This window comes from Winogradskyella damuponensis (assembly GCF_039538385.1).
Taxonomy (GTDB): domain Bacteria; phylum Bacteroidota; class Bacteroidia; order Flavobacteriales; family Flavobacteriaceae; genus Winogradskyella; species Winogradskyella damuponensis.
In genome coordinates, this window is sequence record NZ_BAABCB010000028.1 from 173,014 (window position 1) to 279,078 (window position 106,065).

The 106,065-nt window shown below is 32.2% G+C and carries 97 protein-coding genes (1 of these 97 only partly in view); 67 read left to right on the top strand and 30 right to left on the bottom strand.

The window, feature by feature from the left end:
* From ABD730_RS14250 to ABD730_RS14260, 3 genes are all read left to right on the top strand, one after another.
* A protein-coding gene (locus tag ABD730_RS14250; protein WP_215926390.1) for a hypothetical protein crosses the window boundary here: on the top strand, positions 1-254 show its 3' portion. It extends 247 nt beyond the left edge of the window; 254 of the gene's 501 nt are visible here — the last part of the coding sequence; the start codon falls outside the window, past its left edge; its stop codon occupies positions 252-254.
* Positions 255-277: 23 nt separating this feature from the next.
* Complete coding sequence (locus ABD730_RS14255; RefSeq protein ID WP_344715568.1) at positions 278-1,138, top strand: class I SAM-dependent methyltransferase; 861 nt, start codon at positions 278-280, stop codon at positions 1,136-1,138.
* A 257-nt stretch (positions 1,139-1,395) separates the two neighbouring features.
* Entirely contained in the window at positions 1,396-1,953 is a 558-nt protein-coding gene (locus tag ABD730_RS14260) for an OmpH/Skp family outer membrane protein (RefSeq protein WP_334468622.1), read from the top strand.
* 34 nt (positions 1,954-1,987) lie between these two features.
* Here the strand turns inward: ABD730_RS14260 and ABD730_RS14265 are convergent, their stop codons facing one another.
* Positions 1,988-3,148 (bottom strand): DNA polymerase III subunit, encoded by a 1,161-nt coding sequence (locus ABD730_RS14265; RefSeq protein ID WP_334468624.1) that lies wholly within the window; start codon positions 3,146-3,148, stop codon positions 1,988-1,990.
* A 64-nt stretch (positions 3,149-3,212) separates the two neighbouring features.
* On the opposite strand from ABD730_RS14265, the gene ABD730_RS14270 reads away from it, so the two are divergent.
* The 3 genes from ABD730_RS14270 (at position 3,213) to ABD730_RS14280 (ending at position 7,130) form a co-directional block, all read left to right on the top strand.
* Complete coding sequence (locus ABD730_RS14270) at positions 3,213-4,400, top strand: phosphoglycerate kinase (RefSeq protein ID WP_215926398.1); 1,188 nt, start codon at positions 3,213-3,215, stop codon at positions 4,398-4,400.
* 167 nt (positions 4,401-4,567) lie between these two features.
* Positions 4,568-6,127, top strand: coding sequence for a LysM peptidoglycan-binding domain-containing protein (locus ABD730_RS14275; protein WP_334468629.1), 1,560 nt, complete (start codon positions 4,568-4,570; stop codon positions 6,125-6,127).
* Positions 6,128-6,149: 22 nt separating this feature from the next.
* Complete coding sequence (locus ABD730_RS14280; RefSeq protein ID WP_334468631.1) at positions 6,150-7,130, top strand: DUF4837 family protein; 981 nt, start codon at positions 6,150-6,152, stop codon at positions 7,128-7,130.
* A gap of 55 nt (positions 7,131-7,185) precedes the next feature.
* Here the strand turns inward: ABD730_RS14280 and ABD730_RS14285 are convergent, their stop codons facing one another.
* Complete coding sequence (locus ABD730_RS14285) at positions 7,186-7,362, bottom strand: twin-arginine translocase TatA/TatE family subunit (protein ID WP_215926404.1); 177 nt, start codon at positions 7,360-7,362, stop codon at positions 7,186-7,188.
* 190 nt (positions 7,363-7,552) lie between these two features.
* Between ABD730_RS14285 and ABD730_RS14290 the strand changes: the two genes are divergently transcribed.
* The 17 genes from ABD730_RS14290 (at position 7,553) to ABD730_RS14370 (ending at position 28,512) form a co-directional block, all read left to right on the top strand.
* The gene (locus ABD730_RS14290) at positions 7,553-8,422 is read left to right on the top strand and encodes a M23 family metallopeptidase (RefSeq protein WP_215926406.1); all 870 of its coding nucleotides are present in this window, start codon (positions 7,553-7,555) and stop codon (positions 8,420-8,422) included.
* Positions 8,422-9,924: a GH3 auxin-responsive promoter family protein gene (locus ABD730_RS14295; protein WP_344715573.1), complete on the top strand. Its 1,503-nt coding sequence runs from the start codon at positions 8,422-8,424 to the stop codon at positions 9,922-9,924. The genes ABD730_RS14290 and ABD730_RS14295 overlap by 1 nt, the downstream gene beginning before the upstream one ends.
* A gap of 27 nt (positions 9,925-9,951) precedes the next feature.
* Complete coding sequence (locus ABD730_RS14300; protein WP_215926410.1) at positions 9,952-11,643, top strand: DUF6909 family protein; 1,692 nt, start codon at positions 9,952-9,954, stop codon at positions 11,641-11,643.
* 3 nt (positions 11,644-11,646) lie between these two features.
* Positions 11,647-12,699: a hypothetical protein gene (locus tag ABD730_RS14305; protein WP_344715575.1), complete on the top strand. Its 1,053-nt coding sequence runs from the start codon at positions 11,647-11,649 to the stop codon at positions 12,697-12,699.
* Positions 12,692-13,708: a dTDP-glucose 4,6-dehydratase gene (gene rfbB, locus ABD730_RS14310; protein WP_344715578.1), complete on the top strand. Its 1,017-nt coding sequence runs from the start codon at positions 12,692-12,694 to the stop codon at positions 13,706-13,708. Before ABD730_RS14305 ends, rfbB begins: the two co-directional genes overlap by 8 nt.
* 54 nt (positions 13,709-13,762) lie before the next feature.
* A complete protein-coding gene (gene rfbA, locus ABD730_RS14315) occupies positions 13,763-14,626 on the top strand; it encodes a glucose-1-phosphate thymidylyltransferase RfbA (RefSeq protein WP_334468643.1) in 864 nt (287 codons plus the stop codon).
* Between the two features lies 1 nt (position 14,627).
* Positions 14,628-15,173: a dTDP-4-dehydrorhamnose 3,5-epimerase gene (rfbC, locus tag ABD730_RS14320; RefSeq protein WP_344715580.1), complete on the top strand. Its 546-nt coding sequence runs from the start codon at positions 14,628-14,630 to the stop codon at positions 15,171-15,173.
* Positions 15,170-16,021: a dTDP-4-dehydrorhamnose reductase gene (rfbD, locus tag ABD730_RS14325; RefSeq protein ID WP_344715583.1), complete on the top strand. Its 852-nt coding sequence runs from the start codon at positions 15,170-15,172 to the stop codon at positions 16,019-16,021. Before rfbC ends, rfbD begins: the two co-directional genes overlap by 4 nt.
* A gap of 178 nt (positions 16,022-16,199) precedes the next feature.
* Positions 16,200-17,672, top strand: a complete 1,473-nt coding sequence (locus tag ABD730_RS14330; RefSeq protein WP_334468649.1) for an MBOAT family O-acyltransferase — start codon at positions 16,200-16,202, stop codon at positions 17,670-17,672.
* A gap of 9 nt (positions 17,673-17,681) precedes the next feature.
* A complete protein-coding gene (locus tag ABD730_RS14335; RefSeq protein ID WP_334468651.1) occupies positions 17,682-19,145 on the top strand; it encodes a hypothetical protein in 1,464 nt (487 codons plus the stop codon).
* A gap of 337 nt (positions 19,146-19,482) precedes the next feature.
* Complete coding sequence (locus ABD730_RS14340) at positions 19,483-20,787, top strand: flippase (protein WP_334468653.1); 1,305 nt, start codon at positions 19,483-19,485, stop codon at positions 20,785-20,787.
* 157 nt (positions 20,788-20,944) lie between these two features.
* Positions 20,945-22,345 carry an O-antigen ligase family protein gene (locus ABD730_RS14345; protein ID WP_334468656.1) on the top strand — a complete coding sequence of 467 codons (1,401 nt, stop codon included), beginning with the start codon at positions 20,945-20,947 and terminating at the stop codon, positions 22,343-22,345.
* Positions 22,332-23,135: a glycosyltransferase gene (locus tag ABD730_RS14350; RefSeq protein WP_334468658.1), complete on the top strand. Its 804-nt coding sequence runs from the start codon at positions 22,332-22,334 to the stop codon at positions 23,133-23,135. The genes ABD730_RS14345 and ABD730_RS14350 overlap by 14 nt, the downstream gene beginning before the upstream one ends.
* Positions 23,132-24,337 carry an O-antigen ligase family protein gene (locus tag ABD730_RS14355; RefSeq protein ID WP_344715586.1) on the top strand — a complete coding sequence of 402 codons (1,206 nt, stop codon included), beginning with the start codon at positions 23,132-23,134 and terminating at the stop codon, positions 24,335-24,337. The genes ABD730_RS14350 and ABD730_RS14355 overlap by 4 nt, the downstream gene beginning before the upstream one ends.
* Positions 24,330-25,466, top strand: a complete 1,137-nt coding sequence (locus ABD730_RS14360) for a glycosyltransferase (RefSeq protein ID WP_334468662.1) — start codon at positions 24,330-24,332, stop codon at positions 25,464-25,466. Before ABD730_RS14355 ends, ABD730_RS14360 begins: the two co-directional genes overlap by 8 nt.
* Positions 25,467-25,664: 198 nt before the next feature.
* On the top strand, positions 25,665-27,011 hold the full coding sequence (locus tag ABD730_RS14365) for an exopolysaccharide biosynthesis polyprenyl glycosylphosphotransferase (RefSeq protein WP_344715588.1): 1,347 nt from the start codon (positions 25,665-25,667) through the stop codon (positions 27,009-27,011).
* A gap of 88 nt (positions 27,012-27,099) precedes the next feature.
* A complete protein-coding gene (locus tag ABD730_RS14370) occupies positions 27,100-28,512 on the top strand; it encodes an exopolysaccharide biosynthesis polyprenyl glycosylphosphotransferase (protein WP_344715590.1) in 1,413 nt (470 codons plus the stop codon).
* Here ABD730_RS14370 and ABD730_RS14375 read toward each other — a convergent pair.
* Positions 28,509-29,669: a glycosyltransferase family 4 protein gene (locus ABD730_RS14375; RefSeq protein WP_344715592.1), complete on the bottom strand. Its 1,161-nt coding sequence runs from the start codon at positions 29,667-29,669 to the stop codon at positions 28,509-28,511. The two genes, ABD730_RS14370 and ABD730_RS14375, sit on opposite strands and share 4 nt — an antisense overlap.
* Before the next feature lie 7 nt (positions 29,670-29,676).
* The gene (locus ABD730_RS14380; protein WP_344715593.1) at positions 29,677-31,002 is read right to left on the bottom strand and encodes a phenylacetate--CoA ligase family protein; all 1,326 of its coding nucleotides are present in this window, start codon (positions 31,000-31,002) and stop codon (positions 29,677-29,679) included.
* Positions 31,003-31,094: 92 nt separating this feature from the next.
* Between ABD730_RS14380 and purD the strand changes: the two genes are divergently transcribed.
* Positions 31,095-32,366, top strand: a complete 1,272-nt coding sequence (purD, locus tag ABD730_RS14385; protein ID WP_344715595.1) for a phosphoribosylamine--glycine ligase — start codon at positions 31,095-31,097, stop codon at positions 32,364-32,366.
* On the opposite strand, the gene ABD730_RS14390 is transcribed toward purD, so the two are convergent.
* Entirely contained in the window at positions 32,361-32,588 is a 228-nt protein-coding gene (locus ABD730_RS14390; protein ID WP_215926449.1) for a DUF6341 family protein, read from the bottom strand. The two genes, purD and ABD730_RS14390, sit on opposite strands and share 6 nt — an antisense overlap.
* Before the next feature lie 69 nt (positions 32,589-32,657).
* Here ABD730_RS14390 and ABD730_RS14395 point away from each other — a divergent pair, with 69 nt between their 5' ends.
* On the top strand, positions 32,658-33,575 hold the full coding sequence (locus ABD730_RS14395) for a DUF6427 family protein (RefSeq protein ID WP_334468676.1): 918 nt from the start codon (positions 32,658-32,660) through the stop codon (positions 33,573-33,575).
* On the opposite strand, the gene upp is transcribed toward ABD730_RS14395, so the two are convergent.
* Positions 33,564-34,223, bottom strand: coding sequence for a uracil phosphoribosyltransferase (gene upp, locus ABD730_RS14400; protein ID WP_215926453.1), 660 nt, complete (start codon positions 34,221-34,223; stop codon positions 33,564-33,566). The genes ABD730_RS14395 and upp overlap by 12 nt on opposite strands.
* Positions 34,224-34,295: 72 nt before the next feature.
* Here upp and ABD730_RS14405 point away from each other — a divergent pair, with 72 nt between their 5' ends.
* Positions 34,296-34,904 carry a DUF4254 domain-containing protein gene (locus ABD730_RS14405; protein ID WP_344715597.1) on the top strand — a complete coding sequence of 203 codons (609 nt, stop codon included), beginning with the start codon at positions 34,296-34,298 and terminating at the stop codon, positions 34,902-34,904.
* Positions 34,905-34,957: 53 nt separating this feature from the next.
* Complete coding sequence (locus ABD730_RS14410) at positions 34,958-35,974, top strand: glycosyltransferase family 9 protein (RefSeq protein WP_344715599.1); 1,017 nt, start codon at positions 34,958-34,960, stop codon at positions 35,972-35,974.
* A 214-nt stretch (positions 35,975-36,188) separates the two neighbouring features.
* Here ABD730_RS14410 and ABD730_RS14415 read toward each other — a convergent pair whose 3' ends face one another.
* Positions 36,189-37,247, bottom strand: coding sequence for a 2Fe-2S iron-sulfur cluster-binding protein (locus ABD730_RS14415; protein ID WP_334468683.1), 1,059 nt, complete (start codon positions 37,245-37,247; stop codon positions 36,189-36,191).
* A gap of 139 nt (positions 37,248-37,386) precedes the next feature.
* Here ABD730_RS14415 and ABD730_RS14420 point away from each other — a divergent pair, with 139 nt between their 5' ends.
* From ABD730_RS14420 to ABD730_RS14540, 26 genes are all read left to right on the top strand, one after another.
* The gene (locus ABD730_RS14420; protein WP_092445958.1) at positions 37,387-37,719 is read left to right on the top strand and encodes a PadR family transcriptional regulator; all 333 of its coding nucleotides are present in this window, start codon (positions 37,387-37,389) and stop codon (positions 37,717-37,719) included.
* Positions 37,720-37,770: 51 nt separating this feature from the next.
* The gene (locus ABD730_RS14425) at positions 37,771-38,418 is read left to right on the top strand and encodes a hypothetical protein (RefSeq protein ID WP_344715602.1); all 648 of its coding nucleotides are present in this window, start codon (positions 37,771-37,773) and stop codon (positions 38,416-38,418) included.
* Positions 38,419-38,479: 61 nt separating this feature from the next.
* Positions 38,480-39,199 (top strand): hypothetical protein, encoded by a 720-nt coding sequence (locus ABD730_RS14430; RefSeq protein ID WP_344715603.1) that lies wholly within the window; start codon positions 38,480-38,482, stop codon positions 39,197-39,199.
* The gene (locus tag ABD730_RS14435; RefSeq protein WP_344715604.1) at positions 39,196-39,885 is read left to right on the top strand and encodes a hypothetical protein; all 690 of its coding nucleotides are present in this window, start codon (positions 39,196-39,198) and stop codon (positions 39,883-39,885) included. The genes ABD730_RS14430 and ABD730_RS14435 overlap by 4 nt, the downstream gene beginning before the upstream one ends.
* Before the next feature lie 51 nt (positions 39,886-39,936).
* The gene (locus ABD730_RS14440; RefSeq protein ID WP_334468694.1) at positions 39,937-41,415 is read left to right on the top strand and encodes a DUF5687 family protein; all 1,479 of its coding nucleotides are present in this window, start codon (positions 39,937-39,939) and stop codon (positions 41,413-41,415) included.
* Between the two features lie 22 nt (positions 41,416-41,437).
* Positions 41,438-42,160 carry an ABC transporter ATP-binding protein gene (locus ABD730_RS14445; protein WP_344715606.1) on the top strand — a complete coding sequence of 241 codons (723 nt, stop codon included), beginning with the start codon at positions 41,438-41,440 and terminating at the stop codon, positions 42,158-42,160.
* A 234-nt stretch (positions 42,161-42,394) separates the two neighbouring features.
* Positions 42,395-44,968: a type IX secretion system periplasmic lipoprotein PorW/SprE gene (gene porW, locus ABD730_RS14450; protein WP_344715607.1), complete on the top strand. Its 2,574-nt coding sequence runs from the start codon at positions 42,395-42,397 to the stop codon at positions 44,966-44,968.
* 17 nt (positions 44,969-44,985) lie between these two features.
* Complete coding sequence (locus tag ABD730_RS14455; RefSeq protein ID WP_215926470.1) at positions 44,986-45,417, top strand: bactofilin family protein; 432 nt, start codon at positions 44,986-44,988, stop codon at positions 45,415-45,417.
* Positions 45,371-45,622: an AtpZ/AtpI family protein gene (locus ABD730_RS14460; protein ID WP_344715609.1), complete on the top strand. Its 252-nt coding sequence runs from the start codon at positions 45,371-45,373 to the stop codon at positions 45,620-45,622. The genes ABD730_RS14455 and ABD730_RS14460 overlap by 47 nt, the downstream gene beginning before the upstream one ends.
* Before the next feature lie 43 nt (positions 45,623-45,665).
* A complete protein-coding gene (locus ABD730_RS17480; RefSeq protein ID WP_418639636.1) occupies positions 45,666-46,013 on the top strand; it encodes a DUF6168 family protein in 348 nt (115 codons plus the stop codon).
* A gap of 81 nt (positions 46,014-46,094) precedes the next feature.
* The gene (gene atpB, locus ABD730_RS14465) at positions 46,095-47,261 is read left to right on the top strand and encodes a F0F1 ATP synthase subunit A (protein WP_334468703.1); all 1,167 of its coding nucleotides are present in this window, start codon (positions 46,095-46,097) and stop codon (positions 47,259-47,261) included.
* 38 nt (positions 47,262-47,299) lie between these two features.
* On the top strand, positions 47,300-47,500 hold the full coding sequence (gene atpE / locus ABD730_RS14470; RefSeq protein WP_020896353.1) for an ATP synthase F0 subunit C: 201 nt from the start codon (positions 47,300-47,302) through the stop codon (positions 47,498-47,500).
* A 99-nt stretch (positions 47,501-47,599) separates the two neighbouring features.
* On the top strand, positions 47,600-48,100 hold the full coding sequence (locus tag ABD730_RS14475; protein ID WP_215926475.1) for a F0F1 ATP synthase subunit B: 501 nt from the start codon (positions 47,600-47,602) through the stop codon (positions 48,098-48,100).
* Between the two features lie 6 nt (positions 48,101-48,106).
* Entirely contained in the window at positions 48,107-48,643 is a 537-nt protein-coding gene (gene atpH / locus ABD730_RS14480) for an ATP synthase F1 subunit delta (protein WP_344715614.1), read from the top strand.
* 57 nt (positions 48,644-48,700) lie between these two features.
* A complete protein-coding gene (atpA, locus tag ABD730_RS14485) occupies positions 48,701-50,281 on the top strand; it encodes a F0F1 ATP synthase subunit alpha (protein ID WP_344715615.1) in 1,581 nt (526 codons plus the stop codon).
* Between the two features lie 105 nt (positions 50,282-50,386).
* Entirely contained in the window at positions 50,387-51,247 is an 861-nt protein-coding gene (gene atpG, locus ABD730_RS14490; protein ID WP_344715617.1) for an ATP synthase F1 subunit gamma, read from the top strand.
* 107 nt (positions 51,248-51,354) lie between these two features.
* Complete coding sequence (locus tag ABD730_RS14495) at positions 51,355-51,801, top strand: hypothetical protein (RefSeq protein ID WP_344715618.1); 447 nt, start codon at positions 51,355-51,357, stop codon at positions 51,799-51,801.
* A gap of 130 nt (positions 51,802-51,931) precedes the next feature.
* Complete coding sequence (locus ABD730_RS14500; RefSeq protein ID WP_344715620.1) at positions 51,932-52,900, top strand: hypothetical protein; 969 nt, start codon at positions 51,932-51,934, stop codon at positions 52,898-52,900.
* Between the two features lie 113 nt (positions 52,901-53,013).
* Entirely contained in the window at positions 53,014-53,544 is a 531-nt protein-coding gene (locus ABD730_RS14505; protein WP_334468722.1) for a hypothetical protein, read from the top strand.
* A gap of 220 nt (positions 53,545-53,764) precedes the next feature.
* Positions 53,765-55,225, top strand: a complete 1,461-nt coding sequence (locus tag ABD730_RS14510; RefSeq protein WP_334468724.1) for an oligosaccharide flippase family protein — start codon at positions 53,765-53,767, stop codon at positions 55,223-55,225.
* Between the two features lie 48 nt (positions 55,226-55,273).
* Entirely contained in the window at positions 55,274-55,708 is a 435-nt protein-coding gene (gene dut / locus ABD730_RS14515; RefSeq protein WP_215926490.1) for a dUTP diphosphatase, read from the top strand.
* 144 nt (positions 55,709-55,852) lie between these two features.
* The gene (locus tag ABD730_RS14520) at positions 55,853-56,872 is read left to right on the top strand and encodes a sugar phosphate nucleotidyltransferase (protein WP_344715622.1); all 1,020 of its coding nucleotides are present in this window, start codon (positions 55,853-55,855) and stop codon (positions 56,870-56,872) included.
* 41 nt (positions 56,873-56,913) lie between these two features.
* Entirely contained in the window at positions 56,914-57,228 is a 315-nt protein-coding gene (locus ABD730_RS14525; protein WP_344715624.1) for an antibiotic biosynthesis monooxygenase family protein, read from the top strand.
* Positions 57,221-58,582 carry a tetratricopeptide repeat protein gene (locus ABD730_RS14530; RefSeq protein ID WP_344715626.1) on the top strand — a complete coding sequence of 454 codons (1,362 nt, stop codon included), beginning with the start codon at positions 57,221-57,223 and terminating at the stop codon, positions 58,580-58,582. The genes ABD730_RS14525 and ABD730_RS14530 overlap by 8 nt, the downstream gene beginning before the upstream one ends.
* A gap of 3 nt (positions 58,583-58,585) precedes the next feature.
* Positions 58,586-59,377, top strand: a complete 792-nt coding sequence (gene lolB1, locus ABD730_RS14535; protein WP_215926496.1) for a lipoprotein insertase outer membrane protein LolB1 — start codon at positions 58,586-58,588, stop codon at positions 59,375-59,377.
* Positions 59,377-60,600, top strand: a complete 1,224-nt coding sequence (locus ABD730_RS14540) for a murein hydrolase activator EnvC family protein (RefSeq protein ID WP_334468733.1) — start codon at positions 59,377-59,379, stop codon at positions 60,598-60,600. Before lolB1 ends, ABD730_RS14540 begins: the two co-directional genes overlap by 1 nt.
* A 19-nt stretch (positions 60,601-60,619) precedes the next feature.
* On the opposite strand, the gene ABD730_RS14545 is transcribed toward ABD730_RS14540, so the two are convergent.
* Together ABD730_RS14545 and ABD730_RS14550 are read right to left on the bottom strand one after the other, a co-directional pair.
* The gene (locus ABD730_RS14545) at positions 60,620-61,129 is read right to left on the bottom strand and encodes an acyl-CoA thioesterase (RefSeq protein ID WP_215926500.1); all 510 of its coding nucleotides are present in this window, start codon (positions 61,127-61,129) and stop codon (positions 60,620-60,622) included.
* A gap of 157 nt (positions 61,130-61,286) precedes the next feature.
* Positions 61,287-62,225, bottom strand: a complete 939-nt coding sequence (locus ABD730_RS14550; RefSeq protein WP_334468736.1) for an HU domain-containing protein — start codon at positions 62,223-62,225, stop codon at positions 61,287-61,289.
* A 264-nt stretch (positions 62,226-62,489) separates the two neighbouring features.
* On the opposite strand from ABD730_RS14550, the gene dprA reads away from it, so the two are divergent.
* From dprA to ABD730_RS14565, 3 genes are all read left to right on the top strand, one after another.
* Entirely contained in the window at positions 62,490-63,593 is a 1,104-nt protein-coding gene (gene dprA / locus ABD730_RS14555) for a DNA-processing protein DprA (protein WP_334468738.1), read from the top strand.
* A gap of 94 nt (positions 63,594-63,687) precedes the next feature.
* Positions 63,688-68,355: a T9SS type A sorting domain-containing protein gene (locus tag ABD730_RS14560; protein ID WP_344715631.1), complete on the top strand. Its 4,668-nt coding sequence runs from the start codon at positions 63,688-63,690 to the stop codon at positions 68,353-68,355.
* A gap of 419 nt (positions 68,356-68,774) precedes the next feature.
* The gene (locus tag ABD730_RS14565; protein WP_344715633.1) at positions 68,775-72,059 is read left to right on the top strand and encodes a T9SS type A sorting domain-containing protein; all 3,285 of its coding nucleotides are present in this window, start codon (positions 68,775-68,777) and stop codon (positions 72,057-72,059) included.
* 30 nt (positions 72,060-72,089) lie between these two features.
* Here ABD730_RS14565 and trpS read toward each other — a convergent pair whose 3' ends face one another.
* The gene (gene trpS, locus ABD730_RS14570; protein ID WP_215926510.1) at positions 72,090-73,058 is read right to left on the bottom strand and encodes a tryptophan--tRNA ligase; all 969 of its coding nucleotides are present in this window, start codon (positions 73,056-73,058) and stop codon (positions 72,090-72,092) included.
* A 115-nt stretch (positions 73,059-73,173) separates the two neighbouring features.
* Here trpS and ABD730_RS14575 point away from each other — a divergent pair, with 115 nt between their 5' ends.
* Positions 73,174-73,938: a lysophospholipid acyltransferase family protein gene (locus tag ABD730_RS14575; protein WP_334468746.1), complete on the top strand. Its 765-nt coding sequence runs from the start codon at positions 73,174-73,176 to the stop codon at positions 73,936-73,938.
* A gap of 60 nt (positions 73,939-73,998) precedes the next feature.
* On the opposite strand, the gene ABD730_RS14580 is transcribed toward ABD730_RS14575, so the two are convergent.
* From ABD730_RS14580 to recA, 4 genes are all read right to left on the bottom strand, one after another.
* On the bottom strand, positions 73,999-75,597 hold the full coding sequence (locus tag ABD730_RS14580) for a hypothetical protein (protein ID WP_344715635.1): 1,599 nt from the start codon (positions 75,595-75,597) through the stop codon (positions 73,999-74,001).
* Between the two features lie 3 nt (positions 75,598-75,600).
* On the bottom strand, positions 75,601-76,146 hold the full coding sequence (locus ABD730_RS14585; RefSeq protein WP_334468750.1) for an RNA polymerase sigma factor: 546 nt from the start codon (positions 76,144-76,146) through the stop codon (positions 75,601-75,603).
* 49 nt (positions 76,147-76,195) lie between these two features.
* Positions 76,196-76,633: a hypothetical protein gene (locus tag ABD730_RS14590; RefSeq protein WP_334468751.1), complete on the bottom strand. Its 438-nt coding sequence runs from the start codon at positions 76,631-76,633 to the stop codon at positions 76,196-76,198.
* A 103-nt stretch (positions 76,634-76,736) separates the two neighbouring features.
* Positions 76,737-77,741 carry a recombinase RecA gene (gene recA / locus ABD730_RS14595; protein ID WP_334468752.1) on the bottom strand — a complete coding sequence of 335 codons (1,005 nt, stop codon included), beginning with the start codon at positions 77,739-77,741 and terminating at the stop codon, positions 76,737-76,739.
* 448 nt (positions 77,742-78,189) lie between these two features.
* Here recA and trhO point away from each other — a divergent pair, with 448 nt between their 5' ends.
* The 7 genes from trhO to ABD730_RS14630 all read left to right on the top strand — a co-directional run bounded on the left by trhO (position 78,190) and on the right by ABD730_RS14630 (position 86,007).
* A complete protein-coding gene (gene trhO, locus ABD730_RS14600) occupies positions 78,190-79,260 on the top strand; it encodes an oxygen-dependent tRNA uridine(34) hydroxylase TrhO (RefSeq protein ID WP_334468754.1) in 1,071 nt (356 codons plus the stop codon).
* A complete protein-coding gene (locus ABD730_RS14605) occupies positions 79,261-80,265 on the top strand; it encodes a radical SAM protein (RefSeq protein WP_215926525.1) in 1,005 nt (334 codons plus the stop codon).
* Positions 80,266-80,456: 191 nt separating this feature from the next.
* Positions 80,457-81,707, top strand: coding sequence for a PSP1 domain-containing protein (locus ABD730_RS14610; protein ID WP_334468758.1), 1,251 nt, complete (start codon positions 80,457-80,459; stop codon positions 81,705-81,707).
* Positions 81,691-82,194: a gliding motility lipoprotein GldH gene (locus tag ABD730_RS14615; protein ID WP_215926529.1), complete on the top strand. Its 504-nt coding sequence runs from the start codon at positions 81,691-81,693 to the stop codon at positions 82,192-82,194. The genes ABD730_RS14610 and ABD730_RS14615 overlap by 17 nt, the downstream gene beginning before the upstream one ends.
* A gap of 5 nt (positions 82,195-82,199) precedes the next feature.
* The gene (locus ABD730_RS14620) at positions 82,200-84,557 is read left to right on the top strand and encodes a penicillin-binding protein 1A (RefSeq protein ID WP_334468761.1); all 2,358 of its coding nucleotides are present in this window, start codon (positions 82,200-82,202) and stop codon (positions 84,555-84,557) included.
* A 92-nt stretch (positions 84,558-84,649) separates the two neighbouring features.
* On the top strand, positions 84,650-85,351 hold the full coding sequence (locus ABD730_RS14625; protein ID WP_215926534.1) for a CoA transferase subunit A: 702 nt from the start codon (positions 84,650-84,652) through the stop codon (positions 85,349-85,351).
* 2 nt (positions 85,352-85,353) lie between these two features.
* Positions 85,354-86,007: a CoA transferase subunit B gene (locus tag ABD730_RS14630; protein WP_344715639.1), complete on the top strand. Its 654-nt coding sequence runs from the start codon at positions 85,354-85,356 to the stop codon at positions 86,005-86,007.
* Between the two features lie 221 nt (positions 86,008-86,228).
* Here the strand turns inward: ABD730_RS14630 and ABD730_RS14635 are convergent, their stop codons facing one another.
* The 6 genes from ABD730_RS14635 to ABD730_RS14660 all read right to left on the bottom strand — a co-directional run bounded on the left by ABD730_RS14635 (position 86,229) and on the right by ABD730_RS14660 (position 91,740).
* The gene (locus ABD730_RS14635; RefSeq protein WP_344715640.1) at positions 86,229-86,366 is read right to left on the bottom strand and encodes a hypothetical protein; all 138 of its coding nucleotides are present in this window, start codon (positions 86,364-86,366) and stop codon (positions 86,229-86,231) included.
* A 1-nt stretch (position 86,367) separates the two neighbouring features.
* Positions 86,368-88,053: an ABC transporter ATP-binding protein gene (locus ABD730_RS14640; protein ID WP_344715642.1), complete on the bottom strand. Its 1,686-nt coding sequence runs from the start codon at positions 88,051-88,053 to the stop codon at positions 86,368-86,370.
* 28 nt (positions 88,054-88,081) lie between these two features.
* The gene (locus tag ABD730_RS14645; protein WP_215926540.1) at positions 88,082-88,795 is read right to left on the bottom strand and encodes a 3'-5' exonuclease; all 714 of its coding nucleotides are present in this window, start codon (positions 88,793-88,795) and stop codon (positions 88,082-88,084) included.
* 62 nt (positions 88,796-88,857) lie between these two features.
* Positions 88,858-89,997 (bottom strand): serine hydrolase domain-containing protein, encoded by a 1,140-nt coding sequence (locus ABD730_RS14650; protein ID WP_344715644.1) that lies wholly within the window; start codon positions 89,995-89,997, stop codon positions 88,858-88,860.
* A 127-nt stretch (positions 89,998-90,124) separates the two neighbouring features.
* Entirely contained in the window at positions 90,125-90,613 is a 489-nt protein-coding gene (locus ABD730_RS14655; RefSeq protein WP_334468769.1) for a methylated-DNA--[protein]-cysteine S-methyltransferase, read from the bottom strand.
* 8 nt (positions 90,614-90,621) lie between these two features.
* A complete protein-coding gene (locus tag ABD730_RS14660) occupies positions 90,622-91,740 on the bottom strand; it encodes a CNNM domain-containing protein (protein WP_215926548.1) in 1,119 nt (372 codons plus the stop codon).
* A gap of 136 nt (positions 91,741-91,876) precedes the next feature.
* Here ABD730_RS14660 and ABD730_RS14665 point away from each other — a divergent pair, with 136 nt between their 5' ends.
* Positions 91,877-92,605: a GLPGLI family protein gene (locus tag ABD730_RS14665; protein ID WP_344715647.1), complete on the top strand. Its 729-nt coding sequence runs from the start codon at positions 91,877-91,879 to the stop codon at positions 92,603-92,605.
* A 32-nt stretch (positions 92,606-92,637) separates the two neighbouring features.
* Here ABD730_RS14665 and ABD730_RS14670 read toward each other — a convergent pair whose 3' ends face one another.
* Both ABD730_RS14670 and hemB read right to left on the bottom strand, forming a co-directional pair.
* Positions 92,638-93,045, bottom strand: a complete 408-nt coding sequence (locus tag ABD730_RS14670) for an Lrp/AsnC family transcriptional regulator (protein ID WP_344715649.1) — start codon at positions 93,043-93,045, stop codon at positions 92,638-92,640.
* An 86-nt stretch (positions 93,046-93,131) separates the two neighbouring features.
* Positions 93,132-94,124: a porphobilinogen synthase gene (gene hemB, locus ABD730_RS14675; protein WP_344715651.1), complete on the bottom strand. Its 993-nt coding sequence runs from the start codon at positions 94,122-94,124 to the stop codon at positions 93,132-93,134.
* 109 nt (positions 94,125-94,233) lie between these two features.
* On the opposite strand from hemB, the gene ABD730_RS14680 reads away from it, so the two are divergent.
* Positions 94,234-96,870, top strand: a complete 2,637-nt coding sequence (locus ABD730_RS14680; protein ID WP_344715653.1) for a DEAD/DEAH box helicase family protein — start codon at positions 94,234-94,236, stop codon at positions 96,868-96,870.
* Positions 96,871-96,924: 54 nt separating this feature from the next.
* Here the strand turns inward: ABD730_RS14680 and ABD730_RS14685 are convergent, their stop codons facing one another.
* The 7 genes from ABD730_RS14685 to hemA all read right to left on the bottom strand — a co-directional run bounded on the left by ABD730_RS14685 (position 96,925) and on the right by hemA (position 104,414).
* On the bottom strand, positions 96,925-97,311 hold the full coding sequence (locus ABD730_RS14685) for a YchJ family protein (protein ID WP_344715655.1): 387 nt from the start codon (positions 97,309-97,311) through the stop codon (positions 96,925-96,927).
* Between the two features lie 82 nt (positions 97,312-97,393).
* A complete protein-coding gene (hemF, locus tag ABD730_RS14690) occupies positions 97,394-98,296 on the bottom strand; it encodes an oxygen-dependent coproporphyrinogen oxidase (protein ID WP_344715669.1) in 903 nt (300 codons plus the stop codon).
* 659 nt (positions 98,297-98,955) lie between these two features.
* On the bottom strand, positions 98,956-99,501 hold the full coding sequence (locus tag ABD730_RS14695) for a GNAT family N-acetyltransferase (RefSeq protein ID WP_344715656.1): 546 nt from the start codon (positions 99,499-99,501) through the stop codon (positions 98,956-98,958).
* Entirely contained in the window at positions 99,498-100,283 is a 786-nt protein-coding gene (locus tag ABD730_RS14700) for an EI24 domain-containing protein (RefSeq protein WP_334468783.1), read from the bottom strand. Before ABD730_RS14700 ends, ABD730_RS14695 begins: the two co-directional genes overlap by 4 nt.
* Positions 100,284-100,356: 73 nt before the next feature.
* On the bottom strand, positions 100,357-101,385 hold the full coding sequence (hemE, locus tag ABD730_RS14705) for a uroporphyrinogen decarboxylase (RefSeq protein WP_334468785.1): 1,029 nt from the start codon (positions 101,383-101,385) through the stop codon (positions 100,357-100,359).
* A 208-nt stretch (positions 101,386-101,593) separates the two neighbouring features.
* Positions 101,594-103,174 (bottom strand): hydroxymethylbilane synthase, encoded by a 1,581-nt coding sequence (gene hemC / locus ABD730_RS14710; RefSeq protein WP_344715658.1) that lies wholly within the window; start codon positions 103,172-103,174, stop codon positions 101,594-101,596.
* On the bottom strand, positions 103,167-104,414 hold the full coding sequence (gene hemA, locus ABD730_RS14715) for a glutamyl-tRNA reductase (protein ID WP_344715660.1): 1,248 nt from the start codon (positions 104,412-104,414) through the stop codon (positions 103,167-103,169). Before hemA ends, hemC begins: the two co-directional genes overlap by 8 nt.
* Positions 104,415-104,624: 210 nt before the next feature.
* Between hemA and ABD730_RS14720 the strand changes: the two genes are divergently transcribed.
* Positions 104,625-105,524: a helix-turn-helix transcriptional regulator gene (locus ABD730_RS14720; RefSeq protein WP_344715662.1), complete on the top strand. Its 900-nt coding sequence runs from the start codon at positions 104,625-104,627 to the stop codon at positions 105,522-105,524.
* A gap of 21 nt (positions 105,525-105,545) precedes the next feature.
* Here ABD730_RS14720 and ABD730_RS14725 read toward each other — a convergent pair.
* The coding region (locus tag ABD730_RS14725) for a hypothetical protein (protein WP_344715663.1) at positions 105,546-106,065 on the bottom strand (520 nt) is incomplete at its 5' end.

Below are 106,065 nucleotides of genomic sequence, written 5' to 3' on the forward strand. Positions count from 1 at the left end.
TAATTGATAATGACATTGTCACAATAAAATATCTAAGACTTTTTAAAAGGCAATTAATGACTGTTAATATTAATGACCTAGAAGTAAGATTAGAAAAACAAGGACAGAAAAATTTCGCTTTAATTATAGTTGGTTTAATAGGTGAACATACCTTTCATATCAAACAAACTGAAGTACATCAATGGAAAAAAAAGTTATTAAGTACTACTTTTGAAAAATTATCTGACATAATTACACCAAGAACAATACACTAATTATTATATCATATTCTTAAATTGTGCCCAAAACAACAAGAACATATCTTACTCTAAAAGACCATTCTGTTTCCCAACAAGAGTTCCAATTATTATATAATAAGGAGCTCGATATGCTAGAAACATATCCACAGCCAGAAGGTGAAAAATTATCCGAATATTATAAAAGTGAAGACTATATTTCGCATACAGATACGAAGCGAAATCTATTAGAATTTGCTTATCACAAAGTGAGAGAAATTTCTTTAAAACGAAAATTGAAATTAATCAATTCATTTCAATCCGAAACTAAAGTACTTTTAGATATTGGATGCGGAACTGGGGATTTTTTGCAAACGGCTTTAAATAATAATTGGAAGGTTACAGGAATTGAACCCAACGAAAGTGCGCGACAAATTGCAAATTCTAAAACTAACAATTCTGTTTTTAGTACAGAAGAATTATTAAAATTGAAACCTCAGAGTTTTGATGTTATTACACTTTGGCATGTTTTAGAACATTTGCCAAATTTAGAAATGCATACGGCATTGTTAAAATCACTTTTAAAACCAAATGGTACTTTGGTCATTGCTGTTCCTAATTATAAAAGTTACGATGCGGAGTATTATAAAAACTTTTGGGCAGCATATGATGTGCCAAGACACCTTTGGCATTTTTCTAAAAATTCGATTTCAAAATTATTTAGCAAAGAACATATGGCATTGGTGAAACTGTTGCCAATGAAATTTGATGCCTATTATGTATGTCTACTTTCAGAAAAATATAAATCTGGTGTTATGAACCCAATCAAAGCATTTTGGATTGGATGGCAATCAAATCGTAAAGCAAATCGATCTAAAGAGTATTCTTCGCACATTTATGTCTTAAAGAACGCTAATTCTTAATATAAGCAACGCTATTTTTGTATCGCAGCTATAAATGTATAATTATATTGTAAAATCTTAAAGTGTGCTTAAAACGCTTTATTTAGCTTTGTTTTTAATTGATTTTTAAAATAACAAGCAGAAAGTTCTATAGAAAACATCAATACATAAAAAATAGAGGAAATCACTAACTAACTTTTATACATTTGCAAAAATTAAATTAAAGTAGAAAAATGAAAGTTTGATACTTTCACAAACAATTAAACAATAAAAATAAAATGAAGAAGTTAATTTTAGGCTTAACAGTTTTAGTTGCATTTGCATCTTGTCAAGAACAACAAAAAATTGCATTCATAGATAACGGTAAAGTTATTAATGAATATCAAATGAAAATTGATATTGAAGATAAATTCAAACTTAAAGACGAAGCTTTTAAAGCGAGAATGGATAGTATTGGTAAAGCTTTTCAGGCCGAAGCTCAAGCGTTTCAAGCAAAAGAGCAAACCTTATCTGCAAAAGCAAGACAAGAGATGTACCAAAGTCTAACTCAAAAACAACAAGGTTTACAACAACAATTTCAATACGAGCAGCAACAAATGCAACAAATGTTTAGTGTAGAAATGGATTCTGTAATTTCTAAAGTAAATACGTTTGTTAGTGATTATGGTAAAAAGAACGGTTATACATACATTTTAGGTAAAAATGAAGCTGGAAGCGTTATGTACGGAAGTGAGACTAATGATATTTCTGAAGCGGTAACTACAGCAATTAATGCTGCCTATAATGCTAAAGATTCTAAAAAAGAAGCAACAGAAACAGCTGAAGAGGTTAAATAAAAATAAAAAAAAGTATTTTTTTTAAAAGCCAAGCCTAAGACGCTTGGCTTTTTTTATGTAGTAAACGTGTTAATTTAATAGATAAATCGGTAAGCACAATTTTAGAGTTTCCGTTACGCTCAATATGGTAAATGGCATCTTGTAATTCGTCTGAAATTTCTAAAATATTTGAATCGTGAACAAAAGGAGCAAAATTTTCAAGTTTAAAGTTGTCTGATTTTGGCTCTAAATACACTAATTCGTCAGCTTTATAATTTAGTAATAAAGCTTGTCTAAAATAGTTTAAGCAAAAGCTTAAAAACTTCTTTTGCGTTTCACGTCCTGTTTTGGCAATTTCTTCGGACCATGAAATTAAATCGTGAATAGCTGCCTTATTTCCTCTAGCTTTAAAAGCAGAACGTACCCAGAGTACAAACCATTTTTCAAACTGAATATCTTCACTATCTTGATAAATTAAATCACAAGCTTTGTTATAGTTACCATTGGCTTGATGTGCAATTTTAGTTGCAACTGACTGCTCAATATGATAGTTTTTAATTAAAGCTTCAGAAATAGCTTCTTCTGCTAAAGGAGGAAAATGTAAAATCTGACAACGCGATCTAATGGTGTTAATGATCTGTTCTTCGTCTTCAGCAATGAGAATAAAGATTGTTTTTTCTGGTGGCTCTTCAATTAATTTTAATAATTTATTAGCACTAGATGTGTGCATTCTTTCAGCCATCCAAATTATCATGACCTTGTATCCACCTTCATAAGACTTTAGTGTTAAGGATTTTACAATCTCTAAAGCTTCGTCAACACCAATTTGTCCTTGTTTATTGTCTACGCCTAAAAGTTTGTACCAATCAAAGAGGTTTCCATAAGGTTGCTGTTCTAAAAGTTGTCTCCATTCTTCGAGATAATATTTAGAAACCGGTTTGCTTTTTACTTTATCACTAGTTGTTACAGGAAAAGCAAAATGTAAATCGGGATGCGAATAATTCTTAAATTTTAAATTACAAGAGTCGTTTCCTCCTGTATTTTCACCGTTCTTGTTACTACATAGTATATACTGTGCATAAGCTAAAGCCATTGGTAACGTGCCAGAACCCTCTGGACCAACAAATAATTGCGCGTGTGCAATCCTACCAGCATCAACACTTGTAGTAAGGTGATTTTTTATGTGTTTTTGACCTAAAACTTCTGAAAATAACATAAAGCAAAACTATATAAAAAAATTATGTTTCTAATCTTTATATTTGTGTTTCAAAATTTATAAAATGAAGACACTAAACGATTTTAATTTTCAAAATAAAAAAGCATTAATCAGAGTAGATTTTAATGTGCCATTAAATGATGATTTCGAAGTAACAGATGCTACTAGAATTGTATCTGCAAAGCCTACAATTATTAAAATTTTAGAAGATGGCGGAAGTTGTGTTTTAATGTCGCATTTAGGGCGTCCAAAAGGTGTTCAAGAAGAGTTTTCTCTAAAACACATTATTCCAAAAATTGAAGATGTATTAGGAGTTGAAGTCAAATTTGCTAGCAACTGTGTTGGCGCAGAAGCAGAAGAAAAAGCAAAAGCTTTAGAACCAGGTGAAATATTATTACTTGAAAATTTACGTTTTCACGAAGAAGAGAAAGAAGGTAATAGAGATTTTGCAGAACAATTATCTAGATTAGGTGATATTTATGTAAATGATGCGTTTGGTACAGCACACAGAGCACATGCTTCTACAACAATTGTTGCTGAGTTTTTCCCAGAAAATAAATGTTTTGGAAGTCTTTTGGCTCAAGAAATAGAGAGTATTAAAAAAGTTTTAGAAGATGGTGAAAAACCTGTTTTAGCAGTTCTTGGAGGTGCAAAAGTATCTTCAAAAATTACAGTTATAGAGAACATCTTAGATAAAGTAGATCATTTAATCATTGGAGGTGGAATGACATTTACTTTTATTAAAGCACAAGGTGGAAAAATTGGAGATTCCATTTGTGAAGATGATAAAATGGAATTAGCCTTAGATATTTTAAAACAAGCCGAAGCTAAAGGTGTAAAAATTCACTTACCAGTAGACGTCGTTGCTGCAGATGCATTTAGTGATACTGCAAACACACAAATTTGTGATGTAAAAGCTATTCCTGATGGATGGCAAGGTTTAGATGCTGGTCCAAAATCTATAGAAAATTTTGATGCCGTTGTAAACCAATGTAAAACGATTCTTTGGAATGGTCCTTTAGGTGTTTTTGAATTACAAAGTTTTGCTAATGGTACAATTGAACTTGGAAACTCCATAGCAAATGCAACTAAAAATGGAGCGTTTTCTTTAGTTGGTGGAGGTGATTCTGTAGCTGCTGTAAAACAGTTTGGTTTCGAAAATAAAGTTAGCTATGTTAGTACAGGTGGAGGAGCAATGCTAGAAAGCCTTGAAGGTAAAACCTTACCTGGAATAGCTGCTATATTAGATTAGTAGTAAAAAAACACTATTTTTAGCAGTTCCAGCGTTTATGATACGCTGAGCTTTTACGAATTAATTTTCAATGTATATTGAAACGAGCTTGTTCAAAATTTTATCAGTTAGAGCACAGATAGAATATGAACAGTGTCTAACCATTCAAAAACATAAGATATAAACACATGACATTAAAAACGTTTTTATTAGCTTGTTTATGCTTGTCTGTTTGTAGTGGATATTCCCAAACTAAAACTGATAGTATTTCAAAAAAGTCGTCTGACGTTGTTTCAAATAAAGATTCGGTTATAGATGGTAAGCTTTTCGCTTCTGAAAAAAAGATTGACGTAGAAGTTGATACATTAGGAGTTAAAAATCTTAAAGATTTACCTCAGGTTGCAGAACTCGATAAAAAATGGTTAGATGAACTGTATAATAACTCTCTTTTTGATACCATATATAAATCGGTTACAGAGTTAGAGTATGAGCCTGTTTATTATCCAGAACTTTCTACAGATACTTTAAAAGCAAGATTAGAGCGGCTTAATGCGCGAACACCTTTTAATGTAGAATACAATCCATCATTAGAAAGTGTGATTAAAAGTTATCTTAAGCATAGACGGAATTCTCTGGAACGTTTAATGGGTTTAAGTCATTTTTATTTTCCAATGTTTGAGCAAGAATTTGACAATCAAAATATACCTTTAGAGATGAAGTATTTGGCGATTGTAGAATCAGCTTTAAAACCAAGAGCACGTTCACGAGTTGGAGCAACAGGTATTTGGCAGTTTATGTATGGCACCGGAAAGGAGCATGATTTAAATGTAAGCAGTTATGTAGATGATCGTAGCGATCCTATAAAATCTACAAAAGCAGCTGCAGAATATTTAAATAGAGTGTATCGTATTTTTAACGATTGGGATTTGGCTTTAGCCGCATATAATTCGGGACCCGGAAATGTAAATAAAGCCATTAGACGTTCTGGAGGATCTAAAAATTATTGGAATATCCGTCAGAATTTACCAAGAGAAACGGCAGGTTATGTACCAGCGTTTTTAGCAACAATGTATATTTTTGAATATGCAAAAGAACATGGTTTTAAGCCTGAACGTCCTGCATTTCAGCTAATTCAAACCGATACAGTACACGTGAAACAAATGATTTCTTTAAATCATGTTTCTGAAGCTACAGGAATTAAAATTGAAGAATTACAGTTTTTAAACCCGGCTTATAAATTAGATATAATCCCTAAAGTTAAAGGTAAGACATATGCTTTAAGATTGCCTAGAGAAGCAATAGGGACTTTTGTCACTAATGAAGATAAAATCTACGCTTTTGCTAATGCCGAATTTAATCAGCGTGAAAAACCATTACCAGAAATTGTTAGTGATGACACTAAAATTAGATATCGTGTTCAAAATGGAGATTATCTAGGTAAAATCGCAAGAAAATATGGCGTTAGAGTTAGCCAATTAAAACAATGGAATGGTCTAAGAAGTAATAACCTTAAAATAGGGCAACGATTAACTATTTATCCTAGAAATCATGGTGCTTCAAGCAGTTCAAAGCCTGTAAAAAAAGTTGTTAATACAGCAGGAAAACAAACTTACAAAGTAAAGTCTGGAGATTCACTTTGGACCATTGCACAAAAATTTTCAGGAGTTTCTGTTCAAAATATTAAAGATTGGAACGATATTAGTGGTAATAAACTCAAGATAGGAATGACACTCGTTGTGTCTAAATAAAAACCAACAAAAACTTAAGCTTATGAGAGCGTTTTATACCGTGTTCTTTTGTGCGTTGCTATTAGCGTGTGGAGATTCAAAAAAAGAGGATAAACAATTGTACTTACCCGCTTCTAATGGGAATTTAAACACAATTTCGGTTGTTGTAGATAATATCTTATGGGAAGATAAAGTAGGGGAAAGCATAAGACATATTTTTGCTGCACCCTTAAATGGTTTGCCTACAGAGGAACCAATGTTTAACATGAAACAAATTCCAACTCAGGTATTTGATGGTTTCGCAGCACGAAGTAGAATTGTACTTAAAATTGAAAAAGGCGATGTTGAAGCAACAACTAAAATTGTGAATAATGCCTATGCTAAATCACAAACTGTTGCTGTTGTTGCTGGTAAAACAGATAATGATATTATTGCGCAATTACAGGAAAATAAAGCTAAAATAATTGATGCATTTAATAAAGAAGAAGTAAAAGAGAAGCTAAGAAGAATTAACTTGTCATTATTGGAAGATAAAGACATGGAAAATAAGTTTGGAATAACTATAGATATGCCTTCAGCTTATAAAATTGGTAAAGCAGACGATGATTTCTTTTGGATTAGAAAAAGTCTTAGTAATACCAAAACCATAGATTTAATGGTTTATGAAGTGCCTATGGAAACGATTTCTAAAGGAGATAGTACAATTATAGATATTATAAAAATGCGTGATAACATTACAAAAACTAAAATACCAGGAGAAGATGGTATTTATATGGCTGTAGAAGATGCTTACGCTCCTTCAATGTTCAAAACTATTATTGATAATAAACCCGCTTACGAAGTAAGAGGTATGTGGGAAATGAAAGGTTTTACAATGGCAGGACCTTTTATTACATATGCTATTGAAGATAAAATAAACAATCGTTATTTAGTTGCAGATGGCTATGTATATGCACCGTCATTACCAAAACGAGACTATATTTTTGAGCTAGAAGCTATGATTAAATCAATCACTATTAAGTAACAAAAAAGCCAACTTTTTAAAGTTGGCTTTTTTTATGTTTCTTGTTTTGAGGTCTCTATTCTTTATCGTCAGCAGACTCGTCTTTGTTTGCTTTTTTAAATTCTTTTAAACCACTACCTAAACCTTTCATTAGTTCAGGAATCTTTTTACCACCAAATAGTAATAAAACAACTACAGCAATTAGAATTACTTGAGGCCATCCAATCATTAAAGGTATAATGCTTAAACTCATAACTTATAATTTAGACCGCAAAGTTAGTAATTATAGTTTAATTATAGCGTTGTTCATTCTATTTTAACTTTGAGCTTATAATAAAGGCAAATGAGTGTTTTATTATTGTTATTATTATGTTATAATAAGCTCAGCTAACTTTAATATTTTATCATGGCGCTATTTAAGTATTTTAACTAATTTTGTTTTAATGGCAAAGAATAAAAAAAAGGAAAAGAAATTCACTAAAAAGTTACTTCACAAGTATCGTTTGGTCATACTAAATGAAGACACTTTTGAGGAGCGTTTTGCTATAAAGCTAACACGTCTCAACGTTTTTATTTTAACATCGCTTTCTGCTATATCACTCGTGTTTTTCACGGTTTTATTAATTGCATTCACACCTTTAAGAGAATATATTCCAGGATATTCCTCTGCTAAGCTAAAAAAGAAAGCAACCATGTTAAATTATAAAACCGATTCTTTGGTACAAGAATTAGAGTTAAACAAACGCTATTATGCCTCTATAAGAAAAGTACTCACAGGAGATGTTGCTACTTTAGAATTTAATAGAGATTCAGTTATAGAAGCAGCTAAAAATGATCTTGATATTTTACAAGTACCTACAAATAGGGAAGATTCGTTGTTAAGAGAAAAAGTTGCTAAAGAAGATAAGTATAATTTGTTTGAAGTTTCTGGAGATCAGTCTAATTATGTGTTGTTTCCGCCAGTAAATGGTACCATTTCAGAAGGTTATAATTTAGAAGAAAAACATTATGCGGTAGATGTTGTTGTTGCAGTTAATACTCCTGTAAAAGCAACAGCAGATGGCACTGTTATTTTTGCAGAATGGACGGTAGAAACGGGCTATGTGGTCATTATAGAACATAATAGAGAGTTAATCTCTGTTTATAAGCACAACTCAGCAATTACAAAAGCTCAAGGAGATATTGTAAAATCTGGAGAAGTTATTGCCATGTCTGGTAATGCTGGTGAATTAACCACAGGACCACACCTTCATTTTGAACTTTGGAGTAAAGGTTACCCAGTAAACCCAACTAACTTTATTAATTTCGAATAATGGCATCATTAAAAGCTGCGCTTTCAAAACCCTTTGCTAAATACGTCGCAAAGCGAATTAAAAAATGGTCATCTAAGCCTGTTGAAACGCAACAAAACGTTTTTCAAAATTTAATTGCTCAGGCCAAGCAAACGGCTTTTGGAAAAGACCATAATTTTAGTGCTATAGCTACTTATGAAGATTTTCAAGCTAATGTTCCTATTAGAGATTATGAAGAATTAAAGCCTTATGTAGAACGTGTTGTTAGTGGTGAAGAAGATGTTCTGTGGAAGGGTAAACCTATTTACTTTGCTAAAACTTCAGGAACAACCTCTGGAGCTAAATATATTCCAATTACAAAAGAAAGTATGCCAACGCATGTTGAAGCCGCTAGAAATGCGATTTTAATGTATATCTATGAAACAGGACATTCTAAATTTGTAGATGGCAAAATGATTTTTCTTCAAGGCAGTCCTATTTTAGAAGAAAAGAATGGTATAAAACTGGGGAGATTATCAGGGATTGTAGCGCATTATGTACCTAAATATCTTCAAAAAAATAGAATGCCAAGTTTAGAAACGAATTGTATTGATGATTGGGAAACTAAAGTTGAAGCTATTGTAGATGAGACCATAAATGAAGATATGAGTATCATTTCGGGAATTCCGTCTTGGGTACAAATGTATTTTGAAAAACTGATTGAAAAGTCAGGTAAAAATGTTGGAGATCTCTTTAAAAACTTTAATCTTTTCATTTTTGGAGGTGTCAATTATGAGCCTTATCGCGCAAAATTTGAAAACTTAATAGGAAGAAAAGTAGATAGTATAGAATTGTATCCAGCAAGTGAAGGTTTTTTCGCTTTTCAAGATAAACAGAATGAACGAGGTATGTTACTTCAATTAAATTCAGGTATATTTTATGAGTTTGTTGAAGCAGAACATTTTTTTGAAGATAATCCTAAACGGATCACTATTGGAGAAGTAAAGTTAAATGTAAATTATGTAATGATTATTTCTACTACAGCAGGACTTTGGGCATACAATATTGGAGACACTGTAGAGTTTACATCATTAAAACCCTATCGCGTGATTGTAAGTGGACGCATAAAACATTTTATTTCAGCATTTGGAGAGCATGTTATAGGAAAAGAAGTAGAGCAAGCTTTAAAAGAAGCTACAGCAAATACATCGATATCTGTAAATGAGTTTACGGTTGCACCTCAAATAAATCCAGAGGAAGGCTTACCATATCACGAATGGTTAATTGAGTTTGAAAATGAACCAGAAAATTTGCAAGATTTTATTATAGCTTTAGAGCAGTCTTTACAACAACAAAACAGTTATTATTTAGATTTAATTGAAGGAAAGGTGCTTAGACCTTTAAAAATCACTAAAATTGTGACTAACGGATTTCAGACGTATATGAAATCTATTGGGAAATTAGGAGGGCAAAATAAAATCCCTAGACTTTCTAACGATAGAAAGATAGCAGACATGATGTATCAACTAAATTTAGCGAAATAACGCTATATTTGTAGGTTAAAATAGAGTATGAGTACAACTAAGAAAAAACACGAAAGAACTAGAGCACAAGAAAGTTCTAGCGCTATAGAACGCATGTATATTACAATGCGTCACCTTTTTAATAGAGGATTTTATAAACCTATGGGTGTTTCTGGAGAAACATTACGAGAAGCGTTATTGCTTTTGCGTCCAGAAATATATGGTTCTATTGGGGATGAAAAAGCAGAATTAGAGGGTTTGCTTTATGTTGTAGACCGCTTACCACAAGGTATTGAAGAGTGTACGTTTATCAATCTTACCAGTGATGAAGGTTATGCTAATTCGCATTTTAAAGCTATAATTCCACCTAAAAGAAGGCGTAATTGCTATCGTATAGATAATGAGCAAATGAATATCGAAATCACGAGAGGTCGCTCTGAGATTTATGATATTTTAACGCATCTTACGTTTTTGTTTGTAGAGTCTCATAAAATCAGTAAACGCGTTATTATCGATGAAGATGGTTCTACAGTTAGAGACTGGCAAAAACTAGAAAATGCTGTTAACTCTACTAAGAAACTAACCCAAAAAGAACGCGAAATTGCCATTACACATACCGCTAATATATTAGGTAGAACGTTTAATGAATTAACAGAAGCGTATCCAAAATTTGCTACTGAAAATCAACCAGAACGTTTATTACAAATTGTATATTGGTTGGGTAAATTGGCCATAGAAGAAACCATTAATAACAATAAGCGTACAATAACCTTTAGTCCTGTTTTAAGAGAACGATTAGGACACCATATTCACGGAGAAATTTGGGCAGATACGATTAAAGCTACGTTACACAAAAACGGTTTGTTAGAGCGCCCAATTCATATCATTAGTGCTAATATGCACAGTGTAATGAATTCCTTATTTGCTAAAGGAGCACTTAAGGGCGCTGATGCTAAAAAAGACATTTTTCAAACTTATGAAGCTTTAAGTGATTCTAAAAATTCTGCATTACGCAATAAAGTAGAAAAATCTGCGTTGCAGAACGGCATGATTTATATAAAAGACACGTCTGGAACCAACATAGATGTTCAAATTTTTGATACGGATAAAATTGATTTTTCTAAATCAGAATTTAAATACTTAGAAGAGGTAAAGGATAATAAAGCTGTAATATTTGTAATGGATTATGCTTTTGGAGAGCAAGCTTATGAGACTTTAGATGAGTTTTTAAAACCTATAAAAGTTGATGATAAAAATGTACACTTAGATGTGAAGTCTATTTCAATAATGGGAAAAGCGGGCATTTTAGAAGGAGGTAAAGGTGATGTTATGATTCCTAATGCACATATTTTTGAAGGTACAGCAGATAATTATCCCTTTAAAAATGAGTTGAGTAAGGATGATTTATCAGATTGTGGCGTTTCTGTTTATGAAGGTACAATGGTTACCGTTTTGGGAACTTCACTTCAAAATAAAGAGATTTTAAAATTCTTTAAAAAATCAACATGGAATGTTATTGGTTTAGAGATGGAAGGTGCACATTACCAAAAAGCAATACAAGCAGCTTCTAGAGTAAGAGGAAGCATTAATGAAGATGTAAAGGTAAGATATGCTTACTACGCTAGTGATAATCCATTAGAAACTGGTGGCACATTAGCCTCTGGAGGGTTAGGAACTTCTGGTGTAAAACCAACTTACGTGATTACAAAAAAAATACTAGAACAAATATTTAATTCATAACCAATGAGTGAAAAATTACCACAACAAAACGATAGTGAAGAGATAGATTTAGGACAATTTTTTAGTGCTATAGGAAATTTATTTCAAAGATTATTTAATTTTATAGGTAGCATATTCAAGGGGATTTTTTCTGCTATTATCTACACAATAAAGCCTCTTGTAGTACATTTTAAAGTGGTTGTAGTTATATTAACAGTAACGGTAATACTAGGTTACATTTATGAAAAGACAAATGATCCTGTTTATTATTCAGAGATGTTGGTAAAACCGTACTTTGATTCTAAATATCAATTATCTAGTAATATCAATTATTTTAATGCATTAATTAGTTCTAAAAACGTAAAAGAATTGTCTAGTATTTTTGAAATAGACACTCTAAGCGCTAAAGAATTAATAGGTTTTGATTTAGAAGCTGGTCCTGAGACGCAAAATGATTTATTTATTGAATATGATGAATATATTAAGTCTATTGATACATCTCTTGTAGATGAACTTACTTATAAAGATTATATAGATAAAAGAGATTTTATGTCAGGAAGAGTGTTTGCTATAAAAGCAAAATCGAATGATATCTCTATTTTTCCAAGACTACAAGAAGGGTTTAGAAAGACTTTTGAGAATGAGTTTTCAAAGCATCAAAAGCGTGTAAGAGACACAATGGCCTATATAGATCGTTTATCTTTAACAACAGAATTATCACGTTTAGATAGCATTCAAAAAACATATTTGGCAGCGATAAGAGAGGAATCTAAAAATAGAAATCTAGTTTTTGGAACAGGAAGTATGCTTCCGCTTCAAGAAGAGAAAAGAGCGACTAAAGAATATGAGCTGTTTTTAAGAGAGCAAGGGATACGATATAAGTTAAATGAATTAAACCGAACGATAGCAGAGGAAAATACTTTTTTCGATATCCTAGCACCTTTTGATAAATTAGGGAAAAAAGATAAGAGTTTTGAGTACAGTTATCGTCTTTTATTTCCTGCGATAGCTTTAGTTCTTTTTACCCTATGGTTTTTAGTATTAAAAGCATTCAAATATATTAAAGATTATGAATAAAACAGTTTTAATAACAGGTGGAGCGGGCTTTATAGGATCTAATTTTATAGTCTATTTTTTAGAACGTTATAAAAACATTAAAGTTGTTAATTTAGATAAGCTCACTTATGCAGGTGAGCTTTCTAATTTAGAAAAACTAGAAGGAAATAGTAATTACGAGTTTATTAAAGGAGATATTTGCGATACAACGCTTGTAAACGATCTTTTTGTTAAACATCAATTTACTGATGTTATTCATTTTGCAGCAGAATCTCATGTAGATAATTCTATAAAACATCCAGATGCCTTTATTAATACTAATGTTTATGGCACTTTTAATTTATTAAATATAGCCAAAAACCATTGGATGGATGCTCCTTTTTCATTTAAAAAGGCATGCGAAACTAATAGATTTCATCATATTTCTACAGATGAGGTCTATGGTACTTTAGGTGAAACAGGTTTGTTTACAGAGGACACGCCTTATGCGCCTAATAGTCCGTATAGCGCTTCAAAAGCATCGTCTGATTTTATTGTAAGAAGCTATTTTCATACCTACGGAATGAATGTTGTAACCACCAACTGCAGTAATAATTATGGTCCAAAACAACACGATGAAAAGCTTATACCAACCATTATTAGAAAAGCCTTGAATAGCGAACCTATTCCAATCTATGGTGATGGAAAGAATATTAGAGATTGGTTGTATGTAGAAGATCATTGTAAAGGAATAGATATAGCGTTTCAGAATGGTAAAGCTGGAGAAACCTATAATATTGGTGGGAAAAATGAACGCGATAACTTATATATAGCACATAAAATTTGTGATATTTTAGACGATTTAAAACCCAAAAACAAAGCCTATTCGGAACAAATTACCTTTGTAAAGGACAGGCCAGGACATGATTTTAGGTATGCTATTGATGCCTCTAAAATTGAAACAGAATTAGGTTGGCAAGCTGATGAAAATTTTGAAACAGGAATCGTTAAAACCATTGAGTGGTACTTAAATAAATATAAAAACGAATAGAATTAGTACTCAGTTTTTTAAACTGAATGGTAATTTTTCAAAAATACACTGAGGATGAAAGGAATAATTTTAGCAGGAGGATCTGGTACAAGATTGCATCCATTAACTTTGGCGGTAAGTAAGCAGTTAATGCCTATTTATGATAAACCCATGATTTATTATCCTATTTCTACTTTGATGTGGTCTGGTATAAAGGATATTTTAATTATTTCTACACCTCAAGATTTACCTTTATTTAAAAAGCTGTTAGGAGATGGAAAGTCCTATGGTTGTAATTTTGAGTATGCCGTTCAAGAGTCACCAAACGGATTAGCAGAAGCCTTTATTATTGGAGAAGAATTTATTGGAGACGATAAGGTGGCGTTAATTCTTGGTGATAATATTTTTTATGGTACGGGTTTAGCAGATTTATTGCAACAAAATAATAATCCAGATGGAGGTATTATTTACGCTTATCATGTGCACGATCCCGAACGATACGGAGTTGTAGAGTTTGATGAAAATGACATAGCTGTTTCTATTGAAGAGAAGCCTAAAAAACCAAAATCAAATTATGCGGTTCCAGGTATTTATTTTTATGATAACTCAGTTGTAGACATCGCTAAAAATATAAAGCCTAGTAAACGTGGAGAATTAGAGATAACAGATGTTAATAAAACCTATTTAACCCAAGGAAAATTAAAAGTTAGTGTATTAGATAAAGGCACAGCGTGGCTAGATACAGGTACCTTTAAATCTTTAATGCAAGCATCTCAATTTGTACAAGTTATAGAAGAACGTCAAGGTTTAAAGATAGGGTCGATAGAAGAAGCCGCATATAGCATGGGTTATATTGATAAAAAACAATTTATAAAAGTGGTGAAACCATTAACAAAAAGTGGTTATGGAAAACACTTATTAAGTTTAGTCTCAGAATAAAATGATTGTAAAAGAAACCAAATTAAAAGGGTGTTTTATAATAGAACCTCAAGTATTTTCCGATAAACGTGGTTATTTTGTTGAAAATTACAACCAAAAAACCTTTAATAAGGCGCTAGGTTTAGATATTAATTTTGTTCAAGATAATGAGTCAAAATCTTCAAAAGGAGTGCTTAGAGGCCTGCATTATCAATTAGGCGAGTATGCGCAAGCCAAATTAGTAAGAGTTGTTAAAGGTGCAGTATTAGATATTGCGGTAGATCTCAGAGAAGGTTCTAAAACGTTTGGGGAACATATTTCTATAGAGCTTTCAGAAAACAATAAAACCCAATTATTTGTACCAAGAGGTTTTGGACATGGTTTTATTGTTTTAGAAGATGAAACCATTTTTAGCTACAAATGTGATAATTACTATCATAAAGCATCAGAAGCTGGCATCATATATAATGATAAAGATTTAAATATCAATTGGCAACTGCCTAGTTCAGATTTTATACTTTCAGAAAAAGACCTCATATTACCGACTTTAAAAGACGCTAAATTATGATACATGTACTTGTGACTGCGAAAGACGGTCAATTAGGACAATGCTTTCAAAGTTTGGCTGTTAAACATCCCAATATTCAATTTGTTTTTAAATCGTCATCTGATTTAGATATTACAAACACAGCCAATATCGAAGATGCACTTAAAGACCATACGTTTGACTATTGTATTAATTGTGCCGCTTATACAGCTGTAGATAAGGCCGAAGAAGCAATAGAGTTAGTAGATAAGGTAAATCATATAGGAGCAAAGCTATTAGCAGAATCTTGTAAGAAATTTAATGTCACTTTAATTCATGTCTCTACAGATTTTGTGTTTGATGGTAAAGCAACAGTACCGTATTTAGAAGATGATATTACGAATCCCTTGGGTGTGTATGGTAAAACGAAATTAGCAGGAGAACAAGCCATTTCTAATGTATTGGAAAACTATTTTATAATTAGAACATCGTGGTTGTACTCAGAATATGGTAATAATTTTTTAAAAACCATGTTGAGGTTATCTAAAGAGCGCAATGAAATAGGTGTTGTAGGTGACCAAGTAGGAAGTCCTACTTACGCAAGAGATTTAGCAGATATGATTCTAAGACTTATTGAGTCTAAAAATACTAGCTATGGTGTCTATCATTACAGTAATAAAGGTGTGGTAAGTTGGTATGATTTTGCTAAAGAAATTTTTAAACTAAGTGATAGCTCTATTACACTCAATAAAATTGAAACGAAAGATTACCCAACTCCCGCTGTACGACCTAAGTATAGTGTATTACATACTGAAAGAATAAGTAAGCTATTAGATCTTAAAATTCCGAATTGGAAAGTTAGTTTAACACAAGCCATTTCTAATCTTTAACTGATTACAAAATATTTGATAAAAAATAATAGAGGAGCTTAATAACAAATTAAAGCTATTCATTATTTTATAATTAATAAGATTAGTATTATTGTATTCTTTTTATAAATACTGTCTTGTTGCTTTACTATAAGAAGGTTAATAAATATAATTTTATTAAGAAACCACCTTATTTCATATGTTATTTAATTCGCTAGATTTTGCTATATTTTTCCCAATCGTTTTTGCGCTCTATTGGCTTGTAGCTAGAAACCTTACCTTAAGAAATGTTCTAATTTTAGTTGCTAGTTATACCTTTTATGGTTGGTGGGATTGGCGTTTTTTATTTTTAATTGCGGTAAGTACTTTAGTAGATTTTTATGTAGGTAAAAAAATGCATAAAATAGAAAACAAGAAGAAGCGAAAACAATTACTGTTTGTTAGTTTATTGGTCAATCTAGGGTTTTTAGTTTATTTTAAGTATACCAACTTTTTTATTGAATCATTTGTAGATTCGTTTCGGTTGTTTGGTAAAGAACTTGAAGTTTCAACACTAAATATAATATTACCTGTAGGGATTAGTTTCTATACATTTCAAACGTTAAGCTACACCATAGACATTTATAGAAAACAGTTAAAGCCTACAAACGATATTATTGCGTTTAGTGCATTTGTGTCGTTTTTTCCACAATTAGTAGCTGGTCCAATTGAAAGAGCATCTCATTTATTACCTCAATTTTATAAAACGTATACGTTTAATTACAAACTTGTAAAGTCTGGTCTTCTACTTATGGCTTTTGGTTTATTTAAGAAAATGGTTATTGCAGATAGGGCTGCGCTTTACGTTAATCAGGTTTATAATAATGTAGATGATTATGGAGGTGTGGGCTACATTTATGCAACAGTACTCTTTGCATTTCAAATTTATTGTGATTTTTCTGGGTACTCAGATATTGCTATTGGGTTAGGGAGAACAATGGGCTTTGATTTAATGAAGAATTTTGATAGTCCATATATTTCAAAATCTCTTACAGAGTTTTGGAGGCGTTGGCACATATCGTTATCAACTTGGTTTAGAGATTATTTATATATCCCTTTAGGTGGAAGTAAAAAAGGAAAGTACAGAACTTACGCTAATCTTTTTATTGTTTTTGTCGTGAGTGGTTTATGGCACGGTGCTGCAATGACGTTTATTATTTGGGGAGCGATACATGGTATTATTCTTATGATAGAAAAAGGCACCTTTACATTTAGAAAAAGGTTGTTTAATAAAATAGGTTTGGACAAAAACAATTTTTCAAATCATCTTTTCTTCGGTTTCATTATTTTTACTATTGTTTGTTTTGGATGGGTATTTTTTAGAGCAAACTCACTAAGTGATTCTCTTCAAATAGTTTCGGGATTTTTTAGTGATTTTAATTTAGGAGATATGTTTAAAAAAGAAACCTATTTAATAGGTTTTAAACCGAATGAATTTAAGGTTATTACAATAGCTATTTTAATGTTGTTTGCATTTGAATACTTTCATAAAAAACATAACAGTATAAAGTTTTTAAATAACCAATCAACATTATTTAGATGGTCATTTTACTTAAGTATTGTAATATTAATAATGCTCTTTGGTATTTATGGTGATAGAAATATTCAGGAATTTATTTATTTTCAATTTTAGAAATTTCATATGAAAAAATTAATTTTAAAGCTTTTGATATTCGTTGCTATTTTTGCTTTTTTGTTACTGTACTTCGATTCGTTTTTCATAGATAATGACCACTCATCTGTTAGTTCGTATCAAACATTATATGAGGAGGATAGGGAGTCTGTAAGTGTGGTCTTTTTAGGTAATTCTCACCAAGGTAAAGGGGTAGATGCAAATATTATAAATGCTAAGTGTAAGACAAATTCATTAAAAATTAATGGAGCAGGTATAAGTATAGCTCAAATTTACTTTAACCTATTAGAAACATTACAATATCAATCTCCTCAAATTGTTGCTATAGAAACTTGGGCACTTATTGATAAAGGAGTGAGATATAATAAGATTGCAGACTCAAGTGGAAATTTAATGGCTTCACCATTTAAAATGGAATACAATAAAAGATTTGGTAAAGTCAAGTACGAGGAGATCTCAAGTATTTATCCAGATAATAAATGGTTTCATATGTTTAACGCGTTTAGATTTCATAACAATTGGCAAGATAGCGAAATGTGGTCTAAGTCATTACAAGCAAAATTTAGCTTTTCAGCTAAAGAACGAAGCCACAATAAAAAAACAAACTGGCATTTATCTTCGGCAAGCATAAAAGCATTTAACGAAAAAAGCTTTAATACTCAAAATTTGGAGCTTACAAAACATGAAGAGGAATACATAAATAAGATTATTGATTTGTCAATAAGTCATGATTTTAAAATATTATTTTACACTGTTCCTGTATATAGAACTTATTACAATAAAACTAAAGAAGGATTTGATGTTGTAAACAAAGAGATTGAACGAATTACTAATGCACATAAAAATATAGATTTTCTTGATATAAATAAGAAAGTTTCAGGTTTTGATTACACCTGTGTTGTAAATGAAAAAGTATCATCTAATCAACATGCTAATTATAAAGGCCAAATTAAAACAAGTTCTACTTTGGCAAATTATCTAATGAATAACTACAACATAGACGAAAGTGATGTCTTTAAAAAAACATTCTTATCAACACCTGAAAACTTACTCTATAACGCAAATAAAGTTATAGAAGCTAAGACCTTTATTGGCTCTATAAATAAAATAAATGGTCAGTTTTATAAAGATATAGAAGGGGATAAAGTTGTCACTATTGCTGAAAGCGTACAAACAATAAATTTGGAAGGCTGGATGCATAAAGAAGGTGTCTCTAACTTGGCAGGAAATAAAGTAGTTGCCTTGAAGAAAAATACTAATTTCGTTTATATTGTATCAGGAAATCAAATAAAAGAAAGAAAAGATTATAAGTTGGTTGAAAAGTATGGTAAAGATTTTAAAAACAGTGGATATCGGGTAGAGTTGTCAAAAAACTTATTAGAAAAGGGTACGTATACTGTTTTTCATATTATTAGAGATAAAGAAAAAAAATATCATTTGAAGAATACCCACAAGCGTATAGTCATTGAATAATAGAACTATTTAATTCTGATTAATTTACTTTAACTTACCCCAAAAAAAATAGGTAAATACGCTGCTTTTATTCGTGTAATCAGATATTACTAATTTTAATTATATTAAAAAAGTCTATCGACTTTCTGCTTATAGTGGTTTAGTTTTAAGTCATTTAAACGTAATGACATTTTTTGAAAATCAAATAAAAGATTATTTTTACGGATATTAAGTCGGTTTTATCTAGCTCTAATCTTAATTTATTACATTAAATAATAAAGAAATATGGTAAAAAGCTATTTTAAAAAAGAGACCAATTTATTTACTTACAAATCAATGATTGCCCCTTCATTAGATTATGAAATTTAATTCTATCACTTCAAAACTATTAAACTCTAGTCTTTTAGGGAGTAGTTTAAAGGTTCTTTTTATTAAAATTCTTGGTGTTTTGCTTCTTTTTGCTGTTTCACTATTTTTAACCAATTACTTTCCGCCAGAATTAGTTGGACAATATGACTTTGTCCGAACTCTTTTAATGATAATTGGAGGGCTATCCGTTTTAGGAATGGATCAATCTATAATTTATTACTCAGGTTTTTTTAAATCTCAAAATTCAATGGGCTCTTTGAGAGCCACTTATTTTAAAATGCTTACTCTCGTTTTACTTGCTAGCAGTATACTTTGGGTACTAAACAGTTTAATCCCTAATGATTTTATTAATGAACTATTTAATAAGCCAAAAGCATCATTACTTTTTAATAAAGTTATTTTAGCACTGTCTTTTTATGCTATTACATTTTTAAATATAGACATGTTAAGAGCTTTAAATAAAACTATTTTATCTGAGTTGTTTAGAAATATTTTTAGACACCTACCATTTTTGTTTTTAGCAGTTTATTTAGTTTATAACTCAAACGAAGCTTATTTAATTGATGCTTATTTATGGAGTTTTGCAAGTTTAGCTCTAGTCTCTTTTATTATTATTTACAGAAAATTTTTAAAATCGAAATTTGAGATTAAAATAGATAATTTAAGTTATAAGACTATTTTCTTAAAATCATATCCAATGGCTATTAGTGCGTTATCTTATTTTTTAATGCAGAGTATTGATGTTTTGTTATTAGCTAAATATAGTACGTTTGATAACGTTGCATTTTATGCTATAGCGGTGAAATTATCAACAATATCAACATTAGCACTTTTGTCAATAAATATTATTGCAGGACCAAAGATAGCTGAATTCTATTCTAGCAACAGTATTGAAAAGTTAAGGCGCTTATTACAAAATAGTAATAGACTTATTTTAGTTTTAACATTGCCAGTATTAATTGTACTATCATTATTTTCAGAATGGATTTTAGGCTTATTTGGCAAGGAATATATTGTTGCTCAGAGTGCGTTATTAATATTATTAGGCGGACAATGTTTTAATTTTTTATTGGGGCCATTAGGGGTGTATATGAACATGACAGGTAAGCAAAACAAACTACAAAGAATTCTTATTTTAGGTTTATTAATCAATGTTGTTTTAAACATTATTTATATCCCTAAGTATGGAATGATTGGTGCTGCTTCATCAACTGTTGTAAGTATGATTATTTGGAAAATTCTAGCAACTATAATTATATATAGACAGGATAAAACAAAAACATTTATTTCATAAGATTAAAATTGTAGATAAAAAAAATAGTTAACTTTGAATTTATATGTAGCAAAGAGATTATAGGCTATAAATCAAGAAAAATATAAGGGAAAAGCGTAAAATAACTTTTAAAGTTATAGAGAAATATTAATGAAACAAGAATTCTTAACAACCAAATATGAATATTGCAATTAAGCTAAAAAATCTAATTTTAGTTATTTTTTTGTTAGGTGTATTTTTTATTCCATTTAATTCATTTAAGGGTTTTGCTATATTTGGTGTTTTAGGAGAATATAATAGAGATTCTTGTGTGCTTTTTTTTTTATTATGCTCGGTAATATTATTTACTACAGGAAAAATAAAAATACCTTATCATAATATTATTTTTCAGCTGCTAATTTTATTTATATTTTGGGTTATACTTTCTGTAGTTTTTAATAGTTATGATATGTTTGGCTATTATTACAAGCAAAGAACAGGTTTTGAGCGTTTTATAAGACAATTTGTTTCCTTACTTATTTCAGCTATTATTCTGTTTATAACCTTCTATAATATTATTGAAAAGTTTGATCTTAAGACTATTATCCTTAAAATAAGAACAATATTTCTTTATTCATTAGTTATAGTAGTTGTATATGGTAGTATAGAGTTTTTAATCATTAAATTCCATATGGATGGATTAAGAAGTACTTTACACCTATTTGATTATTTTCCTTTTACATCAGTTAATATAGATAAATGGACTCGCAGAATTTCCTCTGTTACTTTTGAACCTCCAGCGTTAGCAACATATTTATTAAGTATTGCAGGGTGGATGTTTAGTTACATACTTACAGGAAAAGGGTTTAAGCGTTTTTTACCTGGAATATTTGTCATTCTTTTTGCTTTTTTGTCAGAATCAAGGGCAGTATTTTTTATAATAATTATTCAAGTTTTTGTTTTTATTCTTTTTTTAATTAGAAAAAGAAAATTCAATAGTTTATTTGCTAAAATATTTCTTGTATCTGTATTTGCTGGTGCTGCAGTTGTAACATTCTTTCTCAAATCCACAGTAGAATATGTCTATGATGAATTAACATCTTTTAAAATTGATGACAGTGTACATTCTACATCTAATAAAACTCGATTTGGGATACAAACAGCTATGTTTGAGGTTTTTAAAGAGAGTCCAATCGTAGGTGCAGGATATGGCTTACAGGCTTTTGAGTCAACAAAGAAATACCCAAAATGGGCAACCGAAGATAATTGGGAGTTTAGACTTAAACATTTAAATGAAAATCATCCATCATTTCCACCAGGATTTAACTTATATCTTAGAATTTTAGCAGAAACAGGAATTATAGGATTTTTTATATTAATTACTTTTTTTATAAGTATTTTAATGTGGTGTTACAATAAAACGTTTAAAAACCCTAGTGGTAGCACTGTTATTCCTCTTATATTAATGATTTCAATGGTAGGATATATTTTTAATTGGTTAAAAACAGACACATTTAGGGTTTATGGTTTTTGGTTATGTTTAGCAATTATAATGGTAATGATAAAACAAAACAAACAATTAATTAATGAATCAAAGTAGAATTATCCTTGTAATGGCACATTACAATAACCCTAAAGGGTTAGAAGAATCATTGGTCTCGATAAATGAGAAAATTGATATTGATATTCTTGTAGTTGATGATGGAAGTGAGCATAAGCCAAATGAAGAAAGATTAAATCAAATTTATAATTCTGGTAAAATTTACTTTGAGTATTTAAAAGAAAATAAAGGAGTAGGCGTCGCAGCAAATCGTGGATTAGAAGTAGCTTTAAATAAGAACTATGAATTTATTGGTCGTTTTGATTGTGGGGATATTTTTATGAAAGATAAATGCTCTAAACAAATTAATTATTTAGACCAAAATAAAGAGGTGAAACTCATAGGTACTTGGGCAAATGTTATTGATGAGCATGGAAATTTTTTACACGAATTAAAGCCCCCAACAGATTATGAAACGTTAAAGAAAAAAATGTACTTAAATAGTATGTTTTTAAATCCATCAGTAATATTCTATTCTAAAATTTTAGACAAGGTTGGTAATTATCCTTTTAAGTACAGGAGAGCATCACAGGATTATGCGTTTTTTTTCAAAGCACTTAAGCATTATAAGGTTGAAAATTACCCAGAAATATTAATGTATTATGTTTCTGATCCTAATTCCATTTCAACAAAGAAAAGAAGGCTTCAAGTGTTTAATAGAATTCGTATAATTTTAGATAATTTCCACTTTGGTTTCTATCCCATTTATGGATTATTTAGAAATATTCTATTACTATTTGTATCTAGAAAAGTGACAACAGAATTGAAGAAAAAATTTAAACTGAATTGAAGTTCTTACATAAAATATATCATTATCTGTTTTACGCATTGGTGTTTACCATTCCGTTTGAAGATGATATTAGAGCTGTCCCAAATATTCTTATTGGAATATTATTTGTCTTACTTCCTTTTGTTGAGAAACAGTTTATTAAAAAACTCTTAGCAAACAAGGTATACATAATAGTTATAGCATTAATACTTTTTACTGTATTATCATCTTTAATTATAGGTACAATTTCAGAGGATATGTACGTTATAAAAAAACTGTTTATTTCAATTGCAGTTTTAGTTTTATCGATCCCTATAAAAAAGAGTTTTAAGATACAGTTGTTCTTTATACTATCAGTAACCTTAGGTAATTTTATTTCTGTATTTAGCCTTGTAAATTATACGTCGGAAGTTGGAGCGTTTGAAATTGCATCAGGACAACATATTAATGATTTGCTATTTATAGAACGCTTATATTTTGGATTTATTAACTCTTTAAGTATTGCTTTTTCTTTAAAAATATGGTCTAAAGTACCTAAGAAATATAGATTATTTCTTGTGTTTAATATGTTATTAAGTGCTTGTATGCTGTTTCTAGTGGTTTCTAGAATGGCAATTATAACTGTTTTATTAATATTTATGATAAAGGTTTTTTATGAGACTAATTTAAAAAAATCACTAATTACAGTTGCACTTATATTAGGTACAGTTGCTGCGTTTTTCTTATTCAATGATAATTTAGCTAAACGCTTTTTATATGTTGATAAGAAAAATGATTTCTTTTATAAAATAAGGGAATGGGAGCCAAGATATGTCATTTGGAATTGTGCTTTCTCGCATTTGGTGAATAGTTCTGAACATAAATTACTTATAGGTGACGGTTTTGGTATGACACAAGAAAACCTTAATAACTGCTATATTAATTCGATGACCAAAAAAGAGCGTATAGCGTATTTTCTTGAAACGCGATTTAATACACATAATCAGTATTTAGATTTATTGTTAAGTAAAGGACTTATTGGGTTAGCTATTTTTTTGTTTTTAATTTTTAGCCTTATAAGGTTAAACAATAAGGATATTAATCAATTAAATATTCTTTTGGTATTGGTATTATTTGCTTTAATTGAAAATTTATTTCATAGACAAATAGGAGTATATTTGTTCGCGCTAATTTTAATAGTGTTAACCCCAAATAAATCAGAAGATAATTTATTAGATGAGTAGAAAAAAAATTGTACATATTCTTCATTCAATAGGTGGAGTAGATACCTCCTTGAGAGTGCTAATAAAATCTATTGACTCTTCAAAATTCGAGAATATTGTAATTCATGGTACAAAAGATAATTCTAACTTTTTAGATGATTCTAATAATTATGTAAAGGAATATAAAATACCTATAGAGCGAGATATAAACGTATTAAAAGATTTTAAGTCAATTATTAAGGCTTACAAAATAATTAGAAAAGAAAAACCAGATTTAATTCACGCTCATAGTGCCAAAGGCGGACTCGTAGGAAACACAATAGGCTTTTTATTAAACACTATTAATGTTTTGCACACTCCACAGGCTTATTCTTTTTTAAGTGCCAGTAATAGTCTTAAACGCCGTTTTCTAGTGTTAATAGAAAGGATTCTTAAAAACAAAAAGTCAATTTTGTTGGCTTCATCTAATTCTGAATTAGAAAGAGGTATTATGGAAATAAAATATAAGAAATCTGAAACGGCACTTTTTAATAATTGTATTTCTCCAATCACGCTAGATCCTGAGTTTAGTGATATATCAAGTTATAATCTTCCTGATGAATATATCTGTACTGTTGGAAGACCATCATATCAAAAAAACATTGAGTTGATGATTGAGGTATTAAAGGAGGTTAAAAAAGAGATTCCTAAGATCCATTTGGTAATTATGGGAATAGGTGTTGTAAGTCCCAATACTGAAAATGTAAAACGTTTAATAAAAGCATATGATTTAGAAGCCAATACTACGTTGATTGAGTGGACAGAACGCGAGAGAATTTTTCATATCGTTTCCAAATCTAAATTATATATTACCACGGCCAGATACGAAGGCTTGCCATATGCGGTTATTGAGAGTCTAGCCTTATCTAAATCAATTATCGCAACAGATTGTGACGGCAATAGAGATTTGGTTTTTGATGGTGAAAATGGATTTTTAGTTGATGCAGATGATATTAGTTTAATGAGCAAGAGAACGATAGAATTATTTCAAAATGAGTCTAAAAGATTAGAATTTCAAAAGAAGTCGCTAGAGATTTTTAATCAAAACTTTAATTTAGAAACTAATATTAAAAATTTAGAAGCACTGTATTCTAAATATTGTATTAAATAACTAAGCGTTTTTATTAATGGTAATAACGTAAACGGACGATTTAAAGAATCGGTTTTTTTTATAAGGAAGTTTTGTTAAGTTATTGATTTATACATTTTTTTTAGCATTTGAAATATATACTCAAATTTATTTATATTACGTAGATTCAATTATATTTGCCGCATAAATATCAGTTGCTACACAGATTAGAGGATTATTATGAATGATAGATTTTATACACAATTATTAAGACCTGTCCTGTATATTATCGATTTGCTATTTGTATGTTTTTTGTTAGTTACGTTTTTAACGTCAGACATCAACATTATAATTATACCAATTCTTTTTTGGATTATACTTTCTTTGTTTTCACCTTTTAAAAATGGAAACAAAACCTTAAGAATTATCAGAATTATATCTGTAACTCTAATTGTTAGGATTTCTTTGTTCATATTGTTAATTCTATCTTATTTCTATATAATTGATTATAAGGTAGATATTGTAAAAATAATTAAGTTTTACTTTTTATTATTTTTTGTTCTCTGTTTTTGGCGAATACTCACCTTTGTTTTAATCAAGCGATATTTACACTATAAAGGCATTTACTATAATAATGTTGTTATTATTGGTTACAACGATTCAACTAAAAAGTTAGAAGATTTTTTTGAGAATAATAAAGATCATAATTATAAATATAAAGGGTTCTTTACAAATAAAGAGACAAACAAAAAATTAGGAGATATAGCAAAATCGTTTAATTATATAATTGAGAATAATATAGACGAAATATACTGTTCTGTAAAAGAATTGTCTGATGAGCAAATGAGTGAATTGGTTTATTTTGCCGACAATAACTTAAAAACATTAAAGCTTATTCCTAACAATAAATACGTTTTTTCAAAAAAATTAAAGTTCGAAAATCACGACCTTATTCCAATATTCTCATTAAGCAATATACCTCTTAAGGATAACTTAAATATAGTTATTAAAAGGACTTTTGATATTGTATTTTCACTCATAGTTATAGTCGGTTTTCTATCATGGTTTACTCCTCTTATTGCATTAATGATCTTATTAGAATCAAGAGGAGATGTTTTCTTTAGGCAATTGAGATACGGAGCCGATTTTAAACTTTTTGCTTGTTATAAATTTCGCTCAATGAGTGCCAATAGAGAATCTGACAGTCTTCAGGCATCAAAAAATGACATGAGAATAACAAGAGTTGGAAAATTTATAAGAAAAACAAGTATTGATGAGTTGCCTCAATTTTATAATGTATTGTTTGGAAGCATGTCTGTTGTTGGGCCAAGACCACTCTTATTAAGTCATACAAACGATTATAAAAATAAAATAAATAAATTCATGGTTAGGCATACTGTTAAACCAGGTATAACAGGCTTAGCTCAAGTTAGTGGCTATAGAGGAAATATTGAAAAGGATTCTGATATGCAAAATAGAGTGAAATACGATATTTTTTATATAGAAAACTGGTCCATGTTTTTAGATATTAAAATTATTATTAAAACGGTTATAAATGTAATTAAAGGTGAAGAAAAAGCCTATTAAATAAGGCACATCATTAACATTGTAGATATACTACCAAGATTAACTTCAATAACAAATCCTAAGAGACTTATTAATACAATGAAAAAATATGGAGTTTAAACGCGGAAGATATTCATGGGTATTGAGGCCAATATTAATAGTATACGACCTTATAATTATAAATACATTTGCTTTTATCTTTTTAGATTTTAATAGTGAAAAATTATACTTTTTCTCTTATGAATTGCTCAATGATAAGAACATACTCTATCTTTTATACTCTATAGTATTTTGGCTTTTATCTACCTATTTACTTAAATTTTATAAAGTGTATAGGTACACTTCTGTAATAAATATTCTGTCGCTTATTATAAAGCAATTCTTTGCTTATACGCTTCTTGTTTATGCCTTTGAAGGTTTTTTTAGAAGTATTAATATTGAGATAACCTTAACGTTAAAATATTTAGCCTATGCCTTTATTGCAATAAGTTTTGTTAAGCTGTTAAGCTATTATATTTTAAAGTCATTCAGGATATATTTAAAAGGTAATTTAAGAAATATTATCCTAATAGGTAGTGGTGATAATGTACACGAGTTAAAGAAAATATTTAAAGAAAAGAAAGAGTTAGGCTATAACATAAATGCAATTTTTAGCGATTCTGAAGATGATGATACGTCTGGCTCTATTGCAGATAGTTTTGACTATTTAGAAAACAATAACGATCATATAGATGAGATTTATTGCTCAATTTATGATTTATCAGAAAAAGAGATAAACGAATACGTTAGGTATGCAAATTTGAACCATTGTAATATTAAGTTCATACCTAATACCAAAAAATTATTCACCAAACGATTTAAAACAGACTATTATAACTACATACCAGTTTTATCTATTCAAGAAGTAGCACTTAACAATGAAATAAATAAATTTTTAAAACGAACGTTTGATGTTGTGTTTTCGTTGTTAATCATAGTTTTTATACTGTCTTGGCTTTCTGTTATTTTATTTATTTTAATTAAGTTAGAGTCTAAAGGGCCGTTATTTTATAAACATAAAAGAACGGGAATAAACTATAAAGCCTTCTACTGTTACAAGTATAGGTCGCTTACCGTAACAAAGGAGTCTAGAGGAACTTATGTAAGTCCAGACGATAAGCGCCTAACAGTTATAGGAAAGTTTATTAGGAGAACAAGTATAGACGAATTACCTCAGTTTATAAATGTTTTAAAGGGAGACATGTCTGTTGTAGGACCAAGACCACATATGCTATCATATACCGATGATTATTCAAAGAAGATTAATAAATATAATTTTATTTATAGACACAATGTGAAACCAGGTGTAACCGGTTTAGCACAAATTAAAGGGTATAGAGGCGAAATTAAACACGATAAGGATATCATAAACAGAGTGAAATACGATATTTTTTATATAGAGAACTGGTCACTTTTACTAGATTTAAAAATCATTGCCCAAACGATTATTAACGTTATTAAAGGCGATGAAAAAGCGTATTAAATGACATTTTTAAGTGCCATAAGCTGTTTTTTGAAATCAAATTGAAGTCGAGCTGTTTCTTGAATAGATACGCTTAGCGCATAGTTGAGCTCTTCAGAGGTGATAGAGGCCAATATTTTATTTAAATGACTGTAATCGCCTTCATTTGCAATCCAGCCAAGCTTATGTTTTGTAATCACATCCTCGCCTTCACCACCTCCAAAATATAACATTGGCAAGCCTAATTTAGCGTATTCAAAAATCTTAGACGGTACAGATCCGTAAATTCTATTTAACAACGGAATAATGGTAATATCATATTTTAAAAGGACTTGGTGTAACTCCGCTCGGTTTACTCTACCATGAAAATAAAGAGGTAAGTCTTTATTAGAGTCAATTAAGTTTTTAATAGCTTCCTCTTCTGCACCAGACCCGTAAATATGAAATTCAATAGTCTCATAATTAATTTCTTTACAGAGCTTATGGATACCTTGAGCCACACCTAAAAGGCCTGCATAAACCATTTTTATTTTACCCTTAGATGAGGTGTTTTCTATAAGTTTAGGGTATTTAATTTCTGGGAAATTTCGGTATAGAAATAGCTCTGGCTTTGTGGTTATAGTTTTAATATGGGTTAGTATTTCATTACTTTGTCCTAAGATGAGGTCTGCTTTTTTGTAGTTAAAGGCTTCAAGTTTTTTTAGAAGCCTATATGCAAAACCTTCTTTTAAAGCTCCTAATTCTAATCCTGCGCTTGGCCATAAATCACTTACATTTAAAATTAGTTTTCTTTTCTTAGATCTTAAAAAGAACATACAAGTAAAGGACACTAAAAGCGGTGGAGACTGTACTATAACTTTATTCGGAATCTTATGCCACATAAAAAACCAAATCAAACTAAAGCTGTAAGATAACATGGCTATTAAACGCAGAAATTTATTTTTAGAAACTGAAGCATAAATCCATAAACGATTAATTGTAATGCCATTTTCTTCAGTTTTTAAACTGAATTTCCCCTTGTAAGCTGCAAAAATTTTTCCGGTTGGGTAATTAGGTAACGGAGTAACAATATTGACATCATAATCATTTTTTAAGCCTTCTGCCAAATGATAAATACGATTAGAAGCTGCACCAATCTCTGGCGGAAAGTAACTCGTTATAATCATTAATTTTTTCACTAATACTCTATTTTAAATGTGATGTGAACTGTTTTAACTTACCAGACTTTGAGCGCTTTAGTTTTTTAACACGTTCAAAATTAATAGTTATATTAGGCTCTAAATAACGAATCACTTCATTCTTAATCGTTGTTTTTTTAGCTTCAGAAAGTTCAATTTTACTAACGTAACTAATTTTAAAGCTATCTAAAAGCGTCTGCTCTACAACAAATTCTGAAACATTGCCATCGTTTTCAATGACGCTTTTGGTAATGTAATAAAACGTGAGACCTGCTGCTTTTTTGCCACTAGGCAAAACAATAATGTCATTGGTTCTTCCAATAAGCTTCTTTAAAATGGGTTTCTTAATGGTACTCTTTTCAGATAACATACCTATATCACCAATATCGTAGCGTATAAAGGGGTGTGCTTTGTTGTAAAGCGATGTAATTACAATTCTCCCTTCTTCTCCGTACGGTAAAACAACATCATTCTCATCTAAAATTTCTACATAAAGCGTTTCGCTATTAAGTTGCCATTCATCAGTCGTATTCTGAAATGCAATAAGGTCTAATTCAGAAGCTCCATATTCATTTATAACTGGCAGTCCAAATTGTGTTTCAAGTAGCAATTTATCATCATCAAATAACATTTCGGAAGTTACAATACAAGCTCGTAAAGTCGGGCATACAGATTTTAACAGAATGTTTTTACGCTTTAAATACTTTGCAAATTGTACAATTGAGCTCGTATAACCATTAATATAATCGAATTGGGTAGTTTTAAATTTTGCTAAAGTGTTTTCAAATGCAGTATCACTTAAATCAAATACCGAAAACCGAAAACGATTACTAAAATAATCTTTCAAACGTTCCTTGTAATACCCCTTTTTATCTAAAGGAATACCATAAAAACGGGCTTGCATAGATCTGTTAAAATCAATATTGTACCAACCAAACCGATTTATTATTTCAGCCCAAGTTAGTGCATGGCACCATTTATCTTTCGCAAAAATAAAAGGGTCACCAGAGCTACCAGACGTTTTATTTACATAGACGTTTTTAGTCGTATACCCATCACTTAAACGCTGCTCTAAAGGCTGTTGCAAATGCTTCTTTGTAATAATTGGTACAGAATTCCAAACGTTAAGATCAATTGTTTTTCCAAGCGTTTTATAAAAAGAGTTATGTTTTAAATGGTAAGAAATAATGGCTTTTTTCTGTTCTTCAACATAAGTTTCAAATTCAGAATTAGTTTTAGCCTGAATTTCAGACAAAGTCAATTTTGCCTTGTCAATTTTAAAGCCATTTATTTTTAAAGAAAAATCAAATAATCGCAAGATGTTTTTTTGCATTTAAGGTTTTGAATTCATCAAAGTGAGTTCTTTGGTAAAATAATTGTTTTTTAAACTTAAAACCAATTATTTTTGTCTAAACAATTTTAAGCATGAATATTTTAGTACTTGGCTCTGGAGGAAGAGAACACGCATTTGCATGGAAATTAGCAAAAAGTAATCGTTGTAAGGCGCTTTTTGTAGCACCAGGAAACTCAGGAACCAACGCCATTGCAACAAATTTAAATATTGGTGTTACTGATTTTGAGGCCATTAAAGCAGCCGTTTTAGAACATCAAGTTGATTTAGTTGTAGTTGGACCAGAAGACCCATTAGTACAAGGTATTCATGATTTCTTTTTAGTAGATGAGGCCTTAAAAAATGTAGCAGTTATTGGGCCCCAACAGGCAGCCGCTGAACTAGAAGGAAGTAAAGAGTTTGCTAAAGAATTTATGGTACGTCATAATATTCCAACGGCAGCATATGAAAGTTTTACTAAGAATAATGTTGACGATGGTTACAAATTTTTAGAAACTTTAAAGCCTCCTTATGTTTTAAAAGCAGATGGTTTAGCAGCAGGAAAAGGTGTTTTAATCTTAAATGATTTACAGGAGGCTAAAGACGAGCTAAAAAGTATGCTTGTTGATGCTAAATTTGGAGAGGCTAGTACTAAAGTGGTTATCGAAGAATTTTTAGATGGTATTGAGTTGAGTTGTTTTGTCTTAACAGACGGAAAAGATTATAAAATTCTACCAACAGCAAAAGATTACAAACGTATTGGAGAAGGTGATACCGGTTTAAATACAGGAGGTATGGGAGCCGTTTCTCCTGTGCCATTTGCAACGCAAGAATTTTTAGATAAAATAGAAAATCAAGTTGTAAAACCTACGGTTGAAGGGTTAAAGAAAGATAAATTACCTTATGTTGGCTTTATTTTTATTGGTTTAATTAAAGTTGGAGATAATCCTAAAGTAATAGAGTATAACGTTAGAATGGGAGATCCTGAAACTGAAGTAGTCTTACCAAGATTAAAAACAGATTTAGTTGATATTTTTGAAGCTATGGCTAATCAAACCTTATCTAAAGTGAATATTGAAATTGATGAGCGTGCAGCAACAACTGTAATGTTGGTTTCTGGTGGCTATCCTGAAGCTTATGAGAAAGGTAAAGAAATTTCAGGATTAGAAAATGTTACAGATTCTATAGCATTTCATGCAGGAGCTATAGAAAAAGACGGTAAAGTGGTGACCTCAGGAGGTCGTGTTATGGCAATTACATCGTACGGAAACACGTACAATGAAGCCATAAAAAAATCTTATCAAAGTATAGATAAACTACATTTTGATAAGATGAATTATCGTAAAGATATTGGTTTCGATTTATAGATAAGAGTGAGAAGAAATACTTTTATCTTCTTCGTTGTTATCATTGTACTTTTTGAGTTCTAGCATCCAATAAACAAATGCAACAAAGCCAATAGCTATAAAAATCCATGAGAATATATTAGCAGAAAACCAGCTTTCTAACTCTAATGCTCTTAAGGCATCAAAAGGTGCAAATAACACATTAACAAATAAATCAGCTATTCCGTTAAAGAAATCATTCATAACTTTATAAATTTACACCAATTCTAATTTTGAATTGGTTTCTAAATAACAAAAATACAAAAAGAGTTAATGATTACAAGCATTTTTAGTAAATCTAAGCCGATAAATTTCGTAATAATTGCGCTTTATATCATTTTGCTTTTTGTAATTACAAATTATACCTTTCTGTTTTCAGACTTAAATAGTTCTCTTACAGCATTTTTTAAATTAGGAATTACTCTGTTTTTAGTCTTTTTACTCGATTTTATTGTAGCAAAAAACAACCTAACTCAGGGTAATAGCTATGCCATAATGACTTTTGGTTTGCTTTTTGGAATGTTACCACAAACGATGACAAATTTAGATTTACTATTGTCTAATTTGTTTGTGCTTTTGGCTTTAAGGCGCTTAATAAGTTTGCATTCTAAATTAAGTGTTAAAAAGAAATTGTTTGATGCCGCGTTTTGGATTGCTGTTGCTGCTTTGTTTTACTTTTGGGCAATACTCTTTTTTGCGCTAGTGATTGTCGCTCTGATTTACCATTCTCAAAATGACTTTAAAAATGTAATCATTCCATTTGTTGGTATTGCAACTGTTTTTGTTTTACTATTGGTGTATAATATTGTAATCTATGATGAATTTATAAGGTCTTCAGACTTTATAAGATATGCAAGTTTAGATTTTACAGCTTATAACAGTAAGGAAAGTATACTTAAATTTACGGTGTTATTTTCCTCTTTTATTTGGACGCTTATTTATTATTTTAGAACCTTACCAGACAAAAATAAAAAGTTAAAACCGTCTTATTTTATCATAGCTTATGCTTCAATAATAGCTGTTTTAGTGGCTATTATTGCGCCATTAAAAGACGGAAGTGAATATCTGTTTTTGTTTATGCCATTTTCTATCATCATGGCAAAATATATTGAAATTATTACAGAGCGTTGGTTTAAGGAGGTATTTGTGGCGCTTTTAATACTAACTCCAATTATCAGTCTATTGCTGTAGTTTATTGCCAAAAGCTAAATCACCAGCATCACCCAATCCCGGAATAATATATCCTTTATCATTAAGCTTCTCATCAATAGTTGCAATCCAAAGGTTAACGTTATCATCAAAAGCTTCATTAACAAAATCAATACCTGGTTGTGCACCAATAACACTTACCAAATGAATTTCCTTTGGAGTGCCAAATGGCTTTAAGGCTTCAAAAGTAGCCACCATAGATTGTCCCGTGGCTAGCATAGGATCTGCTAAAATTAAAGTTTTACCTTCCAAACTTGGGCAAGCTAAATACTCAACAACGATCTCAAAACTTTCAGGATGGTGTTTGTGTTGTCTATAAGCCGAAATAAAAGCATTCTCAGCAGCATCAAAATAATTGAGTAAGCCATTATGAAGCGGTACACCTGCTCTTAAAATAGAACATAATACAATATCATTGTGATGTAAAACTGTTTCAGAAGTGCCAAGAGGAGTTTCTATAGTGCACGTCTCAAATTGAAGAGATTTGCTTAATTCATAGCCAATAATCTCACCAATACGTTCAATATTTCTTCGGAAACGCATACTGTCTTTCTGGATGGTTTTATCTCTTAATTCAGACATAAACGTGTTTAAAATTGAAGGCGTATCAGAAAGGTTGTGAATTTGCATATTATGAGAATTAGTTCAGTCGTTAAAGTTAATAATTCCTACTATATTTGTAAACATTAAATCAATTTCATTATGTTTTCACAAAAAGCAAACGCTATATTTCAAGAGGTTATTAAAACGTATAAAGTTTTAAATACAGTAGATCAACCTTTTACAAATAAGTACGATAAAAATGACGATCTCATAGCGCATTTATTATATAGAAAATCTTGGATAGATACTGTTCAATGGGCATACGAGGATATTATTAGAGACCCAAATATAGATCCAGTGGCAGCTTTAAAGTTGAAACGAATGATTGATGCTTCTAACCAAGATAGAACAGATACGGTTGAATATATCGATAGTTATTTTCTAGATAAATATAAAGATGTAACTGTAAAACCAAATGCCAAAACCAACTCTGAAAGTCCAGCTTGGGCCATAGATCGTTTGTCTATTTTAGCATTAAAAATTTACCATATGCACCTTGAAACGGTTAGAGATGATGCCAGTGATGCGCATAAAGCAGCCTGCCAAAAGAAACTAGACGTGTTACTAGACCAACGTGTAGATTTAAGCACAGCAATTGATGATTTGCTTAATGATATTTCAAATGGAGACAAATACATGAAAGTGTACAAGCAAATGAAAATGTACAATGACGATGAATTAAATCCTGTTTTAAGAGGTCAGAAATAATTCGTGAGACCTTGCAGGTTTCTAAAACCTTGCAGGTCTAAGTCTAGATTAAAATGCCAAAACCAAAACACATACTCGTCCTTAGGTTTTCTGCCATGGGAGACGTAGCCATGACAGTACCTGTGTTGCGAGCTTTGACGGCACAACATCCCGAATTAAAGATAACAGTAGTTACCAGAGCCTTTTTTAAACCTTTTTTTCAAGATTTAGAAAATGTAAGGTTCTATGAAGCGGATTTAAAAGGTAAACACAAAGGGGTTTTTGGACTTTATAAATTATCTAAAGCATTAAGAAAACTTCATTTTGATGCGGTTGCCGATCTGCACAACGTTTTACGGAGTAAAATTTTAAAATTCTTTTTCTCAGGAAAAAAAGTGGTGCAATTAGATAAAGGTAGAGCCGAAAAGAAAGCTCTGACTTCAGGTGTGTCTTTTAAGCAATTAAAAACCACACATCAACGTTATGCTGATGTTTTTGAAGACCTAGGTTTCACAGTAGATTTATCTAATCCAGTATTCCCAAAACCAAAAGTCTTAACGGAACAACTAAGTGCTTTTATTTCAAACAAAAGTTTCAAAACTATTGGGATTGCTCCTTTTGCGGCATACCGCAGTAAAATGTATCCTTTAGAACAAATGGAAAGCACCATTGAGACGCTTTCTAAAGACTATAATATAGTTTTATTTGGAGGTGGTGCTAAAGAAATAGCGCTTTTAAATCAGCTTGAAGCTAAATACTCTAATGTAAAATCTGTTGCAGGACAATTGAATTTAGAGGAAGAATTAATGCTTATTTCAAATTTAGACCTCATGCTAGCTATGGATTCTGGTAATGCACATTTAGCGGCAATGTTGGGTAAAAAAGTGATTACAATCTGGGGAGTAACACATCCTTTTGCTGGATTTGCACCATTTAATCAACCTGTAGATTTTGCACTTACTGCAGACAGAACACAGTTTCCATTACTACCAACGTCTATTTACGGTAATAAATTCCCAGAAGGTTATGAAAAGGCGGCAAGTAGTGTTTCTGAAGCGGTAATCATTTCTAAGATAAAAGAAGTTATTTAACGTTAAAACTTCTCAATACTATGTTTTTGTACCAAAAAAATCACTCGAAGAGATAAAACGATATAGAACTAAGTTTACGTCAATTCGAGTCAAATTCATTTCTAAAATTTCGTATTAAGAACGTCTTGAAAACCAAAAGACCTTTCGTGTTATTAAAACATGAAAGGTCTGTATATCTAATGATCCAAAAATCTAACGAATCTAATAATCTAGATTAAACATCATCATAATCTACCGCAATAGTAGCAGACGTTGGATGTGCTTGGCAAGTTAATATCAATCCTTCTGCAACTTCGCTATCCGTCAAAATATTATTCTGACGCATTTCTGCTGTACCTTCAGTTACTTTAGCAATACAACTACTGCAAATGCCACCTTGACAAGAATAAGGCGCATCAATGTCTTGTTTTAAAGCGGCTTCAAGAATGGTTTGTTTTTGAGGCATGCTAAATTCAAATTCCTCTTCATCTACCACAACTTTAATTTTGGTTTCGCCAGATGGTAAATCAGTAGTAGCATCAGAACTAGCTTCAACAGGAGCTGTAAACAATTCAAACTTAATGGCTTTTTCTTTTACACCATTTTCAATTAATACATCTTTTACCGTATGTATCATTTGTTCTGGTCCACAGAGGTAGAAGTTTTCAATGGTAACTCCTTTGTACTTATTCTTTACGATGAGGTTTACCGTGCTTTTTTCAATACGTCCAAATAAGGCATCGGTTTCTTGAGACTGACTGTATATAAAATGCGCATGAAAACGGTTATCGTATTGTTTTTTTAGTTGCAATAATTCATCAACAAACATCGCGTCAGCTAAGGTTTTATTACCATAAACCAATATAAAATTGCTAAATGGTTCTTCTTCTAAAAGTGTTTTAGCAATACTAAGCACTGGAGTAATTCCACTTCCTGCAGCAAAGGCAGCAATAGTTCTGGTTTTGGCAGCATTAGCTTCAAATATAAAACGACCATTTGGTTCTGCAACCTCTAATGCGTCGCCTGCTTTTAAGGTGTTGTTGGCATAAACAGAAAATGTTCCGTTTTCAACTGCTTTTACAGCTACAGTAACGTTTCCGCTATTTTGAGACGCACAAATAGAATAATCTCTACGGATGTCTTCGCCATTAATAGTGGTTTTTAAGGTAATGTATTGTCCGGCTTTAAAGCTGAACTTTTCTTTAAGATTTTCTGGGATATCAAAGGTTATAGCAACAGAATTGTCTGTTACTTTAGCAACTGATTTTATAGTGAGTGAATGAAATTGTGCCATTAAAAATAATTTTTTGCAAAGATAAACAAACTCTTACAGACCTAGCAGGTTTTTAAAACCTGCTAGGTCTAAAATTTTAATAAAATACAATGCATAAGTTTCTTATACATAAGAAAATTATGTATATATTTGTACTACGATGAGCAATTCAAAATTATATAAAGGGAGTTTAACCACTATCATTTTAAAGTTATTAAATGAGCACGATAAAATGTATGGTTACGAAATTACCCAAAAGGTAAAGGAATTAACTAAAGGAGAGTTGAAAATCACAGAAGGTGCATTATATCCTGCGTTACACAAATTAGAAGCTGAAGGTTTGTTAGATGTTGAAGTAGCAAAAGTAGATAACCGATTGCGTAAATATTATAAACTCACCGAAACCGGAACTAAAGAAACCGTTAATAAATTGGAAGAATTAGCTGAGTATATTAAAACGATGCAAGCCTTAGTGAATCCAAAGCTAGCTTAGACCTGACCTAGCAGGTTTTAAAAACCTAGCGGGTCTTCATTTAAAATGACAATGAAACTAACCAAAGAACAAATACAATTTATAGACACGTATCTAGAGAATTCTGATGTGGTTTTTGCAGACATAAGAATGGAAATGGTAGATCATGTCGCCTCAGATATTGAAGATAGAATGCGGGCGAGTACGACTAGCGATTTCTATAATGTGTTTAAAGGTTACATGGTTCAGAACAAGGCTCAACTTTTAAAAGAGAATAAACAGTTTTTAAAATCTGCCGATAGAAAAATTTGGAAGGCATTTTTAAAAGAAGTTTTAAATCCATTAACACTGCTGATTTTTTTAACGTCTTTTGGCGGGTTTTACTTTTTGTATTCAAATTTCAATATAGAAACGTTTAGGTTAATTATTTCTTATGTTCCATTAATTGGATTATCGGGGTTTCTGTTAACTTATGTTGTTTATCACAAAGTGAAAAATCTAAAACGATTTTCGGTCGTAGAACGTTTAGCGATGCCTTTTTTGGTGTTTTATCAAATACCCAATATTATTTTTAATTTTAGCTACCAAGCTAAAGATTTAATGACTGTACTTTGGATTCTCGGAATTGTAAGTATAGTTTTAACTTTAATGTTGGTCTTGGTTCGTGTTAGCATAAAATTATTTAAGAGTTACGAAAAGCAATATAAAACCCTAGCATAACCTAAATAGAAGGAGACCTAGCGGGTTTTTAAAACCTAACAGGTTTAAAAGTAAATTAACAATGAAACTAACCAAAGAAGAAATACAATTCGTAGACAATTATCTCATTAAAAACGAGGTAAAATACTGGGATGTGCGTTTAGAATTGTTAGATCATATTGTTTCTGCGGTTGAAGATAAAATGACTAACGATGGTATTTCTTTTAATGAAGCTTTACTTGACGTTCATAGAGGTTTTGGAAACCAGTGTATAGAATTTGGAGTTCCTAAGGGTAAAATATTTGAAAGTGGCTTATACCAAAGTAATATCGGGTTTAAGAAGTTTACAAAAAACAAGCAAAAGGAAATCAGTAGAAAAAATAGAAAACGGTATTGGGTGCTTTTAAAACAAACGCTGTTGTCTTATAGCTTTATGTTAGAGTATCTTCTATTTGTTATGATGATATTTGTCTCTTATCAATACAAACCAAAAACAGCATTATTGGTGGCATTAATTACGCTGGCAATTCCAGAATTACTGAAATTTAAATATGTGTTTAGAAAAGGGGTTAGGCACTCATTAAACGCTAATATGGTGGGTTTGCTTAATTCTTCTTTTTTGTGCTTTCAAGGTGCTATTCTAAATTTTTATAAAGATGAGTTTACTTATAATGGCATCGTAGATTATAGATATATTATAGGCTTTTATGTCCTTATTTATCCTTTAACTAGAGTCAGTTTTATGCTTTATAAAGAAGTATTAAATGTCACCAAAGAACGTTATCAGCTTTTAACATCATGAAACTTACCGAACCTCAAATACAAGACCTCTACGCGTTTACAAGACAACATTTTGTAGAGCATTACGACTTGCAAACCGAACTCGTAGATCATTTAGCCAACGATATAGAAACCCAATGGCAAAATCAACCAAAGCTTAGTTTTGAAGATGCTAAAAATAAAGCCTTCAAAAAATTTGGAATTTTTGGTTTTATGGATGCCATTGAGCAAAAACAAAAGGCGATGAATAAGCGTTACAGGGGTTATTTGTGGAATGAAATTAAAAAATGGTTTGAGATGCCACAAATCGTTGCAACGATAGCATTGTATGCGTTTTTTTATATAACGTTTTCTTCAAAGTTTACCGCCATCTTTTCCCTCATTTTTTATATTATAATTTCAGGGTGGTGTATTTATAAAAGCACACAATTAAACAGGCAATTTAGAAAACGAAAAGAAATCTCTAATAAAAAATGGATGTTAGAAGAGCTAATTTTTAAGCAAGCTGGCGGTGCATCTTTAATCTTTATGTCGCAACTCTATAATGTGTTTACAATTCCCGATAAGTTTGAAATAAACACGTTGTTTTTGCTGCTCTTTTCTTTAGCTTTTACCGTCTTAACATTAATAAATTATATCAGTTTAGAAGTGATTCCAAACAAAGCCGAAAAATTACTAAATGAAACCTACCCAGAATTTAGTTTGTAACAAATTTCTGTTTTTTCATACTTACTACATAAACCAACCCATCATTACACTATGATAAAACACTTTCTCAATCTCGAATGGAAACAATATTTTCGTTCGTCGTATTGGCAGAAAAATATAGCTATCAATATCTTAATGGTATTTTTTGCACTTTATTTTGTTGCCATGTTTTTAGGCTTAGGATTCGGCCTTCTTTTTATCCTTAAAGAAATGTATCCTGAGCAGGACCCATTTGTAGTAGCCAATGGATTTTTGTTTTACTGGATTATTGGCGATTTATTAATGCGTTTCTTTTTGCAAAAATTACCAGTAATGAGTGTAAAACCATTATTAACGTTGCCTATTAAGCGGTCAACTGTAGTTAATTATGTGTTAGGAAAATCAGCATTGTCATTTTTTAATTTTTTACCATTATTTGCTATCATACCCTTTAGTATAATGCTAATAGGAGATGGTTATGCTGTTTCTGAAATTATAACCTGGCTGTTTGCGTTAATTATAACAGTGCTTATTATTAATTTCTTGAATTTTATAATCGAAGCGTTTTCGGCAGAATCAGAATTGTCATTTCTACCTATAATCGTTGTAGTAAGTGTTTTATTTGGTTTAAATTATTTTGAAATTGTACCAATGACTTCGTTAATAGGAAGTGGATTCTTGGCCATTGCACATCATCCAATGCTTATTTTAATTCCAATCGCAATTTTAGCATTGTGCTATGGTTTCAATTTTAAAACCTTAAGAAAGAAACTGTATTTAGACAGCTCATTAAAAGCTAAGGTCACCGAAGTTAATGCTTCCGACTTATCATGGACAGAGCGTTTTGGAGACATTGCACCATTCATGAAACTCGATTTAAAACTGATTTGGAGAAATAAACGAACCAAATCAATGGCCATGCTATTATTGGTTGGTGTGCTTTACGGTTTGTTTTTCTATCCACAACCTATGTATAGAGAAATGACCTTTATGTCTGCTTTTATTGGGATTTTCTCAACCGGATTTTTCCTTATCAACTTCGGACAATTTATTCCGGCTTGGGATAGTGGTTATTATAAACTTTTAATGAGCCAGAATATTAAATACGAGCAGTATCTACGTTCAAAGTTTATCCTTATGGTTATAAGTGTTGTGTTGCTTTTTGTTTTGGGAATTCCGTACGTGTATTTTGGTTATAAAATCTTAATAGCGCATTTTGCAGCTGCCATTTATAACATTGGTGTCAATACTCATGTGATACTTTGGGGAGGCTCTTTTAACCGAAAAAAAATAGATTTAGATAAAAAAGCTGCCTTTAATTATCAAGGTACAGGTGCTGTACAGTGGCTCATAGGTATTCCATTAATGTTGGTGCCAATGGCTCTGTTTGGACTTGTAAATTGGCTGGCTGGATTTAGTGCCGCAATAGCCTTATTAATTGTTCTTGGGGTTTTAGGAATAGTTTTTCATAAAAAATTAATGAAAGGTATTACTAAAAAATATCTCGATTCAAAATACAAAATGATTGACGCTTTTAGTCAAGATAATTAATTAACACTTAAGATTATACATCATGATATATACTAAAGACCTTTCAAAAACATATAACGGAACAACTGTTCTTAATATTGAAGAATTAACCATTCCTAAAGGCCAAAGTTTTGGTTTAGTAGGAAATAATGGAGCAGGTAAAACCACATACTTCAGTTTGTTGCTCGACTTAATTCAGCCTACCACTGGAAACATTACCAGCAACAATGTTGTTGTAGATGAAAGTGAAGATTGGAAACCATTTACGTCATCGTTTATAGATGAAAGTTTTTTAATAGGCTATTTAACACCAGAAGAGTATTTTTATTTTATAGGAGAATTGCGAGGGCAAAACAAAGCAGATGTTGATGCTTTAACAGCTAAGTTTGAAGACTTCTTTAACGGAGAAATCATAGGAAAGAAAAAATACCTCAGAGATTTAAGTAAAGGAAATCAAAAGAAAGCCGGTATTGTAGCAGCACTTATTGGTCAGCCTGAAGTTATTATTTTAGATGAACCTTTTGCTAATTTAGATCCTACAACTCAAATTCGTTTAAAGCAAATCATTAAAGATTTAGCCGAAAAACAAGGTGTTACTGTTCTAGTCTCTAGTCACGATTTAACACATGTTACAGACGTTTGTGAGCGTATTGTTGTGTTAGAAAAAGGAAACGTTATTAAGGATCTAGAAACCAATCCTGCGACATTGAAGGAATTGGAAGCGCATTTTGCAGGTGGAGCAGTTGTTTCGCAAGAAGAAGAATAACAATTCGTTTTAATATAATTTAGGGCTCGTGATTATTAAATTAATGACGGGCTTTTTTTGTGCTTTTACATAGTGTATTACCTCGAAAAACCATGAAATAACATCAAAAATTCAAAAAGATGCTTATTTTTACCACAGAACACACTAAACAGGGTGTTTTTAAGTTATCTATTAACCAAATAGAACCAACGTTTGAAAACCTATTATAAAATCATACTATTACTTTTTTGTGCAATGATGCTAGCGCAAAGCTGTTCGACCAAAAAAGATAAATTCATTAACAGGCAATTTCATGCCTTGGGCACTAAGTACAATGTGCTTTATAATGGTAATATTGCTTTGGAGCGTGGCAAAGACGGAGTAAATAATGAATTTACAGAGAATTTCTGGGAGCTTTTACCTGTAGAGCGTATGAAGGTTGATGAGGATGATATTTTTTTACCAGGGCAAACCAAAAATGCAGACTTTGAGCGTGCTGAAGAAAAAGCCATTAAAGCCATACAGGTACATGGTATGAATTTTCATGGTAAAGAAAAAAATCCTCAGATAGATGAAGCTTATTTGCTTTTAGGGCAAGCGCGATATTTTGATAAACGTTTTGTTCCAGCTATGGCAGCTTTCAACAATATTTTAAATAAATATCCAACAAGCGATAAAATTAACCAAGTTAAAATCTGGCGCGAAAAAACAAGCATGCGTTTAGATAACAACGAAGGTGCTATTGAGAAACTTAAGCGGTTACTTAATGAAGAAGAAATAGAGGGACAAGATTTGGCAGATGCGTCAGCAGCATTGGCTCAGGCTTATCTCAATACAAAATCTAAGGATAGTGCAATTGCGCAACTTACTATTGCTGCAGAAAATACAGAGATAAAAAGAGAAAAAGCACGATACCATTATATTAAAGGGCAACTCTATAATGAGTTTGGAAAAAAGGATAGTGCAAACATGGAATTTGATGCTATAATTGATATGCATCGTAAAATTCCAAGATCTTTCTACATTAATGCACACATTGAAAAATCAAATAATTTTGATATTGCCAATGGAAACGATATTGAATTTCAAGAATACCTTACAGAGCTTGAAGAAAATAGAGAAAATAGACCGTTTTTAGATAAAATCTATTATCGCATTGCAGAATATCATCGTGCTAAGGCTTCAGATAGTCTTTCAGAAGTATATTATAATAAGTCATTAAGAAAAATAAGATCAGATCAATATCTAAGGTCCTTAAACTATGAAACTTTAGGTAATATGTATTTTGACAAAAACAGTTATAAAACTGCTGGAGCATATTACGATTCAACACTTACAGCTATGGATAAAAACACCAAGCCGTACAGAATTATAAAAAAGAAGCGCGAAAACCTTGATGATGTAATTTACTATGAAGGTATTGCGCAAACTAACGATAGTATTCTTAGAATAATTGGGCTTTCAAAAGCGGAGCAGTTAGCTATTTATACAAAATTTGCTGAAGACCAACGCTTAAAAGCTTTAGAAGAAAAAGAACTACAAGAAAAAGCCGTACAGCAGCAGAAAAATCAAACGGTAGCAGCTAATAATTTCGATAAAAGAAACCCAAAAAACCTAGGTAATCCACCAGGTTTGTCTCGAGATCTTAAAACGCTAAGTGGAAACAAGAATAATAGTAGTTTTTATTTTTACAATGCAACAACGGTTGCTTACGGTAAAAACGAATTTCTAAAACTATGGGGAAATCGTAAACTTCAGGATAATTGGAGGCATTCAAGTCAGAGTGCTAATATTGCAAATACAATACAAGGGGATAGTTTGACAGATGCCACTATTGAAGATAAGCTATTTAACCCTGAGACCTATTTAGCATCATTGCCAACAGAACAAGTAGAAATAGATAGCATTGCTAAAGAACGCAATTTTGCGTATTACCAATTGGGAATTATATATAAAGAGAAATTTAAAGAGCTTGAATTGGCAAAATCAAGATTTGAAGATCTTTTAGAAAACAATCCAGAAGACCGATTAATATTGCCTTCAAAATATAATTTATATCGTATTTATTTAGAATTAGGTTTAAATCTAAAGGCCGAAACGATGAAATTGGCAATTATTAATGAATATCCAGATTCTCGTTATGCCGAAATTCTATTAAACCCACAATCAGAATTGTCTAAGGACGAAAACAGTCCGGAGTATATTTATACCAACCTCTATAAGCAATTTGCTAACGAAGAATATGCGGCTGTAATTGCAGAAGCCGAAACCCAAATTAAACGACTAGAAGGTGATGATTTTGTTCCTAAGTTTGAAATTTTAAAAGCATCAGCTAAAGGGAGACTTTATGGTTTTGAAGCTTATAAAGCGGGTATTAATCATATAGCTTTAACTTATGTTAATACAGAAGAAGGTAAAAAAGCCCAAGACATTATTACAAATGCGTTTCCAGTTTTAGAAAAAAAGGAATTTATATCAGATGATAATGCTGAAAAATTTAATGTTATTTTTCAATTCGAAAATAATGCAGGAGAAGATATAGATGCATTTATAAAAATTTTAGATGAGGAAGTGGCTAAAATAGACTACTTTGACCTTAAGACGTCAAAGGATGTTTACGATGAAAACACTACCTTTGTTGTTGTTCATGGATTAAAAAGTATAGGAGGAGCAAAAGGATTTGCCGAATTGCTTAAATCTGAAGAAAAAGATAAAAGAGGTCGCGTGGTGAAACCAAAAATAACACGACCTTATTTTGCTATTTCTTCCCCAAACTATGCAATTATTCAAAGACATAAAAATTTAAATGCTTATTTAGAGTTACAGTAATTTAAAACCAAATCAACATGTTTTCTTCAGATAGAAAAAAACCAAAACACAAATCAATCATGGAAACAAGTACTCAGCAAAACATAATAGCGCAAGGCACTAAAATTGTAGGTGACATTGCAAGTCAAGGACCATTTAGAATTGACGGAACCGTTGAGGGTAATGTAAAAACATCGGGAAAAGTCGTTGTTGGTAAATCAGGCTTTATTAAAGGCACCTTACAAGGTGAAAATGCCGATTTTGAAGGTAAATTTTCAGGAAAACTTATTTTGTCAGGTACCTTGTCATTAAAATCTACGGCACATATAGAAGGCGAAGTTCATATTACCAAATTAGCGGTTGAGCCAGGAGCAACATTTAATGCTACATGTAGTATGAAAGGTACTGTTAAATCAATTTCTAATGAGCCAAGCCGACCGCAGCAAGCCGCAGCAGCCCAAAGCAAATAAAAAAGGACCCAATAAATTTATACGGTTTACATCTGTCGCATTTCAAATGGGAGGCACTATTTTTCTTGGAAATTATTTAGGACAATGGTTAGATGTAACATACGATAAAGATTATTTAGAGACTACAATAACACTTATCTCTATCCTTATTTCAATGTATTTGGTGATTTCTCAAGTTATAAAAGTGTCTAAAGAAGATGATTAAATCACTTATAATATATGTAATATCCTTTGCGGTATTATTTCTAATGGTTCATTTTTCGCAAGAATTTATTCTTAACCAATTACATAGTACTGTTAGATTTAGTCTTTGGGATACTAACTTGTTTTTTGCGGTAGCTTCTTTGCTAATCTGTGTTCATTTTCAATTTTTCTCTCTTATTAAAGGCCTAGAGACCCAACTAGGATTTATCTATTTGCCTACGCTTTTTATAAAAGGCATACTGTTTTATGTCGCGTTTAAGGATACCATTTTCAATATTGAAATTTTAAATACAAGCGAACAATTAAACATTCTAATTCCAATACTCTTATTTCTAGGATTGGAGGTGTTTTTTATCGTTAAAATAATATCAAAAATGGGGTTTAAATATTAGATACAAAAAAGACATTGTTATTTTAATAAATTGCGTACTTTTGCACGGAATTTGAGAAGAGGTTTTTTTTATTTTATTAGAATGAAGATAGTTAAACAAAGTTTTAAGTTTTTAGTATTAGCAGTTTTGATGTTTTTACCAACATCTATTTTAGCGATTAATGCTGGAGGAGATGGTGGTCAAATTTCTGGTAAACAAGAGGTAGAAGAGTATATAGTTCACCACCTTAAAGACTCTCACGATTTTAATCTGTTTTCGTATACCGATGATGCAGGAGAACGTCAGCATTTTGGTGTAGCGTTACCTGTAATACTTTGGTCTTCTGAAGGATTGGTAACTTTTATGTCTTCAGAATTTCACCATGATGATAACGGACAAGTTATTGTAGAAAAAGATGGTCTTAAGTTTACAAAGATTCACTCTAAAATTTACGAATTAGAAAAAGGAGCTACTGCTGTTGCGTTTGATGCAGATCATCATGCGACTAATGCTTCAAAGGTTTTAGATTTTTCAATTACTAAAAGTGTAGTTGGAATCTTATTAATAGGACTTTTAATGTTATTCTGGTTCTCTAGATTAGCAAAACAATACAAGAAAAAACAAATTCCTACAGGTTTCGGTCGAATTTTAGAGCCGTTAGTGCTTTACGTAAGAGATGAAATTGCAAGGCCAAATATTGGAGAAAAGCACTACCGTAAATTTACAGGGTACCTTTTAACGGTATTCTTCTTTATATGGATTTTAAACTTAGCAGGTTTAACTCCATTAGGTTTTAACGTTACAGGTCAGTTAGCTGTTACAGCATGTTTAGCAATATTTACTTTAATTATTTATACTATAAGTGGTAATAAAGATTACTGGATGCACATATTATGGATGCCAGGTGTACCAATCTTTGTAAAACCAATATTAGCTGTAATTGAATTGGTAGGTGCATTTATTATTAAGCCTTTCTCATTACTAGTACGTTTGTTCGCAAACATTTCTGCAGGACATATTGTATTAATGAGTTTAATTGCAATTATGTTTACACTTAAAGAGTCTTTAGGTGTAGTTGGTGCAACAAGCTTATCGTTTGTATTGTCATTTTTCCTTTTATTAATCGAATTACTAGTAGCGTTTTTACAAGCGTATATTTTTACAATGCTTTCAGCTTTATTTATTGGTATGGCTGTAGCAGAACACGATCATGAACATGATCACGAAGTTTCTTCTGACGTAGAGGACGTGAGAGGAGATTTCATTTAAGAAGAATTTTTTTAATTTAATTTTATATATCAATTTTTATGGAACCAGTAACTTACAATTTAATTGGAGCAGGATTAATCGTAATCGGAGCAGGTATTGGACTTGGTCAAATCGGTGGAAAAGCAATGGAAGGTATTGCTCGTCAACCAGAAGCAGCAGGTAAGATCCAAACAGCAATGATTATTGTTGCCGCACTTTTAGAAGGTTTAGCATTTGGTGCTTTATTCTTAGGAAAATAAGAACCAAATCAAATGTACAAGAACACAAAGCCTGCAACGGTTGGTTGCAGGATGTGTTTTTAAATTAAAAAAAGACAAAACATTTAATTATTTAATAGTATGGAAACATTATTAAACGATTTTTCACCAGGATTATTTGTAGTATCAACAATATTAATGTTGGCATTAATAGCCCTTATGGTGAAGTTTGCGTGGAAACCAATTCTTAGTTCTTTAAACGAGAGAGAAGAAGGAATTCAAAGCGCTTTAGATGCTGCTGAAAAGGCAAAGCGTGAGATGGCAAACCTTCAGGCAGATAACGAAAGGTTATTGCAAGAAGCACGTTTAGAAAGAGAAACGATGCTTAAAGAAGCACGTGAGCTTAAAACTAAAATGATTGCTGACGCAGAAGAAGAGGCGAAAACGCAAGCCAATAAAATGATAACACAAGCGCAAGAAGCAATTGTAAGTGAAAAGAAAGCAGCTATGGCAGAATTAAAAAGTCATGTTGCTGGATTATCATTAGATATCGCAGAAAAAGTAGTGCGTAATGAATTATCTAACAAAGACAAACAACTAGAATTAGTAGAGTCTATGTTAGGTGAAGCAACTTTAAACTAGTAAGAGATGTCAGGATCAAGAGCGGCAATACGATATGCTAAAGCGGTTTTAAGCTTAGCTACAGATCAAAAATCTACTGAGGTAGTAAATAGTGATATGAAATCAATTACTAATGCTATCGCTGGGAATGAAGATTTAAATCAGATGCTTCAAAGTCCTGTTGTAAGGTCTTCAGATAAAAAAGCGGTTTTATTAGCTATCTTTAAAGATGCTAATGTAGCAACCACTAATTTAATTGATGTCTTAATTGCTAATAAGAGATTACCTTTATTAAATGATGTAGCTTCAAGTTATGTTCATTTATATGATCAATTAAAAGGTCGCCAAATAGCATCTGTTACAACAGCAATTCCTTTAACAGAAGAGTTAAAAACGAAAGTATTAACTAAGGTTAAGGAACTTACAGGAAAAGACGCAGAAGTAAAAAGTATTATAGATGAAAGCATCATAGGTGGTTTCATATTACGAGTAGGTGATATTCAGTACAATGCTAGTATTGCTAATAAGCTCGATAAATTAAAAAGAGAATTTACATTAAATTAATATAGTTTTAGGTTAGTTCTAAAAAAACTAAAAGCTAAAAGCTAAAGACTAAAAGAGATGGCAGAAGTAAAACCAGCTGAAATATCAGCAATCTTAAAACAACAACTTTCAGGTTTTGAAGCAGGTGCTTCATTAGACGAAGTAGGAACGGTATTAACTGTAGGTGATGGTATTGTACGTGCTTACGGATTAGCTAATACACAATATGGTGAATTAGTTGAATTTGAAGGTGGTGCAGAAGGTATCGTACTTAACCTTGAAGAAGATAATGTAGGTATTGTACTTTTAGGTACTTCAGTAGGTATTAAAGAAGGTTCTACAGTAAAACGTACAGGACGTATCGCATCTGTAAAAGTAGGTGAAGGTATTGTTGGACGTGTTGTAGATACTTTAGGTAACCCAATTGATGGTAAAGGACCAATTGTTGGTGATACTTATGAAATGCCTCTAGAGCGTAAAGCACCAGGTGTTATTTACAGAGAGCCAGTAACTGAGCCATTACAAACAGGTATTAAGGCTATTGATGCTATGATCCCTGTAGGTAGAGGTCAACGTGAGTTGGTTATTGGTGACCGTCAAACTGGTAAAACTGCCGTTTGTATTGATGCTATCTTAAATCAAAAAGAATTTTACGATGCAGGTGAGCCTGTATATTGTATATATGTTGCTGTAGGTCAAAAGGCTTCAACAGTAGCTTTAATTGCTAAAACTTTAGAAGAAAAAGGAGCTTTAGCATACACCACTATAGTAGCTGCAAATGCATCAGATCCTGCTGCAATGCAAGTTTGGGCACCTATGACAGGAGCATCTATTGGTGAATATTTTAGAGATACTGGTCGTCCAGCTTTAATTGTATTTGATGATTTATCAAAACAAGCTGTTGCTTACCGTGAAGTATCTTTATTATTAAGACGTCCTCCAGGACGTGAGGCATATCCTGGTGATGTATTTTATTTACACTCAAGATTATTAGAGCGTTCTGCTAAGATTATCAATAACGATGAGATTGCTAAAGAAATGAATGACCTTCCAGATGTTTTAAAACCAATGGTAAAAGGTGGTGGTTCATTAACAGCATTACCAATTATTGAAACGCAAGCAGGTGACGTTTCTGCTTATATCCCAACCAACGTAATTTCTATTACAGATGGTCAGATTTTCTTAGATGGTGATTTATTTAACTCTGGTGTTCGTCCAGCAATTAACGTAGGTATTTCTGTATCTCGTGTGGGTGGTAATGCACAGATTAAGTCTATGAAAAAAGTATCTGGTACATTAAAATTAGATCAAGCTCAGTACCGTGAATTAGAAGCGTTTGCTAAGTTTGGTTCAGATTTAGATGCTGTGACTTTAAATGTAATTAATAAAGGAAAGCGTAACGTTGAGATTTTAAAACAAGCGCAAAATGATCCTTTTAAAGTAGAAGATCAGGTAGCAATTATTTATGCAGGTTCTAAGAACTTATTAAAAGATGTTCCTGTAGAGAAAGTAAAAGAGTTTGAAAGAGATTATATCGAATTCTTAAATGCAAAGCATAGAGATACTTTAGATTTACTAAAAGCAGGTAAATTAACTGATGAGGTTATTGATACGCTAACAAGTGTAGCAAAAGACCTTTCAGGAAAGTACAGATCATAAAGTTATAAGTTTAGAGTTATGGGGCAACCAACTCATAACTCTAAATTTTAAGTATTAAACTAATGTCACTCTGAGCTTAGGCAAAGAGTCTTTATCATATAAAGAATGGCGAATTTAAAGGAAATTAGAAACAGAATATCATCGGTGTCATCAACGATGCAGATTACCAGTGCCATGAAAATGGTATCTGCTGCTAAGTTAAAGAAAGCCCAAGATGCTATTACAGCGATGCGTCCTTATTCTAATAAGTTAACGGAATTGCTTCAGAGTTTAAGTGCAACTTTAGATGCAGATTCTGGAAGTAAGTATGCAGAACAACGTGAGATAAATAACGTACTTATTGTAGCTGTTACATCTAACAGAGGGCTATGTGGTGCTTTTAATTCTAATATTATTAAGCAAACTAATATTTTGATTAATGATGTTTATGCAACTAAAAATGTTTCAGTATTAGCTATTGGTAAAAAAGCTAATGATGCATTTGCAAAACAAAATAGAGTTATTGGAAATAAAAGTGAAATTTTTGACGATTTAACCTTTGATAATGTTTCTGTTATAGCAGAAATGCTGATGGATAAATTTGTATCAGGTGAGTTTGATAAAATTGAAGTTGTTTACAACCACTTTAAGAACGCTGCAACACAAATTATAATGACAGAGCAGTTCTTACCTATAGTGCCTGTAGAAAGTGACGATAACATTAATTTAGACTACGTATTTGAGCCATCTAAATTAGAAATTGTTGAAGAGTTAATTCCTAAGTCTTTAAAAACGCAATTATACAAAGGTATTAGAGATTCTTTTGCCTCAGAACATGGTGCACGTATGACAGCAATGCATAAGGCAACAGATAATGCTACTGAATTAAGAGATCAGCTTAAATTAACATATAACAAAGCACGTCAGGCAGCAATTACTAACGAAATCTTAGAGATTGTTGGTGGAGCAGAAGCTTTGAATAATTAATATATGTGTTATTAAATAGTAATTAGTAGCTATAAATTATATAAACCTAACTTTAACGAGTTAGGTTTTTTTATGGAAATATATTTCCAAAATCTTATATTTATAATATGAAAATATTCGGAAACATATTGGTTTTTAGTTTATTACTTGCTTGCGTTGTTACTTTAGTGCAATGTTCAAGTATACCAAAACTCGAAAAAAACAGGCCCTTAACTTTTGAAACAGTTTATTATCAAAAATGGAATGCTGGAACACAAGAAGGTGGCTCTGGAATTAACGTTTATTTACAGTCAAAAAAATCATCCGTACAGTTAGATAGCATTTATTTTCGTGGTCATAAAGCTAAATTACAGCCCGATGCGAATAACAGTTTGTTATATGTTGGACGATTCAAATCTAATGATAACACATCTAATTTGCCATTTAAATTAGAGGACGACGAGTGTGTTGTTAGTTATGTAAAAGCTAATAAAGTGCGTTATTTTAAAATTTCAAATCTAAATGAGCGTAAGTCCTTAAATTATCCTAGTGCATCTCCAAAGCCTTTCCCTTAAGAGCATATAGTGTTAAAATTATCTTTTGTTTCTGACTAAAAATTACCGTTTATCGAATAAATAGTACACTTTATGGGTAAAATTGGTTTTTTATCGTATATTGCGATTCCAAATCTTAACCTACAATAAAATGAAACTATTAAAGAAGGTAACTTATACCATTGTTTTAGCTGTTCTTTTTTCTTTAACTTTTCAATGTGCAGGATCAAAAGTAAATACTGCATTAGAGGCCACTACATCTTTTAAAGTTAAAACAATATCTTATCAAGAGTGGCATGCTGGTGGTGATGAAGGAGGTACAGGAATTAATCTTTATGTACCAATCGTAAATAAAGATGATAACATATTAATAGATAGCATCTATTTTAGAAGTTCTAAGGGCCAGCTGGTTCGAAACTATAGTAGATATACTTCAGTTATAAAAAATAATTCACCAGAATACACTTTTGAAAATTCAGATAAATCTAATGACTATCCATTTTCTTTAGCTAATAATGAATGTGCTATTAGGTATGTAGAAAAAGGTGAAGTGAAATACCTAAAAGTAACTGATGTTGTTAAAAGAGAAAAAATTTATTATGAAGAAGGTCCTCCTTTAACTTATCAAAGGAGACGAGAAGCAATGATCATATCCGAAGAAAGTCCAAGTATAAAACCTATACCAACGTTTCAAATACCTTCTACGTTTAAAGTTAAAACAATAGCTTTTCAAGAATGGTATGCAGGTATAAAAGTAGGAGGTACTGGTATGAATGTTTTTGTACCAATCGTAAATAAAGAAGATCATATCAAAATAGATAGTGTTTATTTTAGAAACCTTAAAGCTAAATTGGTAGAGAATTATGGCCGATATGAAGCGGTTTTAAAAAACAAATCGCCTTATTACACCTTTAAAAAGGCTGAAAAAGATGATGATTTTCCATTTACATTAGCTGATAATGAATGTGCTATTAGTTATGTTGAAAATGGTGAAATTAAATATCTAAAAGTGACGGACATTAGTGAAAAAGCAGGTGTATATTATGAAAATGGACCACCTTCAATTTACGAAAATAGCTCAACAACTTTAGTCGCATCTAATGATGAAGAAACAGAATAGGGCTTTGTTTTAATTTTGGCGCAGTGTGCAGTTCATCGATAAAATAGGTTTTTTGTGGAGGTAATTGAATTTTTTATTTATATTGGCTCTTCCAAATCTTAACCTACACTACAATGAAACTACTAAAAAAGGCAACTTTAGCCATAGTTTTTGCTTTCATTTACGCCTTTTCTTTTCAGAGCGTAGCCCAAGAAGGTAAATTTAGACCCGTTTTCGAAGAGCAATTACCATTTAAAGTCAAACCAGCTGCTTTCCAAGAATGGTATGCGGGAATTAAAGTTGGAGGAACAGGAATAAATATATTCATTCCTATTACCGACTTGGATGAAAACATTGAAATAGATCGTGTTTATTTCAGAAATCTCACATCAGAATTAAGAAAGAAAGATGATAAGTACTTTGCTGTACTTGAGAACAAATCTCGTAATTACACATTTAAGAAGCCTGAAGCAGATAAGGATTACCCATTTAAACTAAAGGATAATGAATGTGTTGTTAGTTATATTGAAAATGGTATAACTAAGTATTTAAAAATAGGAACGGTGAATGAATTCGCTGGCGTTTATTATGAAAACGGTCATCCTTCAATTTACACAAATGAGTCGGCTACTGCTATTGCTACAGTAGATGACGATGATGAGTAAAATTTTTAATTGAAAAATTTAGAAGAACCTTGTTTATTAACAGGGTTTTTTGCTTTGAATTTATTTTGACTTGTACTGTTTTGTGAAATATGAATAAATGGTAGCCGTTTCTAACGAAATAGAAAAAGTTAAGAAGAGTTCTTTATAATTAATTGTTTTAACTAGTTAAGTATGGCAAGTATTAATTTAATACTTTTGAAGTTTACTGTAAACAATACTTTTGAGCGGATTTAAATCACTTTTTAAACAAACATTCATTTATGGTTTAGCGACTGTATTACCAAGAATGTTGAGTTTTATTTTGGTACCACTTTACACAGACCCATCTGTACTCTCTATTGAAGAATATGGTCGTGTATCCTTTATATTTGCTTACTTTGTGCTTTTTAATGTTGTTTTGGCTTACGGAATGGAAACCGCATTTTTTAGGTTTTTCAACAAAGAAGAAAATCAAGAAAAAGTAACAAGTACATCTGCAATCTCATTAATCATAAGTTCTTTTGCATTATTGGGCATTGCTTTTCTCTTTAGACATCAGATTTCAAATCTTATAAATATAGAGCTTAAGTATCTCAATTTAGTCTTTGTCATTTTGTTATTAGATGCTTTGGTCATTATACCATTTGCTTGGCTAAGAGCCACGGCAAAGCCTATGCGCTACGCGGTTATTAAAATATTTAATGTAGCCATTAACTTAGGACTCAATGTTTTCTTATTACTGTATTTAAAAGATTTGGCTCAAGGGAATTCGCTTTTTGAGAGCATTTATAAACCCGATTTTGAAATCAGTTATATTTTTATTTCTAACGTAATAGCAAGCGGACTAACATTACTGCTGTTAATTCCTTTTTACACTAAAATCAGGTTTACATTCGATACCGTTTTATGGAAAAAAATGATGCGTTATGCTATGCCAGTTCTTGTTGCAGGAATTGCGTATTCCGTTAATGAAACTTTTGACCGCATTTTATTAGAATATTTGTTGCCACCAGATGTTGCAGACGAAAAAATAGGGATGTATTCAGCCTGCTACAAACTCGCTTTATTTATGACTTTATTTGCAACAGCCTTTCGTTTAGGTATAGAACCTTACTTTTTTAGCCATTCTAAAGCAGATAATCCGCAAAAAAATTATGCTAAAATTTTAGAATATTTTGTGGCTTTTGGATCTGTGATTTTATTAAGTGTTGTGGTTTTTGCAGATGTTTTAAAGCCTTTTATTATACGAAGTGAAGCCTACTATGAAGCCATGTGGATTGTGCCATTTATTCTGTTAGCTAATTTTTGTTTAGGTATTTATCACAACCTTTCTGTTTGGTATAAAATAACAGATCGCACTAAGTTTGGAGCCTATATTTCAATATTTGGAGCTGTGGTTACTTTGGTCTTAAATTATGTTTTAATTCCTGTTATAGGTTTTAAAGGCTCAGCAATAGCAACTCTTTCAGCATATACTCTTATGATGCTATTGTCGTTTTATTTCGGAAAAAAATACTATCCAATTCCTTATAATTTGAAGAAAATAAGTTTATATCTTGTGGTATCAATCTTGTTTTCATTTGTGTTTTTCTATAACTATCGCGAGAATTATATTATTGGAATTGCAATGTTAATTGTATTTTTGGGACTGGTTATTCTACTTGAAAAGAAGGAATTAAAACAACTTTTAAAACAAAATTAATGTGTCATTCAGAGCCGTAGCAAAGCATCTCATTAGATAAAATTTAAAATGAAAATTAAAATAATAAATAAATCAAATCATCAATTACCACATTACGAAACTATTGCTTCTGCAGGTATGGATTTGCGTGCTAACTTATCGGAGTCTAGAATTTTAAAGCCTTTAGAGCGCAGTATTGTTGGTACAGGTTTATATATAGAATTGCCTGTTGGTATTGAAGCACAAGTAAGACCAAGAAGCGGATTGGCTGCAAAAAAAGGGATTACAGTATTAAATGCACCTGGAACTATAGATGCAGATTATAGAGGAGAAATAGGTGTCATTTTAGTAAATCTTTCTAATGAGGATTTTGAAATTCAGAATGGTGAACGTATCGCACAACTAGTCATCGCAAAACACGAACGTGCCGAATGGGTAGACTCCATAGAATTGTCTGAAACCGATAGAGGTGAAGGTGGTTTTGGGAGTACTGGAACAAAATAGATAAAGCATATCCTGCAAGGTTTCAAAAACCTTGTAGGTATTATTCGATTTTAGATGAGGTTATTTAATCGTAACCAAAAAACGTAAATAAAGTTTAACAGTAAAAGATTTCCACTATTGTGGAAACGAAAAATAAATTTTCCGATGAAAATAATAGTACCAATGGCAGGTCGAGGATCTCGCCTAAGACCACATAGTTTAACCGTACCAAAACCTTTAATACCTGTTGCAGGTCAGCCGATAGTACATCGCTTGGTTAAAGATATTGCTAAAGTTTTAAAGCAACCTATTGAAGAAATAGCTTTTGTTCTTGGTGACCCAGCATTTTTTGGTGAAGAGGTCGTAGAAAGTTTAAAAGAATTGGCAGAAGGTTTGGGAGCAAAAGCATCTATTTACAGACAAGATCAGCCTTTAGGAACAGGTCATGCTATTATGAGTGCAAAACCTTCACTTTCTGGCCCTGCTGTAATAGCTTATGCAGATACATTAATTAGAGCAGAATTTGATTTAGATCCTACAGCAGATAGTGTTATCTGGACAAAATGCGTTGCAAATCCTGAAGCTTATGGTGTTGTAAAGCTTAATGATGATAAAAATATCGTTGAATTAGTTGAAAAGCCAGAAACTTTTGTAAGTGACCAAGCCGTTATAGGTATCTATTACTTTAAAGATGTGGCTGTTTTAAAGGAGAAGTTACAAGAGATTTTAGATGAAAACATAATGAATGGAGGCGAATACCAAATTAATGATGGTATTAAACGCATGATGGCAGATGGAAGAATCTTCAAAACAGGAACTGTTGATGAGTGGATGGATTGTGGAAACAAAGCTGTTACTTTAGAGACCAACGCTAAAATGTTAGGCTTCTTAACGTCTGACAATGAAGAGCAATTAATTGATGATTCTGTTGTTTTAGAAAATTCAAAAGTGATAGAGCCTTGTTACATTGGAAAAGGAACGGTTTTAAAAAATACAACTGTAGGACCTTATGTTTCTATTGGTAAAGATTGTGTCATAGAAAATTCAACCGTTAAAAATAGCTTAATACAAAACCAAACTACTATTAAAAACGCTAATTTAGACGAAGCAATGATTGGTAACCACGTTACATATAACGGCGAGTTTACAAAGATTAGTATTGGTGATTATACCATTATGGAATAATTATTGAAATAGAATAATCGTGCTATTTAAATTTAGCAACTATGTATATCATATTGTACACAATTAAAATAAAACCTAATCAAGAAGATAAATTCATTGAATCTTGGAAAGGATTAACAACGTTGATTTACAAATACGAAGGAAGTTTGGGCTCTCGATTACATAAAAAAGATGCACTAAACTTTTTTGCATATGCACAGTGGCCAGATAAAAATACATTTGATAACGCTGGAGGAAACTTACCAGAAGAAGCCAATTATTTTAGAAATACAATGAAGGCATCTTGTGAAAAATTTGAAGTGTTAGAAAAATTTGAAATGATTGAAGACTTGCTAAAGCAACAACAAAGTGAATAAGACATTTATCTTAATATTCGTTTTTCTTTTCGGAATGGTAATCGTTCCGCAGACGACTTATGCTCAAGTTGATTTTAACAAGCGTCCAGATGACGATTTAGGAAATGTTGAAGACGAATTTCAAGAACACTTTTTTGAAGCTTTAAAGCAAAAAGGTATTGAGAATTATGATAGAGCCGTAGACGCACTTCATAAATGCTTAAATCTTAATAGTAAACTTCCTGTAATCTATTTTGAGCTTGGTAAAAACTACAATAAGCTAAAAAACTTTGGAGCTGCAGAAGAGAACCTAAAGAAAGCCATTAGTATGCAGCCAGACAATGTTTGGTTTTTAGATGAGCTTTACGATGTGTATTTTCAGCAAGATGATATTAAAAATGCTTTAAAAACCATTAGGCAATTGGTAAAATATCATCCAGATTATAAAGAGGATTTGGCAGCACTTTACGTTAGAGAAGAAAAGTATAAACAAGCATTAGATTTATTAGATGAATTAGATGCCGAATATGGTTTAAGCGATTCTAGAGACGCCATGCGTAACGATATTTATAGCATTACAGGCAATGCAGACGATCGTATTGAAAATTTAGAACAACGTATTGCAAACAATCCTAATAACGAAGATAACCACTTAAAACTCATCTACAGGTATAGTCAAACAGGCGATCAGAAAAACGCTTACAAAGCTGCCAAAAATTTGCTAGAAGTAAAGCCAGATTCAAAATTTGCGCATTTGGCATTGTATAAGTTTTATCTTCAAGATAATAAGATAGATGAAGCCATCAACTCTGTAAGAACTGTTTTAACAAGTCCAGAAATAAATGCAGATGCCAAAGCCAAAGTGCTTAAAGATTTTGTGGCTTTTGTGGCTAGAAATCCCGACTACGAATCAGATTTAATAGATATAACAGCACTTATAGACGATAACAAAGACGCACAAACCCATAGCGATTTAGGACATTATTACTTAAAAGCAGGCGATAAGGTTAAAGCGCTTACAAATTTTAAAGAAGCTTTAAAACAGAGCCCTAACGACTTTAAATTAATAAAAGACGTATTACTACTTCAATTAGATATTAAGGACTATAATGCGGTTAAAATAGATAGTGAGCGTGCTCTAGAATTATATCCTGCACAACCAATTTTATATTTGGTAAACGGTGTCGCAAATAATAATTTGGGAGCATATAAAAAAGCTATCGATAATTTAGAAATGGGACTAGACTTCTTAATCGATAATCCAAATATGGAAGCCGATTTTTATTCGGAATTAAGTTTAGCCTACAAAGCCTTAAATAATATTAGTAAATCTGAAACGTTTGCTAAAAAGGCAAAAGCCTTAAAAGCCCAATAATTAATGAAGTTACCTCAAGTATATAATAATTTGAAACTTATACTAAGTGTCATTTTAATAGCATTTGCATTCAGCTGTGGTTCCACCAAAAGCGTTATAGCTTCTGGAGTAGCTAGTGATAAACTCTCGGCTAAGCAAGTGATAAAACAGCACAAAAAGAACGATGCTGATTTTAAAACAATGAATGCTAGAGTTAAGATTGAATTAATCCAAGGAGATAGCGAGCAAGGATTTACTTTTAGCTTTAGAATGGAAAAGGATAAAGTGATTTGGTTAAGTGCACCAATTGGTATGGCACGTATGATGATTACTCCGGATAAAGTAAAGTTTTATAACAAGTTAGATAACGAATATTTTGATGGTGATTATAAACTATTAAGTGATGTTGTAGGTATAGATCTCGATTTTATGAAAGTACAAAACATCCTTTTAGGTCAGACGATCTATGACCTTAATGACGAGCCTCACCAAGTTTTTGTTAATAATAATTCTTATGCTTTAAGTCCAAAAGACCAGCATGCATTGATAGAGTTATTCTACCTTATAAATCCATCACATTTTAAAATGGATAGCTTGCAATTACAGCAACAGTTTGAAAAAAGAATGCTTCAGGTAGATTATTCATCTTATCAAGAAGTGAAAAAACAAATACTACCACAGCATATAAGAATAGTAGCAGTTGACGATTCTGACCAAGTTACTATTACCATGGAATTTAAATCGGTATCTTTGAATGAAGAGGTTCGTTTTCCGTTTAATATTCCTTCAGGCTATAAAGAAATTGAAATTAAATAATGACTAAATATCGTTTCTATACTACACTAATAATAGGACTTTTACTGTCCTGTTCGTCGTTATTCGCACAAAGCGATAAACAAAAAAAATTAGAGCTTCAACGTCAACAAGTTTTAAGAGAAATGAAGCAAATAAATGCTTTGTTATTTACTAAAAAGAAGGAAGAAAAATCAGCAATTACGCTTATTGAGGATATTAACTACAAAGTAAACGTTAGAAAAAATTTAATTAGAATTACTAACGAGCAAGCCAATTTACTTACTAGAGAAATTAATACGAATCAAAAAGAAATTACAAGTCTTAGAACGCAGTTGCAAGAGTTAAAAGACGACTATGCTGCTATGGTTGTAAAATCGTATAAAAGCAAATCAGAGCAAAGTAAAGTGATGTTTTTATTGTCGTCAAGCAATTTTCAACAAGCTTATAAACGCCTTCAATATATAAGACAGTATAGAGATTATCAGAAAGAGCAAGGAGAAGCTATAAAAATAAAAACAAAGGAACTTCAAGATTTAAATATTCAATTATCTAAACAAAAAGAAGATAAGAAAAAACTTATTGAAGAAAACCGAATTGCTAAACGCGAATTAGAAAGCGAACTAAAACAACGTGAAACCTTGATGGCTTCTATTAAATCTGACATGAGCAAATTTGCTGCTCAGATAAAAGCTAAAAAACAAGAAGCAGACCGTTTAGATAAAGAAATAGATCGTTTAATTGCTGAAGCTATTGCTGCAGCCAATAAAAAAACGGGTAAAAAATCATCTACCGGAAAGTTTATTTTAACACCTGAAGCTAAAAAATTAGCAGCAAATTTTGCTTCTAATAAAGGTAAATTAGGTTGGCCAGTAGCTAGAGGTGTTGTGAAAGCTAAGTTTGGAAAAGGACGATCATTAACAGACAGTTCAGTTGAGGTAAACCATTCGGGAATTAAGATTGCCACGGAGGTAAATGCCGATGTTAAAGCAATTTTTAATGGTGTAGTATCTTCTATCCATGTTATGAAAAGAGGAAACCCAACCATTTTAATTAGACATGGTGATTACATAACAATCTATCATAACCTTTCTAAACTCTATGTAAAAAAAGGGGATCAGATTACAACAGGACAAGTTATAGGTAAGGTTTTTAGCAATAAGATTACAGGTGAAACGCTTCTCGATTTTAGAATTTACAAAAACAATCTAAAGCTGAATCCAGAATCTTGGTTAGCTAGACAATAAATAAAAGAGGTTATTTTTATTACTCAAAAAGCGCCTTTAACTCAGTCGCTTCAGAAGGTTTCATTTTGCCAGCCAAAACTAAACTCAATTGTTTACGACGTAACGCAGCATCAAAACGCTGTTTTTCTAATTTGGTTTCTGGGACCAGCTCAGGCACTTTTACAGGTCGTCCTGTTTCGTCTACAGCAACAAAAGTATAAATAGCTTCATTAGCCTTTACACATTCGCCAGACTCTCTGTCTTCAATCCAAACGTCCATATACACTTCCATAGAAGAGGTGAACGCTCGTGACACTTTAGCTTCTATCATCACAACGCTACCTAAAGGTATAGATCTGTTAAAGGCAACATGATTAACCGAAGCTGTCACGACAATACGTCTAGAGTGTCGTCTAGCAGCAATACTAGCTGCTCTATCCATACGAGCCAACAATTCGCCACCAAAAAGATTATTGATAGGGTTAGTTTCGCTTGGTAATACCAAATCGGTAACAATGGTTTTAGACTGAAATGCGGTTCTAGATGGCATAGATTTTTAAAATTTGTGCAAAGATAGAACGAATTTAGGATGAAGGTGGCATTATTATAACTAAAAAGTAATATTACTGAAGACTAATTGATAATCTCCGTGTAAATATGTTTTACCTAAAGTTAAAAAGTAGAGTAGTAAAATGGGCCTTAAAAATCTATTTAAGCTTTTTTATCAATAACCAAGCATCTCGGTTATGTTCACGACGAATCTTATATAGTTCGCGTTGTGCTTCCTCTCTAGTTTCAAAACTAGCATAAACTACTTCGTGTAAACCATAGCGGTTTGTACCAATTTTGCGAGCTTTAAAGCCATTGTCTCTTAGTTGCTTAACTTTCTTTTCTGAATTAGCTTCTACTCTAAAAGCACCAGCAACAATATGGTAATTACCACTTTGCTTTTCTAAAGATAATGTTGCGGCAGGTAATGGGTTACTAATTACAAAAGTTGCTTCTTGTACTTTAGCATCAAGTTGCTCATTAGCTTGCTCTTGTGCTAATTGATTGTGGTTTTCAATAGTACTATTGTAGTAAGTTGCAGCACCAAAGCCACCTAAGCCTAAAAATAGGACAGCTGCAGCAGCATATTTTAACCAGTTACGATTAGAACGTTTTTGAGGAGTTAACGCAATAGGTGCAGTTTCTTCAACAGCCTCTGCCGTTTCTCTATAAACTTCACGATTTACATCTGTAGATGTAAAGTGAGATAAACCAAAAGCATCTGTAAGATAATTGATGTGATCAGATGGATTAAACTCAATTTTACCATCAGCATTCAACTTTAACTCACCAATATTTTTAAATTGAATCGTTTCTCCTTCATTTAAAAAGGATTTAATAGACTTTATATGCTTAGAAATTTTATTTAAAGCTGTTGTGTAAGGTATCTTTTCAACCTCAGCAATATAGTTTGCTAATAAACCATCATTTTGTTGTAGCTGCTCATTAAAAGACAAAGCTTTTTTTGGAGGATAAAACGTATGAGTGGTTTCGTGAATTTTTGCCGAAACACGTTGCGTTAAGAATGCTCCAAACTCAGGAATGGTAACACAATCGTAACGGTATAATAGGTCGCTAATGTAAGTCTCTAACTGCATATAGACGCAAAGTTAAAAATTTTTATTTCTGAATGAAATTAAGTGCAGCATAGTTATTAACATCAAAATAAATAGTTGCCTATGTGATTGATTTTCTTGGAATTTACAATGACTTTTTTTTTGAAATAATTTTGTTTTTTTTTGATTGGGATTATCCAAATGGTTTTCATTATGCTTTCTGTTTAGGAAGATTTCAAATCCATTCAGAATTAAATAATTATATTCGTGTAAAGACGGTTAATTTTCTTAAGTATTTAGTTTTCAATGACAGACCAACAATTAATTTATGCTTTAGCTTTACAACATGTACCCAAAATTGGAGCTACAACGGCTAAGAAATTGATTAATCATTGCGGATCTGCTGAAGCGGTTTTAAAAGAAAAGAAAACAAAGCTTTTAAAGATTGATGGTATTGGTAGCATTACTATTCAAGGCCTTTTTGATAAGATTCATTTGGAAGAAGCTGAGGAAGAATTAAAGTTTATAAAAGACAATAATATTATTGTACATTATTTTACTCAGGACACTTATCCAGAACGTTTAAAGCATTGTATCGATGGTCCGATTTTACTATTTCAATCAGGTAATATTAATTTAAAAGAACAACGTATTATTAGTATTGTTGGTGCCCGAAAAATTACCACTAGCGGTATCGCCTTCTGTGAAAAATTAGTAGAAGCGTTATCTCCATTTAACCCCATAATTGTTTCTGGATTTGCTTATGGTACAGACATTACAGCTCATAAGGCAGCTGTAAAACAGAATTTACAAACCATAGGGTGTTTAGCACACGGCCTCAATCAAATTTATCCAAAAGCACATATAAAGTACGTGGCAGATGTTGAAAAATACGGAGGGTTTTATACCGATTTTTGGAGTTCAGATACCTTTGATAGAAATAACTTTTTAAAACGAAACCGAATTATAGCAGGACTTAGTGAAGCTACAATAGTTATAGAATCTGCCGAAAAAGGAGGCAGCTTAGTCACAGCAGATATTGCTAATTCTTATAACAGAGAAGTCTTTGCTGTACCAGGAAGAACTACTGATAGTCAAAGTGTGGGTTGTAATAACTTAATAAAATTTCAGAAAGCCCATTTGTTATCTCATCCTTTAGATGTACCATATATGCTAAATTGGGAATTAGAACCTAATAAGAAGCAACCTGTACAACAACAACTATTTGTAGAACTAGAACCCGATGAAAAAATTATTTACAACTTTCTAAAAGAAAATAACAAAGAGTTGTTGGATGTCATTGCCATTAAATGTGAAATGCCAACGTATAAAATAGCAGGTATTTTATTGAACATGGAATTGAAAGGTGTTGTAAGACCTTTACCAGGAAAACTGTTTGAGGTTATTTAACAATACAACGATATAAACCACTTTTGATACAGAAAAAGCTTACAAGATAATGTCGTTTTTATACTTTTGTGAGCTTATAGTAGTGTTTGGGTTTATGAAGTATTTTTATGTTATCTGTTTTTTCTTATTTCAGTTTAATTTAGTTGCACAACATCAAGAATTATCAGTTTTTACTTGTGGTGAGTTAGAGGATACTAGTCAGACGGCTCAATCAAGAAGCTCTTTTCATACAACGGAGAATCCAGATAATATTTTTGTAGATCGTTTTGGTAATGAAAAACAAAAAAATATAAACCCTAATATTGCTGGTCAACAAAGGGCAATACCCTTAGCACCAGATTATATTAGTCCAGAAGGTTTGTTTGCCATTTATTTAACGGATCAAATATCTGATAATAGCATTCAAGATTTTGATAACAATTCAGCCTATAGAAATGTCATTGCACAGATTTTTGCGGATTTAGAGCAGTTAATTATAGAAAGTCCATCAACAGGTGTCGTAGAACCTGTAAAGATAGAGCTGCAATCCATGTCTGTTAACAGTGGTGTGTTAGCATCAGCATCTTCATATTATGATTACTCAGGTGTTGCAGTAGGTACTATTGTAGAAGGTGAAGTTTGGAAAGCCATAAATTCTGGATCTAATGATCCCGATAATTGGGATGGTTTAATACGCGTTAACTTTTTTCATGATTGGTACAGTGATTTCAATAATCCCACTGGAATTACTGGAACAAATGCATTTGACATGTATGCTGTTTTATTACACGAAATTATGCATGCATTGGGTTTTGCTTCAGGTATAGACGAATTCGGAAACCCCAAAAATGGAAGGGCTTTTTTAAAATATGATAATTTACTACATACAGATACAAATGATAATTTAATTGTACCTCTTGGTCTAGACTGGAGTTTTAATAGTGCGGTCCCTATTAACACCATAACAAATGGCTGTCCAAGCACCTCGGAAATTAGATTAGGAGATAATAATTTACCAGTGCATTCACCACAGGTTTTTTCTAATGGATCAAGTTTAAGTCATGTAGATTTAAATAATGACTGTAACTATCCACTTAATGATTTTATAATGGCATATGCCATTGCTGCTGAAACTTCAAGAAGACCGCTCTCACAAGAGTTTGATATATTATGTAGTTTAAATTATAATTTATATACTCAATTTGGTAACAACAACATCATAGAGTTTGGAAATCCTGCAATTATTACTGCCATAACCAATAACACTAGTAATGTTATCGCTTATTCGGGTTGTGAGGCTCAAGTTTTTGGAATCAATGATTTTGAAAATCCAATAGCACAACCAACAATTGAAAATTGCCAGGGAAATACATTAAATATCCTTGAACAAGATTTATTAAGTAATGATATATCTAGTCTTGGTTTAGCTTTAGAAGTTTCTAACTTAAGTTTAAACGGTGATTTAATTACAGCTTTTACAGGCGTTGCTCCAAATAGAACTTTTGAAATAACTCCCAATGCCGTTGGTGATTTTCAGCTTGTTTACCAACCAAAAGATACTAATGGCAATTTAGGAAATAACACTTTTGTAAACATTAAAGTGACGATGTGTCCAAACTTTGGATGTGTAAACACAAGTGGTTGTAATTTAATATGTAACCCAGAAATTGATTTTTTAGATAATCCTTCTCGTTTTTGTATTTTATTTGGACATTCTAGTGGTAACAATGTTAATACCATACCTGGTTGGCGATTTAAGTTTGGAACAACGGAATGGATGTTAGACGACAGTAGCACATGTGACCCTGTTGGTTCAAGTTTTAGTATTGGAAGAAATACAATTTCATTACCAGATACGGGTTCTTCTAGTGGAAGATTTAATTTTTATGGAAATCAGCTTCCTTATAATTCTGGTCCTAACTCGGCATTTGAATCCGAAAGTACTATGACAGCTGTTACATTACAACCCAATGTAAAATACCTTCTATCATATCATAAAAGTGATGGTATAGATCCAGCCTATGTTGGCACTAATACTCCCTCTAATAATGCGCAACCCAATATTGGTCTAGATGTTAGATTAAGTGATAGTGATAGTGATATAGATAATTACAATCTTCGGTATGTACATGATAGAGATACACAATTAATTAGCGTGAGTGGTACAGTAGAGCATAATTTCTACAATAATAGCACGTTACTTATTAATGATGATGCGATAGATTTTAATTGGTCTCAAACCGTGACTACATTTAATTCACCTTCAACCATAGATAATTCTAATTCGTTTTTAGTTTTTAGCCACGCCATAGGGAATAGTTATATTAATTCTGGTAGACCTTATGCGACCGCTCGAGAATATTATTTCTTGGCATTAGACAGAGTAGAATTAATAGAAGACCATTTACAAGATACACCAAATAATTACATTGTAGATTGTGGAGCCACGCAAAACATTGGTATAGATTTATGCTCAGTCTCTAATATGCAATACGAATGGTGGGATATTACCAACGGAATTCAATTAACAGATTTAGATGATACTACAAGTGCTTATACGGACGGTATCTTAAATACATTACCAGCATCTGTAAATTATACCATAAATGCTATAAATAGCAATGGTTCTATAATAACACTAAGTAACCTTGAAAACTCAATAGAATTAGAGTTGCACAGAACGTTTCCGTTGACGTTTGTAAATACTACTACAACACCTGCGTCCACAGCCTCAAATAATATAAATGACCCTGATAATACGGTTACAGTCAATATTACAGTTTTAAATGAAGCACCAACAGATGCAACATTTACGACGACTTCTTTATCAGACTGTTTAGAATATACATTTGAAGCTACTGAAATCTACGAAACCCATGAGTGGGATTTTGATAATGATGGCATACCTGAGGTTTCGGGTTCTGGTACTGATTTAGCAAACACCAACCCAAGCTATACTTTTTCTGGATCAGGTACTTATATCGTAACACATACGGCATATAACGAGTGTGGTAGTTTATCTAATCAAGAACAAATTATACTCGCTTGTGGTTGCTCTAGTAGTACGACTTGGAACGGCACAACATGGAGTAATGGTAATCCAGATATTAATACAGAAGCCATAATTAATGGCAACTACGACACGCTGCTTAACGGAAGTTTTAGTGCCTGTGAATTAGTTGTAAATGCCAGTGCAACACTTTTTATTCAAAATGCAACATTCGTAGAAGTAGAAAGTAATACAACTGTAAATGGTAATCTTTGGGTAGAAACTCATGGAGCATTTGTTCAGAATTTAGATTTAGAAAATGCATTTATTCTTAATCCTGGAGGTAATGCGCTTGTAAATAAACAGACCACTGTTGTTAATAATTGGTATGATTATACCTATTGGAGTTCACCAATTGTGGATGAAACCGTAGGTGATGCCTTAGATATTGCACCTGCAAACCGACGTTTTTGGTACAATGCACAAAACTATTTAGATCAATATTTAGATAGTTCTAATAACACAATTCTTGGTAGCGATGATATTGATGATGATGGTAATGACTGGCAAATAGCAACTGCAGCATCCATTATGACTCCAGGAGTAGGCTATGCAGCAACGGTTTCTCCTATTGGTGTTTTCCCAGGTGCTTATCTAGCCACTTTTGAAGGTGTATTTAATAATGGTATTATAGAAACACCCATTTATGTTAATGGCTTAGCCACTGACAATGATTGGAATTTAATTGGTAATCCCTATCCTAGTGCTATAGATTTTAATGATCTATATGCATTAAACTCAGGTCTTATTGGTGGGTCTGCGTATTTATGGTCTCATGCTAGTCCTCCAGATAACAACAACGATGGTAATCAAGGTTTAAATTTTAATGCAAACGATTATGCTATTATTACTGTTGGTAGTGGAAATATTGCTGGTAATGGTACTTTAACAGTTAATAATATTCCTAACAGCGACAACACAATTCCTTCTGGTCAAGGGTTTTTTGTAAAAGGCTTATCTAACGGAACATTAACGTTTAATAATAGTATGCGTAAAGCGGATTTAATAAGTAATAATCAGTTCTTTAGAAGCTCTAATATAACAACAAACACCAACAGATTATGGTTGAATCTAACCACTGAAAGCGGTATTTTTAACCAAATACTTATCGCTTATGTTGATGGTGCTAGTGATGGGTTTGATGGATTTTCTTTTGATGCCACTCGAAGTCTGCATGGTGGGAACACCTCAATTTTATTTACTGAAATTGAAAATGATACCAGAAGATTTGCGATTCAAGGGAAAAACCCAAATGACTTAAATCTTAATGAAATTATACCGTTTGCGTATTATTCGGGAGTAGATGATACTACCGTTTACACTATTTCTATTCCACAATTAGAAGGAGATTTCTTAACAAATAATACCATTTATCTACGTGATAAATTATTAAACGTAGTCCATAACTTAAATGCTGAACACTACAGTTTTTATTCACAAATGGGAGAATTTAAAGATAGGTTTGAAATCGTTTTCAATTCAGAGAATTTATCGATTAAAGATAAAGACATTGAAGCTTTAGAGGTGTATCCAAACCCAACAACAGGTATTATTCATGTAAAGTCTGAAACAACCTTAAAATCATTACAGTTGTTTAATAATTTAGGGCAGTTAATTTTATCTAAATCTGAGGCCAATCATTTAGACCTTTCTAGAATTAGTGAAGGTATATACTTTTTAAAAGTGATGGACTTATATGGAAACACTAAAAGTGTTCCTGTTATAAAGAAATAGTGCTTGTATAGCTAGCAACTAAATTTAGACTTGTAATTATAGTTGTTGAGAGTTTTTATCATTTTAAATAATAAACTATTCTTTTGTATAACATTTAATAAAAAAAAGATAGGCTAACCTTCTAAATAAATGCTACGTTGGTTGCGATTAAGTTGTTTGTGATGAGTTATTTAAGCTTCTTTATAAGGTGATTTTAATAGTAGTGACTTGAAATATTAGTTGTGCAATTTTTATATAAAATTCTTTCAAAATAAATCACTTTATCGTTAGTTTGTTACACATTAACGTTTATATTGTTTTTTTTATCTGATTTTTTTTACATCTTTGTAACCCCTCAATAAGAAGAACTATAACGATTTTCAACTTTAAGACTTGTTTTTAGAAGTTGATATGTTTCCTACATTATGGCGCCTAAATTTATGTATACTAAAAATTGTATCAACTTATTGAAATGTCTCGCTGTAAGCGTTTTATTTTTACTACCTCTAGTCGTATCTGCTCAAACCGTAACAAACGTATTTCCTACAAGAGTTACAACGGGTAGTAAAATAACTATAATAGGCACAGGATTTTATGATGGTTTGCAACATAATATAGATACCGGTTATACCGGGCAGGGGGAAAAAACGTATGTTAGTCCAACTGAGATGACCGTTAAAATCACAACAAACTCTACATCGGATCAGATAAAAATATTTTCTGTGTCTGGCGCTACAATAGACTCTGGTGTTAATGATCAAATAAATTATATTGCACCAACGAGTAAAAGTATAACGTATAATAGTGTAAATAGGGTTAGAGAAGTATATACGACATGGGACAAAGATGGTAATGGGGATAATTTTTGGAAATCATCCGATTTTGTGTCTAGTGACTCTTCAACCTTTCCAAATGACCGCCATGTATTACTAGGTTTTAAGATGAGTTTTGGAGGTGCTACAGGTGATGTTATCTTTTCTACAGGTGTTAATGATGCATTGTTAGAAACTAAATTAGCCGCGTTGGGTATAGATGTTTCTGCCACAAGTACAATGTATAAGCGTCAAAATTTTAAAGCCTATTCTACAAATGGAGTTAGTGGTAAGCCTAACTCTAATAATTACATAGGTTTTGCTGATAAAATTGATGGTCATTCAGGTTCAATAGTGTTAAATAATGCCGTAAGAAAGACAGTATATGATGTTATTATAGATGGAGATAATGGTTTAGATTTAGGCACGGGAATTGCAAATTTTAATGATGATGCTGATATACGATTTTACAGTGGTAACGGTGATGTTGGGGCTGTTAGTGATGGTATCCCCGATTTATTAATCACACAAATGGCACAACCTGGTGGTAGTGATGTGTATTATTATGCTGATGTCAATGGTAATGTTGTTGGAAGACCTGTTAAACTTTCATTTAACGGAAATAATAATACAAGGCTATATCAATGGAAAGTAGATTTTTATAGATTAGATACCTCTTCTAATTCTACATTTCAGACTGCGATACCTACTACAGCATCTTTTGGAAATGGGCAAACCAGAGGGTTTAGAATGGCGGCTTTAAGCTTAGAAGATTTTGGTATTGATGGTTCAGTTAATGCTGATATTAATGATATTGATAATATTAATATGGGTGCTGGTGGTTCTTCAGATATGGCTTTTATGTCTTATAATAAGGCTTCTTTTGCTATTAAATCTCCAGTGATTTTAAAATCTCCAGTTTCGCGATTTATTTGCCGGTTACCTTCAAATTCTAACTTAACATTTACAGCGCAAGGAGATATTGAAGGTACACCTACGAGTGATCCAAATGAAACTATTTCTTATACATGGTTTAGAAACAATGTAAATTTAGGAGAATCATCTAATTCGTTTAGTATACCAGCAGGATTAACGAGTGCAGATCTTGAAGATACTGATTATCGAGTTCGAGTTAAAAACGGTTATGGTGCTGTAGATTTACCTTTTATCATCTCAGAAGGAGGTACACCTACTTATTGGGATGGTTCCAATTGGGTTTTACCCTCAATTTATACAGAAAATAATATTTCTGTGCCTAATGATGACCGAAGCTTAATAATTGCAGCTGAGTATAATGAAATTGCTAATGTGGTTGGATGTGATTGTACAGTATCTGCTGGTAAAAATGTAATATTATCTGCAGGTTCAACAATGACACTTTATAATTCTTTAATTGTAGAGCCATTAATACCAGCAAATCCAAGTGAAGGGACATTGGAGGTGCCTGCTGGTACTTTTATTATTGAAAACGATGCTAGTTTAGTACAAATAAAAAATAGTGACTCTAATTTAAATAGTGGTGATATTATAGTAAGACGAAACGTTGAGGCTAGTACTTTACATCAAAATGATTATGTGTATTGGTCGGCTCCAGTTAATGAATTTAATCTTTCAGGTATTTTAAATACCGCAGCTTATCAATGGCTTGTCAATGAAGATAATGCTAACGGAGAAGTTGGTAATTGGGTGTCTGCGGCTAATACTACAATGGCAGCAGGTAAAGGTTACATTCTAAGAGTGACTAATGATCAAGCAACGAACGGATTTACAGCCGAATTTGAAGGTGTGCCAAATAATGGAACAGTGAGTGTTTCTGTATTTAAATCTGGATCCTCTGTTGATGAACAAGAGAATAAACATTGGAACTTAATTGGTAATCCATATCCTTCGGCTATAAATACAGATAAGTTTTTAGCTAATAATACTAATATTGAAGGTCGTGTTGATCTATGGATGCATACCAATGAGGTGTCAAATTCCGTGGACAGTCCATTTTACGAAAATTTTGTAGCCAATTATGGAGATCAATATATTACATACAATGGTGTGGGCTCATCAGACCCTTATCATGGTGTTGATAGAAATATTGCGTCTGGTCAGGGCTTTTTTGTGCAAGTAATGGAAAGTTCTGTAAATACGAGCACAGTAGAGTTTACAAATGATATGCGTTATGATGCTGCTGAAAATAGCTATAACAACTCTCAGTTTTATAGAAATAATTTAGATGAGGCCATTAATGAAAGTGAAAAACAATTGGTGTGGTTAAGCATTGCTAATGATAATAATATTAAGAGTACTTTAATAGGTTATGTTGATGGAGCAACTGAAGGTAAGGATAGACTCTATGATGCTTATACTAATGGAAGCGGACTTAATTTATATTCTTTAATTTCTAATCATCAAAAACTGGTGATACAAGGTTTGCCATTGCCGTTTTTAGAGAGCAATAGCGTGCCTTTAGGTTTTGAGATTGCTAATAATGGTGTGCACACAATTGCTATAGGAAGTGTACAAGGAAGTGTATTTGTAGAGCAAGAGCAAGCTATTTTTTTAGAAGATACTTATACGGGTATTATTCATAATTTAAGAACATCACCATACAATTTTGTAGGTGAAGTAGGTGAGTATAATGATCGTTTTATATTGAGGTACACGTCGCCATTAACACTTTCAGATATTGATGTGTGGACTTTAAATACATTTGCTTATATAAACGATGCTAAATGCTATGTTACATCTTCAGCGCGTATAGAAGCTCTAATGATTTTTGATATAAGCGGTAAGCAAATGGTTAATTATAAACCTAATAATTCAACAGCTTTAGTTGCACCATTTAACTTTGCTAAAGGTGTGTATATTGCATATATTAAGTTAGATAATGGCAATATAGTAACCAAAAAACTTATAAATTAAAGTCAGTCGTTTATAGGTCGCAATAAATAATTAGTAGCCTACTTTCTCTCTAACACGTTTCAAAACGTCGTCTGCAACCAATTTTGCTTTAGCGGCACCTTTTGCTAATGCTGAATCAACTTCATCAAGATTATTCATATAATAATTATAACGTTCTCTTTGTTTAGAAAAACGCTCTAAGATTAATTCGTACAAGGCTTGTTTGGCGTGGCCATAACCGTAATTTCCTCCTTCGTAATTAGCCTTCATTTCTGCAATTTGAGCTTCAGAAGCTAACAAACTATAAATAGCAAAACAGTTACATGTTGTCCAGTCTTTTGGTTCTTCAAGAGGTGTACTATCGGTTTCAATAGACATTATTTTTTTACGTAATTGTTTTTCAGGTAAAAAGATATTAATAAAATTACCGCGACTTTTACTCATTTTTTCGCCATCTGTACCAGGAATAAGCATGCCGTTTTCTTGTATTTTTCCTTCAGGTAAAACAAAAGCTTCTCCCATTTTAGCATGAAAACGAGAGGCGACATCACGTGTCATTTCAATATGTTGTAATTGGTCTTTTCCAACCGGAATGATTTCTGCATCATACAACAGAATATCCGCAGCCATAAGCATTGGATAGGTGAATAAGCCAGAGTTAACGTCTTCTAAACGATCGGCTTTATCTTTAAATCCATGCGCTAATGTTAAACGTTGGTAAGGAAAGAAACAACTTAAATACCAAGAGAGTTCCGTTACTTGCGGAATATCACTTTGTCTATAAAATACGGTTTTTTCAATATCTAACCCAAACGCTAGCCAAGTTGCAGCAACAGAATAAGTGTGATTTCTTAATTCTTCAGCATCTTTAATTTGTGTTAGCGTATGCAAATTTGCGATAAATAAAAATGAATCGTTTTTAGCATCATTAGCCATTTCTATTGCTGGTAAAATTGCACCTAATATATTTCCTAAATGCGGTGTGCCTGTGCTTTGTACTCCTGTTAGTATTCTTGCCATAACATTACCTGTGTAAGCAGGTATCTCTTTAAATTAAACTTAAATTATAAACAAAGGTAAATTTTTTAGTAGAACTATAAGAAGTCATTTAATTTAATTAATTAGTTTTGATGCTATGGCATTTTTGAAATATCCATTTTGGCTTTTATATCGCATTTGGTTCTACATTTTGGTAGCTATCCCAATTATTGTATTGTTTCCTTTATTAATTATCTCTATTTCTAGAGAGGAATGGTATCGGTATTTTTTTAAACTAGCACGCATTTGGTCTAAGTTTATTTTAATAGGTATGGGTTTTGGGTATAAAATCATAAGAGAAGAAATGCCTGATCCTAATAAAAGTTACATGTTTGTAGCTAATCATACTTCTATGGCAGATATTATGCTAATGCTGGTGGCTGTTAAGAATCCTTTTGTCTTTGTAGGAAAACAAGAACTCGCAAAAATTCCATTGTTTGGATTCTTTTATAAACGTACCTGTATTTTAGTAGATAGAAGTAGTGCTCAAAGCAGACAAGCTGTTTTTTTAAGAGCACAACGACGCTTAAAACAGGGAGTAAGTATTTGTATTTTTCCTGAAGGTGGTGTACCAGAAGAGCATATTTTATTAGATGAATTTAAAGATGGAGCGTTTCGATTGGCAATTAACCATCAAATACCTGTAGTACCAATAACTTTCTACGATAATAAAAAGCGATTTTCATATACTTTTTTTAGTGGAGGTCCTGGTAAAATGCGAGCCAAAATTCATCATTTTTTGCCAACAAATGGTTTAAAGGCTACAGATACTAAAGCATTAAATGAAAAAACACGGACTTTAATTTGGGATGAATTAAGTCGTCATCAAATAACAAAAAAAAGCTACTCTAACCAAGAGTAGCTTTTGTTATCATTGCATTTATCATAGCTTACTTGCTGCAATAACCTAAATTAAATTAACCTAAAACTTAAAACTTAATCCTGTATACACACCGATAAAAAACGGTTTAAAATCTCCCGTTGTATTATTAAATGTGTTTATTTGATACTTTAATGTGGGTTCAAGATTTATATGCCATTGTTTAGACAGATTGTAATTCATTCCTAAACCAAAATTGGCACTAAAACTGGTAGTATTAATATTGTTGGCTTCTCCAATTAAGGTCGAACTTCCATTGATATCTGCGTAGATTTCATTTTCATTTAAAATAAACGTGCTAAATCCACCAATAACATTAATTCCGAATTTTTTATCTAATAAGCTATACTCTAACTCTAAAGGCACTTCAATAAAACCAAATTTTTGATCAATTTTACCTGCAATTTTAGTGTTGAATAGTTCTGGAGTAGAAGCTTTATTCATCATTGTAGAGCTTATAAGTGATACGTGTTGCTCCCCTCCTTTAAAGGAAATATTACTGAACTCAGCGTCTACACCTCTAGCAGCTGTTTCAGCTCCTGTATAAGCATAAACATCTGAGGTCGTTTGACTAAGGTTTACACGATGGACACCTGCTCTAATTTTTAATTTCTTAGAAATGGCATAGCTACCAGCAATACCATAGCTCATGGTAATATCAGAACTTTTGGAGTTTTCATTAAATTGCTGATCTAAAGGAGATCCAGCTCCTAAAGAGCTAAAATAAACAGGCGCAACATTTGGGGCAATGCTCCACCTGTTTTGGTCATCTTCTTTTTCTTCTTCTTCAATAGTTGTGTTCTGTTCTGCAATAGCATCTTCAATAGACGCTTTTTCTGGAATTTCAATAAGTGAATTCTCGACTTCTGGCTTATTTGTTTTGCTTAAATCTGTATGAGGTGTTTCAGATTTTGTGTTTTCAGATGATTTATTTGCTGCAATACCTGTGTTACTGTTTTCTAAGGCCTCTTTAATGGTAGATTTTATTTCTGTTTCAGATGCTAATTGAGTGTTATCGTTTTTCTTTAAATTAGAATTTGATGTTTTAGTTTGGTTAGCAATCTTGGTGCTTTTGTCTTTATTTGATGACAAGCGATGTTGCTTTTGAGACGGTTTATGTCGTTTTACAACTTTAGAGTTATTAGCAACCGAATTTAACTTTTGATTGTAATTATTAGGGGTTGTTAATTGTTTTGAAGTAGATGTTTTTTGAGATGTATCCTCTTTAGAATCGTTTAAATTTGATTCTTGTTCAGAGTCTATATTTGAATTAACTATTTGGGTTTTATTATTAGATCCAACTGTATTTAGCTCGTTTGGACTTTTTTTAGTTGGTGTATTTGTGTTGTTGTTGTTGTTGTTGTTGTTGTTGTTGTTTAGGTCATTGGTGCTATTTTCTGTATTAACAATAGGAAATTTCTGATTATCATCAGTATTAAATACAGAAACTCCAACAGTTAGTAATAAAGTAACCATAGCTGCAACACCACCAATTTGCCACCACAGGGCAATAACTCTACGTTTTTTCTTTTTCTTAGGAAGACTTTCGCTTATGCGTTCCCAAACGGCATCGTTAGGCGCAACTTCAAAATCTTTGAACTTTTCCTGAAAAAGTCTATCTATGTTTTTTTTATCGTTCATTATTTATAAGCTTCGCGAATTTGAGGTTGCGTTATAAGCTTCAATTTTATCTTTTAAAATCATCCTTGCTCTTGCTAGGTTAGATTTTGAGGTACCTACTGAAATATTAATCAATTCACTAATTTCAACATGAGAATAGCCATCTAAAACGTATAAGTTGAATACCAACCTATATCTATCTGGTAATTCTTGGATAATTTGTAGTAAATAATTAATACTTACGTCGTTTTCATTAAGATCTACTGAAACGTCTTTAATATTATCTTCATTCATAATATCGTAAACGCCTACATCTTCTCTATAGCGTTGCAAAGATGTGTTTATGGCAATTCTTTTAAGCCAACCTTCAAAAGACCCTTTGTTATTATACTGTTCTATTTTATTAAAAATAGTTATAAATGCGTCGTGCAGATTATCTTCTGCTTCTGCATAGTTTTTTGAGTACTTAAGACAAAGCGAAAATAATTTACTTGCAAATTGCTTGTATAATTGGCTTTGAGCTTGAGCATCTTTGTTAATACAATTTTTTATGAGTTGGTCTAAACTCACATTTGTTATAGAGTTAGTTAATAATTAAAGTTTTAAATGTCCGTATGTTTTAATCGTCAGATAGCACAACAGGAACTTCTACAATATAGTATTGGTCAACAGTTACTCCGTTTGTTTCAACTTCTCCTTGGAAAAACTTAAATACATAGGTTTCACTTCCAGTGGCATGAAAATTAAAATGAACGGTTACTTCTTCAGGGGCATCAATACATGTTGTGTTGTTTATAGTATATACTGTATTTACAACTGCAACGGTTCTTTGTTGTCCATCTATTTCATAAAAAAAATCATTAAAATAGTAACATGAACTTGGCTGTGTATACGTTATATCTATTTGGTAAACTTCGCCTTTTACAAAATATTCAGGCATTACTACGCTATCAATAGGTACAACTTCCAAATAAAAATCATGGTTATTGACATCGTCAACATTACACGAAGTTAATATTGAGGCAAGTAAAAAGGCGATTAGGACAAATTTCTTCATACATTAATTAATCAATTTCTATAATATAGATGTAAAAAGTGCGAAATGGTTGCGTCTAAAATTAAAAAAATCCTGATTTTGTGTCAGGATTTTTTAATTCAATTTATTTAGATTCATTAATGAGTGCTCTCACTTTTTCTTCTAATTCGTCCATCAGGTCTGGATTATCCTGTATTAAAAGTTTAACAGCATCACGACCTTGACCTAGCTTGGTGTCTCCATAGCTAAACCAAGAACCACTCTTTTTAACAATTTCGTGTTCTACGGCTAAATCTAAAACTTCTCCTACCTTAGAGATACCTGCACCATACATAATATCAAATTCTGCCAATCTAAATGGTGGAGCAACTTTGTTTTTAACAACCTTAACTCGCGTTTTATTACCCATTACATTACTGTCGCTATCTTTAATCTGTGTAGAACGTCTAATGTCTAAACGCACAGAAGCGTAGAATTTTAAGGCATTACCACCTGTTGTAGTTTCAGGGTTACCAAACATGACACCAATTTTTTCACGTAACTGGTTAATAAAAATTACGGTACAATTGGTCTTGCTAATAGAAGCTGTTAATTTTCTTAAAGCCTGAGACATTAAACGCGCATGTAAGCCCATTTTAGAATCTCCCATTTCACCTTCAATTTCACTTTTAGGTGTTAAGGCAGCCACAGAGTCAATTACAACAATATCAATAGCACCAGACCTAATTAAGTTATCAGCAATTTCTAAAGCTTGCTCTCCGTTATCTGGTTGAGAAATAATTAAATTGTCAATGTCTACTCCTAATTTTTCGGCATAGAAACGATCAAAAGCATGCTCTGCATCAATAAATGCGGCAATACCTCCCGCTTTTTGCGCTTCTGCAATGGCATGAAGTGTTAATGTTGTTTTACCAGAAGATTCTGGACCATATATTTCAATAACACGTCCTCTAGGATATCCACCAACGCCTAAAGCAATATCTAAACCTAAAGAACCAGAGGAAATAGCATCTACATCTACAACCGCCTGATCGCTCATTTTCATCACAGTCCCTTTACCATAAGCTTTATCTAATTTATCTAACGTTAGTTTTAAAGCTTTTAATTTTGCATCTTTTTCGCTACTCATTTGTTCTTTTTCTTAAAATTAATTGTCTTCAAAAATACCACTTATTTTATTTATTTCATTTTTTGTTTTAAAATAACTGTAAAAGAAAATAACGTTTTTTTCACTTTTATAACGCAACCCTTTTGCACTTTTTACATCTACTAAATGAAAAAGGAATTAATTGCTATGAAAAAGTTTTAGAAAGCAGAGGTAAATCTTTTGATTTCTCTGTTTTATAAACAACACAATTAGTAAAGCATTAGGTGTTTCAGTTACTGTTTAACTCTCAGTAATTGTAAAGCCGGTGTAGATTAACTTTTTAAGTTGTTTTAAGTTGGTAAGTTAATCTGTAAAAGCACTTTGAAATATTCAGAGTGCTTTTTTTTGTGCTTATTTTGAAGCTTTTGTACTAAAAATAATACCTTTGTCGCTTATTATTTTATTCTTTAACCTTAAAAATTAGTATAGCATGCAACTGTACAATAACTTAAGTGCCAAAGAAAGAGCAGAACTTATTGCACAAGCGGGAAAAGAACGCTTAACCATCTCTTTCTACAAGTACGCTAAAATTAACAATACCGAAATTTTTAGAAACCACATGTTTCTCGCTTGGGATGAATTAGAAGTCTTAGGAAGAATCTACGTGGCCACTGAAGGAATTAATGCGCAACTTTCTGTACCTGCAGAAAACTTTGATGCTTTTAAGAAACATCTGGATACCATTTCGTTTTTAGAAAATGTAAGATTAAATATTGCTATAGAGCACGATAATTTTGCCTTTTTAAAACTAAAAGTTAAAGTGCGTAAAAAAATTGTAGCAGACGGATTAAATGATGCGTCTTTTGATGTGACTAATAAAGGTGTTCATGTTAATGCTAAAAAATTCAACGAGCTTATTGAAGACCCAAATACGGTTCTGGTAGATATGCGAAACCATTACGAAAGTGAAATTGGTCATTTTAAAAATGCCGTAACACCAGATGTAGATACTTTTAGAGAGTCTTTAGATTTAATTGAAGAAGATTTAAGAGCACACAAAGAAGACAAGAAGCTAGTGATGTATTGCACCGGAGGTATTAGATGTGAAAAAGCAAGTGCATATTATAAGCATAAGGGCTTTAAAAACGTATTTCAGCTTGAAGGTGGTATCATTAACTATGTTAGACAGATTGAGGCTGAAGGCTTAGAAAATAAATTCTTAGGTAAAAACTTTGTTTTCGACGAAAGACGATCAGAACGTATCAGTGATGATGTTATTGCCAATTGTCACCAATGTGGAAAACCAGCAGATATGCACACAAATTGTGCTAATGAAGCTTGTCATTTATTATTTATTCAGTGTGATGAATGCAAGGAAAAAATGGAAAATTGTTGTTCTTCAAACTGTATGGAAATAAATAGATTACCATACGAAGAGCAAAAAGCATTACGCAAAGGACAGGGCAATAGTAATGATATTTTTAAAAAAGGACGTGCAGATCATTTGCCATATAAAAAGGACTTGCGTAATATTTTTGATACCTTAGGCAAAACAATTTAAATGAACATTTACAAGCTATTACAACTTAACAGAAAAATTAAGAGCCATAGGATTAAGTTCTTTGGGCTTTTTCTGTTGCATAAACTTAATAAGCGGTATTTAGCCGTTAATTTAGATCCTGTAATGGCTTGTAATTTGCGTTGTAAAATGTGTTATTTTACGGATGAAGATTATGTAAAAACACTAAAAGGACAATTTAAAGATGAAGAATTAAATTTAGTAGCAAAAACTATTTTTAAACGTGCCTTAAAGCTTCAAATAGGTTGCGGTACTGAGCCTACATTGTATAAAAATCTTGTAAAAATTGTAGAATTAGGCAAGCAGTATAAAGTACCCTATATTTCTATAACGACAAATGCTAATTTATTAACTGAAGAAAAGATTGAAGCACTTTTAAAAGCAGGTTTAAATGAGTTTACAATTTCACTTCATGGCGTTACAAAAGAAAGCTACGAAGGCTTTATGAAAAAAGCTAATTATGAGAAATTTCATAATGCGTTTAATGTTTTTAAGAAGCTTAAAGAAACTTATGATTTTAAAGTTAGAATAAACTATACCTTTAATAAGGATAATTTTTACGAGCTTAGTGAGTTTTTTAACCATTTTGATGCCAAAAGCTTTGATATATTGCAAATTCGTCCAATTCAGAAAATTGGAAATACAGAATATAACGATTTTGATATCTCATCGTTAGCGAATGATTACCCTGATCTTATACAAACAATAAGAGCAACTTGCGCAAGTAATAATATAACGCTTATGGCTCCTAATACAATTTCTAAATTAGATTCAGAAAACCAATCGAGTTTTATTTTTGATTATACATTTTGCTATGTATCACCAAACAAATTTTGGAAAGAAGGCTTTAATTGGAAAGAGGAAAGCTTTAATAAATACTCAAAACGAATTGGCTGGAGCAATACATTGTTTTCTAATATATTTAAGTCTAAAACACAGTTAAAATCGCTGTCTAATAAATTGAATTACGAAATAGAATTCACCTAGATGTCACACTTAATAATTGAAAATATTAATAATATGAACACTGAGCTTTTTAGTGTCATATAAGAATGACGTGCAGCAATAACAATTTGACTTTAGATAACTAGAGAAATAATCTTATCTTTACTCATTAATTATTTACGAATCCTATATCTAGATTTTTTTTATTTCTAGATTTAATATATAAAATTTTTATGGCTTGTAACAGTTGCTCAACTGGTAAAGATGGCCAACCAAAAGGATGCAAAAACAATGGGACTTGTGGCACAGATAGCTGCAATAAACTTACTGTTTTTGATTGGTTAGCTAATATGTCGCTTCCAAACGGACAAGACCCATTTATTGGTGTTGAAGTGCGTTTTAAAAACGGCAGAAAACACTATTATAAAAACACAGAAAACCTCACATTAAGCATTGGAGATATAGTGGCAACACAGGCAAAGTCTGGCCACGATATAGGTATGGTTACACTTACAGGAGAATTGGTAAGGGTACAAATGAAACGCAAAAAAGTAAGACTTGATGACACTGAAAATGTTTTAAAAATATACCGAAAAGCGTCACAAAAAGACATCGATATTTGGTCTGCAGCTAGAGACAGAGAGGAACCAATGAAGGTTAAAGCACGTCAATTTGCTATAGACTTAAAGCTGAAAATGAAAATTTCAGATATAGAATTTCAAGGAGATGGCAGCAAAGCAACCTTTTATTATACCGCTGAAGAGCGCGTAGATTTTAGAGAATTAATTAAGGTTTTTGCACGTGAGTTTAGAACACGTATTGAAATGAAGCAAGTTGGCTTTAGACAAGAAGCTGCACGATTAGGAGGTATTGGATCCTGTGGTAGAGAATTGTGCTGTTCTACATGGTTAACAGATTTTAGATCTGTTAGTACATCTGCAGCACGTTATCAGCAATTGTCTTTAAACCCTTTAAAGCTTGCCGGACAATGTGGAAAATTAAAATGTTGTCTTAATTATGAGTTAGATGCCTATTTAGATGCTTTAAAAGCTTTTCCTAAATCAGACACTAAATTATATACAGAAAAAGGAAATGCAGTTTGCCAAAAAACAGACATTTTTAAAGGATTAATGTGGTATGCCTATGAAGGAGAATGGATGAATTGGCATATTATTACTACAGATCAAGCGAACGAAATTATTGAAAAAAACAAAAGAAAAGAAAAAGTCGCAAGCCTTGAAGAATATGCGGTAGAGCACATTCAAGACACTAAAAATGAGTTTGAGAACGTTGTAGGTCAAGATAGTTTAACGCGTTTTGATAGTCCAAAACCGAATAAGAAACGTAAAAACAATAGGAACAACAGAAATAACAAGAATAGAAAGAGCAACAATAAGAGTAATAACAGTAAAAATAAAACTCAAAATCGAAGCCGTAATCAAAAACCAAAAGCCAAAACAAATACAAATGCGAAGAAAGACTAATGGATTATTTTTGGTTATAATCAGTTGTTTTTTATTGGCGAGTTGTGACTCAGAAGCTGTGTTTGACCAATATAAATCAGTTCCAAATCAATGGCATAAGGATTCTGTTGCTAGTTTTAATTTTAAAGCACCTGATACTTTAAAAAATTACAATTTGTTTGTTAATTTAAGAAATACAGATGCTTATAAATTTAGTAACTTATTTCTTATAGTAGAATTAAATTATCCAAACGGAAAAGCAGTAAAAGACACTTTAGAATATAAAATGGCAGCTCCAAATGGAGAATTGTTAGGAACAGGTTTTTCAGACTTAAAAGAGAATAAATTGTGGTTTAGAGGTTATAAAGAACCCTTTAGGTTTAATGAAGAAGGAGATTACACCGTAAATATTCAACATGCCATGAGACATAATGGCGATGTTAATGGAGTTAAAAATTTAGAAGGTATAACAGATATTGGTTTTAGAGTAGAACAGGCTCAAAAGTAGTAATTATGGCAAAAAAGAAAACAACGAAATCTAAACCAGAAACTTTAGATTTTTCAAAATATGTACGTTGGTTTTGGATGGTATTTTTAGGAGGTGTTTTAGCCTTTGTATTATTATTTCTATTCGCTTCTTGGGGATTTTTAGGTGAAATGCCAGATCACACCAAGTTAGAAAATCCTGAAACTAATTTAGCTTCGGAAATCATTTCTTCAGATGATAAAACATTAGGTAAATTCTATTTTAACGATAATAGAACGCCTGTAGATTTTAAAGAATTACCTCAAAATATTGTAGATGCTTTAATTGCGACTGAAGATGTGCGTCATTACGAACATTCAGGTATTGACGGCAGAGGTACACTAAGAGCTATTTATAAATTAGGAAGCGGAGGAGGAGCTAGTACAATCTCTCAACAATTGGCTAAGAATTTATTTACAAAACAAGTGTCTAGTAATATTATTGAACGTCTTTCTCAGAAAGTAAGAGAATGGATTATTGCTATTCGTTTAGAACGTCAATACACAAAAGAAGAAATTATAGCCCAATATCTTAACATTGTTGATTTCAATAACAATGCAGATGGTATACGTAGTGCCGCTAGAATATATTTTGGTAAAGAACCTAAAGATTTAGATATTAAGGAATCGGCTATGATTGTAGGAATGTTAAAAAATCCAACCTTATACAATCCTAGACCACATAGAAACCCTGTTGGGACTAGAAATAGACGTAATGTTGTTTTAGCTCAAATGAAAAAATATGGATTCATTACTGAAGACGTAAAAGATTCACTTCAAAAAACAGAGTTAGATTTAAATTATTCTCCAGAATCACATCGTGAAGGAATTGCTACTTATTTTAGAGAATACCTTAGAGGTTTCATGAAAGAATGGACAAGTGATAAAAAGAATAGAAAACCAGATGGTAGTAAATACGACTTATATACAGATGGTTTAAAAATCTATACAACAATAGATTCCCGAATGCAACAATATGCAGAAGATGCTATTGAGCAACACATGCCGAGATTACAAGCAGAATTTAACAATCAAAATACTCCAAAACGTAATAAAACAACACCGTTTCTAGGTTTAAGTACCTCAGAGGTTGATAAATTACTAAACGATCATATGAAACGTGGTGAGCGTTGGAGGGTGCTTAAAAGTCAGGGGAAATCTGAAAAAGAGATTAGAGCTTCGTTTCAAAAACCAATAGAAATGACGGTTTTTAAATGGGTAAATGGAAAAGCAAGCGAAGTAGATACGGTTATGAAACCTATAGATTCTATGCGTTATTATAAATCTTTTTTCCGTCCAGGTATGATGTCTATGGACCCATTGACAGGTCATGTAAAAGCTTGGGTAGGAGGTATGAATTATAAACACTTCCAATACGATATGGTAAAACAAGGAACAAGGCAAGTAGGTTCTACGTTTAAACCTTTTGTTTATGCCACAGCGATAGATCAATTACAATTTTCTCCTTGCGATTCATTTCCAAGAACTCCAATAACTATTGAAGCCAATAAATTTGGAAATCCAGAACCTTGGACGACTAAGAATTCTGATGGAAATTACTCAGGGAAACAAACCCTTAAAGATGCTTTGGCAAGTTCTACCAATACAGTAACAGCGCGTTTAATTAACGAAATTGGACCGCAACCAGTTGTAGAAATGGCAAAGAAATTAGGGGTTACTTCAGATATTTTACCTGTACCAGCAATTGCATTGGGTACGACAGAGATTAGTGTTTACGAGATGGTTGCTGCCTATTCTACATTTGCAAACAAAGGAGTATATAATAAACCTGTAATGGTAACACGCATTGAGGATAAAAACGGAACAGTACTTTATCAGTTTACGCCAGAAAGTAAGGATGTTCTAAGTGAAGAGGTTGCTTATGTAACTGTAAACTTAATGGAAGGAGTTACTCAAGCAGGATCTTCTGGAGGACGTCTAAGGTCTAAAGGTGTAGATAAATACAATACAATGTATAGAGAGATAATGACGGGTTATCCTTATGAATTAGACAATCCAATTGCAGGTAAAACAGGAACAACTCAAAATCAAAGTGATGGTTGGTTTATGGGTATGGTGCCAAATTTAGTTACAGGAGTTTGGGTTGGAGCTGAAGATAGATCTGTACATTTTAGATCTATTACCTATGGTCAAGGTGCGTCTATGGCATTACCAATATGGGGTTTATATATGAAAGCTTGCTATGAAGATGAAACTTTAGATATTTCAAAAGATGAATTTGAAAAACCTTCAAACTTAACCATTAATATTGATTGTGATGTTAAAGGAGAAGGCGATCTTGGTGGCAACGAAGACCCAGAAGGGGTTATTGACTTCGATTTCTAATAATCTGCAATAGTCACACCCTTATTTTATGACTATATATTATAAAGTAAGAGCATAGTTTTGTATTTTTCAGAAGCAAAATTTCTTTATATATGATTAATAAAAAAGTGGACAATATTACAGAGGCGCTAAAAGGTGTTAGTGATAATATGACCTTTATGTTTGGCGGTTTTGGATTATCTGGAATTCCAGAAAATGCCATTGCAGAACTTGTAAAACGCAAAGTAAAAGGTTTAACCTGTATTTCTAATAATGCAGGAGTCGATGATTTTGGTTTAGGTTTATTACTACATCAAAAACAAATCAAAAAAATGATTTCCTCTTATGTAGGCGAAAATGATGAGTTTGAACGTCAAATGCTTTCAGGTGAGTTAGATGTTGAGTTAATACCTCAAGGAACATTAGCTGAGCGCGCTAGAGCAGCACAGGCAGGTTTTCCTGCGTTTTATACTCCAGCGGGTTACGGAACAGAAGTTGCAGAAGGTAAAGAAACAAGAGAGTTTGATGGTAAAATGTATGTATTAGAGCATGCGTTTAAAGCCGATTTTGCTTTTATAAAAGCATGGAAAGGCGATGCTGCAGGAAACTTAATTTTTAAAGGAACAGCAAGAAATTTTAATCCAAACATGTGTGGAGCAGCTAAAATTACTGTTGTTGAGGTTGAAGAATTAGTTCCAGTAGGTGATTTAGATCCTAATCAAATACATATTCCTGGCATTTTTGTTCAACGTATTTTTCAAGGTGAAACATATGAAAAAAGAATAGAACAATTAACAGTTAGACAAAGAGCATAGTTATGTTAGATAAAAACGGAATAGCAAAACGAATTGCAAAGGAAGTAAAAGACGGTTACTATGTTAATTTAGGAATTGGGATTCCAACATTAGTAGCAAATTTTGTAAGAGACGATATTAATGTCGAATTTCAAAGTGAAAATGGTGTTTTAGGAATGGGACCTTTTCCTTTTGAAGGAGATGAAGATGCAGATATTATTAATGCAGGAAAACAGACCATAACGACTTTGCCTGGAGCTTCATTTTTTGATTCAGCAACAAGTTTTGCGATGATTAGAGGTCAACATGTTGATTTAACAATACTTGGATCGATGGAAGTGTCAGAAAAAGGCGATATAGCTAATTGGAAAATTCCAGGTAAAATGGTTAAAGGTATGGGAGGTGCTATGGATTTAGTTGCTAGCGCAGAAAATATTATCGTTGCCATGATGCATACTAATAGAGCAGGTGAATCTAAGTTATTGAAAGAGTGTTCTTTACCTTTAACTGGAGTTGCCTGTGTAAAGAAAATAGTAACAAACTTGGCTGTTATAGAAGTAACACCAAAAGGATTTAAACTTTTAGAACGCGCACCAGGTGTTTCTGTAGAAGAGATAAAAAAAGCAACAGAAGGAGAATTGATTATTGAAGGAGATATTCCCGAAATGGAATTATAAAAATAGCTTACATAATAAATTTAAAACCGCTAATGTATAGCGGTTTTTTTGTGCGAAAAATAACAATAAAATATGTTAAATGTTAAAATTAAGTGTATTTCAACGATTAATTATGTGTTTTAGCTGATTTAATAAAAATAAATTACATATTGCAGTCCCAAACAAAATGAATTAAATTAACCTGATTTACCATAAACTTAATTTACCTTTTTGCCCCAAATCTACCATGAATTACTGCTTATGAAATCAAAACCAAATCTACCAGAACCTACTTTAAATGAAAACGATGAGTTTTCAGTATTAGAAAACACTTTTGAGTTAGTGTCAAATGTTTTTAAATTAGCAAAAAAAGTATTCATGCTATAATCCTTTTGGAATAGCATGAATTAACTTTTTTGTGTAAGCTTTTTTTGGTGAAGCGTAAATTATATCTGCATCACCAATTTCTTCAATTTTTCCTTTATTCATTACTAATAGTTGATCTGACATATATTTTACAACCGCCAAATCGTGCGAAATAAATATATAAGTAAATCCAAATTGCTCTTTTAAATCATTCAGCAAGTTTAAAACTTGTGCTTGTACAGAAATGTCTAAAGCAGAAACAGACTCGTCACAAACTATAAGCTGAGGTTCTAATGCAATAGTTCTAGCAATACCTACACGTTGGCGTTGTCCACCAGAAAACTCATGAGGATAGCGATCAAAAGCAGTGGCATCTAACCCTACTTTGTTTAAAATGTCAATTACCTTTTCTTTACGTGCTTCATGGGAAATTCCAATATTATGAACCGTCATAGGTTCTAAAATAGCGTTACCAACAGTTAAACGAGGGTTTAAAGAGGCAAAGGGATCCTGAAATATAATCTGAATATCTTTTCGCAAGGCTCGCATTTCAGAAGTACTTAAATTAGTGATATCCTTGCCTTTGTATAAAATTCTTCCAGCTGTGGCTTTGTCTAATTGTAGTATGGCATTTCCTAAAGTAGATTTTCCACAACCAGATTCTCCAACTAAGCCTAAGGTTTCACCTGTATATACCTTAAAGCTTACGCCATCAACAGCGTTAAACGGTTGGTTTTTAGAAAACCATCCTGTTTTTGAGAGGTACGTTTTTTCTACGTCAATGACTTCCAATAGCGGTTGTTGTGCATATAGCTTTTTATGATTTTTTATGCGATCTGCTTCAGAAATAATAGTAGTATTCACATTATCTGTCATAAAATCAGAAATGGTAGGTAGTTGTTTTAACCTAAAATCTGTTGAAGGTCTTGCTGCAATTAATGCTTTTGTATAAGTGTGTTTTGGTAAATGAAAAATGTCTTTAGTCGTTCCTTGTTCTACAATTTGGCCTTGATACATCACTAAAACACGATCTGCCAATTCAGAAACCAAGGATAAATCATGCGAAATAAATAAGACACTCATTTCTGTTTCTGTTTGGATGTCTTTTAAAAGCTCTAAAATCTCTTTTTGAACGGTTACATCCAATGCTGTTGTTGGTTCGTCTGCAATGAGTAATTTAGGTTTACAGGCAATAGCCATAGCAATCATGACGCGTTGTTTTTGTCCACCAGAAATTTCATGTGGATAAGCCTTTAAAATTCGCTCTGGATTGGGAAGTTTTACTTTTTCAAAGAGGTTTATAACTTCAGATGTTAGTTCTGTAGCTGATAATTTAAAGTGTTGTTTTAAGATTTCTTCAACTTGTTTCCCGCAACGCATCGATGGATTTAAAGAACTCATAGGTTCTTGAAAAATCATCGCAATGTCTTTTCCTCTTAGGGCTTGAAATTCTTTTTCAGGCAAACCAACGAGATCTTTATCCTTAAATAAGATAGAGCCAGAGGTAATTTTGGAAATCTGTTTGGGTAATAAACCCATTAGAGCTAATGACGAAATGGACTTGCCAGAACCAGATTCTCCAACAACAGCTACAATTTCATTTGCTTTTATATCAAATGAAATGTTTTTTATAATTTGTTTTTCAACCTTGTCTTTATAAAAAGAAATATGTAGTTGTTTAACGCTAATTAAATTTGCCATAAATAAAGTTTCAATCTAATGCGCTAAATTACACATGTTTTATTTCATTATCGTGAAGTAATTCGTCTCCTCGCAATCTTAAGAAAATTTGAGCTACAGCAATGGTGTCTTTTTCACAATAAATGATAATACGATCTATTTCTTTCTCTTTATAATAGACACGATATACTTCACTACCATCTATGTCATCTTTTGGTGAAGGAATGCCTAAAACGTTGGTTAATAGTTTTAAAGAGGTATAGGTTTTATAATCTCCAAATTTCCATAATTCTAACGTATCGAGATGTGGTACTTCCCATGGTTTTTTACCGAAAAGATTCAATTTGTATGGTAATTCTATGTTGTGGATAATCATACGTCTTGCAATGTATGGAAAGTCAAATTCCTTACCGTTATGGGCACAAAGTAAATGCTTATTAGAACTGAAATGTGAAATCAGTAAATTTTTAAAATCCTTTAAAATCTTGACTTCATCACCGTAAAACGATGTGACTCTAAAGCTTCGAGATTCGCCTTGCATTTTAAAATAGCCGACCGAAATACACACAATTTTACCAAATTCGGCCCAAATACCAGCTCTGTCATAGAATTCTTCTGCCGTAAACTCGTCTTTACGTTGGTAACGTGATTTAGCATCCCAAAGGTCTTGTTTTGTTTTGTCTAAATCAGTGAAGTTTTCTGTTTCAGGAACGGTTTCTATGTCTAAAAATAGAATGTGTTCTAAGTTGAGTTTTGAAATCATAGCTGTTAATTTTCTAAATCTCAAAAGATTTAAAAAGCTTTAGAGATTTTAATTCTAAAAATCTATTTCTTCATCATCGCATAAGCTTCATCAATATAAACATAAAAATCCGAAGGGAAAAAATTAACTTTTTCGGGACTCCTATGGTGTCCTAGTCTGATAATGATGACGTTATCTTCAGGAATTGTAATTACATATTGCCCTAAAATACCAATCATTGCAAAGGTGTGTTTGTTATTATAATCACTAACCCAAAAGCCATAACCATAAGGCTGACCTTTAAACCTAGATTGGGTTGACTTGGCAACAAAAGTAGAATCAAGGAGCTGTTTGCCATTCCATTTTCCATGGTCTTTATAAAGCTTTCCAAAACGCGCAAAATCGCGAGCATTACTAGAGATACAGCAAAAGGCTTTTGCTAGTTTATTTTCATCATCATCTAATTGCCATAACGCATCGTTTTCGGCTCCTAAAGGTTGCCAAAAACTTTCAGAGAGATAGTCTGCTAATTGTTTTCCGGTGGCTTCTTTAATGACCATACCTAGTAATTGAGTGCTGCCACTTAAATATTCAAATTCTTTACCAGGTGTTTTTACGACTTTCTGATTTAAAATAGTTTCAGCCAAATCATCATCATAATTTGCTCTTGCTGTAATAGAAAATGGACTTGTATAAGATTCTACCCAATCTAAACCAGAAGACATAGACGATAAGTCTCCAACTGTAGTTTTTGTATCTTTAAATTGCGGATAAAAATCACTAATGGGTTGATCTAAATTTTTTATATAACCCTCCATAATAGCCTTACCAAGTAATGCTGAGGTGATGCTTTTGGCCATTGAAAAAGAATTGGTTTTAGAGTCTTTACTGTAACCTTCTGCATACTGTTCGTAAAAAATGCTATCATTTTTTATAATTAAATATGCAATTGTACCGTACTTATCATTTATGGCTGTTAACTCGTCTGTAGCTGTCACAGCATTGTAATTTTTGTGTAAGGGCCAAGCATCAGTTTGGGGGCCTTTCTTAATTGTATCATTTTCAAAATAAGGGTAATCGTCAATAAAGGCTGAAGAATGACCAGTAAAATAGACAACGCGAACTCCTTTTAAAATATAATCATAATCAAAAAAATAAGCAGTAATAACGAGTGCGACAATAATTCCGATAAGCCATTTTAGTAGTTTTTTAATGAATTTCATGTGTTCTTACTTATTGGTTTTTACTTGTCATAGGCTATGTGCTATGTATGACTTGGTTGTTTGATACGTTTGTAGAACGCTTATTTTGTAAAAGCGGATTAAAAAAATAAATATAGTAAAATTCTGACTAAAAAAGGGACTGTTGTTTGTGCTCACTTTCGTGATTAAGCAACCATTGTTTTCTGTGTAACCCACCAGCGTAACCTGTTAAACTTCCGTCACTTCCAATGACTCTGTGGCAAGGTATAATAATCCAAAGTGGATTTTTGCTGTTGGCACTTGCGACTGCTCTTATAGCTTTTATATCTCCTAATTGTTTAGATAATTGTAAATACGACATGGTTTTGCCAAATGGAATGGTTTCAAGAGCTCTCCATACTTTTTTCTGAAACGCAGTACCTTCAGGGTTTAATTTTAAGTCGAAAGTTTTTCGGGTTTCGTTGAAGTATGCTTTAAGCTGAATTACACCATCTAATAAGGGTTCAGGAATAGTGTCAGATAGTTGTTCTTGTGTGTCTAAAATTGAAACAGAGGTTAAACCATTTTCATTTCCGCTAATTTTGGCATGTCCAAGTGGAGTGTCAATATAGCAGATTTGTAGAGGTAGCTGTTCCAAAAGAAGGTTTAGTTTTCTGGATTATCATTATCAATGATACCCAATCGTTTTGCTCTAGATTCCCAGCTTCGTCTTGCTAAAAGTTGTAAGTCGGATACATTATCGCTTTCATCCATAATTTCTAAGCCAAGTAATGTTTCAATAACATCTTCCATAGTTACTAAACCACTTACCGAACCGTATTCATCTACAACTAAGGCTAGGTGGTTTCTACTTTCTACCAACTGTTCAAATAAAGTTGGAATAGGTAAACTACGATTTACAATAATAATACTTCGTTTAATATCAGATAATAATTTTGAACCATTACCTAGTGCCATTTCTTTAAAAACTTCAGCTTTTAAAACCAAACCTGTAATATTATCTGCATCATTAGTAAATACAGGAATTCTTGAAAATCTAACATTAGAGTTTGCATTAAAAAAGGCTTCAATAGTCATGCTTTCGTCTTCCGTTTTCATTACTGTACGAGGTGTCATAACATCTTTAGCTTGTACCTCTTTAAAGCTCAATAAGTTTTTAATGACTTTACTTTCGTTTTCTTCAAAAACACCTTCTTCTTGTGCAATCTCTGCCATAGCAGCAAAACTCTCTCTGCTTAAAACACTACCATGACCTTTACCGCCAATTAATTTTGTAGTGAGTTGAAGTACCCATAAAATACCAGTGTATTTTAATGGAAATATTAAAATGTTTAAAGCTTTTGATGTAAAGTTTGCTAATTGTCTCCAAAATGTGGCTCCAATGGTTTTAGGAATAATTTCTGAAGCGACTAAAATAAGAATAGTCATTATTGTAGAAACAACAGCAACCATAATGTCCTCAGTGAATTCGAATCCTAAAATGCTTCGTTTAGTAGAGCCATAAAGCTCAACATAAGCCACTTTTGCTTGCACACCAACTAAAATTGCGCCAACAGTGTGGGCAATGGTATTTAGTGTAAGTATAGCGATGAGTGGACGATCGACATCTTTTTTTAATTCTTCTAATTCTGTAGCATAAGTTTTTCCTTCTTTCTTTTTTATATTAATAAAAGTAGGAGTAATGCTTAAAAGTACAGCCTCTAAAATAGAGCATAAAAATGAAAAAAAGATAGAGATGACAGCGTAAAAAATGAGTAAGCCCATTAATGTTTTGTAGTTTTTATAAATACAAAGTTACGAAATGAATACTAATTACAACCTAGCTATTTTTTTAGTTATTACTAAGTTATAAGGAATACGAAATAAAAAGGGATATTAAAACATTTTGTAAATTAGACCTATGAGAACTATTATATTAATATTTGTTTTATTAGGGTGCTATAGTTTGTCTGCACAAATAAAAGGAAAGGTAACCTATAGTCTAGAGACTATAAAAGATAGTGTAGAAGAGCCGTTTCAAAATCGTAAAAATACAGAGGCCAAAAATGAAGCCTTATTGATGATGAAAGAATCGCAACCGGTTGAAGGCTATTTAGTGTTTAATGATAGTATCGCTATTTATAATGTGGAGCCAAAGATTGATATTCCGGGATGGAATAACAGTGGTGACGGACTTAGCATAACCCGAAGTAATATAAACCTTACTTGGTTTATGGCTGGAGGGAGTTCTATATATTACAATGACAGGAGTCGTAATTATAGCATTACTCAAAATACTATAATGGGGCCTACAAAAAGAGTAATTCAAAAACCAAAAGACTGGGTAATTACTAAAGAGACCAAACAAATAGACGGCTATACATGTTATTTGGCAACTATAGAGAAACGCAATAATAAAAAAGTAAAGGCGTGGTTTGCTCCTGAGATTCCGGTTAAACATGGTCCAAGAGGTTTTAACGGTTTGCCTGGCTTAATCCTAGAAATAGAAGATGTAGCGCTGTTATGGACTGTAATTAAAATTGATATTGACCACCCTGAAGCGGATGATATAATTGAGCCTACAGAAGGCGAACTGTTAACTCAAGAAGAATTTATTAGGTTTAGCGGTAATCCTTTTGGAGATAATTAAAGAACAATTAAAATGATATAGAAAGTAAAAAGTTAACTTTCTAAAATAATACGTGTATTTGGCACACCATATTGCGATATACGTTCCAATAAGGTTATTAAATCTTTGTTGCTTTTAAAATAAGCCAAAATGCAAAGACTGTCTTCACCTGTAATGCGATCACATCGTTGTACTTCGTCTAAGTATTTAATTTGATTGTAGGCTGTTCTTATAGTACTAGATTGATGGATTTTTAGATTGATATAAGCTTTAACATTCACTCCAAGTTTTTCATGATTAAGATGAAGCGAATAGCCTAAGATAATACCTTTTTCTTCCAATTGTTTGACGCGTTTTCCAACAGCAGGCGCAGATAAATCTACAGATTTTCCGATAGTTGCAAAGGACTCACGTGCGTTTGCACTGAGCATTTTTATGATTTTTTCGTCAATGTCGTCCATTTTTAGTTTCGAAATCAATTTATTGGTTATTCGATTGATTCGAAACTAAAAATAGTAAAATTAATTTGATTAATAATTGATATTTATTAATCGTTAAGTAGTTTAACCACATCTTTAGCGAAATAGGAAGCAATAATATCAGCACCAGCACGCTTAAAAGCCATTGTGGTTTCTAGCATCACTTGGTCGTGATTAAGCCAACCTTTTTCTGCTGCTGCTTTTATCATGGCGTATTCGCCTGAGACTTGATAAACTGCCACAGGCACATCGACTTCATTTTTAATATCTCTTAAAATATCAAGATATGAAAGGCCTGGTTTAACCATAACAATATCGGCACCTTCCTCAATATCTATTAAAGTTTCCCTAACCGCTTCTATTCGGTTACCAAAATCCATTTGGTAGGTTTTTTTGTCTTTTGGTACATCTACTAAATCCACAGGTGCAGAATCAAGAGCATCGCGAAAAGGGCCATAAAACGAAGACGCGTATTTAGCAGTATAAGCCATAATACCCGTGTTTTTATAGCCTTCTTGTTCTAATAATTGGCGAATTTGTAACGTTCTTCCATCGTTCATATCGCTAGGTGCTACAAAATCAGAACCCGCTTGAGCGTGTGTTAAGGCCATTTTTGCTAGCACTTCGGCCGATTCGTCATTAATAATCATCCCGTTTTGTACAATACCATCATGACCAACAGAAGAATAAGGGTCTAGGGCAACATCTGTCATCACTATCATATCCGGACAAGCATTTTTTACCGTTTTAATAGCGCGTTGCATCAATCCATTAGGGTTTAATGCCTCTGTACCTTTATTATCTTTTAAATTATCCGGAACTTTTACAAAGAGTAACACCGCTTTTAAACCTAAGTTCCATAATTCTTTGACTTCACCTTCAAGTAAATCTAAACTGTACCTAAAATAATTGGGCATAGACGGAATTTCATCTTTTACGCCCTTGCCTTCAACCACAAAAAGTGGTACTAAAAAATCATTTGGTGTAATGTAGTTTTCTCTAACTAAACTTCTAATAGCCGCGTTAGTTCTTAGTCTTCTATTTCTTCGTAATGGAAACATGATTATATCTTTTAGACCTGTCAGGTTTCTAAAACCTGACAGGTTTTAATGTATGAGGATTATGATTACTTTTATCACCACAAAGTTAACTAATAAAACCCATTTCTGAGTGCTCAAATCCCTAGATGATTTAGAATTTATTTTTCCTTGGAGAAGCTATCAAGCTGAACTTTTAAAGCATTTTAATAGTCATATTGCAGACAATCATTTTCATGTGATTGCACCTCCTGGTTCAGGGAAAACCATCTTAGGATTAGAAATCGTTAGAAAATTAGAAAAGAAAACACTTGTCCTTGCTCCAACATTGACCATAAGAAACCAATGGGAAGACCGCTTACAAAACTTTTTTACCGAAAATTGTGATTTTGAAGCCTATTCATTCGATATTAAAGCGCCAAGCGATATCACGTTTTCTACCTATCAATCGTTACATGCGTTTTATAAAACGTTTGAAGATAAAAACGACTATTATCAATTTTTCAAAAGCCATAATATTGAAACTTTAGTTTTAGACGAAGCCCATCATTTAAAAAATGCGTGGTGGAATTGCTTAATGGATTTAAAACGGAATTCTGAATTTTACATTGTTGCGCTCACAGCAACACCACCTTACGATAGCAGTAGAGCAGAGGTGTCTAAATATTTTACACTTTGTGGCGAGGTGGATGATGAGATAGCGGTTCCAGATTTGGTGCGCGAAGGCGATTTAAGTCCGCATCAAGATTTTGTCTACTTCTCAAAACCCGAAGATTTAGAGATTAATTTTATCGTCGATTACAGACGAGATATAGCCGATTTTAAAGATAAATTATTAAAGGATGAGGTGTTCATTAACTTTCTAATTGAACATCGTTTTTATAAAAATCCGAATTGGCATTTGGATGAACTCTATTCAAATACGGAATACTTTTCGGCCATTCTCATATTTTTATATGCTTGTGGCTTTGAAATTGATCATCAAAAATTAGAAGTTTTAGGTTTTGAAAAACAAGAACTGATTCAGTTTCCTAAGCTCGATTTGCATTGGCTTGGTATTTTGTTTCAGAATATATTAGTTTTAGACAGAGAACAATTAATTGAGCAAGAAAAGTACATTTCAACTTTAGAAAAACAACTAAGACGACTTCATGTTTTTGAACGAAATTCAGTCGATTTTATTGGAGAACAACTGCTTTACAAATCCTTATCTAACAGTCCAAGTAAATTAAAAAGCATCGTTAGTATTGTTAAGGCAGAACGCGAAAGCTTAAAACGAGATTTAAGATGCGTGATTCTAACAGATTACATTCGAAAAGAATTTTTAAATATTAAAACTGAAGAAATAGAAGACATCGATAAAATTGGTGTGCTTCCTATTTTTCAATATGTTCGTTATTATTGTAATAGGCCTGAAGAATTAGCGGTACTTTCTGGCAGTATTGTTATTATTCATCAATCCATTTTAAGGCATTTTGAAACGATTGCTTCTTTAGATGATTTTTCCTTTTCGTCCTTACAAATAGATGAATCCTTTTTATTGGTAACTTCAAAAGGAAAACCGAAAAATTCTATCGTTAGCATTCTCACCCAACTTTTTGAAGCAGGTTATATTAGAGTTTTAGTCGGTACAAAATCCTTATTAGGCGAAGGTTGGGATGCTCCATCTATTAACAGTTTAATTCTAGCGTCTTTTATAGGATCTTTTGTGTCTTCTAATCAAATGCGAGGAAGAGCAATCAGAAAAGATGCCAATGCACCCAACAAAACCGGAAACATTTGGCATTTGGCCTGCGTGGACCCAACAGATTTAGATGGCGGAAGAGAAGTAGATACTTTAAAGCGACGCTTTGAAGCTTTTGTAGGTGTAACCAACAGTACGATTCCGTTTATTTCAAATGGTTTTGAACGTTTAAATATTCCTGATGAGATTCCGGTGGAACAGATTGATACTTTAAATGAATCGACCTTAAATGTTGCAACCAAACGTATATTAACGACTGAAAAATGGAATAATGCCATCGGAAAAGGCACAAAGCTAACCAAGGAAGTCAAGGTTTTACATCAAGGCAAACGCCCTTATAAACGCCAACAGCAAATCTATTATTTTGATGTGCTTCGCTTTTTTATAGTCGAATTGTTATTTACCATGATGCTGTTTTATGTGGAGTTTGTTGCTCAAAGTTTTCATCTCATCTTACAGCGTGGTGTTTTTTATTTTATATATGCGCTTTTAGCGGCCTTTATAGGTGTGTTTGGCTATAAACTGTGGAAAGCTGCAAAACTCTACATTCGTCATGGTTATTTGTATAAGAAAATTGGAAAAATGGGATTAGCCATTTTAGATACTTTAGATGAATTGGGTTATATCACTTCGGGTAGAGCTAGTATAAACGTGAATTCTTATGTATTAGGAAAAGGCGATGTGGTTTGTAATTTGGTTGGTGCTAATGCGCTTGAAAATTCGCTATTCGCAAAAGCGTTGACTGAGCTTTTAGAACCTATAGAATCGCCAAGATATTTAATTGTAAAGACGAATTTTTTCAGAAAGCGATTAGATGTTGAAAATTTCTATCCAGTTCCGGAATTGTTTGGTGATAAAAAGGAGAATGCCTTAGTGTTTCAAAAACATTGGAAACATTATTTAGGGCAAAGCAAATTGGTTTTTACACGAAGTGTTGAAGGCCGAAAACTGCTTTTAAAAGCGCGATTGTTTCATGTGTATAATGCTTTTAAGGAAGTAACCAAAGAGGTTATGGTTTGGAAGTGATAAGTTAGACCTGCAAGGTTTTTAAAACCTGCTAGGTCAGGTTTGAGGTTTTTGCTATCGACTCAAGCCTAAGTAAAACCATTGCTCATTCTCTTTTACAAAAGCTGATTTTTCATGAATAACATCTACGTTTCCATTTTCAAAAAAGTAAGCATTAAAGGTTACCGTGCCTTCTGTATCGTTCTCAGTTCCTTTTGTGGTTTCTAAAACCTCAAGTCGTATCCATTGAACAGATTTTGCCCATTTTACAATCGCTTTTTTCTCTTTTGTTGGTCGTGTAGAGCTGTGATGCGTTGCCATTAAATAATCGCCATCCGCTAAAACAAAAGCGCTATAGCGCGAACGCATCAGTTGCTCAGCGGTTTCTGTTTTTCCGTTGTTGCTATGGAATATTTCGCAGCAGTCCTGGTAGGTTTTGGTATTTCCGCAATGGCAATTCATTGTTGCTATTTTTTAGAGACCTGCTAGGTTTGAAAAACCTGCTAGGTCAAACAGTAAACTAGACAGGTCTATTCCATTTAAATTATACCCAATCTACAGGGTTTTGTAACACTTTAATTAGTTTTTCTTCCTCGCTTCCTGCTTCAGGGGTGTGGTCGTATACCCATTGTACATGTGGTGGTAAACTCATTAGGATACTTTCTATACGTCCGTTAGTTTTTAATCCGAATAAGGTGCCTTTATCGTGTACGAGATTGAATTCTACGTAACGTCCTCTTCTAATTTCTTGCCAGTCACGTTGCGCTTTGGTGTAGTCTAAATCTTTTCGTTTTTCAACGATTGGTACATAAGCTTCTAAGAAACTATCGCCAACTTCGGTTACAAAATCGTACCAGTTTTGCATACTCATATTGTCGGTAGCTTTGCAATAATCAAAGAATAAACCGCCAATACCACGACCTTCATTACGGTGTGCGTTATAAAAATATTCATCGCAACGCGCTTTGTATTTAGCATAAAACTCTGGGTTGTGTTTGTCGCAAGCCGTTTTACAGGTTTGATGGAAGTGTTTCGCATCGTCTTCAAACAAATAGTAAGGCGTTAAATCTTGTCCACCACCAAACCATTGGTCTACAATATTTCCTTCGTTATCATACATTTCAAAATAGCGCCAGTTGGCGTGTACGGTTGGTACCATTGGATTTTTAGGATGTAAGACTAAGCTTAATCCACAAGCAAAAAAATCGGCATCCTCTACACCAAAATATTTCTGCATGCTGTCTGGTAACTTACCGTGAACACCAGAAATATTCACACCTCCTTTTTCAAAAACAGCACCATTTTCAATAACGCGTGTTCTTCCTCCGCCTCCTTCTGGTCGGTCCCAAAGGTCTTCTTGGAATTTAGCCTTGCCGTCTACTTCCTCTAGTTTAGAGGTAATAGTGTCTTGTAATTGGTGTATGTATTTGAAGAATTGGTCTTTCATTGAAGACCTAGCGGGTTTTTCAAACCCAGCAGGTCTAGAATCATCGTATTCCATATTTAATTCGTTCGGTGTATTATTGTTATGTGTTATATTGAAGTTCTTTAAGTCATCAAAAAGCCCAATAATATATGGCTTTTTCTCGCTAATTAATGTAGTATTTTCAGTACTGTATAATTTAAAAGAGGAAAACTCATAAGATTTGAAATCTTCAACAATATTATGATTTTCTGGATTTCTATGTATGTATAAAATGAGTTGTTTTAAATAATTTTCATCTTTAATGTGCTTTCTTTTAAATGGTCTTTCAAATAAAGCACCTGTTCTATAATTCTGCTTGTTGTAAGCTTTGGTATAGGCATTAAATAAATTTGAAAAAGCTTGATTAACTTCTTTGGTGTCTGTTGTGACTTCAATAGCAAAATGAAAATGATTATTGAGTAAACAGTAAGCTAGAATGTTAACTTTTGGAATTAGGTATTTCTCAACAAGTTTGAGAAAATAAGACATATTGTTGTCGTCTTGAAAAACAGTTTCACTATTGATACCACGATTATAAATATGATAGTAATTGTCTTTTTTTAGTAATTCCATTGTATTACAAATTTAGTCTTGAATTAAGTGTAGGATTGACCTGCTAGGTTTTAAAAACCTGCAAGGTCTTAGCGTGTGTTTTGTTTATTTAACTCATACAATTCCATATCCAAAGGCGATTTTCCAATTGGTGTATACTCATTAGCCAAGGTTTTAATCCATTTGAAATCATTTTTTAAAGCCACTTTTACGCTCGGTAAATTATCTTTATGAGCAATAATCTGAAGTGTTTCTAGACCTAAACTAGTAAAAGCATGTTGAGATAGTTGATTAATAGCTCCAGACATTAAGCCTTGCCCTTCAAAAGGATAACCAATGCAGTAGGCAAATTCTCCTTGTTTTATAGTCCAGTCGAGTTCCTTGATGTAAACAAGTCCTGCGAGTTCTCTGGTTTCAGTATGTTTTAATGTGAATAGAAACGTTTCTTTGTTTTCGAACTGTTTCACCATTTTTTCAACAAAGAGTTGAGATAAGGTTGGGTTTAAATTCTGTTCTAAAGTTTTTGGAAAATATAGTTTTAGTCTATCTGCATTTGCGACACAAAAATCACAAATGTTCCATGCGTCTCTTTCATGAATGGGGGTGATTTTAAAACCATTGAATGCCGTTATCATGCTTTCCATTTTTCTATGTTGGAAAGGTCTTTGTTTAATAGGTTTTCATTCTTTAAAAGCTCAACGGTCTTTAGCGTTGCAGCTGTTACACTTAAGGGTAAAACGATGATAACACCAATAACAGGAATGAATAAAAACAACATGAAAACAATACCATTTCCTATAGCAACACCTCTATATTTTCTTACAAATTGAATACTCTCACGATACTTAAAATGACGTTCTAGCGTATAATCCATATTACCGAATCCGGCATAATATGCTTGTACTAAAAACAATATAACTGTAGATGCAATATTTCCAATTAGCGGAATGAAATTCAATAATAAAATGGGTAGTGTAATTAGTAATTCCTTCCCTAAGTTTCTAACGTTAATACGAATACCTCTCCATAGTTGTTCTTGAAAAGAGGTCGTTCTGTGATTGTGCTTGTCGATGCCTGTTAAGTGTGTTTCAATTTTTTCTGAAACCGGACTCATAAAAGGTGCAGACAAGGCCATAATGATATGTTTATAAAGAATTAAACCAATAGCTACTATCATTATACCACCAATAAAGGTAGAAATGGTAGTAAAGGTTTCTTTGCCCCAATCCCAAACCCATACTTTAGCTATAAAACGCCCCATATTATCAGAAAAACCATAAGCTGATAGTCCAATAATGGTAGCAGTAACAATGCTAATAAGTATAGGAATAGCGAAGTATTTCCAAAGTTTTAATTTTGAAATTAAAGCGAAAGTTCCAGTATAGGCTTGTATACCTTTTAATATGTTATTAATCATATTATTGTTTTTAATTGACGATACTTAAAAGACGTTAAAAGGTGTTTTAAGTTACAATAATAGAGAATTAATCTTACTCCGCTTTGTATTCCTTAACGGCGTCAATAAATGCTTTGGCATTTTCTAATGGAATGTTTGGTAAAATACCATGTCCTAAATTAACGATGTATTTATCTTTCCCGAAGTCGTTAATCATTTGAGTCACCATCTTTTTAATTTCTGCCGGTGGCGAGAATAATCGTGTAGGATCAAAATTACCTTGTAAAGTGATATTCCCTCCGGTGAGGTAACGTGCATTTTTTGCAGAACACGTCCAGTCGATACCTAAAGCAGAAGCTCCAGATTTAGCCATTGTATCTAAGGCAAACCAGCAGCCTTTTCCAAAAGCAATAACAGGTGCATCATCCTTTAAGGCATCAATGATTTGTTGTATATATTGCCAAGAAAATTCTTGATAATCTACAGGAGATAACATGCCTCCCCAAGAATCAAAAACTTGTACAGCATTACAACCCGCTTTTACTTTTTCCTTTAAATAGGCGATGGTTGTATCTGTGATTTTCTGCAGTAAACCATGTGCAGCAATCGGATTTGTAAAACAAAACTCTTTAGCTTTATCAAAGTTTTTAGAGCCTTGACCTTGCACACAATAACATAAAATGGTCCAAGGTGAACCCGCAAAACCAATTAACGGAATGTCGTCATTTAGCTTTTCTTTGGTCGCTTTTATAGCCTCGTAAACATAGTTTAAAGCCTCTTTTACATCAGGAACAATGACGTTATCGACGTCTTTTTGAGAGCGAATAGGATTTGGTAAGTAAGGCCCAAAATTAGGCTTCATTTGTACCTCAATATTCATCGCTTGTGGAATCACTAAAATATCTGAAAACAGAATTGCAGCATCCATTCCGTATCTACGAATAGGTTGTACCGTAATTTCACTTGCTAATTCTGGTGTTTGACAACGTGTAAAGAAATCATATTTCGCTTTGATTTCCATAAACTCAGGTAAGTATCTGCCCGCTTGACGCATCATCCAAACTGGTGGACGTTCTACAGTTTCTCCTTTTAATGCTCTTAAAAATAAATCGTTCTTTATCATGTTTCTGTTATTCCTGTAAAAACAGGAATCTATTTTTTAATTATTTTTTCAAAAAACACCCCTAAAGTCCCCTCAAGGGGACAATTTACAGATTTAAAATTGAGTAAATTGATAATATTATGTTCATTTTGAAAATAAGATTTTTATCATAAACCTCTAAAGTTTCATAGAACAATTGTCCCCTTGAGGGGACTTTAGGGGTGTAATACTATTTGTAAAATTCATTCACCAATTCAACAACACTCTCAACCAAAGGAACTTTAGCAACTCTCACCTCTTTAAAGTACTTTTTAGCTTCAGTAGCCGTTGTTTCTCCAATACAAAATGCAATACCTTTAGCTTCATTTAGTTGTAAAAAACTTTGAACCGTTGATGGGCTATAAAACATGACGCCATCTAAGTCTCCTTCAAGTTTCTTAGCATCAAGCTTAGTTTCGTATGCTTCAACTTCGTTGACTTTGATGTTGTGTTTAGATAAAATATCAGGTATAGTGTCTAATCTTAAATTACTACAGAAATAGGTCACTTCGGTACCATCCATGTATTCAGCCATGTGTTCGGCTAAATCTTTAGCGTACTGCTCGTAATGTTTTACTTTTCCGATACGTTTTTCAACCATTCGCTTTGTCTTTCGACCTACACAATAAATATTTTTGAATTGTAATTCTACAGGTGAAAAATTAGTAAGTAAAGAATCTACAGTATTCTGACTTGTAATGATAACGTTCTCAATTTCATTACGGACGATAGTTTTATTTAATCGGTTAGGATTAATTTTAATATCATCATTACTTTCAGCAACCACTGCTTCATGAAACTTGGCTAGCTGATCGTTGGTTAGTTTTTTTGTGGAATAGATATTAGTGATTTTGTCACCTTGCGTTAATTCGTCAATTAAAACTTTACCACCTTTTCCAATGATATAATTGGCACAGAATTCTGCTACCTCTTCATGTTTGCCTAGAGGTACCACTTTAGTAACTTCTATTTTTTTAGTACCGTCTTTACTTAAAAGAACACCTTTAAAGTTAACCTCTTCTTCTTTATTTATATAACAAATCGCTCCAATTGGTGCAGTACAACCTCCTTCTAAGCGATTTAGAAATTCGCGCTCAATAGACGTACAAATTTGTGTTTCTTCGTGATTAATTTCTGCACAGATTGCTCTAGTGTCCTCGTCAGCTTCTAAAGCCGTAATCATAATAGCTCCTTGTGCTGGTGCTGGAACCATCCAGTGTAGATTAATTGAGTTTTCGGGTGTAATGTTTAAACGGCCTAAACCAGCACCTGCAAAAATAGCAGCATCCCAATCTTCGTTTTTTTCTAACTTTTCTAGTCTTGAATTTACATTTCCACGCAAACCAACAATGGTGTGTGTGGGGTAGCGGTTTAACCATTGTGCTCGTCGCCTTAAACTTCCTGTGGCTATAATGGCATCTTTAGCAGATAAAAACTCTTCATTGTCTTTAAAAACTAAGGTGTCATTAATGTTTCCACGTTTTAGAACTGCCGCTTGAATTATGCCTTTTGGTAGAACTGTTGGGACATCTTTTAGTGAATGTACCGCAATATCAATACTCCCATTTAACATGGCAATATCTAAGGTTTTAGTGAAAATTCCGGTAATTCCAAGTTCGTACAAGGGTTTATCGAGTACTAAATCTCCGGTTGATTTTACTGGGACAAGGACGGTTTTATGACCTAAATGCTCAAGTTGTGATTGAACGGTTTTTGCTTGCCACATAGCGAGCTGGCTGTCGCGTGTGCCAATGCGAATTATTTTAGACATTATTGGTAGTTTCTAACTGAAATATTTTTTTGATAAGCTCTATACTTTCATCTGAAGTGTTACTGTCTTCTCTAAGATGGTGTGCAAATTGATTGGTAATTTTTTGAATGATATTATTACTAATTAATTCTGCTTGATCTTCATTAAAATCAGCAATTTTCTTGCGTTGTGTATTAAGTTCAGAGTTTTTAAAATCTGTTAACTTATGTTTTATAGCTTGAATGGTTGGGACAAACTTTAAAGTGTCTAACCAAGCATTGAATTCTGATGTGATTTCTAAGATTATGGCCTCAGCATCTGGAATAAACGCTTTACGATTTTCTAAAGTATCATCTGTAATTTTAGCTAAATCATCCATATGTATTAGTGTGATGTTAGCATGCTCTCTAATGTCTTCGTTTACATTTTTAGGAATCGAAAGGTCTAAAACTAATAGTGGTTTTTCAGTAGAAATTAGGCTTTTATAAACCGTAGGGTTTTGTGCTCCTGTTGCTACAATAACAATGTCTGAAGTATTAATTTCATCTTCTAGTTTCTCGTAATCTTTAACGATGAGGTTAAATTTACCAGCAACTTCTTCAGCTTTATCTTTAGTTCTGTTTATTAAAGTGATATGAGAATTTTTGGTGTGTTTTACCAAGTTTTCACAAGTGTTTCTTCCTATTTTTCCAGTTCCGAAGAGTAAAATGTTTTTTTCAGAAATGTTCTCAACATTCTTCATTATGTATTGAACTGAGGCAAAAGAGACTGAAGTGGCACCAGATGATAATTGCGTTTCGTTTTTAATGCGTTTGCTTGCTTGAATCACAGAATTCACTAAACGCTCGGTAAATGAATTTAATAATCCAACTTTTTTTGAAGCTCTCGCTCCAGCTTTAAGTTGAAAGATAATTTCAAAATCACCTAAAATTTGACTATCTAAACCAGAACCTACACGAAACATGTGATTAATGGCTTCTTTGTTTTTATGAACATAAGCGACGTCTTGAAATTCTTCAACGGTCCCTTTTGTGTTATCGCACAATAATTGAATGAGTTGATAAGGGTGTTCTGCAAATCCGTACATTTCTGTTCGGTTGCATGTTGAGATTACTAAAAGACTCTCAATACCGTTTTGTTTGGCCTGCGATAAAACATTTTGCTTAGCAGTATCGCTTAGACTAAAGTGACCACGTATTTCGGCATCTGCTTTTTTATAGCTGAGACCTATAGCGTAAAAATATTTGCTTTTATTATGCATGTGTTGCGTTCGCTCGTTTACCTGACTTTGGAAAGTAACAGCACAAATGTAAATTTGATATTTAAATAAAAACAACGCTAGAAGAACTTAAAGTATCGATTGTGGTTTTTTAGCTTAGTTTTTTACTAAAACATGATAAATATCATATTTTTGTAGTAAAACCAATGGCTTTTTAGCTTTTTGTTTAGAACGAATCTAAATAGGGATGAAATGAATTTAGAAAATACAGGTTTAAAAAGTATCGCTAAAGGTACTTTTGAAGAAACGCGTATTGAAGATGGCTTTTTTGTGCTAACGCATAAAAATGAGAACGATACGGTTGAAATTCTTGAGCGCGAGATTGATAGTAGTTATATTCAGTTTCATTTTTGTACTAAAGGAACAGCTGCGTTTATGTTTAATCAAGGGAATTATACCTTGAATATTGATGAAGAAACATCGTTATTACTATATAACCCACAGCGCGATTTGCCCATTCACTTAGAATTAAAACCACATTCTTGGTTGGTCTCTTTAGTGATTTCTATTAAAAAATTCCATGGCTTATTTTCTGAAGATGCGAATTATGTTACCTTTTTAACAGATGATAATAAGGGGAAGAAGTATTATAAGGATGGAAAAATATCTCCATCCATGGCGGTTGTTTTAAATCAGTTGATTAGTTTTAATCTTAATAATTCTATTAAGTCTTTATATTTTAAAGGTAAAGCTTACGAATTAATAAGCTTGTTTTTTAACAGAAGTGAGGATGCCGATATTGAACAATGTCCGTTTTTAGTGGATGAGGTTAATGTAGCTAAACTTAAAAAAGCTAAAGATATTATGATCGCTAATATGGCAGAACCGCCAACCTTACAAGAGTTAGCAGACGACATAGATTTAAGCTTAAAAAAATTAAAAGAAGGGTTTAAACAAATTTATGGTGACTCGGTTTTTAGTTTTCTATTTGATTACAAAATGGAAGTCGCACGTAAACTCTTAGAATCTGGTGATTATAATGTCAATGAAGTTGGACTAAAAGTGGGGTACAGCACAGGAAGCCATTTTATTGCGGCTTTTAAGAAGAAATTTGGGACGACGCCTAAGAAGTATATTCAGGCTTCAACATAACAATTGAAGCCTTTTTATAAATTACTGTTTTGTAAAAGTTAAAAATGTATCTATAGGAAAAGGAAATGTTACAGGTGCGGTACACTCATTAGAGTTAATAATATCATGACCTCTATCAAAATGAAAAATCATTTCATTTCCTAATACATTATCATTATCTATATATATGATTACATCACCAAATTGCCCACATTTAGAATTTGAGCCAAAATAAGATACTAAATAAGTTTCATTATCACTAAGGAAGAACCATCCTTTCATAATTGAGGGACTCTTATTTGGTAAGATAGTGGTATCATCTAGCACTACACCATTATTATCTGTGATCTTATGCTTAATTAATAAAATATCGTTTGGGATATCAACAAGCATACTCTCAAATTTTGTAATGGTTAACTCATAATGTTTGCTGTTATAGTCTAGTGTCCAAACGCCTAAAAACTCATCGAGTGTATTATTAATGTCTTTTACCCCAGTAACATGGTCTGGTAGGCCTTCATCTTCGCTTAAAAAATAGGTGTTTGCTTCTTCTAAAGAGATT

Excerpts from the sequence above, each read along its gene's own strand:
- ABD730_RS14260 (WP_334468622.1), top strand. The coding sequence starts at position 1,396 with ATGAAGAAGTTAATTTTAGGCTTAACAGTTTTAGTTGCATTTGCATCT.
- ABD730_RS14265 (WP_334468624.1), bottom strand. The coding sequence starts at position 3,148 with ATGTTATTTTCAGAAGTTTTAGGTCAAAAACACATAAAAAATCACCTT.
- ABD730_RS14270 (WP_215926398.1), top strand. The coding sequence starts at position 3,213 with ATGAAGACACTAAACGATTTTAATTTTCAAAATAAAAAAGCATTAATC.
- ABD730_RS14275 (WP_334468629.1), top strand. The coding sequence starts at position 4,568 with ATGACATTAAAAACGTTTTTATTAGCTTGTTTATGCTTGTCTGTTTGT.
- ABD730_RS14280 (WP_334468631.1), top strand. The coding sequence starts at position 6,150 with ATGAGAGCGTTTTATACCGTGTTCTTTTGTGCGTTGCTATTAGCGTGT.
- ABD730_RS14285 (WP_215926404.1), bottom strand. The coding sequence starts at position 7,362 with ATGAGTTTAAGCATTATACCTTTAATGATTGGATGGCCTCAAGTAATT.
- ABD730_RS14290 (WP_215926406.1), top strand. The coding sequence starts at position 7,553 with ATGGCAAAGAATAAAAAAAAGGAAAAGAAATTCACTAAAAAGTTACTT.
- ABD730_RS14295 (WP_344715573.1), top strand. The coding sequence starts at position 8,422 with ATGGCATCATTAAAAGCTGCGCTTTCAAAACCCTTTGCTAAATACGTC.
- ABD730_RS14300 (WP_215926410.1), top strand. The coding sequence starts at position 9,952 with ATGAGTACAACTAAGAAAAAACACGAAAGAACTAGAGCACAAGAAAGT.
- ABD730_RS14305 (WP_344715575.1), top strand. The coding sequence starts at position 11,647 with ATGAGTGAAAAATTACCACAACAAAACGATAGTGAAGAGATAGATTTA.
- rfbB (WP_344715578.1), top strand. The coding sequence starts at position 12,692 with ATGAATAAAACAGTTTTAATAACAGGTGGAGCGGGCTTTATAGGATCT.
- rfbA (WP_334468643.1), top strand. The coding sequence starts at position 13,763 with ATGAAAGGAATAATTTTAGCAGGAGGATCTGGTACAAGATTGCATCCA.
- rfbC (WP_344715580.1), top strand. The coding sequence starts at position 14,628 with ATGATTGTAAAAGAAACCAAATTAAAAGGGTGTTTTATAATAGAACCT.
- rfbD (WP_344715583.1), top strand. The coding sequence starts at position 15,170 with ATGATACATGTACTTGTGACTGCGAAAGACGGTCAATTAGGACAATGC.
- ABD730_RS14330 (WP_334468649.1), top strand. The coding sequence starts at position 16,200 with ATGTTATTTAATTCGCTAGATTTTGCTATATTTTTCCCAATCGTTTTT.
- ABD730_RS14335 (WP_334468651.1), top strand. The coding sequence starts at position 17,682 with ATGAAAAAATTAATTTTAAAGCTTTTGATATTCGTTGCTATTTTTGCT.
- ABD730_RS14340 (WP_334468653.1), top strand. The coding sequence starts at position 19,483 with ATGAAATTTAATTCTATCACTTCAAAACTATTAAACTCTAGTCTTTTA.
- ABD730_RS14345 (WP_334468656.1), top strand. The coding sequence starts at position 20,945 with ATGAATATTGCAATTAAGCTAAAAAATCTAATTTTAGTTATTTTTTTG.
- ABD730_RS14350 (WP_334468658.1), top strand. The coding sequence starts at position 22,332 with ATGAATCAAAGTAGAATTATCCTTGTAATGGCACATTACAATAACCCT.
- ABD730_RS14360 (WP_334468662.1), top strand. The coding sequence starts at position 24,330 with ATGAGTAGAAAAAAAATTGTACATATTCTTCATTCAATAGGTGGAGTA.
- ABD730_RS14365 (WP_344715588.1), top strand. The coding sequence starts at position 25,665 with ATGAATGATAGATTTTATACACAATTATTAAGACCTGTCCTGTATATT.
- ABD730_RS14370 (WP_344715590.1), top strand. The coding sequence starts at position 27,100 with ATGGAGTTTAAACGCGGAAGATATTCATGGGTATTGAGGCCAATATTA.
- ABD730_RS14380 (WP_344715593.1), bottom strand. The coding sequence starts at position 31,002 with ATGCAAAAAAACATCTTGCGATTATTTGATTTTTCTTTAAAAATAAAT.
- purD (WP_344715595.1), top strand. The coding sequence starts at position 31,095 with ATGAATATTTTAGTACTTGGCTCTGGAGGAAGAGAACACGCATTTGCA.
- ABD730_RS14390 (WP_215926449.1), bottom strand. The coding sequence starts at position 32,588 with ATGAATGATTTCTTTAACGGAATAGCTGATTTATTTGTTAATGTGTTA.
- ABD730_RS14395 (WP_334468676.1), top strand. The coding sequence starts at position 32,658 with ATGATTACAAGCATTTTTAGTAAATCTAAGCCGATAAATTTCGTAATA.
- upp (WP_215926453.1), bottom strand. The coding sequence starts at position 34,223 with ATGCAAATTCACAACCTTTCTGATACGCCTTCAATTTTAAACACGTTT.
- ABD730_RS14405 (WP_344715597.1), top strand. The coding sequence starts at position 34,296 with ATGTTTTCACAAAAAGCAAACGCTATATTTCAAGAGGTTATTAAAACG.
- ABD730_RS14410 (WP_344715599.1), top strand. The coding sequence starts at position 34,958 with ATGCCAAAACCAAAACACATACTCGTCCTTAGGTTTTCTGCCATGGGA.
- ABD730_RS14415 (WP_334468683.1), bottom strand. The coding sequence starts at position 37,247 with ATGGCACAATTTCATTCACTCACTATAAAATCAGTTGCTAAAGTAACA.
- ABD730_RS14420 (WP_092445958.1), top strand. The coding sequence starts at position 37,387 with ATGAGCAATTCAAAATTATATAAAGGGAGTTTAACCACTATCATTTTA.
- ABD730_RS14425 (WP_344715602.1), top strand. The coding sequence starts at position 37,771 with ATGAAACTAACCAAAGAACAAATACAATTTATAGACACGTATCTAGAG.
- ABD730_RS14430 (WP_344715603.1), top strand. The coding sequence starts at position 38,480 with ATGAAACTAACCAAAGAAGAAATACAATTCGTAGACAATTATCTCATT.
- ABD730_RS14435 (WP_344715604.1), top strand. The coding sequence starts at position 39,196 with ATGAAACTTACCGAACCTCAAATACAAGACCTCTACGCGTTTACAAGA.
- ABD730_RS14440 (WP_334468694.1), top strand. The coding sequence starts at position 39,937 with ATGATAAAACACTTTCTCAATCTCGAATGGAAACAATATTTTCGTTCG.
- ABD730_RS14445 (WP_344715606.1), top strand. The coding sequence starts at position 41,438 with ATGATATATACTAAAGACCTTTCAAAAACATATAACGGAACAACTGTT.
- porW (WP_344715607.1), top strand. The coding sequence starts at position 42,395 with ATGATGCTAGCGCAAAGCTGTTCGACCAAAAAAGATAAATTCATTAAC.
- ABD730_RS14455 (WP_215926470.1), top strand. The coding sequence starts at position 44,986 with ATGTTTTCTTCAGATAGAAAAAAACCAAAACACAAATCAATCATGGAA.
- ABD730_RS14460 (WP_344715609.1), top strand. The coding sequence starts at position 45,371 with ATGAGCCAAGCCGACCGCAGCAAGCCGCAGCAGCCCAAAGCAAATAAA.
- ABD730_RS17480 (WP_418639636.1), top strand. The coding sequence starts at position 45,666 with ATGGTTCATTTTTCGCAAGAATTTATTCTTAACCAATTACATAGTACT.
- atpB (WP_334468703.1), top strand. The coding sequence starts at position 46,095 with ATGAAGATAGTTAAACAAAGTTTTAAGTTTTTAGTATTAGCAGTTTTG.
- atpE (WP_020896353.1), top strand. The coding sequence starts at position 47,300 with ATGGAACCAGTAACTTACAATTTAATTGGAGCAGGATTAATCGTAATC.
- ABD730_RS14475 (WP_215926475.1), top strand. The coding sequence starts at position 47,600 with ATGGAAACATTATTAAACGATTTTTCACCAGGATTATTTGTAGTATCA.
- atpH (WP_344715614.1), top strand. The coding sequence starts at position 48,107 with ATGTCAGGATCAAGAGCGGCAATACGATATGCTAAAGCGGTTTTAAGC.
- atpA (WP_344715615.1), top strand. The coding sequence starts at position 48,701 with ATGGCAGAAGTAAAACCAGCTGAAATATCAGCAATCTTAAAACAACAA.
- atpG (WP_344715617.1), top strand. The coding sequence starts at position 50,387 with ATGGCGAATTTAAAGGAAATTAGAAACAGAATATCATCGGTGTCATCA.
- ABD730_RS14495 (WP_344715618.1), top strand. The coding sequence starts at position 51,355 with ATGAAAATATTCGGAAACATATTGGTTTTTAGTTTATTACTTGCTTGC.
- ABD730_RS14500 (WP_344715620.1), top strand. The coding sequence starts at position 51,932 with ATGAAACTATTAAAGAAGGTAACTTATACCATTGTTTTAGCTGTTCTT.
- ABD730_RS14505 (WP_334468722.1), top strand. The coding sequence starts at position 53,014 with ATGAAACTACTAAAAAAGGCAACTTTAGCCATAGTTTTTGCTTTCATT.
- dut (WP_215926490.1), top strand. The coding sequence starts at position 55,274 with ATGAAAATTAAAATAATAAATAAATCAAATCATCAATTACCACATTAC.
- ABD730_RS14520 (WP_344715622.1), top strand. The coding sequence starts at position 55,853 with ATGAAAATAATAGTACCAATGGCAGGTCGAGGATCTCGCCTAAGACCA.
- ABD730_RS14525 (WP_344715624.1), top strand. The coding sequence starts at position 56,914 with ATGTATATCATATTGTACACAATTAAAATAAAACCTAATCAAGAAGAT.
- lolB1 (WP_215926496.1), top strand. The coding sequence starts at position 58,586 with ATGAAGTTACCTCAAGTATATAATAATTTGAAACTTATACTAAGTGTC.
- ABD730_RS14540 (WP_334468733.1), top strand. The coding sequence starts at position 59,377 with ATGACTAAATATCGTTTCTATACTACACTAATAATAGGACTTTTACTG.
- ABD730_RS14545 (WP_215926500.1), bottom strand. The coding sequence starts at position 61,129 with ATGCCATCTAGAACCGCATTTCAGTCTAAAACCATTGTTACCGATTTG.
- ABD730_RS14550 (WP_334468736.1), bottom strand. The coding sequence starts at position 62,225 with ATGCAGTTAGAGACTTACATTAGCGACCTATTATACCGTTACGATTGT.
- dprA (WP_334468738.1), top strand. The coding sequence starts at position 62,490 with ATGACAGACCAACAATTAATTTATGCTTTAGCTTTACAACATGTACCC.
- ABD730_RS14560 (WP_344715631.1), top strand. The coding sequence starts at position 63,688 with ATGAAGTATTTTTATGTTATCTGTTTTTTCTTATTTCAGTTTAATTTA.
- ABD730_RS14565 (WP_344715633.1), top strand. The coding sequence starts at position 68,775 with ATGTATACTAAAAATTGTATCAACTTATTGAAATGTCTCGCTGTAAGC.
- trpS (WP_215926510.1), bottom strand. The coding sequence starts at position 73,058 with ATGGCAAGAATACTAACAGGAGTACAAAGCACAGGCACACCGCATTTA.
- ABD730_RS14575 (WP_334468746.1), top strand. The coding sequence starts at position 73,174 with ATGGCATTTTTGAAATATCCATTTTGGCTTTTATATCGCATTTGGTTC.
- ABD730_RS14580 (WP_344715635.1), bottom strand. The coding sequence starts at position 75,597 with ATGAACGATAAAAAAAACATAGATAGACTTTTTCAGGAAAAGTTCAAA.
- ABD730_RS14590 (WP_334468751.1), bottom strand. The coding sequence starts at position 76,633 with ATGAAGAAATTTGTCCTAATCGCCTTTTTACTTGCCTCAATATTAACT.
- recA (WP_334468752.1), bottom strand. The coding sequence starts at position 77,741 with ATGAGTAGCGAAAAAGATGCAAAATTAAAAGCTTTAAAACTAACGTTA.
- trhO (WP_334468754.1), top strand. The coding sequence starts at position 78,190 with ATGCAACTGTACAATAACTTAAGTGCCAAAGAAAGAGCAGAACTTATT.
- ABD730_RS14605 (WP_215926525.1), top strand. The coding sequence starts at position 79,261 with ATGAACATTTACAAGCTATTACAACTTAACAGAAAAATTAAGAGCCAT.
- ABD730_RS14610 (WP_334468758.1), top strand. The coding sequence starts at position 80,457 with ATGGCTTGTAACAGTTGCTCAACTGGTAAAGATGGCCAACCAAAAGGA.
- ABD730_RS14615 (WP_215926529.1), top strand. The coding sequence starts at position 81,691 with ATGCGAAGAAAGACTAATGGATTATTTTTGGTTATAATCAGTTGTTTT.
- ABD730_RS14620 (WP_334468761.1), top strand. The coding sequence starts at position 82,200 with ATGGCAAAAAAGAAAACAACGAAATCTAAACCAGAAACTTTAGATTTT.
- ABD730_RS14625 (WP_215926534.1), top strand. The coding sequence starts at position 84,650 with ATGATTAATAAAAAAGTGGACAATATTACAGAGGCGCTAAAAGGTGTT.
- ABD730_RS14630 (WP_344715639.1), top strand. The coding sequence starts at position 85,354 with ATGTTAGATAAAAACGGAATAGCAAAACGAATTGCAAAGGAAGTAAAA.
- ABD730_RS14635 (WP_344715640.1), bottom strand. The coding sequence starts at position 86,366 with ATGAATACTTTTTTTGCTAATTTAAAAACATTTGACACTAACTCAAAA.
- ABD730_RS14640 (WP_344715642.1), bottom strand. The coding sequence starts at position 88,053 with ATGGCAAATTTAATTAGCGTTAAACAACTACATATTTCTTTTTATAAA.
- ABD730_RS14645 (WP_215926540.1), bottom strand. The coding sequence starts at position 88,795 with ATGATTTCAAAACTCAACTTAGAACACATTCTATTTTTAGACATAGAA.
- ABD730_RS14650 (WP_344715644.1), bottom strand. The coding sequence starts at position 89,997 with ATGAAATTCATTAAAAAACTACTAAAATGGCTTATCGGAATTATTGTC.
- ABD730_RS14660 (WP_215926548.1), bottom strand. The coding sequence starts at position 91,740 with ATGGGCTTACTCATTTTTTACGCTGTCATCTCTATCTTTTTTTCATTT.
- ABD730_RS14665 (WP_344715647.1), top strand. The coding sequence starts at position 91,877 with ATGAGAACTATTATATTAATATTTGTTTTATTAGGGTGCTATAGTTTG.
- ABD730_RS14670 (WP_344715649.1), bottom strand. The coding sequence starts at position 93,045 with ATGGACGACATTGACGAAAAAATCATAAAAATGCTCAGTGCAAACGCA.
- hemB (WP_344715651.1), bottom strand. The coding sequence starts at position 94,124 with ATGTTTCCATTACGAAGAAATAGAAGACTAAGAACTAACGCGGCTATT.
- ABD730_RS14685 (WP_344715655.1), bottom strand. The coding sequence starts at position 97,311 with ATGAATTGCCATTGCGGAAATACCAAAACCTACCAGGACTGCTGCGAA.
- hemF (WP_344715669.1), bottom strand. The coding sequence starts at position 98,296 with ATGAAAGACCAATTCTTCAAATACATACACCAATTACAAGACACTATT.
- ABD730_RS14695 (WP_344715656.1), bottom strand. The coding sequence starts at position 99,501 with ATGATAACGGCATTCAATGGTTTTAAAATCACCCCCATTCATGAAAGA.
- ABD730_RS14700 (WP_334468783.1), bottom strand. The coding sequence starts at position 100,283 with ATGATTAATAACATATTAAAAGGTATACAAGCCTATACTGGAACTTTC.
- hemE (WP_334468785.1), bottom strand. The coding sequence starts at position 101,385 with ATGATAAAGAACGATTTATTTTTAAGAGCATTAAAAGGAGAAACTGTA.
- hemC (WP_344715658.1), bottom strand. The coding sequence starts at position 103,174 with ATGTCTAAAATAATTCGCATTGGCACACGCGACAGCCAGCTCGCTATG.
- hemA (WP_344715660.1), bottom strand. The coding sequence starts at position 104,414 with ATGCATAATAAAAGCAAATATTTTTACGCTATAGGTCTCAGCTATAAA.
- ABD730_RS14720 (WP_344715662.1), top strand. The coding sequence starts at position 104,625 with ATGAATTTAGAAAATACAGGTTTAAAAAGTATCGCTAAAGGTACTTTT.